Origin of the sequence: Olsenella sp. KH1P3 (assembly GCF_900167315.1) — a bacterium.
Lineage (GTDB): Bacteria > Actinomycetota > Coriobacteriia > Coriobacteriales > Atopobiaceae > Olsenella_J > Olsenella_J umbonata_A.
On the sequence record NZ_FUWQ01000002.1, the window covers coordinates 1 to 114,911 of the forward strand.

105 protein-coding genes, 3 tRNA genes and 1 pseudogene are annotated in these 114,911 nt (G+C 62.5%); 29 read left to right on the forward strand and 80 right to left on the reverse strand.

What is annotated here, in order from left to right; all coding sequences use genetic code 11:
* Positions 1-176 precede the first annotated feature (176 nt).
* A complete protein-coding gene (locus B5D13_RS02390; RefSeq protein WP_078686750.1) occupies positions 177-1,004 on the reverse strand; it encodes a TrmH family RNA methyltransferase in 828 nt (275 codons plus the stop codon).
* A gap of 109 nt (positions 1,005-1,113) precedes the next feature.
* Here B5D13_RS02390 and B5D13_RS02395 point away from each other — a divergent pair, with 109 nt between their 5' ends.
* Entirely contained in the window at positions 1,114-2,664 is a 1,551-nt protein-coding gene (locus B5D13_RS02395) for a L,D-transpeptidase family protein (protein ID WP_159443971.1), read from the forward strand.
* Between the two features lie 228 nt (positions 2,665-2,892).
* Here B5D13_RS02395 and B5D13_RS02400 read toward each other — a convergent pair.
* The 29 genes from B5D13_RS02400 to rpsP form a co-directional block, all read right to left on the reverse strand.
* A tRNA-Ala gene (locus tag B5D13_RS02400) sits at positions 2,893-2,968 on the reverse strand.
* Between the two features lie 4 nt (positions 2,969-2,972).
* Positions 2,973-3,047 (reverse strand) — tRNA-Val (locus tag B5D13_RS02405).
* 100 nt (positions 3,048-3,147) lie between these two features.
* Positions 3,148-4,860 (reverse strand): proline--tRNA ligase, encoded by a 1,713-nt coding sequence (locus B5D13_RS02410; protein WP_304528582.1) that lies wholly within the window; start codon positions 4,858-4,860, stop codon positions 3,148-3,150.
* Between the two features lie 124 nt (positions 4,861-4,984).
* Entirely contained in the window at positions 4,985-6,070 is a 1,086-nt protein-coding gene (gene ispG, locus B5D13_RS02415; RefSeq protein ID WP_090991471.1) for a flavodoxin-dependent (E)-4-hydroxy-3-methylbut-2-enyl-diphosphate synthase, read from the reverse strand.
* 15 nt (positions 6,071-6,085) lie between these two features.
* Complete coding sequence (locus B5D13_RS02420) at positions 6,086-7,468, reverse strand: M50 family metallopeptidase (protein ID WP_078686754.1); 1,383 nt, start codon at positions 7,466-7,468, stop codon at positions 6,086-6,088.
* Positions 7,465-8,664: a 1-deoxy-D-xylulose-5-phosphate reductoisomerase gene (gene dxr, locus B5D13_RS02425; RefSeq protein ID WP_234970638.1), complete on the reverse strand. Its 1,200-nt coding sequence runs from the start codon at positions 8,662-8,664 to the stop codon at positions 7,465-7,467. Before dxr ends, B5D13_RS02420 begins: the two co-directional genes overlap by 4 nt.
* Complete coding sequence (locus B5D13_RS02430) at positions 8,661-9,629, reverse strand: phosphatidate cytidylyltransferase (RefSeq protein ID WP_234970641.1); 969 nt, start codon at positions 9,627-9,629, stop codon at positions 8,661-8,663. Before B5D13_RS02430 ends, dxr begins: the two co-directional genes overlap by 4 nt.
* Positions 9,626-10,411 carry an isoprenyl transferase gene (locus B5D13_RS02435; protein ID WP_078686756.1) on the reverse strand — a complete coding sequence of 262 codons (786 nt, stop codon included), beginning with the start codon at positions 10,409-10,411 and terminating at the stop codon, positions 9,626-9,628. The genes B5D13_RS02430 and B5D13_RS02435 overlap by 4 nt, the downstream gene beginning before the upstream one ends.
* Positions 10,412-10,592: 181 nt before the next feature.
* Positions 10,593-11,138: a ribosome recycling factor gene (gene frr / locus B5D13_RS02440; RefSeq protein WP_078686757.1), complete on the reverse strand. Its 546-nt coding sequence runs from the start codon at positions 11,136-11,138 to the stop codon at positions 10,593-10,595.
* Positions 11,139-11,142: 4 nt separating this feature from the next.
* Entirely contained in the window at positions 11,143-11,868 is a 726-nt protein-coding gene (pyrH, locus tag B5D13_RS02445) for a UMP kinase (RefSeq protein WP_078686758.1), read from the reverse strand.
* Positions 11,869-12,035: 167 nt separating this feature from the next.
* A complete protein-coding gene (gene tsf / locus B5D13_RS02450) occupies positions 12,036-12,905 on the reverse strand; it encodes a translation elongation factor Ts (RefSeq protein WP_078686759.1) in 870 nt (289 codons plus the stop codon).
* 53 nt (positions 12,906-12,958) lie between these two features.
* Positions 12,959-13,714: a 30S ribosomal protein S2 gene (rpsB, locus tag B5D13_RS02455; protein ID WP_078686760.1), complete on the reverse strand. Its 756-nt coding sequence runs from the start codon at positions 13,712-13,714 to the stop codon at positions 12,959-12,961.
* Positions 13,715-13,943: 229 nt separating this feature from the next.
* A complete protein-coding gene (locus B5D13_RS02460) occupies positions 13,944-14,912 on the reverse strand; it encodes a tyrosine recombinase XerC (RefSeq protein WP_078686761.1) in 969 nt (322 codons plus the stop codon).
* 1 nt (position 14,913) lies between these two features.
* Positions 14,914-16,239, reverse strand: coding sequence for a methylenetetrahydrofolate--tRNA-(uracil(54)-C(5))-methyltransferase (FADH(2)-oxidizing) TrmFO (gene trmFO / locus B5D13_RS02465; RefSeq protein WP_078686762.1), 1,326 nt, complete (start codon positions 16,237-16,239; stop codon positions 14,914-14,916).
* A gap of 11 nt (positions 16,240-16,250) precedes the next feature.
* A complete protein-coding gene (locus tag B5D13_RS02470) occupies positions 16,251-17,162 on the reverse strand; it encodes a DNA-processing protein DprA (RefSeq protein WP_078686763.1) in 912 nt (303 codons plus the stop codon).
* Positions 17,162-18,649 (reverse strand): YifB family Mg chelatase-like AAA ATPase, encoded by a 1,488-nt coding sequence (locus B5D13_RS02475; RefSeq protein WP_078686764.1) that lies wholly within the window; start codon positions 18,647-18,649, stop codon positions 17,162-17,164. The genes B5D13_RS02470 and B5D13_RS02475 overlap by 1 nt, the downstream gene beginning before the upstream one ends.
* Before the next feature lies 1 nt (position 18,650).
* The gene (locus B5D13_RS02480; protein WP_159443972.1) at positions 18,651-19,286 is read right to left on the reverse strand and encodes a YraN family protein; all 636 of its coding nucleotides are present in this window, start codon (positions 19,284-19,286) and stop codon (positions 18,651-18,653) included.
* A gap of 161 nt (positions 19,287-19,447) precedes the next feature.
* On the reverse strand, positions 19,448-20,236 hold the full coding sequence (locus tag B5D13_RS02485; protein WP_078686766.1) for a ribonuclease HII: 789 nt from the start codon (positions 20,234-20,236) through the stop codon (positions 19,448-19,450).
* Between the two features lie 65 nt (positions 20,237-20,301).
* The gene (gene rplS, locus B5D13_RS02490; RefSeq protein WP_078686767.1) at positions 20,302-20,643 is read right to left on the reverse strand and encodes a 50S ribosomal protein L19; all 342 of its coding nucleotides are present in this window, start codon (positions 20,641-20,643) and stop codon (positions 20,302-20,304) included.
* Between the two features lie 152 nt (positions 20,644-20,795).
* Positions 20,796-21,845 carry a deoxyguanosinetriphosphate triphosphohydrolase gene (locus B5D13_RS02495; RefSeq protein WP_078686768.1) on the reverse strand — a complete coding sequence of 350 codons (1,050 nt, stop codon included), beginning with the start codon at positions 21,843-21,845 and terminating at the stop codon, positions 20,796-20,798.
* Between the two features lie 113 nt (positions 21,846-21,958).
* The gene (gene ppdK / locus B5D13_RS02500; RefSeq protein ID WP_078686769.1) at positions 21,959-24,721 is read right to left on the reverse strand and encodes a pyruvate, phosphate dikinase; all 2,763 of its coding nucleotides are present in this window, start codon (positions 24,719-24,721) and stop codon (positions 21,959-21,961) included.
* Between the two features lie 212 nt (positions 24,722-24,933).
* A complete protein-coding gene (locus tag B5D13_RS02505; protein ID WP_078686770.1) occupies positions 24,934-25,335 on the reverse strand; it encodes a kinase/pyrophosphorylase in 402 nt (133 codons plus the stop codon).
* 65 nt (positions 25,336-25,400) lie between these two features.
* The gene (glyS, locus tag B5D13_RS02510; protein ID WP_078686771.1) at positions 25,401-27,497 is read right to left on the reverse strand and encodes a glycine--tRNA ligase subunit beta; all 2,097 of its coding nucleotides are present in this window, start codon (positions 27,495-27,497) and stop codon (positions 25,401-25,403) included.
* Positions 27,498-28,409 (reverse strand): glycine--tRNA ligase subunit alpha, encoded by a 912-nt coding sequence (locus B5D13_RS02515; RefSeq protein ID WP_078686772.1) that lies wholly within the window; start codon positions 28,407-28,409, stop codon positions 27,498-27,500.
* 37 nt (positions 28,410-28,446) lie between these two features.
* Positions 28,447-29,016 carry a signal peptidase I gene (gene lepB, locus B5D13_RS02520; RefSeq protein ID WP_078686773.1) on the reverse strand — a complete coding sequence of 190 codons (570 nt, stop codon included), beginning with the start codon at positions 29,014-29,016 and terminating at the stop codon, positions 28,447-28,449.
* A complete protein-coding gene (gene trmD, locus B5D13_RS02525; RefSeq protein ID WP_078686774.1) occupies positions 29,009-29,764 on the reverse strand; it encodes a tRNA (guanosine(37)-N1)-methyltransferase TrmD in 756 nt (251 codons plus the stop codon). Before trmD ends, lepB begins: the two co-directional genes overlap by 8 nt.
* Before the next feature lies 1 nt (position 29,765).
* On the reverse strand, positions 29,766-30,281 hold the full coding sequence (locus B5D13_RS02530) for a ribosome maturation factor RimM (protein WP_078686775.1): 516 nt from the start codon (positions 30,279-30,281) through the stop codon (positions 29,766-29,768).
* Positions 30,282-30,287: 6 nt separating this feature from the next.
* Positions 30,288-30,596 carry a KH domain-containing protein gene (locus B5D13_RS02535; protein ID WP_078686776.1) on the reverse strand — a complete coding sequence of 103 codons (309 nt, stop codon included), beginning with the start codon at positions 30,594-30,596 and terminating at the stop codon, positions 30,288-30,290.
* 5 nt (positions 30,597-30,601) lie between these two features.
* Positions 30,602-30,940, reverse strand: a complete 339-nt coding sequence (gene rpsP, locus B5D13_RS02540; protein ID WP_078686777.1) for a 30S ribosomal protein S16 — start codon at positions 30,938-30,940, stop codon at positions 30,602-30,604.
* Positions 30,941-31,174: 234 nt separating this feature from the next.
* On the opposite strand from rpsP, the gene B5D13_RS02545 reads away from it, so the two are divergent.
* The 3 genes from B5D13_RS02545 to dinB are packed head-to-tail and all read left to right on the forward strand — an operon-like array spanning position 31,175 to position 34,501.
* Positions 31,175-31,870 (forward strand): response regulator transcription factor, encoded by a 696-nt coding sequence (locus tag B5D13_RS02545; RefSeq protein ID WP_078686778.1) that lies wholly within the window; start codon positions 31,175-31,177, stop codon positions 31,868-31,870.
* A 20-nt stretch (positions 31,871-31,890) separates the two neighbouring features.
* The gene (locus tag B5D13_RS02550) at positions 31,891-33,135 is read left to right on the forward strand and encodes a sensor histidine kinase (protein ID WP_078686779.1); all 1,245 of its coding nucleotides are present in this window, start codon (positions 31,891-31,893) and stop codon (positions 33,133-33,135) included.
* 37 nt (positions 33,136-33,172) lie between these two features.
* Positions 33,173-34,501, forward strand: a complete 1,329-nt coding sequence (gene dinB / locus B5D13_RS02555) for a DNA polymerase IV (RefSeq protein ID WP_078686780.1) — start codon at positions 33,173-33,175, stop codon at positions 34,499-34,501.
* Positions 34,502-34,528: 27 nt separating this feature from the next.
* Here the strand turns inward: dinB and rsfS are convergent, their stop codons facing one another.
* The 24 genes and pseudogenes from rsfS to B5D13_RS02670 form a co-directional block, all read right to left on the reverse strand.
* Positions 34,529-34,963, reverse strand: a complete 435-nt coding sequence (rsfS, locus tag B5D13_RS02560; RefSeq protein WP_078686781.1) for a ribosome silencing factor — start codon at positions 34,961-34,963, stop codon at positions 34,529-34,531.
* A 34-nt stretch (positions 34,964-34,997) separates the two neighbouring features.
* The gene (gene yqeK / locus B5D13_RS02565; protein ID WP_234970649.1) at positions 34,998-35,615 is read right to left on the reverse strand and encodes a bis(5'-nucleosyl)-tetraphosphatase (symmetrical) YqeK; all 618 of its coding nucleotides are present in this window, start codon (positions 35,613-35,615) and stop codon (positions 34,998-35,000) included.
* Positions 35,612-36,343, reverse strand: a complete 732-nt coding sequence (gene nadD / locus B5D13_RS02570; RefSeq protein WP_078686782.1) for a nicotinate-nucleotide adenylyltransferase — start codon at positions 36,341-36,343, stop codon at positions 35,612-35,614. The genes yqeK and nadD overlap by 4 nt, the downstream gene beginning before the upstream one ends.
* Positions 36,344-36,355: 12 nt before the next feature.
* Positions 36,356-37,480: a glutamate 5-kinase gene (proB, locus tag B5D13_RS02575; RefSeq protein WP_078686783.1), complete on the reverse strand. Its 1,125-nt coding sequence runs from the start codon at positions 37,478-37,480 to the stop codon at positions 36,356-36,358.
* Position 37,481: 1 nt separating this feature from the next.
* The gene (obgE, locus tag B5D13_RS02580) at positions 37,482-38,933 is read right to left on the reverse strand and encodes a GTPase ObgE (protein ID WP_078686784.1); all 1,452 of its coding nucleotides are present in this window, start codon (positions 38,931-38,933) and stop codon (positions 37,482-37,484) included.
* Between the two features lie 75 nt (positions 38,934-39,008).
* A complete protein-coding gene (locus tag B5D13_RS02585) occupies positions 39,009-39,755 on the reverse strand; it encodes an energy-coupling factor transporter transmembrane component T family protein (RefSeq protein WP_078686785.1) in 747 nt (248 codons plus the stop codon).
* Entirely contained in the window at positions 39,756-42,185 is a 2,430-nt protein-coding gene (locus B5D13_RS02590; protein ID WP_234970651.1) for an ABC transporter ATP-binding protein, read from the reverse strand.
* Between the two features lie 30 nt (positions 42,186-42,215).
* Positions 42,216-42,761 (reverse strand): hypothetical protein, encoded by a 546-nt coding sequence (locus B5D13_RS02595; RefSeq protein WP_078686786.1) that lies wholly within the window; start codon positions 42,759-42,761, stop codon positions 42,216-42,218.
* A 324-nt stretch (positions 42,762-43,085) separates the two neighbouring features.
* Positions 43,086-43,334 (reverse strand): 50S ribosomal protein L27, encoded by a 249-nt coding sequence (rpmA, locus tag B5D13_RS02600; protein ID WP_078686787.1) that lies wholly within the window; start codon positions 43,332-43,334, stop codon positions 43,086-43,088.
* Between the two features lie 45 nt (positions 43,335-43,379).
* The gene (gene rplU, locus B5D13_RS02605; protein WP_078686788.1) at positions 43,380-43,736 is read right to left on the reverse strand and encodes a 50S ribosomal protein L21; all 357 of its coding nucleotides are present in this window, start codon (positions 43,734-43,736) and stop codon (positions 43,380-43,382) included.
* Positions 43,737-43,877: 141 nt separating this feature from the next.
* Complete coding sequence (locus B5D13_RS02610; protein ID WP_078686789.1) at positions 43,878-44,582, reverse strand: TIGR03936 family radical SAM-associated protein; 705 nt, start codon at positions 44,580-44,582, stop codon at positions 43,878-43,880.
* Positions 44,569-46,455, reverse strand: a complete 1,887-nt coding sequence (locus B5D13_RS02615; RefSeq protein ID WP_078686790.1) for a TIGR03960 family B12-binding radical SAM protein — start codon at positions 46,453-46,455, stop codon at positions 44,569-44,571. Before B5D13_RS02615 ends, B5D13_RS02610 begins: the two co-directional genes overlap by 14 nt.
* A gap of 22 nt (positions 46,456-46,477) precedes the next feature.
* Positions 46,478-47,680, reverse strand: a complete 1,203-nt coding sequence (locus B5D13_RS02620; protein ID WP_078686791.1) for a hypothetical protein — start codon at positions 47,678-47,680, stop codon at positions 46,478-46,480.
* Positions 47,681-47,737: 57 nt separating this feature from the next.
* The gene (locus B5D13_RS02625) at positions 47,738-48,964 is read right to left on the reverse strand and encodes an FtsW/RodA/SpoVE family cell cycle protein (RefSeq protein WP_078686792.1); all 1,227 of its coding nucleotides are present in this window, start codon (positions 48,962-48,964) and stop codon (positions 47,738-47,740) included.
* A gap of 15 nt (positions 48,965-48,979) precedes the next feature.
* Complete coding sequence (gene mrdA, locus B5D13_RS02630) at positions 48,980-51,010, reverse strand: penicillin-binding protein 2 (RefSeq protein WP_078686793.1); 2,031 nt, start codon at positions 51,008-51,010, stop codon at positions 48,980-48,982.
* Positions 51,011-51,019: 9 nt separating this feature from the next.
* The gene (mreD, locus tag B5D13_RS02635) at positions 51,020-51,583 is read right to left on the reverse strand and encodes a rod shape-determining protein MreD (protein WP_078686794.1); all 564 of its coding nucleotides are present in this window, start codon (positions 51,581-51,583) and stop codon (positions 51,020-51,022) included.
* Between the two features lie 9 nt (positions 51,584-51,592).
* Positions 51,593-52,585, reverse strand: coding sequence for a rod shape-determining protein MreC (gene mreC / locus B5D13_RS02640; RefSeq protein WP_078686795.1), 993 nt, complete (start codon positions 52,583-52,585; stop codon positions 51,593-51,595).
* An 11-nt stretch (positions 52,586-52,596) separates the two neighbouring features.
* Positions 52,597-53,640 (reverse strand): rod shape-determining protein, encoded by a 1,044-nt coding sequence (locus B5D13_RS02645; protein WP_078686796.1) that lies wholly within the window; start codon positions 53,638-53,640, stop codon positions 52,597-52,599.
* Between the two features lie 53 nt (positions 53,641-53,693).
* Positions 53,694-55,121 carry a tetratricopeptide repeat protein gene (locus B5D13_RS02650; RefSeq protein ID WP_078686797.1) on the reverse strand — a complete coding sequence of 476 codons (1,428 nt, stop codon included), beginning with the start codon at positions 55,119-55,121 and terminating at the stop codon, positions 53,694-53,696.
* 37 nt (positions 55,122-55,158) lie between these two features.
* Positions 55,159-55,701: a peptidylprolyl isomerase gene (locus tag B5D13_RS02655; protein WP_078686798.1), complete on the reverse strand. Its 543-nt coding sequence runs from the start codon at positions 55,699-55,701 to the stop codon at positions 55,159-55,161.
* Positions 55,702-55,810: 109 nt separating this feature from the next.
* On the reverse strand, positions 55,811-56,629 hold the full coding sequence (locus B5D13_RS02660; RefSeq protein WP_234970653.1) for a hypothetical protein: 819 nt from the start codon (positions 56,627-56,629) through the stop codon (positions 55,811-55,813).
* 12 nt (positions 56,630-56,641) lie between these two features.
* A pseudogene (locus B5D13_RS08885) lies at positions 56,642-56,806 on the reverse strand (zinc-ribbon domain-containing protein); the annotation flags it as partial.
* Positions 56,807-56,832: 26 nt separating this feature from the next.
* Positions 56,833-59,514, reverse strand: coding sequence for an aconitate hydratase AcnA (gene acnA, locus B5D13_RS02665; protein WP_078686800.1), 2,682 nt, complete (start codon positions 59,512-59,514; stop codon positions 56,833-56,835).
* Positions 59,501-61,882: an HAD-IC family P-type ATPase gene (locus B5D13_RS02670; protein ID WP_078686801.1), complete on the reverse strand. Its 2,382-nt coding sequence runs from the start codon at positions 61,880-61,882 to the stop codon at positions 59,501-59,503. Before B5D13_RS02670 ends, acnA begins: the two co-directional genes overlap by 14 nt.
* A gap of 114 nt (positions 61,883-61,996) precedes the next feature.
* Between B5D13_RS02670 and B5D13_RS02675 the strand changes: the two genes are divergently transcribed.
* From B5D13_RS02675 to aroQ, 9 genes are all read left to right on the forward strand, one after another.
* A tRNA-Arg gene (locus tag B5D13_RS02675) sits at positions 61,997-62,073 on the forward strand.
* A gap of 149 nt (positions 62,074-62,222) precedes the next feature.
* The gene (gene aroF / locus B5D13_RS02680; RefSeq protein ID WP_078686802.1) at positions 62,223-63,248 is read left to right on the forward strand and encodes a 3-deoxy-7-phosphoheptulonate synthase; all 1,026 of its coding nucleotides are present in this window, start codon (positions 62,223-62,225) and stop codon (positions 63,246-63,248) included.
* A gap of 3 nt (positions 63,249-63,251) precedes the next feature.
* Positions 63,252-64,127, forward strand: a complete 876-nt coding sequence (locus tag B5D13_RS02685) for a prephenate dehydrogenase (RefSeq protein ID WP_078686803.1) — start codon at positions 63,252-63,254, stop codon at positions 64,125-64,127.
* Positions 64,124-65,215 (forward strand): 3-dehydroquinate synthase, encoded by a 1,092-nt coding sequence (aroB, locus tag B5D13_RS02690; protein WP_078686804.1) that lies wholly within the window; start codon positions 64,124-64,126, stop codon positions 65,213-65,215. The genes B5D13_RS02685 and aroB overlap by 4 nt, the downstream gene beginning before the upstream one ends.
* A 9-nt stretch (positions 65,216-65,224) precedes the next feature.
* On the forward strand, positions 65,225-66,514 hold the full coding sequence (gene aroA, locus B5D13_RS02695) for a 3-phosphoshikimate 1-carboxyvinyltransferase (RefSeq protein ID WP_078686805.1): 1,290 nt from the start codon (positions 65,225-65,227) through the stop codon (positions 66,512-66,514).
* Positions 66,515-67,639: a chorismate synthase gene (gene aroC / locus B5D13_RS02700; RefSeq protein ID WP_078686806.1), complete on the forward strand. Its 1,125-nt coding sequence runs from the start codon at positions 66,515-66,517 to the stop codon at positions 67,637-67,639. It abuts the gene before it with no gap.
* A gap of 8 nt (positions 67,640-67,647) precedes the next feature.
* Positions 67,648-68,805: a bifunctional chorismate mutase/prephenate dehydratase gene (locus B5D13_RS02705; protein ID WP_306806907.1), complete on the forward strand. Its 1,158-nt coding sequence runs from the start codon at positions 67,648-67,650 to the stop codon at positions 68,803-68,805.
* Positions 68,806-68,816: 11 nt separating this feature from the next.
* The gene (locus B5D13_RS02710; protein WP_078686808.1) at positions 68,817-70,100 is read left to right on the forward strand and encodes a shikimate kinase; all 1,284 of its coding nucleotides are present in this window, start codon (positions 68,817-68,819) and stop codon (positions 70,098-70,100) included.
* Between the two features lie 158 nt (positions 70,101-70,258).
* Positions 70,259-71,200: a type II 3-dehydroquinate dehydratase gene (gene aroQ / locus B5D13_RS02715; RefSeq protein ID WP_078686809.1), complete on the forward strand. Its 942-nt coding sequence runs from the start codon at positions 70,259-70,261 to the stop codon at positions 71,198-71,200.
* Positions 71,201-71,206: 6 nt separating this feature from the next.
* Here aroQ and B5D13_RS02720 read toward each other — a convergent pair whose 3' ends face one another.
* Positions 71,207-71,809, reverse strand: coding sequence for a 5-formyltetrahydrofolate cyclo-ligase (locus tag B5D13_RS02720; RefSeq protein ID WP_078686810.1), 603 nt, complete (start codon positions 71,807-71,809; stop codon positions 71,207-71,209).
* Between the two features lie 126 nt (positions 71,810-71,935).
* On the opposite strand from B5D13_RS02720, the gene B5D13_RS02725 reads away from it, so the two are divergent.
* Complete coding sequence (locus tag B5D13_RS02725; protein ID WP_078686811.1) at positions 71,936-72,655, forward strand: M48 family metallopeptidase; 720 nt, start codon at positions 71,936-71,938, stop codon at positions 72,653-72,655.
* A 105-nt stretch (positions 72,656-72,760) separates the two neighbouring features.
* Positions 72,761-73,822 carry a tryptophan--tRNA ligase gene (gene trpS, locus B5D13_RS02730; RefSeq protein ID WP_078686812.1) on the forward strand — a complete coding sequence of 354 codons (1,062 nt, stop codon included), beginning with the start codon at positions 72,761-72,763 and terminating at the stop codon, positions 73,820-73,822.
* Positions 73,823-74,014: 192 nt separating this feature from the next.
* On the opposite strand, the gene B5D13_RS02735 is transcribed toward trpS, so the two are convergent.
* The 4 genes from B5D13_RS02735 to B5D13_RS02750 form a co-directional block, all read right to left on the reverse strand.
* Complete coding sequence (locus tag B5D13_RS02735) at positions 74,015-74,350, reverse strand: hypothetical protein (protein WP_078686813.1); 336 nt, start codon at positions 74,348-74,350, stop codon at positions 74,015-74,017.
* A 179-nt stretch (positions 74,351-74,529) separates the two neighbouring features.
* A complete protein-coding gene (locus tag B5D13_RS02740) occupies positions 74,530-76,104 on the reverse strand; it encodes a YfcC family protein (RefSeq protein WP_078686814.1) in 1,575 nt (524 codons plus the stop codon).
* Positions 76,105-76,591: 487 nt separating this feature from the next.
* Entirely contained in the window at positions 76,592-77,587 is a 996-nt protein-coding gene (gene argF / locus B5D13_RS02745; protein WP_078686815.1) for an ornithine carbamoyltransferase, read from the reverse strand.
* A gap of 111 nt (positions 77,588-77,698) precedes the next feature.
* Entirely contained in the window at positions 77,699-78,940 is a 1,242-nt protein-coding gene (locus tag B5D13_RS02750) for an arginine deiminase (RefSeq protein ID WP_078686816.1), read from the reverse strand.
* 619 nt (positions 78,941-79,559) lie between these two features.
* Here B5D13_RS02750 and rlmD point away from each other — a divergent pair.
* The 4 genes from rlmD to B5D13_RS02770 all read left to right on the forward strand — a co-directional run bounded on the left by rlmD (position 79,560) and on the right by B5D13_RS02770 (position 82,835).
* Complete coding sequence (rlmD, locus tag B5D13_RS02755; protein ID WP_078686817.1) at positions 79,560-80,873, forward strand: 23S rRNA (uracil(1939)-C(5))-methyltransferase RlmD; 1,314 nt, start codon at positions 79,560-79,562, stop codon at positions 80,871-80,873.
* 114 nt (positions 80,874-80,987) lie between these two features.
* Positions 80,988-81,173 carry a ferredoxin gene (locus B5D13_RS02760; protein WP_078686818.1) on the forward strand — a complete coding sequence of 62 codons (186 nt, stop codon included), beginning with the start codon at positions 80,988-80,990 and terminating at the stop codon, positions 81,171-81,173.
* Positions 81,174-81,241: 68 nt separating this feature from the next.
* The gene (locus B5D13_RS02765) at positions 81,242-81,859 is read left to right on the forward strand and encodes a Maf family protein (RefSeq protein WP_078686819.1); all 618 of its coding nucleotides are present in this window, start codon (positions 81,242-81,244) and stop codon (positions 81,857-81,859) included.
* Positions 81,852-82,835: a P1 family peptidase gene (locus tag B5D13_RS02770; protein ID WP_078686820.1), complete on the forward strand. Its 984-nt coding sequence runs from the start codon at positions 81,852-81,854 to the stop codon at positions 82,833-82,835. The genes B5D13_RS02765 and B5D13_RS02770 overlap by 8 nt, the downstream gene beginning before the upstream one ends.
* 117 nt (positions 82,836-82,952) lie before the next feature.
* Here the strand turns inward: B5D13_RS02770 and B5D13_RS02775 are convergent, their stop codons facing one another.
* Positions 82,953-83,987, reverse strand: coding sequence for a glycosyltransferase family 2 protein (locus tag B5D13_RS02775; RefSeq protein WP_078686821.1), 1,035 nt, complete (start codon positions 83,985-83,987; stop codon positions 82,953-82,955).
* 43 nt (positions 83,988-84,030) lie between these two features.
* Positions 84,031-85,233, reverse strand: coding sequence for a UDP-galactopyranose mutase (gene glf / locus B5D13_RS02780; RefSeq protein ID WP_078686822.1), 1,203 nt, complete (start codon positions 85,231-85,233; stop codon positions 84,031-84,033).
* 217 nt (positions 85,234-85,450) lie between these two features.
* Here glf and pta point away from each other — a divergent pair, with 217 nt between their 5' ends.
* Positions 85,451-86,431, forward strand: a complete 981-nt coding sequence (gene pta / locus B5D13_RS02785; protein WP_078686823.1) for a phosphate acetyltransferase — start codon at positions 85,451-85,453, stop codon at positions 86,429-86,431.
* Between the two features lie 144 nt (positions 86,432-86,575).
* On the opposite strand, the gene B5D13_RS02790 is transcribed toward pta, so the two are convergent.
* The 3 genes from B5D13_RS02790 to pckA form a co-directional block, all read right to left on the reverse strand.
* Positions 86,576-88,336, reverse strand: a complete 1,761-nt coding sequence (locus B5D13_RS02790) for a [FeFe] hydrogenase, group A (RefSeq protein ID WP_078686824.1) — start codon at positions 88,334-88,336, stop codon at positions 86,576-86,578.
* On the reverse strand, positions 88,330-90,153 hold the full coding sequence (locus B5D13_RS02795; protein WP_078686825.1) for an NAD(P)-binding protein: 1,824 nt from the start codon (positions 90,151-90,153) through the stop codon (positions 88,330-88,332). The genes B5D13_RS02790 and B5D13_RS02795 overlap by 7 nt, the downstream gene beginning before the upstream one ends.
* Before the next feature lie 259 nt (positions 90,154-90,412).
* The gene (gene pckA / locus B5D13_RS02800) at positions 90,413-92,005 is read right to left on the reverse strand and encodes a phosphoenolpyruvate carboxykinase (ATP) (RefSeq protein ID WP_078686826.1); all 1,593 of its coding nucleotides are present in this window, start codon (positions 92,003-92,005) and stop codon (positions 90,413-90,415) included.
* Positions 92,006-92,221: 216 nt separating this feature from the next.
* Here pckA and B5D13_RS02805 point away from each other — a divergent pair, with 216 nt between their 5' ends.
* A complete protein-coding gene (locus B5D13_RS02805; RefSeq protein ID WP_078686827.1) occupies positions 92,222-93,106 on the forward strand; it encodes an aldose 1-epimerase family protein in 885 nt (294 codons plus the stop codon).
* A gap of 7 nt (positions 93,107-93,113) precedes the next feature.
* Positions 93,114-93,668 carry a GNAT family N-acetyltransferase gene (locus B5D13_RS02810; RefSeq protein WP_078686828.1) on the forward strand — a complete coding sequence of 185 codons (555 nt, stop codon included), beginning with the start codon at positions 93,114-93,116 and terminating at the stop codon, positions 93,666-93,668.
* An 84-nt stretch (positions 93,669-93,752) separates the two neighbouring features.
* Here the strand turns inward: B5D13_RS02810 and B5D13_RS02815 are convergent, their stop codons facing one another.
* The 6 genes from B5D13_RS02815 to rnd form a co-directional block, all read right to left on the reverse strand.
* On the reverse strand, positions 93,753-94,934 hold the full coding sequence (locus B5D13_RS02815) for an acetate/propionate family kinase (protein ID WP_078686829.1): 1,182 nt from the start codon (positions 94,932-94,934) through the stop codon (positions 93,753-93,755).
* A gap of 120 nt (positions 94,935-95,054) precedes the next feature.
* Positions 95,055-95,408 (reverse strand): HIT domain-containing protein, encoded by a 354-nt coding sequence (locus tag B5D13_RS02820; RefSeq protein WP_078686830.1) that lies wholly within the window; start codon positions 95,406-95,408, stop codon positions 95,055-95,057.
* A gap of 8 nt (positions 95,409-95,416) precedes the next feature.
* Positions 95,417-95,686 carry an exodeoxyribonuclease VII small subunit gene (xseB, locus tag B5D13_RS02825; protein ID WP_078686831.1) on the reverse strand — a complete coding sequence of 90 codons (270 nt, stop codon included), beginning with the start codon at positions 95,684-95,686 and terminating at the stop codon, positions 95,417-95,419.
* A 33-nt stretch (positions 95,687-95,719) separates the two neighbouring features.
* Positions 95,720-97,057 carry an exodeoxyribonuclease VII large subunit gene (gene xseA, locus B5D13_RS02830; protein ID WP_078686832.1) on the reverse strand — a complete coding sequence of 446 codons (1,338 nt, stop codon included), beginning with the start codon at positions 97,055-97,057 and terminating at the stop codon, positions 95,720-95,722.
* A gap of 1 nt (position 97,058) precedes the next feature.
* Positions 97,059-97,745, reverse strand: coding sequence for a zinc metallopeptidase (locus B5D13_RS02835; RefSeq protein ID WP_078686833.1), 687 nt, complete (start codon positions 97,743-97,745; stop codon positions 97,059-97,061).
* 100 nt (positions 97,746-97,845) lie between these two features.
* Positions 97,846-98,973, reverse strand: coding sequence for a ribonuclease D (rnd, locus tag B5D13_RS02840; protein ID WP_078686834.1), 1,128 nt, complete (start codon positions 98,971-98,973; stop codon positions 97,846-97,848).
* An 88-nt stretch (positions 98,974-99,061) separates the two neighbouring features.
* On the opposite strand from rnd, the gene B5D13_RS02845 reads away from it, so the two are divergent.
* From B5D13_RS02845 to B5D13_RS02870, 6 genes are all read left to right on the forward strand, one after another.
* On the forward strand, positions 99,062-99,997 hold the full coding sequence (locus tag B5D13_RS02845) for a diacylglycerol/lipid kinase family protein (protein ID WP_078686835.1): 936 nt from the start codon (positions 99,062-99,064) through the stop codon (positions 99,995-99,997).
* A gap of 65 nt (positions 99,998-100,062) precedes the next feature.
* Positions 100,063-100,779 (forward strand): acyl-[acyl-carrier-protein] thioesterase, encoded by a 717-nt coding sequence (locus B5D13_RS02850; RefSeq protein ID WP_078686836.1) that lies wholly within the window; start codon positions 100,063-100,065, stop codon positions 100,777-100,779.
* Positions 100,780-100,781: 2 nt separating this feature from the next.
* Positions 100,782-101,216: a (deoxy)nucleoside triphosphate pyrophosphohydrolase gene (locus B5D13_RS02855; RefSeq protein WP_078686837.1), complete on the forward strand. Its 435-nt coding sequence runs from the start codon at positions 100,782-100,784 to the stop codon at positions 101,214-101,216.
* A gap of 83 nt (positions 101,217-101,299) precedes the next feature.
* Complete coding sequence (locus tag B5D13_RS02860; protein ID WP_078686838.1) at positions 101,300-101,713, forward strand: hypothetical protein; 414 nt, start codon at positions 101,300-101,302, stop codon at positions 101,711-101,713.
* Between the two features lie 27 nt (positions 101,714-101,740).
* Positions 101,741-102,589, forward strand: a complete 849-nt coding sequence (thyA, locus tag B5D13_RS02865) for a thymidylate synthase (RefSeq protein ID WP_078686839.1) — start codon at positions 101,741-101,743, stop codon at positions 102,587-102,589.
* 112 nt (positions 102,590-102,701) lie between these two features.
* Positions 102,702-103,220 (forward strand): dihydrofolate reductase, encoded by a 519-nt coding sequence (locus B5D13_RS02870; protein WP_078686840.1) that lies wholly within the window; start codon positions 102,702-102,704, stop codon positions 103,218-103,220.
* A gap of 163 nt (positions 103,221-103,383) precedes the next feature.
* On the opposite strand, the gene B5D13_RS02875 is transcribed toward B5D13_RS02870, so the two are convergent.
* From B5D13_RS02875 to thrS, 3 genes are all read right to left on the reverse strand, one after another.
* Positions 103,384-103,995 (reverse strand): hypothetical protein, encoded by a 612-nt coding sequence (locus B5D13_RS02875; protein WP_078686841.1) that lies wholly within the window; start codon positions 103,993-103,995, stop codon positions 103,384-103,386.
* A gap of 78 nt (positions 103,996-104,073) precedes the next feature.
* Complete coding sequence (locus B5D13_RS02880) at positions 104,074-104,850, reverse strand: PLP-dependent transferase (RefSeq protein ID WP_078686842.1); 777 nt, start codon at positions 104,848-104,850, stop codon at positions 104,074-104,076.
* A 117-nt stretch (positions 104,851-104,967) separates the two neighbouring features.
* Complete coding sequence (gene thrS / locus B5D13_RS02885; protein ID WP_078686843.1) at positions 104,968-106,737, reverse strand: threonine--tRNA ligase; 1,770 nt, start codon at positions 106,735-106,737, stop codon at positions 104,968-104,970.
* A 385-nt stretch (positions 106,738-107,122) separates the two neighbouring features.
* On the opposite strand from thrS, the gene B5D13_RS02890 reads away from it, so the two are divergent.
* Entirely contained in the window at positions 107,123-107,902 is a 780-nt protein-coding gene (locus B5D13_RS02890; protein WP_159443974.1) for an HD domain-containing protein, read from the forward strand.
* Between the two features lie 36 nt (positions 107,903-107,938).
* Here the strand turns inward: B5D13_RS02890 and B5D13_RS02895 are convergent, their stop codons facing one another.
* The 7 genes from B5D13_RS02895 to B5D13_RS02925 form a co-directional block, all read right to left on the reverse strand.
* A complete protein-coding gene (locus tag B5D13_RS02895) occupies positions 107,939-108,640 on the reverse strand; it encodes a gamma-glutamyl-gamma-aminobutyrate hydrolase family protein (RefSeq protein ID WP_078686845.1) in 702 nt (233 codons plus the stop codon).
* Positions 108,641-108,944: 304 nt separating this feature from the next.
* Positions 108,945-109,376 (reverse strand): zinc ribbon domain-containing protein, encoded by a 432-nt coding sequence (locus B5D13_RS02900; protein ID WP_078686846.1) that lies wholly within the window; start codon positions 109,374-109,376, stop codon positions 108,945-108,947.
* 177 nt (positions 109,377-109,553) lie between these two features.
* The gene (locus tag B5D13_RS02905) at positions 109,554-110,975 is read right to left on the reverse strand and encodes a bifunctional folylpolyglutamate synthase/dihydrofolate synthase (protein WP_078686847.1); all 1,422 of its coding nucleotides are present in this window, start codon (positions 110,973-110,975) and stop codon (positions 109,554-109,556) included.
* A gap of 25 nt (positions 110,976-111,000) precedes the next feature.
* Positions 111,001-111,585 (reverse strand): GTP cyclohydrolase I FolE, encoded by a 585-nt coding sequence (gene folE / locus B5D13_RS02910; RefSeq protein WP_078686848.1) that lies wholly within the window; start codon positions 111,583-111,585, stop codon positions 111,001-111,003.
* Between the two features lies 1 nt (position 111,586).
* On the reverse strand, positions 111,587-112,441 hold the full coding sequence (locus B5D13_RS02915) for a bifunctional 5,10-methylenetetrahydrofolate dehydrogenase/5,10-methenyltetrahydrofolate cyclohydrolase (protein WP_180363889.1): 855 nt from the start codon (positions 112,439-112,441) through the stop codon (positions 111,587-111,589).
* Positions 112,441-113,070, reverse strand: coding sequence for a cyclodeaminase/cyclohydrolase family protein (locus tag B5D13_RS02920; RefSeq protein ID WP_078686849.1), 630 nt, complete (start codon positions 113,068-113,070; stop codon positions 112,441-112,443). The genes B5D13_RS02915 and B5D13_RS02920 overlap by 1 nt, the downstream gene beginning before the upstream one ends.
* 59 nt (positions 113,071-113,129) lie before the next feature.
* Positions 113,130-114,803: a formate--tetrahydrofolate ligase gene (locus B5D13_RS02925; protein WP_078686850.1), complete on the reverse strand. Its 1,674-nt coding sequence runs from the start codon at positions 114,801-114,803 to the stop codon at positions 113,130-113,132.
* Positions 114,804-114,911: the final 108 nt, after the last annotated feature.

The following is a 114,911-nucleotide window of genomic DNA, read 5'->3' on the forward strand; positions in this document are numbered from 1 at the left end:
GAAGGGACTGACCCCGGAGGAGTTCCGGAATCAGTCCCTGCATGCGGCCTAGGCCGCTTTATTTGCCCGTCCAAGAACTGGGGCGCAGTTCACATTCCGGACGGGCCGCCTCCTTTAGTGCAAACGAGCCGTCATGCAGAAAGAAGCCCCAAGCCGAAGGGTGAAGGACTTCTCCCCTATGCCCTCGGGCGGGCGCAGAGTTCCCAGAACGCAACGGCCGAAGACGCGGCGACGTTAAGGGAGTCGACGCCGTGCGACATGGGGATGATGACGGTCCTGTCGACGCTGGCGAGGACCTCTTCGGTGAGGCCAGTGCCCTCCGTCCCGAAGAAGAGGGCAAGCTTGTCCGCCTTCGCGAGAGAGGGGTCGCCCAAGGGAACCGCACGGTCGTCGAGGGCCATGGCAACGCTCTCGAAGCCATGGGCCCGCAGCGCCTCGAACACGCCTCCAGCCCAGGGAGGCGGTGCGGGAGCCCAGGGAACCTGGAAGACCGTCCCCATAGAGACGCGGATCGATCGTCGCGAGAGCGGGTCGGCGCAGGTCGGAGCCAAGAGGACACCGTCGACGCCCAACGCGGCGGCGGACCTGAAGAGCGCACCCATGTTGGACACGTCCACAAGCCCCTCCACGACCGCGATGCGCGAAGAGCTGGAGAGGATGTCCTCGGCGCTCGCGGGCCGCGGCCGGTCTACGCAGGCGAGGTAGCCGCGCGTCACCCGAAAGCCGACGATGCCCGACATGACCTCGCGAGACGCGACGTAAATGGGGATGTCGAGGTCCTCGAGTGAGGGGATGAGGTCTAGCAGCCTCTGAAGGTGGCGCTCGTCGACGAGGACGGACCTGAAGGCCAGGCCAAGCCGCGCGGCCAACTGGATCACGTACAGGGACTCGCAGATGATCGAGGCATCTCCGGGATTGATGACACTCTTGAGCTGCCTGCCGGTGAGCCGCGCGTAGGAGTCGATGCGCGGGTCGTCAAGGGAGTCGATGCGTGTAATTGTCATTAATAGGTCCGCCATTCATCGAAACACCAGGGACAATATTAGAATCAAAGTATTGCACATAAGATGCGTGCGGCCAGTCACGCTAGCGTATGAGAATTCGGGGATAGCGTTGTCTAGAGACGAGCAGAGTTCGGTTGACATTACGGAGAAGATCGAGGTCATAAGGCCCAAAAAGCCATCACGGGACGCACACAGAAAAGGAGCGCACTTCGCCACGCCGTCAGAGGACGAGAGGGAGAAGAACCACAAACCCGCCAGGGGGGCCAAGGTCGCACTCGGCGTCTTGGGTGGAGTTGCCGCTGTCTACCTAGGCGGCGTCGTGGTCTGGTCCAACGTCTTCATGCCCAACACGAAGATAAACGGGGCAGATGTCTCGCTTGCTACGGTCGGCGGCTACGCAAGCGCCAATGACAAGAAGATCGACTCCTACGAGCTCAAGATCACTGGCGACAACGTGGTCGCAAGCGTGTCAGCCTCCGAGATCGGCCTGAAGGTCGACGGCACGGCGATAGCGCAGGAGGCCCTCAGGAAGACGAACCCCTGGGCCTGGCCAGTTGTCATCTTCACCGGAAGCCGCGTCAACGTGAGCGCAAGCACCTCCTTCGACGAGGACAAGCTCGCGCAGATCATCTCTGCGGCAACCGAGAAGGCAAACGAGGGCGCAAGCGACCCCGTCGACGCGGCTCCCAGCTACAACTCGGAAAGCAAGAAATTTGAGATCAAGCCCGAGGTCCTGGGAACGAAGGTGGACGACCAGGCCGTCATCGAGCTCGCAAGCAACGCGATGGCAACGGGAACCGAGACGCTCGAGCTCGGCCCCGAGGCGCTTATGAAGCCCTCGGTCACCCACGACAGCCAGGATCTCGCACAGGCAGTCGAGAAGGCCAATCAGTACCTCGCCGCGTCGCAGACCCTAACCGCCGGCGGAAGTGAGGTCGCAAAGGTCGGGGCGGACGAGATAGCGCAGTGGGTGAGCTTCGGGGACAACTACGACGTCACGATCAACACCGACGCCCTCGCGCAGTGGGCCAACGACAGCCTCGGATCAAAGCTCAACACCGTCGGCTCCAGCAGGACCTACACGCGCGCCGACGGAAAGAAGGTAACGGTGACGGGCGGCACCTACGGCTGGTCCGTCGACACCGGAGCCCTGGCCCAGACGCTCGCAAAGAACATCCAGGAGTGCACCGAGGCCACGACCGAGGTCAACTGGACGAGCAGCGCAGCCGTCTGGAACCCCGGCGGCGCCGATTGGGGCAAGCGCTACATCGACTGCGACCTCAGCGAGCAGCACGCACGCATGTACGACGAGAGCGGCAACCTTATTTGGGAGAGCGACTTCGTGAGCGGAGACGTTTCCGAGGGCAGGAAGACGCCCGAGGGCGTCTACACGATCAACTCCAACAAGGGCATGAACCAGACCCTCAAGGGCCTGGACGAGAACGGCGACGGCAAGCCAGACTACGAGAGCAAGGTCACCTATTGGATGCCCTTCGTGACCAACCTCGTAGCCTTCCACGACGCAAGTTGGCGCAGCCGCTTCGGTGGCTCCATCTATCAGACGAACGGAAGCCACGGCTGCGTGAACCTTCCTACAAGCGCAGCAAAGTCGCTCTACGACCTGACCAAGGTTGGCGACGTGGTAGTCTCGCACTACTAAACCCCATGAGCCCCAACAGAGCAAAGCACATCGTGGCCCGTCAGACACCTCTGGCGGGCCACGATGCCATGTAAAGCCCATAGCAGGCAGCAAGCATGACAAGAACCCTTTGGGAGAAGGACACGCCCTCATGGGCCGTCGCCGTGCCTCGTGTTAAAGAGGCACAAGAAAGGCAAGCCACTCTGCAATAAAAAAGCCGCCGGACAGAGTCCGGCGGCGTATCTATCATGGTGGAGATAAGGGGGTTCGAACCCCTGACCTCGTGACTGCCAGTCACGCGCTCTCCCAACTGAGCTATATCCCCAATCTGGTGGGCGATGCTGGATTCGAACCAGCGACCCCTTCCGTGTGAAGGAAGTGCTCTACCCCTGAGCCAATCGCCCTCAGTGCGTAGGCAATGGTACCAGAAGTCGGAGCGAATGAAGCCGAGAAGTTAAAAAACTGCTCACAAAGTGGCTCCGGCCAAAAGGGCCGACGCGAAGGCTACGCTCTCTGGCTCTCGACCTGCTTGACAACCATTGCAACGACCTCGTCGATCGAGAGCTCCTGGCGCTCGCCTGTGGCACGGTCCTTGACCTCGACGTTACCGTTCTTGACGGCCTTCTTGCCGCAGACGATCTGGTACGGGAAGCCGTACAGGTCGGCATCGTTGAACTTGACGCCGGGACGCTCCTTGCGGTCGTCGACTACGACCTCGATGCCGGCGGCAACGAGGTCGGAGGCAATCTTGACCGCAACTGGCCATACAAGGTCATCGTTCACGTCCAGGGGGACGACCTCGACCTCATACGGGGCGACGGACACAGGCCAGATAATACCGTGCTCGTCGTGATGCTGCTCGACAATGGCGGACACCATGCGAGAGACGCCGATGCCGTAGCAGCCCATGATGAGGGGCTTCTCCTTGCCGTCCTCGTCGGCAAAGGTCGCACCCATGGCCTCGGAGTACTTGGTGCCCAGCTGGAACACCTGGCCGCACTCGATTCCGCGGGCACCCTTGAGCTTGGCGCCGCACTTCGGGCAGGCATCGCCCTCCTTGGCTGACGCGAGGTCGGCCCACTCGTCCACCTGGAAGTCGCGGCCGGGCTTGGCGCCCTTGAAGTGGAAGCCAACCTCGTTGGCGCCGACAAGCCAGCTCTGAGAGTCCTTGAGCGAGACGTCAGCGACGACCTTGAGGCCGTTGGCACCCACGGGACCCATGAAGCCCTTGACAAGGCCGCACTTCTCGAGCTCATCGTCACTCATGAGGTCGTAGTGACCAAAGAGGTGCTCGGCCTTGACGTCGTTGATCTCGTGGTCGCCAGGGACAATGGCGAGCACGAGCGTTCCATCCTCGGCGACGAGCGCGACGGACTTGCGGCAGGCACATTCCGGGAGGTCCAGCAGCTTCGAGACGGCCTCAATCGTGCCGTCACACGGAGTCTCGATCTTCTCGAGCTCGGAGCCCGGACCCTCCTCGACATGAATGCCGACGACAGCCGCCTCGGTGTCCGCGGCAAAGCCGCAGTCGTCGCAATAGACAAGGTCGGCCTCGCCCGCGTCGGCAAGGGCCATGAACTCGACGGAGGTGTCCCCACCGATCTGACCGGAGTCGGCGACGACCTGGAGTGCCTTGAGGCCCGAGCGCTCCATGATGCTGGCATAGGCGTCCTTCTCCTGGTCATAGCACTCCTGCAGGGACTCCTGCGTGGCGCTGAAAGAGTAGGCGTCTTTCATGATGAACTCGCGACCGCGCATGAGACCGAAGCGAGGCCTGAGCTCGTCGCGGAACTTGTCCTGGATGTGGTAGAGCGTGACGGGGAGCTGCTTGTAGGAACGAAGCTCGTTACGTACGAGGTCCGTGTAGGTCTCCTCGTGGGTGGGACCGAGCGCAAACTCGTGGTCGTGGCGGTCACTCACGCGCATGAGCTCGGGGCCGTAGGCGTCCCAGCGACCGCTCTGGTGCCAGAGCTCGGCGTCGGTCAGGATGGGCGTAAGCATCTCCTGCGCATCGATGGCCTCCATCTCCTCGCGGATGATGGCCTCGATCTTGCTGATGGTACGCCAGGCAAGGGGCAGGTAGCTATAAAGGCCTGCGGCGCCGCGGCGAATCATACCGGCTCGAAGGAGCAGCCTGTGGCTGGCGAGCTCGGCCTCGGTCGGGTCCTCCTTGAGGGTCGGAGCGTAGAGCTTCGACATCTTCATGTACTGTCTCAACGTACTTCCTTCCAACAAAGCATTCGTGCAACTCAGAAATGATAGCAATCGCGACGCAAGCTCACGTCGCGATTGCCAAATCTACCACGCAATTTTCCGGATGCGAGACCGGCGCGAAACGAGGCTAGGCCTCGGTTCCAAAGCGATCTTCTATCTCCGAGAAGAGCTCGTCCACGATCTTGTCCTCGGGAACCTTGCGAATCATCTTGCCGTTCTCGAATAGGACGCCCTGGCCCTTGCCGCAAGCGATGCCGAGGTCGGCGTCACGCGACTCTCCGGGCCCATTTACGACGCAGCCCATGACGGCAACGGATATGGGGGCCTTGACCTTCTGCAGCCTCGTGGAGACCTCCTCGGCTATGCCGATAAGGTTCACCTGGCACCGGCCACATGTGGGACAGCTCACGAGCTCGGGATGGAGTCTGCGCATGCCCAACGACGACAGGAGGTCCCACGCGACGTGGCACTCCTCCACCGGGTCCGCCGTGAGCGAGAGGCGGATGGTGTCACCGATCCCCTGCTCAAGCAGGATGCCGACGCCGGCGCAGTTCTTTACCGTGCCTTGGCGCAGCGTGCCGGCCTCGGTGACGCCGACGTGCAGGGGCACGTGTGGAAGCTCGCGCGAGAGAGCTCGATAGGTGGCAAGTGTCGTCGGGACCGAATGCGCCTTGGCCGACAGGACGACGTCCGCAAAGCCGCGGGACTCGAAGTGCTCGACGTATCCCGAGGCGGAGGCCACGAGCTTCTCGGGGAGCGTCATGTCATCGCGCTCGTCGAACTTGCGGTCGAGCGAGCCCGCGTTCACGCCAATGCGAATGGGGATACCGGCCTCGCCGGCGGCGTCGATCACCGCGTCGACGCGTTCGAAAGAGCCTATGTTCCCGGGGTTGATGCGGAGACCCGCGGCACCGCGCCGTGCCGCCTCGATGGCGAGCTTGTAGTCAAAGTGAATGTCAGCCACCACGGGAAGGACGCTCCCCTGGCAGATCTGGGAGAACCCGTCCAGAACCTTGGGCCCGGGAATGGCAACGCGCACGATCTCGCAACCCGCGTCGGCGAGGTCGCGAATCTGCGCGAGGGTAGACTCGGGGTCGTCGGTCTTCGTGGTGCACATGGACTGCACCGAGACGGGGGAACCTCCGCCGATGACCACCTCCCCTACGTGCACCTGATGGGTCAGGCTCCTTGCGGGAACGTCATGTGAAGACACGAAAACCACCAGTCCTTACGGAAGAAGCCTCAACACGTCATTCCTGACGGCGAGGACGAAGATGAACAGGAAGAACGCGAGGCCGACGTAGCTCACGGCGTTCTGGGCGCGCGTGGATATCGGCCTGCCGACGATGAGTTGCACGACCTCGATAAGGATCTTGCCGCCGTCCAGGGGCGGAACCGGCAGAAGGTTCATGACACCCAAAGACATCGAGACGAGGGCCATGAAGAGGAGAAGTGCGTTCGGTCCGCTCGCGGCCGCCTGCCCCGCCGCAGCAGAGATTCCAACGACTGAGGACGCGCTGTTGACGGTCTCGATTGTGTGCTGGGGCATCATGAGCCTGAATGCGAACGAGACAGTCGTCTTGCAGTAGGTCCAGGAGGCCCGCAGCGACTCGTCGAGCGAGAGACGCCTCGTGACGATGGTCGCGTCGATGCCGAAGTGCCCCATGCCCTGGCCTTCGGGAACCTCGACGGTGCAGGTGGACTCGGAGCCGTCCCTCACATAGCAGACGTCGAAGTCACCTCCATGCGCGCCAGCCTGGTCAAGGGCGGAACAGAGCTCCCCCCAGGTCGCGACCGAGCAGCCTCCTACCTTGGTAACCCGGTCGCCGGGAAGCAGGCCGGCAGCCTGCGCATAGCTCCCCTCCTCGACGTTGCCCAAAACGGGCGCGTCCAGAACGACGCGAGCGCCGACAAGTGAGAACGAAGCCACAAGGATCAGAAACGCGCAGGCAATGTTGACAAAGGGACCCGCTAGAAGAATGGCGACTTTGCCCAGAAAGCCCCTTCCGGCATAGACCCGCGAGCGTTCGTGAGCGAGGAAGTCTTCGGGGTCTCCGTCGATGGGACAAGGAGCCCCAGGCTCGGCGGTGCCCTCGTCGCCCACGGCGTTGCGCGAGTCGAACTCGGTCAGGAGGGCCGCGTCGCGGGCCACGGTCTCGAAGCATTCCGGATACTCCCGCTGTCCCTCGCGTTCGCCTTTCTCGGGGTCGTAGAAGGGACGGACAGAAGCCCAGTCGGCTAGCGTGATAAGAAGCGCATACGCCCTGTCGACATCACACCCCAGCTCCTCCGCGACGGCCGCCGCGCTGACGCGGCCCTCGCGCTGGACGATGGCGAGACACGGCGCAAGCAGCTCATCAGGGGTGCCCTCCATGCCACATATGCGGTTGTAGCCGCCCAGGAAGATAGGCGTCACCCCGAACTCGGTTCCGAATGAGCGGGACTTTCGGCTCCAGTGGAGCCGGCACGGGAGGCCGATGAAGAACTCGGTGATCCTTACGCCCTGCAGGTGCGCGACGATAAAGTGGCCGCCCTCGTGGATGATGACAAGGGCCGAAAGCGTGACGATGCCCCAGAAAGCGGCCGAGAGAAAGCCCCAGGCGAAACTCATCGACCGACCTCGGAGAGAACGCTGCGAGCGACCTCGCGGGAGCGCTCGTCCACCTCATGGAGCTGCTGCAACGATTCGACGGGCTGCGGCTCGGAGAGCTCCATCGTGTGACCGACGATTCGCTCGACGTCCAGGAAACCACACTGGCCGCAGCGGAAGGCGTAGTTCGCGACCTCGTTGGCGGCGTTCATGACCGTGGGCAACGTGCCTCCGGTGCGACCGGCCTCCTTGGCGAGCGCGAGGCAGCCGAAGGCCTCCTCGTCGGCCTTGCCGAAGCTGAAGTCGGGAGCGGACCAGTAGTCGACGCGGTCCGAGGGAGTCTCCCAGCGGTCGGGATAGCTCAGGGCGTACTGGATGGGGATCCTCATATCAGAGGGCCCAAGCTGCGCCTTCACGACGCCATCGGAGAACTCGACCATTGAGTGGACCATAGACTGACGGTGGACAAGGACGTTCACCCTGTCGACCTCGACGCCGAAGAGATGATGCGCCTCGAGGACCTCAAGTCCCTTGTTCATGAGCGTCGCGGAGTCGATGGTGATCTTCTCGCCCATATGCCAAGTCGGGTGCCTCAGGGCGTCGGCGGGCTTGACGCGAGAGAGCTCCTCTCGGCTCATGCCGTAGAACGGACCGCCAGAGCAGGTGAGCCAGACGCGGTAGATGTCACTTCGGCGCTCCCCCACCAGGCACTGGAAGATTGCCGAGTGCTCGGAGTCAACGGGGATGAGCTGGCCGGGCTTGGCAAGCGGCATCAGGAGGTCGCCACCGCAGACAAGCGACTCCTTGTTGGCGTACACGAGCAGCTTGTTAGCCTTGAGGGCGGCGTAGCCGGCGTTGATGCCAGCAAAGCCCACCACGGCACTCACGACGCAGTCGACGTCGTCGCGGGCCACAAGGTCGACGAGGGCGTCGTCACCGAAGCTGACGTCGCACGAGTCGGGAATCTGGGCGACGGCGGGGTCACCCTTGCGCTGCTCCTCGACGATCACAACGTGCTCGACCGAGAACTCCCGCGCAATCGCGGCGGCCTTCGCCACGGAGCCGAAGACCGAGATGGCAACGACCCGGAGCTTGTCCGAATGCTGCCTGCAAACATCAAGCGTCTGGGTTCCGATAGACCCAGACGCCCCAAGAATGGCAACCCTCAGCGGCTCGGGGCGCTTGCCCCCAAAGGCCGCGTTCTCGAAGAAGTTCAAATGACGCCTCCCAAATGGAGAATTACATATATGACCATGCCGCCAAAGAGCATGGAGTCGGATCGGTCAAGAAGCCCGCCATGGCCGGGCATGATGTCGCCGGAGTCCTTCACCCCAACGCCGCGTTTGATGCGCGACTCGAAGAGGTCACCGACGACGGAGATAACTCCTGAGCACGCGCCGATGAGGACGGCGAGCGGGAGGGAGATGTTCCAGAGGCCCAGGGCCCAGACGAGGACCCAGACCGCGACGCACCCGACGAGACCGCCCCAGAAGCCCTCCACGCTCTTGTTGGGAGAGATCTTCGGAGCGAGCTTGTGGCGCCCGAACTTCGTTCCGACGAAGTAGGCGGTCGCGTCAGAGACCCAGATGCAGCCCATTGACGCAAGAGTAAGAAGCCCGCCGATCCACGTGGGGTCACTCCTCCTGATGAGCACGATGCACGAGAAGAGAAGCGATGTGTAGATGGGAGCAAAGGCCGTGAGGGCCACGTCGGCAATGTTGGAGCGCGGGGTCGCGACGTACCAGATGGCACAGCAGATAAGGAGAAGGACGAGGACGAGCCGCATTGCGCCCGCAAACGGCATGACGGCGGCGACGGGGAACGCAATGGCCGCTGCGAGGCCCAGGATGTCGTTGGGCATGCGCCCGCTCATGCGAACCATGCGGAAGAACTCCGAGCAGCACAGCCAGGCCATGGCGGTGACGATTGCGCAGGTAGGCATCACGCCCGCGAACAAGCAGGCGAGTATGACGATGGTGTACACCGCGCCAGAGGTCGTGCGCGTGAGGAGTTTCTCGGTCCAACCACGAGCGCCCTGACCGCGCGGACTCTCGGGCGTGGATCTCTCCGCCTTGGAATCGTTCTTGGTCCCCAAATTAGCCATCCCCCTCTTGAGCCCGGCGGGAATGCGCTTCTCCGCGACCTTCGGCTCCTTGCCGGACATCGGCCTGTCTTCGCTCACTTGGAAACCACCCCGCCGAACCTGCGATTGCGAGACTGGAACGCGCGCACCGCACGCAGGAACTCCCAGCGATCAAAGTCTGGCCAGTACTTCGGCGTGACGTAGAACTCCGTGTACGCGAGCTGCCAGAGCAGGTAGTTGGAGAGTCTCAGCTCGCCGGAAGTGCGGATCAGAAGGTCAGGGTCAGGAAGTCCTGACGTGTACAGGCGAGAAGAGATTGCTTCCTCGCTGACATCGTCGAGACTGAGAGCACCGCTGGCGACGTCCTGGGCGATCGACCTCGCCGCACGCGTGATTTCGGCGCGCGAACCATAGTTGACTGCCAGCGCAAACTCCATGCCCGTGTGGTCCGCGGTCTCATCGAGGCCGCGCTGGAACACCTTGAGCGTCTCCTTGGGAAGGGCCTCGAGGTCGCCGAGGAAGCGGAGGCGGACGTTCTCCTGGTGGAAAAGAGGCAGCTCCTTAACGAGGGTGGTCGCGAAGAGGTGCATGAGAAGGTTGACCTCGCGCTGCGGGCGCTTCCAGTTCTCGGTGGAGAAGGCGTAGACCGAAAGCGCGTCAACGCCGAGCCGCACACAGGTGGTCACGGTCTCGCGAAGGGAGTCCACGCCGGCAACATGCCCGCGCGAGCGGTCAAGTCCGCGCTCCTGGGCCCATCTTCCGTTGCCGTCCATGATGATCGAGACGTGCGAGGGAATGCGATCGAGGTCGATCTCCGAAAGAGAAATATCTTCCCGGGCGTCGCTATAGTAGGCCTCGAGCTTTTTGGAATCGAAATCCAAGGCTGTTTCCCCCTGCTCAGCCGTTCATTTATACGTAAGCCCTAATACACTACAACAAGCGCATCTATATGTCAGCAAATACGCAATAGCCGCAGAAGCAAAAGAGGCAAAGAAGGCCCCGTCCCCCAGCGGGAAAGGACCTTCTCGAATCGTCAATCTATTCTGGCTGAGTCAAGACGGACTAGATCTCCATGACCTCGGCGGTCTTGTTCTTCAGAAGCTCGTCGACCTTGGCAACGTAGTCGTCGGTCAGCTTCTGGATGGCCTTCTTCTCGCGAGACACCTCGTCCTCGGAGAGCTCCTCGTCCTTCTCGGCCTTGTTGTTGGCGTCACGACGGGCGTTGCGAATGCCGACCTTGGCATCCTCGGCATAGCGTCCGCACTCCTTAACGAGCTCCTTGCGCCTCTCCTCGGTGGGCCTGGGGAACGGAAGGCGAATGCTCGCACCGTCATTGCTGGGGGTAATGCCCAGATCGGAGAGCTCGATAGCCTTCTCTATGTCCCTCAGGATGCCCTTGTCCCATGGCTCGATGACAAGCATGGATGCCTCGGGGACCTTGACACCAGCGAGCTGGGTGATGGGAGTGGGCTGGCCGTAATAGTCAACTTTGATGCCGTCAAGGACGTGAGCGTTCGCGCGGCCCGTGCGGACCCTGGTGAAGTTGTAGACGAGAGAATCGATGCTCTTCTCCATCTGCTTCTTTGCAGCGGAAGTGTACTGGCTCATAGCGTTACTCCTCTTCTTCGACTACGGTCGTGCCGACGGACTCGCCGCGAAGCGCGCGGTCGAAGATGCCGTCGCCGTCAAGGTTAAAGACCATGATGGGCATGTGGTTGTCCTGGCACAGGGCCGTCGCGGTGGCGTCCATGACGTGCAGGTTGCGCCGAAGGACCTCGCGGTAGGAAATCTTGTCGAACTTCACGGCATCAGGATTCTTGACCGGGTCGCAGTCGTAGATGCCATCCACCTTGGTGGCCTTCATGAGAACCTCGGCGCCGATCTCGCAGGCCCTGAGCGCTGCCGCGGTGTCGGTCGTGAAGTACGGGTTGCCGGTTCCCGCCGCAAAGATGGTGATGCGACCCTTTTCGAGGTGTCTGATGGCACGGCGACGGATGTAGGTCTCGGAGACCTGGTGCATCTCGATGGCACTCATGACGCGGCACATCATGCCGTTGCGCTCGAAAGTGTCCTGAAGCGCAAGCGAGTTGATGACCGTCGCAAGCATACCCATGTTGTCGCCCTGGGCGCGATCCATACCCGCGGCGGCACCAGAAAGGCCCCTGAAGATGTTGCCTCCGCCGACGACGACGGCGATCTCAAGGCCGGCATCATACGCAGGCTTAAGCTCGTCGGCAATCTTCTGAGGAACCTCGGGGTCGATACCGAAATCGTTATTGCCCATGAGTGCCTCGCCCGAGAGCTTGAGAAGCACACGCTTGTACTTGTAGTCAGACAAAAACAACGCCTCCAGTCAAATCGGCATGTGGTGTCATGCGACGTAAGCCTATCAGATGATACCAGAGGCCTATCGAAGCAACCCCATTTTTAAGGTTAGGGAACAGTCTCCGCATACAAAAGGGGCCGACGCAAAAGCGCCGGCCCCCAAAAGTATCAACTCAGATCTTACTCGCCAAAGGAGAAGCGGACGAAGCTGACGACCTTGACGTCATCACCCGCGGACTTGCTGACCTTAGCAGCAAGCTCGTTGATGGTGGTGCCAGACTCTTTGATGGACTCCTGCTCGGTCAGGACGTTCTCCTTGTAGAACTTCTCGAGCTTGCCGACGGCAATCTTCTCCTGGATTGCCTCGGGCTTGCCGGAGTCGGCAGCCTGAGCCATGTAGATGCTCTTCTCGTGCTCGACGACGGCGGAGTCGACGTCCTCGCGACGAGCGGCAACAGGAGCGGCAGCAGCGACCTGCATGGCGACGTCGTGCGCGAAGGACTTGAACTCGTCGTTGTCGGCGGTCTCGGCGTTGTTGAACGAGAAGGTGACGATGTCAGCGAGCTTGCCGTTGTGGTGCACGTAGTTGGCAAGGACGCCGTTCTCGACGGAGAGACGCTGGAAACGAGCGACCTTCATGTTCTCGCCGATGACGTGGATCATCTCGGTGAGCTCGGACTCAACAGTGCCCTCGCCCATGGCGCAGGCCTTGAGAGCGACGACGTCGGCAGGATCGTTCTCGGCAACGACCTTGGCAAGGTCCATAGCGAAACCGGTGAACTTGGGGTTGGTGCCGACGAAGTCGGTCTCGCAGGTGAGCTCGAGAAGAGCGCCCGTCTTGCCGTCCTCGGAGACGTAAGCAGCGATGGTACCCTCGTTGGTGTCGCGACCAGAGCGCTTGACGGCCTTGGCAACGCCCATCTTGCGCAGGACGTCAACGGCCTTCTCGATGTCACCATCGGCCTCGACGAGAGCCTTCTTGCACTCCATCATCGGCGAGTCGGTCATCTCGCGAAGCTGCTTAACAAGAGCGGCGGTAATCTGTGCCATGTTATGCCCCTCCTTTGGGGATACTAATGCCTATCGGAAAAAGCTGAAGCTACTTACTCGGCAGCGGGAGCCTCGACTGCGGGAGTGGTCTCGCCAGCAGCCATCTCCTCAACAGAAATCTGCTCCTTGCCAGAGCCAGCGAGAATCGCGTCAGCGACGAGCTCGCACATGAGGTTGACGGAGCGGATGGCATCGTCGTTCGCGGGGATGCCGTAATCGACGACGTCGGGGTCGGAGTTGGTGTCCAAAAGGCCAACGACGGGGATGTGCAGGCGGTTGGCCTCGCGGATGGCGATCTCCTCGCGCTTGGTGTCGACGACGAAGAGGGCCTGGGGCAGGGCGTGAAGATCACGGGCGCCGCCGAGGTTGCGCTGGAGCTTCTCGAGCTCCTTGCCCAGGACAGCCTGCTCCTTCTTGGGGAGAAGTGCCATGCGGCCGTCCTCGACCATAGCCTCAAGCTCCTCCATGCGGTCGATGCGAGAGCGCATGGTCACGAAGTTGGTGAGCATGCCGCCGAGCCAGCGCTGGTTAATGAAGGGCATACCGCAACGCTCGGCCTGAGCGGCGACGGGCTCCTGAGCCTGCTTCTTGGTGCCGACAAAGAGGATGCGACCACCCTTGGCGGCGGTCTCCTTCAGGAAGGTGTATGCCTTGTCAGCGCCGAGGACGGTCTGCTTGAGATCGAGGATGTAGATGCCGTTGCGCTCGCCGAAGATGTAGGACTTCATCTTGGGGTTCCAGCGACGGGTCTGGTGACCGTAGTGGCAACCGGCCTCGAGCAGGGTACGGATGTTGATCTTAACAGCCATGTTCTAACCTCCATTGGTTTTGCCTCCGCATGATGTCAACCCCGTCAGAGCCACCCAGGACACGGCTGATGCCCCAGGCACCGTGGCCGACGAGTCGTCACGCGTGCGAATTTATGCTGCACGGACGCACAGCGATTTGACAGTATAACAGCGATTTGGCCACCTTGTCTAACGGAAAGCCTCGCACACCTTCACTACATAAGCACATTCGAAGCGCGGCAAGAGGAGGCTAGTCGCCCTCTCCCCCGCGCGGATGGGCCTGTCTTGCGGCGTCCTTGAGACGCTCGACCGAAAGGTGCGTGTAAATCTGCGTCGTAGAGAGGTCGGCGTGGCCCAGCAGCTCCTGGACGCTTCGAAGGTCGGCCCCGCCCGAAAGCAACTCGGTCGCGAAGGTGTGCCTCATGGAGTGGGGGGTGACGTGCGGGCCAAGACCAGCCCGCAGCGCATGCCGCTCGAACATGGTCCTCAGCGCGTCGGCGCTCATGCGCCTGCCCCGGGTCGACAGGAACAGCGCGGCCTCATCGGCACCGGAGGTCGAAAGCACAGGTCGGCCAAGCTGCAGATAGGCCTTAATCTTGTCGAGGGCGACGGCGTAGACGGGAACAATACGCTCCTTCGACCCCTTGCCGAAGAGTTTGGCCTGTCCCTGGGAGAAGTCGATGTCACGAACGTCAAGCCCCGAGACCTCCGAAATCCTGGCGCCGGTAGCGTACATGAGCTCCAGGACGCTGCGGTCTCTCAGGCCGACGGGCGTGTCTTCGTCGCAGTCGTCTAAGAGGTCGCTCACCTCTTCGTCAGTCAGGGCGTGCGGCAGCGACTTGGGCCGCCGCGGACTCGCAAGCGCGGCCGCAGCGTCCTTCTTAGTGTGCCCCTCTCGAAGAAGCCAGGCGTAGAGCCCGCGAATCGCCGAGAGGTGACGGTTTATGGTCGACGAACCGTAGCGTGCGCTGACCAGATACGCAAGGTAGCTGCGAAGCTGCGCATGCGTGATGTCGAGCGGCTCCACACCTGACCGCCGCGCCCAGCGACAGAAGGCGTCGAGGTCCGTGGCGTAGCCCCGAACAGTGTTCGGGGAGTAGTTGCCCAGGCGCGAGATGCGATTCAGGTAGGCCTCGACAAGGAGGGAGAAGGACGTGTCCTTCTCGGTGCCCTCACGCGAAAGTCCCCTGCCGCTCTCCCCCTCAACCGACGCTGACATCTCAGGGCCCAAACAGGTCGCCGCGGTCAGAGAGGTACGCGTCAAAGTCGGTGGACGCGCGTTTCGCATAGGCCTGGTACCTCTCGCGCTTATTCATGCGCGGGCCGGCCAGAGGAGGCACGATGCCGAAGTTCACGTGCATGGGCTGGTAGTCAACGGTGCTGGGATCGGTGGCGTACGACACGAGCGCGCCGAAGGCAGAGGTGCGCGGAAGCGAGACGCGCGGGAGGCCGCGAAGGTCGGCGATGGTGTTGAGGGCCGCGAGGAGCCCAGAGCCGATGGCCTCCGTGTACCCTTCGGTGCCCGTAATCTGGCCGGCAAGACGCACGGTAGTCCCAGGAATCGCAAAGCTGTCGTCCAACACATGAGGCGAGTCGACGAAGGAGTTCCTGTGCATGACGCCGTAGCGGAAGAACTCTGCATTCTCAAGGCCGGGAATCATCCTGAAGACGCGCCTCTGATCTCCCCAGGTGAGGTTGGTTTGAAAGCCGACAAGGTTGTAGGCGGTCCCGTCCGAGTTCTCGGACCTCAACTGGACCGCCGCCCAAGGCCGACGGCCCGTACGTGGATCGTTGAGACCAACCGGCTTGAGGGCACCGAAACGCAGCGAGTCGCGACCGGTTTTGGCGACCTCCTCGACAGGCTGGCACGCGTTGAAGAGGTCAGTCTGCTCGAACTCCTTCGAGACGACTTTCTCGGCAGAGACAAGAGCGTCGTAGAACGCATCGTATTCGTCCTTGTTCATGGGGCAGTTGAGATAGTCGCCGGACCCAGACTCCTCGTAGCGGGACTGCTCGAAGATAACAGAGCGATCCAGCGACTCTGCATCGACAATGGGGGCAGCGGCATCGTAGAACGACAAGGCCTCTCCACCGAGCCTCTGCCTCAGGGCTTCGAACAAACCGTCGCCGCAGAGGGGGCCGGCTGCGACGACCACGTAACCGTCGGGGATGTCCACGACCTCGCGGCGTTCGACCTCGATGTTCGCATTAGACTCAATGGCCTCGGTAACGGCAGCCGAGAAGCCGTTTCTGTCGACCGCAAGCGCCCCGCCGGCAGGAACAGCATTCTGGCGTGCCATCTCCAGGACGAAGGAGCCCATCTTCTGGAGCTCCTCCTTGAGAAGTCCAGCAGCGCTGTCGCGACGCATCGACTTGAGCGAGTTGGAGCATACGAGTTCGGCAAAATTAGAGGTGTGATGCGCTGGAGAAGGGACAGTGGGCCTCCGCTCGACCAGCGTCACCTTGACTCCCCTTGCCGCAAGCTGAAGCGCGCACTCGCTGCCCGCAAGCCCCCCGCCAATCACCGTAACTCGCTCTTCCACCATGCCTCCTTTACTTAGTTTGCTTCATGTTCAATACTATCGCGCATGGCAAGATAATCCTTCGAAGCGGAGTACCTTCCATCGCGAAGTCGCACGACAAAGCCGTTGGCCTCGTAGTCGGCAAGCGTCCCGAGAACAGTCAGCACATCTTCGGCAACATAGCGTGCAAGGTCGTCCGCCCTCATGGGCGTAGCGACGAGAGCCGACATAATCCGAGTCTCGCTCTCGCACGGACGCTCCTCCGCGAGTCTCAGCCGATTGTAGTCAAGTGCGATGCAGGCCTCGAGATCGTGCTCAGAGCATATCGGAGAGGCGCCGTCGGCGATCAGCCTGTTGGTTCCTTGGGATTCCGCCGAGAAGATGGAACCCGGGACGGCATAGAGGGTCCTCCCAAGGTCCGATGCGGCAAGCGCCGTGCTCATAGTTCCAGACTTCTCCCCCGCCTCGCAAATGAGGGTCACGGGGGACAGCGCAGCAATCACGAGGTTGCGCTTAGGAAACGCGTACTTTCTTGGTGGCGAACCCCAACGCTCGAGCGATACGACGGCACCTCCTGACTCGACCGCTCGCTCGAACACATCGCGGGAGGTTCGCGGGTACACGACGTCTGCACCGCATCCCGAGACGACAACCGTGCGTCCGCCGGCGTCCAGCGCTGCGCGAGCGGCCATGGAGTCGCAGCCCATTGCACCCCCCGACACTACCGTGATCCCGCTCTCCGCTGACACCCTGCCCGCAATCTCGGCAACGGCGCAGCCGTAGGGAGTGCAACGCCGAGCCCCCACGATGGAAATGGTCTCGGTGCAAAGCGAGTCGGGGTCTCCGAACACATATATGGCTTCCGGTGGACTCTCCATATCGAGCAACGACGCGGGGTAACGGTCGTGACCCCTCTCGATCACGCATCTAGGAACGTTGGCGGACATCACCTGCTCCTTTCCCGATACGCACAGGCCTCGCCGACGTCCTCCCTGGACACCCGTGCCCGATGGTCAAGGTCGGCGATGGTTCGCGCGACAGAGGCGACCTTAACGGTCGCGCGCCCGCCCAGCCCCAGCTGTCGCGAGATCGCCTCGAGCGAGCGACGGGCATCGGCGCCAAGGGATAAGCTCGAGACGGTCGGGCGTCCTTCGGACGGCTCTCGCCCCCTTCGCCATGCGGCGTACTCCCGCGCGGAAATGACCTTCTCCCGCATCTCGTCCGACCCCGTGCCCTGCTCGTCCCGGACAACCAGACGCGAGTCGGGCCGTGACACGAATATATGCATGTCGATGCGGTCAAGAAGCGGCCCGCCGACGCGTGACTGGTACTTCTCGATCTGCGCAGGCGAGCATCTACACTCGCGGCCGATATCGCCCAGGTGCCCACAGGGGCATGGGTTCGCGGCCGCGAGAAAAGAGAACCTGCACGGAAAACGGTAGAGCCCGTCTGCCCGAACGAGCCTTACCTCGTGCTCCTCGAAGGGTTGTCTGAGCGCCTGGAGGACGTTAGATGCGAACTCGGGAATCTCGTCGAGGAAGAGCACGCCGCCATGCGCAAGCGAGACCTCACCAGGAACGACGGGCCGGCCTCCGCCAATCATGCCGGCACACGAGATGCTGTGATGCGGTGAGCGAAACGGGCGCTGCCCGGCCAAGAGGCCGCCGATGTCCTCCTCTGCGACCGAGTGAACGAGAAGCGCCTCTTCCCTCTCGGAATTGTGAAGGGGCGGGAGGATGGACGTCATCCTTTGCGCAAGCATGCTCTTGCCAGAGCCGGGAGGGCCGACCATAAGGAGGCCATGGTCTCCCGCCGCAGCAATGACGAGCGCGCGCTTTGCCATCTCCTGGTCAATCACGTCTCTATAGTCAAGCGGTTCAGGAGAGACGGACGAGACGGACGAGACGACGGGTGCGTCCAGCGTGGGAATACGGTGGGCGCCGCCACGAAGCTGTGAGAGATTGCTGAGTCCCAAGGTCCTCTGTGGGTCTGGTCCGACGGGAGACTCGGGAGCACAGACGAGCCTGAGCCCGAGAGAATCTGCGAGGTGTCGATACGCGACCATGCCTCGAGACTCATTGACCGACCCGTCCAGGCCAAGCTCTCCGACGAACAGCAGGCCGTCCAGACCCCCGCGCGGAATCTGCCCCGTCGCGGCGAGGATGCCCACGGCCAGAGGAAGGTCGAAGCCGGTGCCCGTCTTGCGAAGCTCGGCCGGGGCGAGGTTAACTGTGATGTGAAGGCGAGGCAACTCAAAGCCGCAGTTTCTGATGGCGCAGCGGACCCGCGTGCGTGCCTCGAGCACGGACCCGTCAGGAAGTCCCACGATGCTGATGCCCGGTATGCCACCACTGCACGAAACCTCGCAAGACACACGAAAGGCCTCCACACCCCGTATGGTCGCAGCGTTAACGGCCAGCGAGTCCCAAGACATGTCAGTCGTCCCACGAGAAGGCACCGACGAGATGTCTGAGCTTCGCGAGGCGCTCCCCCACGACGTTGACGGCTATGGCGTCGAACCTGATAGACGTGGCCTCGGGATGGTCGACGAGGTAGCAGAGGGCCATGTTTCGATACCGTCTCTGTTTCTCGATGCTTACGCCAAGCTCGGGCATCTCATCAGCCCGATCACCCAGGGCAAGTCTCGTCTTCACCTCCACAAGTACGACAGTATCATCCTCACGCGCCACGATGTCGGCCTCACCGTACTTGGTACGCCAGTTGCAGGCGAGGACCTCCATCCCGCGGCGCATCAAGTAGCTTCGGGCGATCCTTTCGCCCTCATCCCCAAGCTCCTTGTTAGTCATCTCCTCGACCGGCTTTCGCACCTCGCCCCCAAGGTCCGAGCGACAGCCGCAGCCACAGGGGGTCGCCGTCTCCTCCTCACGCCCGGACGAGGCCCCGTCGGCCTCTCCCCCGCACGAGGGAGAGGTGCCGCCACCCAAATCGTCATGAAAGGCAGGGGCGCTCGCTGAATGCGACTCCGTACCACACGATCTGCCCTCCCCCGCCCATGTCCCAGGCTCCTCGACGCGCGCAGAGCGCGCGTCCCTCTCTTTGTCGTCACCCATAGCATCCTCCCGTGATTGTCTCGACAGTGGGGGCATTGTCGCCTGAGCGGCTTGCACCTGGCTATATCCATACGACACGAAGCTGCATCGCGGAACTTGCACGAAGCAGACCCGCCGAGCACTGGCTCGACGGGTCTGCTTCGTGCGATTTAGCCTGTCTATCAGAAAAGTGCGGGCGTCTCGAGAAAATTCCCGCAGAAGGAGACTCTGTGAATCGGCGTGAGGCCGTTCTTTCGTATCGCCTCAATGTGTGCGGCAGAGCCGTAGCCCTTGCATTCTGCGAGGTGGTAGCCGGGATACTCGCTGTCGTAGGCAATCATCAGTGAGTCCCTGGTCACCTTGGCCACAATCGAGGCGGCGGCGATTGCGGCGATCTTTGCGTCACCCTTGACCATTGTCTTCTCCTTAGAGTGGACGTGCATGGGATTGCCGTCGATGAGGACGCAGTCGGGATCGACGCCCGTATCCTCGATTGCCTGCGACATGGCCATTCGCAAGGCGTTGGCCATTCCCACCGCGTCGATGGATGCGGGCTCGATGTGCGCGATGCCTATGGCGACGGCGACGTCAGCAATCTGCGCCGCAAGCGACTCGCGACGGGCGGGTGTCAGCTGCTTCGAGTCGTTGATCCCCCAGACGCGAGGCTCGTTGGGAAGCACGACGGCGCCCACGGTGAGGGGACCTGCAATGGCGCCACGGCCGACCTCGTCAACCCCAATGACGAGCCCTTCTCCGCCAATCTCGCGCTGCAGGTCGTACATGGCATCGACGCGCTCCCGTTCTGCCCGCTCCCTCTCACGGCGCGCAAGCGCGCTTGCGATGGCATGCTGGACCTGCTTGCGGGGGTCCTCGCCATAGCGCTCGACCAGAGCGTCGAGCTCCTGTCCGCTTGCGCTAGAAAGCAAGGCGGCCACCTCGCGCGCACTCGCTGCCCTGACACCGTTTGCCATATATTGCCTCCAAAAAAAGCGACGCCTGTGAACAGGCGCCGCAAAAGAGCGAATATAAAGAACTACTAGCGCTTCTCGGGAATGCGGGCAGCCTTGCCAACGCGCTCGCGGAGGTAGTAGAGCTTTGCGCGGTGAACGTCACCGTGACGCACGACCTCAAGCTTGGCAATCTTGGGGCTGTGCAGGGGGAAGGTGCGCTCGACACCGCAGCCGAAGCTGAGCTTGCGGACGGTGAAGGTCTCGCGGGAGCTGCCGCCGCTCATGCGGATGACGTCGCCCTGGAAGACCTGCTCACGCTCGCGGTCACCCTCCTTGATGCGATAGTGAACCTTAACGTTGTCGCCAACGCGAACCTGGGGGATGTCCTCACGGATCTGCTGACGCTCGATAGCGCGAATGTAATCCATCGTTTCCTCGTCTCTAGAGGTGCCGTCGTAATGTGCGCGACACATAGCTTTACACACAAGAAGGAATTATATGGGTTGCCCACCGCGCAAGCAAGGCGAATCTTCAAGAGCGCGCAACTTCACAGCTTCGCGACACGATGCGGGAAATCACCTCACATGCCCAGCTTCCAGGCGCGCGGGACAAACACCTCCTGATAGACGCGAATGGCGTAGCGGTCTGTCATGGAGCTCACGTAATCAGCGACCCGCGCCACATCGGACTCACAGGCTCTCAGATACTCTTGCGGGACTTCGTCGACGTGGTCCATGAAGTAGTCGAAGAGCGAGACGAGCATTTGCTCGGCCTTGGGCTCCTCCTGCTTGGCATCCCCGGTGTTATAGAGGTTCTCGAAGAGGAAGGACCTCAAATCGAGAAGGGCGTCTTCCTTCTCCCTTGACATCAAGACGTCTCCCGCGCCGTCGCTCGCGGCTATGACGTCCTCGACCATGGTCTGGATTCGTTCGGAGGACGAGCCACCAAGGATGGCACGCGAAGCGGCGGGGAGCATGTCCTCCGTCAGCAGACCGGCGCGCACCGCGTCGTCGATGTCATGATTCACGTAGGCTATCCTGTCCGCACGCGCGACGACGCGCCCCTCAAGCGTGGACGCCCTGAGGGTGCCGGCATGGCAGCGTATGCCGTCGAGGACCTCGCGCGTGAGGTTGAGCCCGCGGCCGTCCTTCTCGAGGAAGCGCACGACGCGAACGCTCTGCTCGTTGTGGCGGAAGAGGCCCCTGAAGCGGTCGCCGTCCTCCTCCGAGACACCGACCCTGGAGCCGATGGCGCGGCGCAGCGCGCGCTCACCGGCATGGCCGAAGGGCGTGTGGCCCAAATCGTGCCCCAGGGCTATTGCCTCGGTCAGGTCTTCGTTGAGGCGCAGGGGACGCGCAATGTCGCGGGCAATCTGGGCAACCTCGAGCGTGTGGGTAAGGCGCGTCCTGTAGTGATCACCCTCGGGCGCAAGGAATACCTGCGTCTTGTTGGCGAGACGACGGAAGCTCTTGCAGTGCAGGATACGGTCGCGGTCGCGTTGGAAGCATGTGCGGTACGCATCGGGCAACTCGTCGCGCTCCCTGCCCAGGCTGGCAGACGAGCGCGTCGCGAAACGCGAGAGCCTCTCGCCCTCCTCGGCCTCAATCTGAACCCTGCCCAGAGCATCCATGTCCCACTCCGTAGTCAACGTAGACCCCTCATGCAACGTGATAGCACAAAGGGGAGAAGCCCAAGGGCTTCCCCCCTACTGATTACTCAGTCACTCGACGAGCGTGCCTCAGCCTAGAGCTTGGCAGGGCCGCCGTTGGACTTGATCTTGGCCTGCGCACCGGCAAGGCGAGCGATGGGCACGCGGTACGGGGAGCAGGAGACGTAGTCGAGACCGAGGTCATAGTACATCTGGATGGACTCGGGATCGCCACCGGTCTCGCCGCAGACGCCGCAAATGATCGTGTCGTTGGAGGCGTGGCCGCCCTCGACGCCCATCTTGACGAGCTTGGCGATGCCCGAATCGAGCGTCTCGAACGGATTGGTCTTCAGGATCTTCTTCTTGAGGTACAGGGGGATAAAGGCGCTCTCGACGTCGTCACGGGAGTAGCCGAAGCCCATCTGCGTAAGGTCATTGGTACCGAAGGAGAAGAAGTCCGCATACTTCGCGATCTCGTCGGCAGTGACGGCTGCGCGCGGGATCTCGATCATGCAGCCAACGGGGATGGAGAGCTCGACACCGGTCTGCTCGACGACGGAGGCGACGACCTCCTCGACCTGGTCGCGAACAACCTTGAGCTCCTGCCAGGTGCCCACGAGGGGAACCATGATCTCGGGGCGAGGATCGAAGCCGCGCTTCTTCAGGTGAGCGGCGGCGGAGGCGATGGCGCGAACCTGCATCTCGGTGAGCTCCGGGTAGACGATGCCGAGTCGGCAGCCGCGGAGGCCGAGCATCGGGTTGGCCTCCTGGAATGAATCCAGACGGGCAAGGAGATCGCGACGGGCCTTAATCTGTGTGTCGTTCTCGCCGCGGTCCTCGGCATGAGCAAGCTCAACCGCGTACTCGCGCGGATTGTCGAGGAACTCGTGCAGAGGCGGATCGAGGAGACGAACGATGACGGTCTTGCCGTCCATCTCCTTGAACATGCCGAGGAAGTCGTCAGTCTGGGCCTTCAGAAGCTTGCCAAGCGCCTTCTGCTTGTCGCCGGTGCGGTCGGCGAGGATGAAGGACTGGATGATCTCCTTGCGCTCGCCAAGGAACATGTGCTCGGTACGGTCGAGGCCGATGCCGTCTGCGCCGAAGTCGCGAGAGATGTGCGCGTCCTCGGGGTTGTCGGCGTTGGCGCGGACGCCGAAGATGCGGCCGCGGGAAGCGTCACGACGGACGTCGTCCGCCCAGGAGAGGATGGTCTCGAGGTCGCCGGTCAGCTCGGGGCGGACCAGGGGCACCTCACCGATAATAACGTCGCCTGTGGTGCCGTTAATCGAGATGATGTCACCCTCGTGCAGGACGATGTCGGTGCCGGAGATGACGCATTCCTTTGCCTTGGCGTCGATCTTGAGCGCCTCGGCGCCGCAGACGCACGGCGCACCCATGCCACGGGCAATGACAGCCGCGTGCGATGTCTTGCCGCCGTGAGAGGTGAGGATGCCCTCTGCCGCGACCATGCCCTTAAGGTCATCGGGAGTGGTCTCCCAACGGACGAGGATGCAGGGCTTCTCGATGTTGGAGTAATGAACCGCAGCGTCAGAGGAGAAGACGACGGCGCCGACGGCCGCGCCAGGAGAGGCGTTCATGCCCTTGGCAACGACGTCGACCTCGGCCTTGGGGTCAAACTGCGGGTGCAGGAGCTGGTCGAGCTGGTCGGGAGCGACGCGCATGATGGCCTGCTCCTTGGTGATGCGACCCTCCTCGACCATCTGAATAGCAACCCTGAGGGCGGAGAGCGCGGTGCGCTTGCCGACGCGGGTCTGGAGCATCCAGAGTTTTCCCTGCTCGATGGTGAACTCAAGATCCATCATGTCGGCGTAGTGGTCCTCGAGGATCTCGAAGACGTGGTAGAGCTCCTCACCGGCCTCCTTAAGGGCAGGGATCTTGACGAGATCGGCGATCGGCTCCGTGTTGCGGATGCCGGCGACGACGTCCTCGCCCTGCGCGTTGACGAGGAAGTCGCCATAGCGCTCGTTGGTGCCGTCGGCAGGGTTGCGCGTGAACGCGACGCCGGTCGCGGAGGTATCACCCTTGTTTCCGAAGACCATGACCTGGACGTTGACTGCCGTGCCGAGGTCATCGGGAATCTTGTTCTGCTTGCGGTACAGGACTGCGCGCTCCGTGTTCCAGGAGCCAAAGACTGCCTGCTCTGCAAGACGAAGCTGCAGGTAGGGATCCTGGGGGAAGGAAGCAATGCCCTCGGGAGCAACCTCGGGGTGAGCGGTTGAGTCGACGTTCTTGGCGAAGATCTGCTTGAAGGTCTCGGTGAGGTCCTTCAAATCCTCGGCAGTGAGCTCGGTGTCGAGCTTGACGCCCTTCTCCTCCTTCTTGGCGTTGATGGCCTCCTCGAAGAGGTCACCGTCGATGCCCATGACGACGTTGGAGAACATCTGGACGAAACGACGGTAGGAGTCCCAGGCGAAGCGCTCGTTGTTGGTCTGCTTGATGATACCCTGGACGGAGTCGTCGTTCAGACCGAGGTTGAGAACCGTGTCCATCATGCCAGGCATGGAGAACGGCGCGCCGGAACGGACGGAGACGAGCAGAGGATCGTCCTTGTCACCGAGCTTCTTGCCCATGCGCTTCTCGAGATCCTTGCGATACTCGTCAATCTCGTCGAGAACGCCCTCAGGCCAGACGTTGCCCGCGCCAGAATAGGCAACGCAAGTCTGGCAGGTGATGGAGAATCCCGGAGGAACGGGAAGGCCAATGTTGGCCATCTCGGCGAGGTTGGCGCCCTTGCCACCCGTAATCCACTTGGCCTCGTCGACGGAAGCCCCTGCGACCTCGGTCACGTTGTTGCCGTTTTCGTCGACACCGAACTTGTACACGTGTTTTTCAGCCATTTTCACACCCCTGATCGAAATCTCATGGCACTCGCATGCCGGACTTACAAGAGCGCCTGCTGTGATTGCTCACGGCAGGCGCCTCACAACGTGTCTTATTTTTATCCAGAGGGTTTGGGTGATAACCCTCAGTCCGACAGGCGGCACAAAATGGGCCGTAGGGGAAATATCCGCACATAGGGTGCAAATAAGTCCTATACTACCCGGCCCCACTAGACCTCCTGAACCTCCGTATCCATCCTGCGTCCAGGCTCGTACTTGGGCTCCTCGCCCGTGAGCGTGGAGATGACGGTGATAGCGGGACCAAGAAGGTCGATGGAGGGAATGCCGCGCTTGTCGAGCTCGCGGCGAATATCGCGCCTCAGGTTGCGCTCGACAATGGTGTGGAAGACCGCAAGGGGAACGTCCTCCTCGATGTTTCCGTTGAGGAACTCGCACACGGTATCGACGGTCTTGACGTTACTGAGCCTCTTGATGACCACGGAATCGGCACCAAACTGGTCAGCCGCTGCCTCAACGACGCCGGTAGCCGTCTTGCCACAGGCGTCAGAGATGACAATGACGACAGGGGCTGCAGCGTTGAACAGTTCTTCATCGGTCGCTGCGTCTGTCATGTAGACCTCCAAACAGGCGGGGGCAGGACTGCCCCCTGACTCGCGGATCGGACTCCCCGACCCTATTACTTCTTCTTTGAGAGTACCCCGATGTTAGCAACATCGCTAAAGACGGAAGCAAACTTGTTAAGAAGCCTCAGGCGATTCTCTCTCACAACAGTGTCATCGTCCATGACAAGAACGTCATCAAAGAAACGGTCGATTGGCTCCCTTAGTTCGGCGAGAGCCTTGCAGGCACCGGAATAGTCACCGGCAGCCAAGGCGGATTCGACGCTCGAGGCACCCTTGACGCATGCGGAGAGCAGCTGGAGCTCGGACTCGCCCATGATGCTCTCGTCGACGTCGCAGCCCAGGCTCGCGTCACCAAGGTGTGCCGCGCGAGCGTACGCGGTCGCGAGGTCATCAAAGAGCTCCGGCTGGTCCTTGCGGGCGTCGTCGAGGGCACGAGCACGGTCGATGAACTCGACCGGATCGATCACGCCGACAGAGGAGACGGCCTCGATGGTGTCGAACGAGATCTTCTCGTCCTTGGCGATGGTGTTGAGTCGACCAGCGAAGAACTTCTCGACCGCCTTGGTGACGGCGGCAGAGTCAAATTCGAGGCCCTGGGCGGCGTATGCGGCAAGGGAAACGGCGATGAGGGACTTGAGAGAGACGCTCGGAAGCGTGCGGAGCATGGCGATAATGCCGATGGCAGACCTGCGGACGGCAAACGGGTCAGAGGAGCCAGTGGGGGGCTCGTCGATGGCGAAGATGCCGCAAACCGTGTCGAGCTTGTCGGCGATGGCAACGCATCGACCGACGGTTCCCTCAGGCAGATCGTCACCAGCGAAGCGCGGACGGTAGTGATCGCGAATCGCGGCGGCGACGTCATCAGACTCGCCAGAAGCCTTGGCGTAGTACCCGCCCATGACGCCCTGCTGGCTGGTGAACTCGACGACCGCCTGGGTTACGAGGTCGGCCTTGGCGAGAAAAGCCGCACGACGAGCGTCCTCAACGAGCCCGTCGGACTCCGCGACCTGCTTGGCGACCTCGCCTGCAACCGTCACCATGCGCTGGGACTTTTGCAGGACCGTGCCGAGCTTCTCTTGGAAGACGACAGAGTCAAGCTTCTGGACATAGTCCTCGAGGGGCTTCTTCAGGTCCTCGTCGTAGAAGAACTTGGCATCGTCGAGGCGGGCACGGACGACGCGCTCGTTGCCGTCGATCACGCGCTCGTTGTTGCGCGGGTCGGAGTTAGAGACGACGACGAACTCTCGGGTGAGCTTGCCCTCGGAGTCGTAGATCGGGAAGTATCGCTGGTTAGAAAGCATCGACTCGCAAATGATCTCGTTGGGGACGTCGAGGAATTCCTCGTCGAACTTGCCAACAAGCACCGTCGGGTACTCGCAGAGATTGACAACTTCATCGAAGACCTTCTTCGGCGTGTCGACATGGGCGCCACCACGCTCCTGCTCAACTTTCTTGATGCCGTCGAGAATAGCCGCGCGACGCTCGCCCTCGAGAAGGACGCCGGCGTTGCGAAGGACCTCGACGTAGCTGGAGGGATCCTTGACGACGTGCTCGCCGGGGCCGAGGACGCGGTGACCGTAGGTGACGTTGGAGGAGGTGACGTCAGCATAAGAGACGGGCACGACATCCTCGCCCAGAAGCGCGCAGATCCACCTGACGGGACGGACAAACGTCTCGTGGTTGCCGCCCCAGCGCTGGCTCCTGTAGTTTGGCCAGTCGAGCGCGGCGATGCTCTTCTCGCAGAGCTCGGTCAGGATGGGCGTCGCGGGCATGGAGGGGATGTTCTTCTCGGCGAAGACGTACTCACGGCCGTCGGAGTCGACCTTGCGCACAAGCTCGTCGGCGGAGAGGCCGAACTTGCGGGCGAAGCCCATGGCGGCCTTCGTGGCACTGCCCTCGGCGTCGAAGGCGATGCTGGTCGCGGGTCCGCGCATGACCTCGTGCACCTCAGCCGTGGAAGTGGCGAGATCCTTGACGATGACGGTCAGGCGGCGAGGCGTGCTCATGGCCTTGACCTCGCCGTGGTCGAGGCCGGCCTTGTCGAGGCCCGACTCGATGAGCTGGCCGAACTGCTTGATTGCGTGGATGAGCGGAGCCGAGGGCATCTCCTCGGTGCCTACCTCAAAGAGGAAATCGAGAGTGTCTGCCATTTAGGCCACCTCCCCCTTCTTGTCAGACGCATCAGTGGCGCCGGCGACCTTTTCCATGTACGCCTCGCAGCATGCCTTGGCGACGGTGCGGACACGCAGGATATAGTTGGCGCGCTCCGTGGCCGAGATGGCGCCACGCGAGTCAAGAAGGTTGAAGGCGTGCGAGCACTTCATGACGCAGTCGTATGCGGGAAGAGGCAGGCCGCGGTCGAGGCAGGCATGGCACTCGTTCTCGTAGTCGTCGAACTTCTGACGCATCATCTCGACGTTGGCGACCTCGAAGTTGTAGGCGCTGAACTCGTACTCGTTCTCGTGGAAGACGTCGCCATAGGTCATGGGCGTGCCATCGGGCAGGTAGCTCCAGACGAGATCGTAAACAGAGTTGACGCCCTGAGCGTACATGGCGATGCGCTCGAGGCCATAGGTAATCTCGACGGGGACGGGATTGACCTCGATGCCGCCAACCTGCTGGAAGTACGTGAACTGAGTGACCTCCATGCCGTTGAGCCAGACCTCCCAGCCGAGGCCCCAGGCACCGAGCGTCGGGGACTCCCAGTCATCCTCGACGAAACGGACGTCATGGTCCTTGGGGTCGAGGCCGATAGCGGCAAGGCTGCCAAGGTAGAGGTCCTGAGAGTCCGCGGGGGACGGCTTCAGGAGAACCTGGAACTGGTAGTAGTGCTGCAGGCGGTTGGGGTTGTCGCCATATCGGCCGTCGGCCGGACGGCGGCACGGCTGCGGATAGCAGGTGCGCCAGGAGTCGGGACCCAGGGAGCGAAGGAGCGTGGCAGTATGGAACGTACCGGCACCAACCTCAGAATCGTACGGCTGCATCACCGTGCAGCCCTTATCGGCCCAGTAGTGCTCAAGCGCCAGGATCATTTCCTGAAACGTCAAAGGCTTGTCGCTCATCGCCCTATCTTCCCCTCTTTCGATTAAAAACAAACTCCTAAAGTGTAACGAAATCATCAGGCGGCCAGAAGATGACGCACGCCTTAGATGAAACTGAACTTATCGGCACGGCCCCAAAGTATCGAGAGTCGAGAGAGTTGGTGCGGTTGTCTCCCATAACCCAAACGCATCCCTCGGGGACGGTGTAGGGATACACAATCGGCCCCTGCAGCGTGCTCGCGTAGCGGTCCAGCGGATAGCTGGGCTTGCCATGCGTATACGGCTCGTCGAGGGCCTCGTCGTCGACGTAGACCACGCCGTCGCGAAGGTCAACCGTCTGGCCGCCTACGGCGACGACGCGCTTGATGAGCGTCGTCGAGCCGTCAGTGGGATCGACAAAGGTGACGACGTCGCCACGCTGCGGCGAGGACCCCTTGTAGGTGATCTTCTCGCCGAGGACGCGATCACCCTCCTGAATGGTCGGGACCATCGACGCAGACGGGATGAGGAACGGCTCGGCGACGAACGCCCTCACCAGGAGCGCGATGCCCACGCCCACGGCAATCGTCAGTACCCACTCGACCCAAGCGGGAATGCGGCGGCCCGCGTCCCCCTCGACCTTACTCATCGACATCGCCTCCGCCGTTAGACCTCTGGATCACCTCTCGCACAAAGGCGAGCTCCTCGGGGGTGAGGTCGGCACCCTTGAGGAGGTCGGGCCTCCACAGGGCAGTGCGTTCGATGGCGTTTCTGCGCCTCCAGCGGTCAACGGCCCCGTGGTCCCCCGACAGCAAGACGTCGGGAACGCCCATCCCGCGGTACTCGGCGGGACGGGTGTACTGGGCGTACTCGAGCAGGCTCCCAGAGAACGACTCGTCCTTGGCGCTCATGTCGTCTCCCAAGGCTCCGGGAAGAAGCCTCACGACCGAGTCGATGACGACGAGCGCAGCGAGCTCTCCGCCCGTGAGCACGTAGTCACCCAGCGAGAAGACCTCGTCAGCAAGCTCGTAGGCCCTTTCGTCCATGCCCTCGTAGCGTCCGCAAACAAGAAGCACGCGTTCCTCGCCAGCAAGGCGCTCGGCGCACGACTCGTCATAGCGCCTTCCGCAAGGCGAGAAGAACACGATGTAGGGTCGCCCCTCTCCCATGGATGAAATCTCGTCGACGGCCTCGTAGATGGGCTCGGGCTTCATGAGCATGCCCTGACCGCCGCCAAATGGGGCGTCGTCGACGGTGTTGTGCCGGTCGTGAGTCCAGCGCCTCAGGTCGAAGGCCTCGAAGTCGAACACACCCTTGCGCTGCGCGCGGCCCATGATGGACTCGTCCAGATAGGGCGCGAACACCTGCGGAAAAACGGAAAGCGTCTCAAACCTCATGCTATGCGCCCTCAATCAAACCGGATGGAATCGTGACTCGGATTGGACCGTCCTCGACGAGCTCGTCGACGACGGCGTCGACGACGGGAATCAGCACCTCGCCGTACGGCCCCCTGACGACCCAGACGTCATTGGCATGACCAACCATCACCTCAGCCACGCTGCCCAGCGCGCCCATGTTCGAGTCCACAACCTCACGGCCCAAAAGGGCGTCGACATCGTGTCTCTCGAACCCCTCGGGAAGGTCGTCAATGCGTGCCAGGAGAACCTTCCCCACAAGCTCTGACGCCGCGTTGATGTCGCTGACGCCGCCGAGCGAGACGAGCTGCCCCGAGCCGTTGTAGCTCGCCGACATGACGACGCGGCCCCTCGGCCCCTTGAGGGCCGGCGGCACTGGCGTCACGTCGAGTCTCTCGCGCAACATAGGGGGAAGGCCGTGAACGGGAACCGTCACGACCTCCCCCCTCTTCCCGTGCGTCTTCACCACACGGGCTATAGCCCTATATCTCGTGTGCACGGATCGTTAGCCCAGAACCTCAACCTCGACGGAAGTCCCCACGCGCGAACCAAGGGCACGTGCAAGCGTGCGAATAGCCTTGATCGTACGGCCCTTCCTGCCGATGATGCGGCCGGCATCCTCCTCTGCGCAGCTTACCTCGATAAGTGCGGAACCATCGCTGTCCGTGACGTCAAGCGACACGGCGTCCTCGTTGGTAACGAGGCCGCAAACGATGTACTCGACAAGATCAGCGACCTTGTCGGAAGCCATTTCCTCGCCGTTATCGACAGTCTGGTCGAGGGAATCCACAACGTCCGTGAGTTCCTCGGACACAGTAGCTACTCCGCGTCCGCAGCCTCGGCAGCGGCCTCGGCGGCAGCAGCGGCCTTGGCGGCAGCCTTCTTGGAGAGCTTCTGCTTCTTCTCGGGAGCAGGAGCGTCAGAGCGGGCGATGTCGATCAGGTGAGCGACAGCGTTGGAGGGCTGGGCACCCTTGGAAACCCACTCGTCGATCTTCTCGAGGTCAAGGTCAATGGTCTTGGGGTTGGTCAGGGGGTTGTAGCGACCAACGAGCTCGATGTAACGACCATCGCGCGGCATGCGGCCATCAGCAACGACGACGCGGTAGTACGGACGCTTCTTTGCACCGTGACGGGCGAGACGAATCTTAACTGCCAAAACTAAACTCCTTCAGACGAGCGACGCCGTGGATAGATGGATGGTGCGTCGCGTTGCCACATAAAGCGAAAGCTAATGATACGCCACGTACAGGGGCTCTGTGGGTGTCGTTTTTGTGAACCTTGTGCGAAGGCACACGTTCATGCAAAGCCCGCAAAGCGCCCTTTAAGGCTCACTTCAGCGTCACATTTTAAACTTGCTTAAAATGAGTAACCGCCAGCAAAGGGAGAACACATGAACATCCTTGTTGTCGAAGACGAGAAGAACCTTGCAGACGCAATCGTGAAGATTGTTTGCGACGAGGGCTACAACTGCGAGGCAGTCTACGACGGCAACGCAGGCCTCGCCTCATGTAAGAGCGGGCTGTACGACGCCGTCATCATGGACGTCATGCTTCCTGGCATGGACGGTTTCGAGATAGTTCACGAGCTACGCAGAAGCGGCAACTCCATCCCGGTTCTCATGCTCACGGCCCGCATCGCGACCTCCGACAAGGTCACGGGACTCGACACCGGAGCCGACGACTACATGACGAAGCCCTTCGAGGCACCGGAGCTGCTCGCGAGGCTCAGGGCCCTCACGCGCAGGCAGGGCGACGTGGTAATCGAGCAGGCCAAGTACGCCGACCTCACCCTCGACCTCCAGACGCACGACCTCAGCTGCAAGGAGCGCACGGTGCATCTCTCCGGCAAGGAGTTTGAGGTCCTCAAGATGCTCATGAGCTCCAACGCCCGGGTTGTCTCGAAGCAGGACCTCCTGACACGAGTCTGGGGAACCGACGGCGACGCATCCGAGAACTCCGTCGAGGCCTACATCTCGTTTCTGCGCAAGAAGCTAGCGCACGTCCACTCCATGGTCCAGATAACCACCCTGCGCATGCTTGGCTATCGCCTCGAGGTGTTCGACGTGGGCGACGGCGCGAGCGCCTAGCCCCGAAAGCGAGGAGCGCCATGCTCAAGAAGCTCAAGCGCAAGTTCATCCTCATAGTCATGGTGCTTGTCGGCGCCGTCCTGATTGGCGTGCTCGGCATGTCGATGTACTCCTCGTACGCGAACCAGCGGAGCATCATCTCGGGTGCCCTCGACCGCAACCTCGACGGAGAACTCAACTCGGTGCCGACAATCGGCGGCATGACCGCACCCCAGGAAGACTCTGCGCACGGAAGGACCATGCTCGCGCTGACCGTCGAGGTCTCTTCCGACGGAGTCGTCCTCCAGTCAAGCGAAGGTCCCGTCTACATCAACAGCAGCGTCCTCTCGCAGGTTGTCGACGCAGCGCTCAACTCGGGCCAGAAAGAGGGATACGACGGCTCCATTCACGTGTCGTGGAAGGCAAAGGCGATCGGCGGGGGCGCGGTGCGCATCGCCATAGTCGACACGACCGATGCCGACTTCACCTTCCAGAGCATGATCGTACGAAACCTCGAGATTGTGGCGCTGGGCCTGCTGCTCATGTTCGCCATCACGTGGTTCCTAGCCGACTGGGCCCTCAAGCCCGTATCCGTCGCATGGGAGCAGCAGAAGAGTTTCATCGCCGACGCATCTCACGAGCTCAAGACGCCACTTGCCGTAATTTCGGCAAACAACGAGATACTCGAGAGGGCCAAGGACATCCCCGCCGAGAGTCGCCGCTGGATCAAGAGCAACGTCGAAGAGGCCAACCACATGAAGGGTCTCGTTAACGACCTCCTCCAGCTCGCCCGAGCGGATGAGTGCATAGCAGGCCTCGCGAGCGCGATGCGAATTGAGCCCATAAGTCTCTCCGAGATGGTCGAGCAGTCAGCCCTCGAATTCGACGCCGTGGCCTTCGAGAACTGGAACGACATCAGCACAACGGTTCAGGACGGAATCGTCATCAACGCCGACAGGGAATGGATGGAGCGGCTGATTCGCATACTCATCGAGAACGCCTGCAAGTACGCGAGCCCCAAGACGACCATCAGCGTGAGCCTAGCCCGCCAGGGACAGCGTGTCGTCTACTCTGTCAACAATCGCGGAGCGGTCATCGACCCACAGGAACTTCCCCACGTGTTCGACCGCTTCTACCGCTCCGACAAGGCTCGTAGCAGGACGAAGTCAGAGGGTGGCTTCGGCCTTGGGCTCGCCATAGCCAAGGCGACAGCCGAGGCGCACGGCGGCAGCATATCGGTCACGAGCAATGAGCAGGCGGGGACGACGTTCACGGTCGTCCTCTAGATCACGCAAGAGGCCAGCGGGCACCTATAATGCTCTCATGGGCACAAATGGAGAAATAGGATCAGGGCTCCTGAGCTGGAGCGGACCGGCAATCGGCCTGCTCGACCTCGACGCTTTCTTCGCGTCGGTCGAGCAGCTGGACCATCCCGAATGGCGGGGCAAGCCCGTCATCGTGGGCGGCTCCGCCCATAAGAGGGGCGTCGTGTCCACCGCTTCCTACGAGGCGCGCATGTACGGCGTCCACTCAGCAATGCCCTCGTCCCAAGCCATGAGACTCTGCCCGAACGCAATCTGGACGCGCGGCCGCTTCGACCGCTATCGCGAGATGTCGGCCATGGTCATGTCCGTGATCTTGGACGAGACGCCGCTCATGGAACAGGTATCCATCGACGAAGCGTTCTTCGACATCACGCCAGGGCGTTTCTCGAAGGAGAGTCCCATAGAGATCTGCAGGCGAATCCAGAGGCGCGTGGGCGAGCTAGGCGTGACCTGCTCGATTGGGCTCGGAACGAACAAGACGATCGCAAAGATCGCCTCCGAGCGGCAGAAGCCGCGCGGCATCACCATCGTAGCGCCAGGAACGGAGCCGTCCTTCCTGGCTCCCCTGCCAGTTCGTGCGATGAGCGGAGTCGGAGCGGCAACCGAGCGCGCCCTGCTTGAGTGCGGCATCAACACACTTGGACAACTCGCCCGCCAGGACCCCGAAAAGATGGAGAAGCGCTTTGGCGTCTCGGGTCCACGCATGGTCCTGCGTGCCGCGGGCCAGGAGAGGTCGGAGGTGCGTCCGGCAGACGAGGCCGGGGTCGTCAAGTCGGTCTCGAACGAGCGCACCTTCGCGCAGGATCTTCGAAAGAGGGACGAGGTCGAGGCTGCGATTCGTCACGTGAGCGCACTCACGGGGTCGCGACTTCGGCGCAAGGGCCTCCGGGGAAGGCGCGTGACGCTCAAGCTGCGCTTTGACATGACGCACACGCGGACCATCCAAGAGATGATGGACGAGGCAACCGATAACGAGCACGTGTTTGGCGAGGCCGCCGTGCGCCTGCTGGACAGGTGCTGGGCAGAGGGGACGCCCGTCCGCCTGGTCGGCGTGGCCGTCAGCGCGTTTGGGGAGGGCCAAGGGCGGCAGCTCGAGCTCTTCTCGGATATGAGCGAGGCATACGCCGCGCCGCAAGACGTCACGCAGGGGAAAACGAGGGCCGCGACCGGCTCACTCTCGCACGACAAGGACGAGCTGCGGGAACTGTCGGTCGCCGCGGACGAGGTCAGAAGACGCTTCGGCAAAGACGCGCTCGCGTACGGGCGCGACCTAAGATTCAGGGGCGGCACCACCGGCACCGCCCCCATGAACAAGGAGGACTTCTGACGACCAAAGGAGGCCCATAGAAGAGCGCTACTCCGCGTCCTCGGAAGAAGTTCCCGCGGTCCCCTTGGAGGACACGAGGGCCTCATATTCGCTCTCGGGCATGGCGCCCGCGAGGTCCAGAGCGACGCGCGGGGCCTCGCCCCACAGTCGCTCGAGTCGGTAGTACTCGCGCGACTCGGGCTTGAAGACGTGGACGACGACCGCACCGTAGTCCATGAGGACCCAGCTGGTGCCCGCGCGACCCTCGCAAGAGAGCGGTTTCTCCTGGCAGTTGACGCGGACCTTCTCCTTGATCTCGTCCAGGACGGCGTCCATCTGCGGGTTGTTCTGGGCAGTGCAGATCAGGAAGTAGTCACTGACGTCGGAGATGCTGGTAAGGTCCAGCAGGACGATGTCGGATGCCTTCTTGTCGTCGGCGGCCGCGGCCGCGACCTTAGCAAGCTCAAGCGGGGTAACTGCCATTGATGTCCCTTCTCTGGGTTGCGATGGTCGAGCGCTAGGACGCGCGTCGCCTCACAAGCTCGTTGTAGATTTCGATAGTTCCAGGATAAAGGTAGCGCCTTGTGTCTACGACATAGGATATACCCCCGGCAAAGGAGTTCCAGAACAGGTCCTCAAGTGAACTCTTCCCAACCATCGCGCGCACCTGGTCGATGTTGGGGCAGGAGCGTCGGAGCGGTTCGATTCCGTCGGCGACGAACACGACCATGTCGAGAGGGGTCATGTCGACCGCAGCCGTGGTGTGCCTTTCGATGGCGACGAGCACGTCACGCGAAAGCTCGGGGTAGATCTCGGGAAGCTCGCGGGCCGCGAGGATGCCGTGAAGCAGCGGAAGAACGAGCTCGAGATCAACGCCTAGATCGATGCCACGCTCCTGCGAGCGCCTAAGCAGCTCTTCGTCGGGAAGCACTTTGTCCCAGTCGTGGAGGATACCGGCGACGCGAGCCTCGAAGGGATCGACGTCGTAGAGAAGCGCGAGCTTCTGGGCAGTCTCCGCAACGGAAAGCGAGTGCTCGTAGCGCCGCGGCTTCACGGCACGCATATGATTGCGAAGGTCCCCCTGGACCCGGATTATGAACGACAGCTGGTCGGCGGTGAATGCCTCTTGACTCACGAAGACTCGCCTTCCTCGAGAACAGAAACGTAGCGCGTCGGGACGACGCCGTACAGATGGTGCTTGTGAATGTAGCCCGTAACTGAGTCGGGCGTGAGGTAGCGAAGGCTCTGGCCGCCACTCACACGCTCGCGAAGGTAGCTGGACGATATCGCAAGCGCGGGAACCTCGAGGTATGTCACGTCGAAGTCGTAGGGCGACCCGCTGATCAGGTCATCCGCGCGATCGAGGTCGTACCCGGGTCTCGTCGCGCCGACAAGGTGCGCGAGCCGCGCGATGCGCCCGGCCTCCCTCCAGGTGACGATCTCGGCAATGGCATCGGCTCCGGTGATGAAGAAGAGCTCGACGTTGTCGGGATAAATCTCGCGCAGGAGCTCGAGCGTGTCCGCCGTATAGGTGACGCCGGCGCGGTCGACCTCGAAGCGGGTAGCGACGAAGTGCGGGTTGTCGGACGTGGCAAGCAGCGTCATGGCATAGCGGTCCTCGCCGGAGGTGACGTTCCGGCCCTGCTTGAACGCCGGCCTGCCGGCAGGCATGAAGACGACAACGTCCAGGTCAAGGTCGTCGAACGCTTGCTCGGCGGTGACGAGGTGGCCGTAGTGGATGGGGTCGAAGGTCCCGCCCATGATGCCAAGCCGGTAGGTGCGAGACACATCCTGTCCCAGCAGAGGCAGGTCTCCCCTCTCGACTAGATCGGCCCTCGTACCCAGGCCGTCAGCATCAGCCATGAACAAACCTCCTTAGAAGACGAGAAGCTCGTCCCTGTGAATCGCAGGCTGGCCGGCCTTGTGCGGCAGGAATCGCTCGATGACGTCGAGCTTGAGTCCGTGGACGCGACCGATGTCCTCGCTCGAGTAGCGGACTATACCTCTTCCAAGGAGCTTTCCGGCATCGTCGATGACGTTCACGACGTCACCCTCCTCGAAGACGCCCTCCGCTCCGACAACGCCGACGGGAAGCACCGAGGCTCCGCGCGATACGACTGCCTCGCTCGCGCCCGCGTCAAGGACAAGCGACCCCTTGGGCATCTCGGCCAGGCCGATCCAGAGCTTGCGGGCACTTTCGTGCGTCGTCCCAGAAGGGGCCTCAAATCGCGTGCCAAGCGCCTCTCCCCTGACGACGCGCTCGAACGAGAAGCGCTCGCGGCCCTTGCAGATGACCATGGGGATGCCTGCGGCGAGCGTCGCGCGGGCGGCGCGCAGCTTTGAGGCCATGCCGCCGGTGCCCACGCTCGATCCGGCCCCACCGGCCATCGCGGCGATGCGCGGCGTGATCTCCTTCACGAGGGGAACGAGCTCGGCATTGGGATCGTCCTGCGGATTTGCGGTATAAAGACCATCGATATCCGAGAGGATGACGTAGAGGTCGGCGTTAAGCATGGTCGAGACGATAGCGCCCAGCGTGTCGTTGTCGCCGAAGTTAAACTCGGTGAACGAGACGGTGTCGTTCTCGTTGATGACGGGAATTGCGCCCAAGCCTATGAGCCGACCGAGCGTGTTGCGCGCGTTGAGGTAACCCTCGCGGTCGGTGAGGTCCCTGCGAGTAAGGAGGACCTGGCCGCACGCGATGCGATGGCGCCCCAGGAGGTCGGCGTAGACCTCGGTGAGGGCCGCCTGACCCGCAGACGCGCAGGCCTGGCGGCCAGGCATGTCCTGGGGCTTGCAATCGAGGCCGAGGCGCTCCATGCCGGCAGCAACAGCTCCGGACGAGACGATGACGACGTGGTAGCCATCGTGCTGGAGCTCGGCGGCCTGATCGCACAGCGTCTCGATGAATGCACGGTCGGGACGGTTGTTGGCATCAACGAGAGTCGACGACCCGACCTTGACCACGACGACATCCGGCGTGTCGAATACCCCCTCCAAGCTACTCGTCTCCCTTGGAGTCGGAATCCTGCGCCGCGTCAGACGACTCGTCCAGGTCCACGATGGTAACGTCAAGGGCCACGTCTTCGTCATCATCGTCGACAAGCTCGGCGAACTCGTCTTCCTGCTCAGGGCCGTCGAACGAGAACGCGTAGCCGAGAATCCTGACCTCGTCACCGGGCACGCAGCCCTCGGCGGCGAGCTTGTTATCGAGGCCGATGCGCTCAAAGCGGTGCTGGAGGTAGGCGACGGCCTCGTCGTTCTCCCAGTCGGTCTGGATAACCATGCGCTCGATGGCTCCACCGGAGACCCGCCAGATGCCGCGCGACTCCATCTTGATGGTGATCGAGCGGTCGCGACGCTGGCGCCTGTGCTCGACCTCTGCGCTCACGTCGACGAGGGGCGCTTCGACCTCGATCTGCTGTCGAAGCGTGGAGACCTGCTTGGCCGTCTCGGTCACAAGCTCCTCGAGCCCCTTGCCAGTAACTGCCGAGACCGCGAAGAACGGGTGGCCGTCCTTGCGAGCCTCCTCCCCGAGAAGGGCGACGGCATCCTCGACGCCGGGCATGTCACACTTGTTGGCTACGACGATCTGCGGGCGCTGCGCAAGTTCGCTGGCATAGGCGACCAGCTCAGCATTGATGGCGCGGTAGTCGGCAATGGGGTCACGACCCTCGTATCCGCCCGTCATGTCCACGACGTGAAGGATCAGAGCCGTGCGCTCGATGTGGCGCAAGAACTCATGCCCGAGACCCCTGCCCTCGCTGGCACCCTCGATGAGGCCCGGGACGTCCGCCACAACGAAGCTCATGCCGCTCTTAGCGCGCACCATGCCCAGGTTGGGGACGAGCGTGGTGAAGGGGTAGTCGGCAATCTTGGGGCGCGCCGCGGAAAGGCGTGCGATGAGCGAGCTCTTGCCGACCGACGGCATGCCCACGAGGGCGGCGTCGGCCATGAGCTTCATCTCGAGCTCGATCCAGTGCTCCTGGGCGGGCTCGCCCTTCTCGGCAAACGCGGGTGCACGCCTGACGGAAGTGACGAAGTGGATGTTGCCCTTGCCGCCTGCGCCGCCCGGAGCGACGACCACGCGCTGCCCGGGCTGGGTAAGGTCGGCGATGTCGAAGGCAGGCTCCATGGTCTGGGGGTCAAGCTCGCGGACGACCGTGCCCAAAGGGACCCTAAGCACCATGTCCTCGCCGTCCCGGCCGTGGCGGCGGGCGCCCTGGCCATGCGTTCCACGGTCGGCCTTGAAGTGATGCTTGAATCGATAGTCAATGAGGGACGACAGCTGGGAGTCGCATTCGAGAATGACGCTGCCGCCGTTGCCGCCATCGCCGCCATCGGGCCCGCCCTTCGGCACGAAGGCCTCTCGACGGAACGACATGCAGCCGGCACCGCCGTCGCCACCCTTGACGTTGATGCGACAGAGATCTGTGAAAGTGTTGGTAGGCACGTTGTTCCTCCTTTAGTGCGTAGTCCATCGTAAAACAAATGGGAGCCGCATGCTCGGAAGGAAGTCGCGAACCACCTAGAAGATTGCGCCAAGCACAATAACCACAAGGCAGAGCGAGAAGATCGCATAGTCGCGGGTTGCCATGGGATAGCGCTTGTAGGACGACTCGCGCGTCCTCAGGTAGAAGCCACGCTGCTCTGCCGCGAGCGCCGTGTCGTCCGCCTTGCTGACCGAGGTGATGAGCAGCGGCGCCGCCAGGGGCATCATGAGGCCGAGCTTCCTGAGCGGGTTGCCGGAGTCAAACTCGACGCCACGGGCAGTCTGGGCCTCGACGATGCGGGACATCTCGTACGAGAAGATAGGCACGAATCTGAGAGCAGTGGTAATGGTGAAGGCATAGCGATATGGCAGGTGAAGCACCTCGACCGCAGCGTTGGTCAGGTCGGTAAGGCGCGTCACGGTAAGCATGAGAACCAGGGGAAGCGCGAAGGTCACGAGACGCAGGGCAACATGAGCGCCCGTGTCCGCCCCCCTATCGGTAACCCAGAGGAACACGGGAGTGCCAGCACGCACGATGACAGTCTGCACCAGGAACATGAGCGCACCCAGAGACGAGAACGCCAGAAGGAGCGAGACGGCCTTCTTTCCCACGCCCGCATAGACTCCCGCCAGGAGCACGAGGGCCAGCAGGAGAACGAGCGTGAGGTACTCGTTCGCGAGAAACGTCGCAATGCAGACGGCGACGGCGAAGGCGACCTTCGAGATGGGGTTCGCGCGGTGCAGCAACGTGCTGCCCTCGCTGTATTCGAGCAGTCCGGCCATCTACCCCACCAGTCCCTTCATGACGTCCACGATGTCCTTAACCTCGGTAATTCCGCGGAAGCGCTCGAAACCGGCATCCGCCAACCCCTGAGACAGCTCGCTCACCTGGGGGGGTGCGATGCACGCCTTGCCAAGCAGCTCCGCACGCGAGAACAGCACGGAGGGTTCGCCGTCCTCCAACACCCTGCCGTTTGCCATTACGATGAGACGCGTCGCGTAGTCGGAGACCACCTCCATGTCGTGGCAGACCATGACCACCGCGCAGCCGCGCTCGCGCGCCGCGTTGACCGAGTCCATGACGGTCATGCACTCGCGGTAGTCGAGACCACTTGTCGGCTCGTCGAGAATCATCACCTTGGGGTTCGTCACGACGACCGAGGCAAGGGCGACGATCTGGCGCTGTCCGCGCGAGAGCGTGAAGGGGGCCGCCTCGGGGTCGAGGCCGAAGTACGACACGACGTCCGCAGCGCGCTGGAACGCCTCGTCGTCGGGGACGCCAAGCAGTTGCAGGCTGAAGGCGACCTCCTCGAGCACCGTCTGCCTGCAGATCTGGTGATCGGGGTTCTGGAACAGCGTGGAGACCTTCTGGGCAATCTCGCTGGTGCGCGCCCGGCGCGTGTCGAGACCGCAGATGTTGACGCTACCGTCACCCGGCTTGAGCAGGCCGTTCATAAGCTTGGTGAGGGTGGTCTTTCCCGCTCCGTTCTGCCCGACGACGGCGACGAGTTCGCCGGCGCCCACGTCGAAGCAGACATGGTCGACGGACGCCTTGCCGACGCCATAGCTAAACGACACGTCTCTCAAGGAAAGCATGGGGTCGCCTGTGGGCGCGGGAGTGGCAAGGCGATGAGGAGAAGCCGAGGGGGCAACGTGAGACGCGGCCTTCACCGGCGTGGAAGAGAGCAGGCCGAGCAGGCCGTCACGGGCCTGCGAGACGGTGAGGAAGCCCTTCTCGGCAGGGTCAAGGACTCCAGTCACAGCAAGGCCGTTGGATATGCGCGTGACACGGGGGCTGTCCACACCGATGTCGCGAAGGTCCTTGGAGTGAGAGAACACCTCTCGCGGAGAGCCGTCAAGCGCGACGGAGCCCTGGGAGAGGACGATGACGCGGTCGCAGTACTCAGAGAGAAGGGCGACCTTCTGCTCGATGACGATGACCGTGATGCCACGCGCATTGAGCTCCCTGAGGGTCTCGAAGACCATGCGCGAGGACGCGGGGTCGAGGGCCGCGGTCGGCTCGTCGAGCACCATGACCCGTGGGCTGATGGCGAGGATGGCGGCAATCGCCACCTTCTGCTTCTGGCCGCCCGAGAGCGTCGAGATCTCCCTGCGCCTCAGGTCCTCGATGCCTGCGGTGCGAAGCGCATACGACACGCGCTTCTCGATGGCGCTTCGCTCGAAGCCAAAGTTCTCGAGTCCGTACAAGATCTCGTCCTCGACGTCCGCAGCCACCATCTGGGCGTCAATGTCCTGCAATACGGACCCTACGACGCGCGAGACGTCCGTCAGCGCCACCTCACAGGTGTCCATACCGCCGACGAGTGCCGCTCCACGGAACTCCCCGGCGAAGTGATGGGGAATGGCACCGGAGACAACCGAGGCCAAGGTGGTCTTTCCAGCTCCAGAGGGGCCGATCACGCCCACAAAGGATCCGGCACCAAAGGTCAGGCTGACGTCGTCAAGGGCGCGGCGACGGGCTCCGTCGTAGGTAAAGGAGACGTGCTGAAGCTCCACGGCCGCGGCATCTGGGTAGACGTCAGGAACCGCCTCCGTGGTCGCGGTCGACACGTCAAGCGACTCGTTTGATCCACCTTCGGCACGAACGCCTTGGACGACGCCGTCCGAGTCGTCGCGGGATGTGCCCGACGCCTCCCCCGTTGAGGGGAGCCTCTGCAGGAAGGCACTCCTCAGGGGAAGATACAGCGATTGGACCACTATAGCGTTGGCGAGGGCGGTGCCAACGACAACGGGCAGCATGGCCAACACGGCCAGGGGCTCGCCCCTGAGCACGACCACAGTCGCAAGGGTGGCAAAGATGAGGCCCGAGACGGCCGTCGTGACGCACGTGGACAGGAAGGGCACGAGGCCGCGCGGCCCCCTTTCCCCCGTAAGCCTGACGATCGCGGCCATGAGGAGAGACGCGGGGATGTCGCAGACGTACTCGAGGCCGGGAATCGACGTGGTGAACTGAATGACGGTGGCTGCGAGAACCCCGATGAGAACGCCATGAGGCAGGGTCGGGCGCAGCAGGAGAATCGCAAGGCAATACGACGAGATGACGAACTCGGGCTGGATGCCCGTCATGGAGAGGGCCTTGCCGACGGTCATGTTGAGGATGAATCCGGCCGCGAGGAGCATGGCCACCAGGACCAGGCTAGCGACATCGAACCTCGAACCTTCTCCGCCGTGCCGGACTGCCTTTTGATTCACGAGCTGACCTCCCTAGTCAAAATAACGCATCTAGCGCTTGAGAGCCTTCTTGAGCGGCAGGTAGAGAGCCTGCACGACGATTGCGTTGAACACTGCAGTGCCAAGCACGATGGGAAGCTTGACAACGACGGTCGCGATGTCGGCACCCATGATCAGCGTTCCGCAGGCCGCGAACAGAAGACCGGACACGAGCGTCGCGCAGAACGCTCCGACGAGAGGAACAACCCTGCCCTCCCCGGAAGTGCCGTTGACGATGGCGGCCATGACCAGCGCACCGGCGGACTCGGTCAGGAAGTTGAGCCCCGGAATCGAGGTGGAAACCTGGATGATGGCGGCGGAGATCAGCCCGAGCACGACGGCCTGGCTCGTCTTGGGCCTGATGAGCAGCACGGCAAGGCAATACGACGCGATGACGAACTGGGGCTTGATGCCCGTGACCGCAAGGGCGTTGCCAAGCGTGATGTTGAGGATGATGCCCGCTGCCACCAGGATGGCGGTGAGCACGAGCGAAGAGATGTCGAGGCCATTGTTCTTGGCGGACTGACTAACGGTGCGAGGCTGGTTTGCGTCTGACATGGCTTCCTCCTACTGGCTGTTGGAACTGCGGACTTTAGCGCGGCAAAGCAAAGGCGACCCCCGATCAACTCGGAAGTCGCCATCTTCTTTACCTATGCGGCAGCGATCGGCTCAGAGTTGACCGAGAGAGGATAGACTATGCCACCACCAGTTCTTGCTCGCGAGAAAAGGCATGTAATCCACCTCCTGGGTCTATATCCGATGTCGCTGGTGACAATCTATCAAAACCGACGAAAACGCTCCACAACAATTCGGCACACGTCTTTGTCTAGTAACAAAAAGCCCCCTCGAAGGAGGGGGCTCAACAAACTCTAAGCTCTTGCACTAGGCGGTGCGAACGTGCACGTAGTGCTTAGCACCCTTGACGAACTCAACGGTACCATCAGCAAGTGCGAACAGGGTGTCGTCCTTGCCACGACCAACGTTCTCGCCGGGGGTGATGTGCGTACCACGCTGGCGGACGATGATCTGACCAGTCTTCACGGCCTGGCCACCATAAATCTTGGTGCCAAGACGCTGGGCGTTGGAGTCACGGCCGTTGCGAGAAGAGCCGAGGCCTTTCTTGTGAGCCATTGTCTTACCTGCCTATCTACTCAAAATGAAAAAATGCTCGGACGTCTACTCGGCCTTGGCCTCGGTAGAGGCGGACTTTGCCGCGCTGGTCCTGGTGGTGGGCATCGAGGTGACCTTGAGCCTGGTGAGGTTCTGGCGGTGGCCCTTGGTGCGGTGGTAGCGCTTGCGCTTCTTGAGCTTGAAGACGAGGACCTTCTCGCCCTTGAACTGCTCAACAATCTCGCAGGTGACCTTCTTCTTAGCGAGCGTGGCAGCGTCAACGACAGTCTTCTTGCCGTCATTAAGCATGAGGACGTCAAGCTTAACCTTGTCGCCAGGCTGCGCGTCGAGCTTCTCGACGTCGAAGACGTCGCCCTTGGCAACCTTATACTGCTTGCCACCAGTGGTAACGATTGCGTACATTTGGTAACCCTTCATTACTGGTTTTGTGCAACAGCAACACATCTTACTAGCGATTACCTGCTCGGTCAACAAAAAGCTGGCATTCACAAGCAGTACACGCCTTGGACAGAATACCTGCCGCAAAGCCGTCAAGCGGCCCGTTTACAGCGCATTCACGAGAAGCCCATCTTCGCCCTCGTGCCACTGCCCAACGCGCGCGACGCGCGGCACGGGAACGTCGCTTCCAGCCACGCCGAGCCTATCAAAGGCGGCGTTGAGAAGAACCTGCGGGCGAAGGGATCCGTCGTTGGACGACCTGGTCGCGAGCTCGATGTGCAGCGCGTCATCCATTAGTGAGATCTCCCATGACACGAGGGCCGACGAAACGTCAATGGTCTTTCTCTTCTCGCCGCGCAGGTAGCTCAGTACGCCTTCGGATTTAAGGGCAGAGAAGGACTCGCCAAGGCCAGAGACGTCTACACCCTGAGCGGGCAGCTGAACGTGCCAGTCAGCACGCGTTAGCCAGGCCTCGAGCGCCGGCAGGCTCCTGTCGACGTAGCCAGCCTCGTCGGGAGCGAGGGCAGACGGCGTCGCTCGGCGAAGCATGTCGAGCGCGCGGGAAGGCTCGAGTTCCTCGGTGAGCGTGAGGTCGTAGAACTCGCACTCCGAGGACGCGCCCACGGGCAGCGCCTGCGAGAACTGCAGCCTGATGCGGCGAGCGAAGCCATTGCCGACGGCAAAGGGCACATCAGAGCGTCGAACGGAGCGGTTGATTGTGTTAAGCACCTCGAGGTGACCGAGGTAGGCTAGGCGACCATCCTTGCGGTAGCGAACCCTGAGCCTCTTCTGCGTGCTAGCGTCCGACATGGCGGTCCCCCACTATCGCATTCTTCACACCAAGCGCGGGACACACGCCGCAGCCGGTGCAGCTGGTCATCGTACAATCGGGCGTCGTTACGCCCTCAGCGGCCCTTCGCCACTCGCGCTGGAGGAATCCCTTCGACACGGCGGGAGAGGTGTGCTCCCACGGCAGGCGCACGGTGAGCGGAAGCTGCTCGGATGCGATCTTCTGCAGGTCGAAGCCCACCTCCTGGGCGGCATCCTCCCACTTTTGGAACGAGAACTGGTCCGTCCAAGCGTCGAAACGGCAGCCATGTCGCCAGGCCGCGTAGATGAGTTCAAAGCCGCGCCTGCCCATCTTCGAGAGGACCGCCTCGACAAGGGAGACATCTGCGTCGTGGTACGAGATCTTGATGGCGTGGTCGGGACAGCTGTGAAGCAGCAGCTGCTGGCGGCGACGCACCTCCTCGAGCGGCAGCTGACCCGCCCACTGGAAGGGCGTGTGCGCCTTGGGAACGAAGACGGCAACCGAGATGGAAACCGAAACGCCACTCTTCGGGCCCTTTCCGACCACGTCGCGCCCAATCTCGAGCACGCGGTCGGCAACCTCGTTGATCGCCACGATGTCGTCGTCGGTCTCCGTGGGCAGCCCCATCATGAAGTACAGCTTCATGCGGCGCCAGCCGTTCTCGAAGGCGTTGCGAGCCGCCATGTCGATGTTCTCGACCGTGACGTTCTTGTTGATGACGTCGCGCAGACGCTGGCTGCCCGCCTCGGGGGCGAATGTTAGCCCACCCTTCTTGGCGCCGCCGACCTCGGCCGCCATCTCGACGCCAAAGGAGTCTAGGCGCTGGGACGGGATTGACACGCGGACGCCCGTGCCGCGAATGTCCTCGTTGAGCTGGTGCAGGATCTGCGCGCACTGCGAGTGGTCGGTGGTCGAGAGCGACGTAAGCGAGACCTCGTCATGCCCCGTCACGGCAAGCCCCTCCTCGGCCGCGGCAATGACGTCGCCGGCGGGACGCTCGCGGACCGGGCGATAGCTCATGCCCGCCTGGCAGAACCTGCACCCTCGCGCGCAGCCGCGAAGAACCTCAATGGCCAGGCGGTCCTGAACGATTCCCATGTAGGGAACGATCTTCTGTGGAAGGGGGTCGGTCTTCGAGAAGTCCCTGAGGGTGCGCTTGAGGACGACCTCGGGCGCGTCAGAGCCCTCGCGTGGAACCGCGTAGCCCCACTCGGTGGAGCTCTGGTCTACAACTACGTCGTAGAGCGAGGGGACGTAAACGCCCTCGACCTCAGAGAGTCCGCGGAGGATTTCTGCCCTGGTCATACCGCAGGCGCGCGCGTCGCGGACGACGTGGCACATCTCGACAATGGCCTCCTCGCCGTCACCAAGAAGAATAGCGTCGAACATGGGCGAGACGGGCTCGCAGTTCCAGACCGAAGGTCCTCCGGCAATGACGATCGGGTCATCCTCGGCGCGCTCGGCCGCGCGAATGGCGATGCCGGAAAGATCGAGTGCCTCGACGATGTTGGTGCAGGCCATCTCATGAGCAAGCGTGAAGCCAACGATGTCGAACGACGCCACGGGAGAAGAGCTCTCGAGGGCAAGCAGCGGGATTCCCTTCTCCCTCATGAGATCGGAAAGATCGATCCAGGGCAGGAAGCCCCTTTCGCAGGAGATACCCTCCTGCGCGTTGAGCGTGTTGTAGAGGATGGCGATGCCCATGTTGGGCTGGCCGACCTCGTAGACGTCGGGGTACATCATGCAAACGTGGAAGGGGCCGTCCTGGTCCTCGACTGCGCCCCACTCGTGGTCGAGGTAGCGCGAGGGCTTCTCGACGCGTGCCAGCAGCGGCTCGAGTCGGTCGTACCAGTCCTCTCTGGGAAGTCTCATGTGGGTGAATCTCTCCTTGCTTCTATTCGTGGGCCTCGCCCGGGCGGAAGTGCTTGGGGACGGGTCTCTCGAGCACGACGTAGCTGGTGGATCGCGAGGAGCCCGACTCGCCGTCGGCGTCGGCGTCGGCGTCGGCGAAATCGTCGGCCTTCGCCGCGGGCCTGCCGGACGGAGAGACGAACTCGACGTGGACGGGGTCGATGCGGCCATCCCTCCCGGAGCCGCCGCGCGCCAGGAGCGACAGACGCTGTGGCGGGCGCTGGGGCGCAGCAGGCGCCTTGCCCAGGGCACGGGACAGGTCAGCCAGCGCGCCTGCGGCCGCCGAGGCCACATGCACGCCCTTCTCCCTTGCGCGGGAGAGGCCGTCGGCCAAGCTCGATGCCATGCGTCTGGCGTCAGGGTCATAGCGAAGCGCAAGCGCCCTGCCCGTCGCGAACGTACCCGCGTAGCCGACGCCGCCCTTGAGCGCCCAGCCGATTCCCGGGACCATCCCGACGAGCGAGCGGGCAACGTAGCGGTACAGGAAGCCCGCGCCCAAAACGGCACCCAGGTCGGACACGCGGTCGAGCGCAATGGGCTGACCGTACGCGGCGGCGATGTTGAGGGCAAGACGCGCCTGGTTGACGGTCATGACCGGAAAGTCCGCACCGGGGATGAAGTCGACCGCTCCCACCGCTGCGTTCTCGAGCGCGCATGCACTGACGAGGCGCCTGACCTCCGCATTACGGCAGAAGGCCAAGCCGGCCGCCAGCGCAATGCCCTTCTCGTCCACGACCTCTACGAGCCAGTCGGCGAGCTTGTCCAGAAGGGCATCGGAACCCGAGGCAAAAACGCAGCTCAGAAGCGGGCGAGCCGCCTGCGGAAGCCCCTCGAGGAAATCCTCGGCATCGAGACTCGACTCGGCAACGAAGGCGACGGGCACGCCGCAGCGAACAAGAAAGGTGACGGAGGACGTCGACCGCGCGGAGTTGGCACCCGGAAGCACTATCGCCGCGTCGAAGGCCGAGGGGTCGCCCGGCAACTCGTCGGAGGGCGCAACCCTCACGCAGGTTGTGGACTGCAGGGGGACGAAGGCCTTCTTGAGGGCAAGCGCGAGGTCCATCTGGCTGTCGCGGTCCACGACGAGCAAGACGGAGACGCTTGCCGACCTCAGTCGCTCGGAATCGACGCCGGCATTTATGACGTCGAAGACGTTACCCAGGGAAACCCTGCTCTTACGTGCCATGACACACCCCTTTGCTGCGCGCGCAAACCAAGTACAAACGCAAGGCACCTTGCCCGGCTACGCTGCCTTGGGCCTATGGTGCCAGACTGACTGTACCATGCCGATGGCGGTCATCTGGGCAAGCATCGACGAAGACCCGAAGCTGATAAAGGGCAGGGGGATGCCCGTGATGGGCATGATGCCAATGCACATGCCCACGTTCTGGAGCAACTGAAACGACCACATCGTCGCAACGCCGGCGAGCACGAGCTTGCCGAAGGGCGCGTCGATGCGCTGGGCCATGCCGACGGTCGTAAAGATCATCGCACCGAACAGGGCGAGCAGGGCGACGGCCCCGACGAAGCCGAACTCCTCGGAGAGAAGGGCGAAAACGAAGTCGGTGTGTGCCTCGGGGAGGAAGCCGCTTCCGGCCTGCGTAGCGTTGCCAAAGCCCTTGCCGAAGAACCCACCGGAACCGACGGCGATCTTGGCCTGCTGGAGATTGTATCCGTCTCCCGCGGGGTCGACCGAGGGGTCAACGAAGACGATGAGTCGCTTGAGCTGGTACTGCTTGAGCAGATGCGGAAGGCCATCGGTCAGCGAGGTGGCGACGATGAGGGCAGCGCCGACAACGATGAGGGCAATGGTCACCAGAACCCATGTGCGCTTCGCGCCCGAGCAGATGATGATGGCTGCGCCCGTCACGAGGATGATCAGGCCAGTGCCCAGGTCAGGCTGGGTCATGATGAGCCCAAACGGGATGCAGAGGATGGCGCAGAGCTTCACGTAGTCGCGAAGCGTCTCGATGCGGCCGTTGTACTCGGCGCCGAGCGACGCCATGAGGTAGATGGTGACGAGCTTGGCGAGCTCGGACGGTTGGAAGGTCATGCCGATGAGCGGGATCTTGATCCAGCCCGTCATGCCAAGCGCCGAATAGCCTAAACCCGGAACGCTCGGAAGCAGCATGAGGACAGCGTCCGTAATCAGCAGAGCCTTCGACATGTTGGCGAAGGCGCGGTAGTCGTAGTGCCAGATGGCCAGGGCACCCGCTGCGCCCATGGCCACGCCGACCAGGTGCCTCACAAAGGACGCGTCAGCGATGGTGAGCGAGGCCGTGTAGATGACGACCGAGCCATACACGACCAGAAGCAGGGCAGGTATGAGCTGTGGAAGGAAGAAGGGGCCGCGGCTGAGTTTTCCAGAGCTCGCGCGTGGCGCGCGGCGGCCGACGATATGGCTATAGAAGGCCGAGAAAGACCCGAGTCCTCCCTCGCCAACCTTGCTGTCTACGGCAGGCTTTGCCATGTCTTCTCCTCCCCCCTAGTCCGCGGACCCGCCGGTCGCGGCGGCGGTGTCGGGTTGATCGTACAGCGCGCCCAAGATGTCTCGCACGACGTAAAGGGCGCCCTCGCTACCGAAGCCGCTGCTCTCCATCACGCAGCCAACCACGTACTTTGGGTCGTCGGCGGGTGCGTAGGCAATGAACCAGCCGGTAGGCTGCTCGGTCGACGTCTGCGCGGATCCCGTCTTGCCCGCAACCTTCACCGACATGTTCGTGAAGTGGACGGCCTGGGACTCAGACTCCTCGTAGACCACGCCGACCAGGCCGCGGTGCACTAGGTCCATGTAGGACGAGTCCTCATCTGCGGTACGGGCGACCTCGGTCTTGTAGTCGACGGAAGATCCGTCGCCAACGGCCGCCTTGACGCCCTTGAGCACGTGAGGGCGCCAGATGGTCCCTCCCGTCGCGATGCCCGCGTAGGCGCAAAGCATCTGCAGCGGGGTGACGAGGATGTCGCCCTGGCCGATGACGAGGTTCGTGTTGTCGCCACCCTGCCAGGAGCGCGCCGTGTCGTCCGACGAGGTGAAGTAGTTCCACTTCCAGTCGGCATCGGGAACGCGACCGGAGGCCTCGGCGGGAAGGTCGATTCCGGACTTCGACCCCAGACCCCACTTGCGGAAGGTGTCCTGAAGCCCGTTGGGAGTGTCCGAGTAGAAGAAGCCCTTGCCGATCTCGTAGAAGACGACGTCGCACGAGAACGTGATTCCCGTCTGGAGCGTCATCAGGCCATGGCCCGACCTCTGCCAGCAGTACTGGCCGAATCCGCTTCCGAAGCCCGTCCAGTAGCCGGTGCAGTTGTAGGTGGAACCGGTGTTGGCGATACCGTAGTCGAGCGCCGCAAAGGTGGAGAGCGGCTTGATGGTGGACGCCGAGGGATACTGGCCCGAAACGGCGCGGTTGAGCAGCGGATTGTGCGCGGACTCGGACGAGAGCTGATTCCAGTCGTCGCTCGACACGCCGCCGACGAACACGCTGGGCGAGAAGGTCGGGGCACTTGCCATGGCAAGCACTTCACCGTTCGTGACGTCCATCGCAATCGCGGCACCACCGTAGCAGTCGGGCGCTCCCGACTCGTGGCGCTTCTTGATCCAGCTCTGGAGCGACTCCTCGGCCGCGGATTGGATCTTGGAGTCCAGCGTCAGGACGATGTCGGAGCCGCTGCGGGCCTCGACCGAGCCCGAGTAGCTCAACACGGCGCCACTTGCGTCGACGTAGACGGTCTGCTCGCCCTTAACGCCCTGGAGGACGCTCTCGTACTGGTACTCGACGCCGGCCTGGCCGACGATGTCGCCGGAGGAGTACGAGATAGCCGCCTCGGAGTCAGATTTCTTGGAGGCGTCGAGCTGCTCGGACGAGACCGTTCCGACGTAGCCCAGCACGTGGGCCGCGAGGTTGCCCTGGGGGTAGTGGCGCTGCGTCTTCTGCTCGACGCTCACCCCCTCGAACACGTAGGGATGCTCGCCGATGTAAGCAACGACCCGGCGGGAGACGTCTACCGCGACGGTGCGCAGGCTCTGGGCGCCGCCGCTGGAGTCCTCGATCTTGCGTTTGACAGCCATCTTGGGCATGCCGATCAGGTTGCCGAGCAGCTGCATCTCGACCTCATCCTGCACGACATCGGACTTGGCCGCGACAGTGAGGCTCGCGCGATTGTTAACGAGCTCCACGCCGTTTCGGTCCAGAATCCTGCCGCGCGGGGCGTCAACCGATATGGTCCTGGTCCTGTTCGACTCGGCTTGGGCGCTGTACTCATCGGACGAGACGAGCTGCATGGTCCAAAGCTTGCCCAGCAAGACGGCGATGATCGACCCGGCGAACACGTCTAGCCCGAACAGGCGCGTCTTGAAGCCCGTCTCGGTGGACATGTCCGACCCGCCCGCAGCAGTGGGGGCGGCTCCACCAATGTCGAACGTGAATCGCGAGCCGCCACGGCCAAAGAGCAGGAAGACGGCGATGAGCGCAACCAAGATCACCGCGAGGACGATGATTATGACGATGATGGGACTCAAGACGCGCTCCTAGCGCTTGCCAAGGCTGTACTTGATGGAATGCTTGCCCACGGGCCCAAGCCCGCCACCAAGGGAGCTTCCGGCCGTGCCCTTTCCCGCGATTAGGGCAAAGGGCACGAAGGCGGCACCGGTGAGAATGAATGTGGGAAGCGTCCTCAGGAAGAGCATGTCGACAATGGAGCCACCCTGCCCAACGAGGAACATGGCAAGGTTGTAAAAGACACTCACGACGAAGGCGCACATTACGAAAAGGACCACGGATCCCGAGAAGTCCTCGGCAATCCTGTTGCGAACCTCAATCCCCATCAGAAAGGCGGCGACCGTGAGAAGGAGCGACATGAGCCCGACAGGACCCGTCGTGCACAGATCGAAAACGAGACCCGCGAAGAAGCCCGCGACGACGCCGGTGCGACCGCCAATGGTCAGCGCGATGACGCCCGCATAGATGAGGCCGAAGTTAATGCGCCCGTTGGCAATGCCAAAGTTCGGGGCGAGTGCAAGCTGCAAGAAGAGGCATACGAGGGCGAGCCGGACCATGCTCCTACGGTTCTTGTTGCTGTCATTTACCTGCATGTCACCCTCCTACTCGCTGCTCTTGGACTCGTCCGAAGAAGCCTTGGAGTCCGAATTCGACTCGGAGTCATTGCCGGTGCCGGAGCTGCTGGAGTCCTGCGAGTCGGCCGACGCAATGTCCTCGTTGGTTGCCTGCTGGTCCTCAGTCAGAGAGGTGATGACGAGGACCTCCTCGAAGCTCTCCGTGGAGGAGAGGGGCTTGACCACGATCTCGTAATAGAGCGCGCCTGCGGGCTTGTTGACGCTCTGAACCGTACCCAGTGGAAGCCCCTTGGGAAAGACGCCGCCCAGACCGCTGGTCATCACGGTGTCGCCGACCGAGACGTTCTGGTCGGTGCTGATCAAGGTGAGGTGGAGCGTACCGTCGGCCGACCCCTTGAGCATGCCCTGGGCCCTGTTCGACTGAATCATGGCCGAGACGCTCGAATTCTCGTCAGTGATGAGACGAACGGTGGACGTCGTCACGCCGCACTCGATGATCTGCCCGATAGCACCATTGGAGTCCGAGACCGGCATTCCGACGGCAAGCCCGGCCGAGCTTCCCTTGTCGATAGTGACCGTGTCGCTCCATGAGTCGTTCGACCCCGAGATGATGCGGGCGGCAGTCGACTGGAGGTTGTAGGTGCTCTTCAACGCAAGCAGGTTCTGAAGCCTGGTCGCAGTCTGCTCGGCCTCCTCGAGCTCGGCGTTCTTGCTCTTGAGGGCCTCGTTCTCGGCCTTGAGGTCCGAAAGGGTCCCCTGGTCAGCCGTCAGGTTCGAAAAGATGTTGCCAAGCCCGTTGAACGGAGCGGTAACGGCCACGCCGAGGTAGCGGACCGGCATCGTAATCGTCGAGAAAGCCCCCCTGACACCCGAAAAGAGTCCAGTTCCGTTCTCTCTGACGCTCATAGTGAACATGACGAGCGAGAGAGCAACGAATATCACGAGAAGAGCGCCACCGGAACTCGAGTCGTTTCGACGAAATCCGGAAGGCGCCGTTCCCTTACCCGATAGTTTGGGCATGCTTTTACCCTCTAATTTGCACTTTGCACGAAGCCACCAGACAGCGCATTCGCCTCGAGGACCTTCGCACAGCCATTAACGACGTTTTCCAGCGCGGTCGGACTGACGTTGACGGGAACGCCCGTCTCTTCGCGAAGCCTCTGGTCGAGACCGCGAAGCAGTCCACCACCCCCCGTGAGGAGGACACCATAGTACATGAGGTCGCTGGCAAGGTCAGGAGGCGTGACGTCGAGAGCGTCCTTGACAGCCTTGGTTACGGCGTCAAGCGGACCGTCGAGAGCCCTGCGAATCTCCTCGCTCTCGATTCTGACGCTCTTGGGCAGGCCGCTCATGACGTCGCGGCCATTGACCTCGACGTCCAACTCCTCGGCAAGGGGCGCAGCGGAGCCGACCTTGATCTTGATGTCCTCAGCGGTCCTCTCGCCAATCGAGAGGTTGTAGGCATCGCGGACGTGCTCGAGGATGGTCTGGTCAAACTCGTCACCGGCGGTCCTGATCGACTGCGAGACGACGATGCCGCCCATGGCGATAACGGCAACCTCGGTCGTGCCGCCGCCGATGTCGACGACCATAGAGCCCGTGGGGTCCTCGATGGGAAGGTCGGCGCCGATAGCGGCAGCCATGGGCTCCTCGATCAGATAGGCCTGGCGCGCTCCGGCGGAGATGGTGGCCTCGAAGACCGCGCGTTTCTCGACGGAAGTGACGCCAGAGGGAACGCAGACGACGACGCGGGGGCGCGGGGACCAAGGATACCTGCTTGCGCCGCGGGCCTTCTCGATGAAGTAGCGAAGCATGACCTCGGTGACGTCGAAGTCGGCGATGACGCCGTCCTTGAGCGGGCGCTCTGCAATGATTGAGCCAGGCGTGCGACCAATCATCCTCTTAGCGTCAGCGCCAACCGCCAGAACACGGTCCTCGCTCTTATCAATGGCGACGACAGATGGCTCGTTGAGGACGATGCCACGGCCACGGGCCGCCACAAGCGTGTTGGCAGTTCCGAGGTCGATGGCAAGATCGCCGTCATACTCACCAAAGAGAGAGTCGAGAATCGACATTTCTTCCTATCCCTAACAGTAAGCGGGCAGAGCCGCAATTTAGCCTAGTACGTTTAGCCCTCGCTGGAAATGGTGCCAGTGGTGGTGCTTGAATTCGAATCGGAGGTCGCGCTCGTCTCGGCAGAGTCGGTGGACTCGGAATCCCCGGACTTTGAGGAGTCGGAGGAAGTCGACTTTGCCGTAGGCGCGGTGGAGTTCTGAGACGCATAGACGGCCTCGACGGAAGTGACCTTCCAACCCAAACCGCTTCGAACCATCTTGATCTCGTACGACTGCGAGCCGCCCGACTCCAGGGAGGCGGTGGCAAGGGCAGTCGAGGAGTTCATGGAGCGGTCGAGGCCGTCGACGCTCACCTTGGTCGAGCTCTTGGGGAGCACGGACTCGATCTGGGAGCGGGAGTCGCTCGAGACGCTTCCGTCAAGGAACGACGCCACGTCACCGCCAGAGGCGTTGGTCTGGAACAGCGACTCGACAACGGACTGCTGGGTGGGCCAGCCGTAACCCTTGTAGTAAGCGAAGCCGCAGGCGCCGGCAAGCGCCAGAAGGAGGACCAGGATGAAGATCAGGACCTTCAGGCCGCGATGCTTCTTCTTGCGACGAATCTTCCTCTCCTTCTTGTCAGCGGCGACGAGGTCCTCCTCGCTCACCGAGAAGAAGCCCGTGTCCTCGGGAGACGGCATGAACTCACCAGTCGAGCCCGTCGGATCGAGGGGGTCGATGGCGCCGGTGCCGTAGCCCGCGGCAGCAAGGAAAGCATCGGTCTCGGAGGGGCCGTCGCCGGTGATAGCCGAGACCGCGCGCTTGGCGGCGTCGAAGGCAGCCTGGGCCTCGGGACGAAGCGTGTAGCTGCCGTCAGCGGTTGCGTGATTGAAGGCGTCGACGGCCTCGCTCATGCGGTTGGCAGCGACGTAGGCAAGGCCGAGGTCGCCGTAGATAACATTCTGGTCGGCCAGGGGCGTCGAGAAGTCGAGGGCAGTGCGATAGGCCTCGACGGCGTCGACGGCTCGACCCATCTGCATGAAGCAACCGCCGAGGTTGCGAAGCGACGAGGAGGGATCGGGGTTGCTCTCGTCGATGGCGGCGTTGCGGTAGGCGACGCCGGCCTCGCGGACATTGCCGACGCGCATGTAGGCGTTGCCGAGCGCAACATAGGCCTTGTAGGGTGTGGCGTAGTCACTGTCGCGGGTCGCCATGGTCAGCGAGGCAATGGCCTCCTGGGGTTTGTTGGCGGCGAGGAGGGCCCTGCCCCTGTTGCAGGCAAGAGCGCCAGAGTGACCATAGGAGGTGTCGCTCAGTGCCTCGCCATAGGCCGCGGCGGCCTCTGCAAAGCGACCGAGCTTCATGAGGCAGTTGCCCAGGATGTGGTCAACAGAGCCCGAAACCTCACCCGGGTCCTTGGCCTGAGAAAGCTGGTTGACAGCGTTCAGGAAGTCACCCTGTTTGTAGGCGGCCTTTCCTGATTCGAATGCCTGCTGATTCATATCTCTCCTCGTTCGTGGGGACGATTATGGTGCGATGCTATGCGTGCTCGATCCTGATCGAGTTGATGACGTCGCCGGCACGCAGCTCCCTCTCGACCTCTATGCCCTCGAGCGTGGAGCCGAAGACCGTGTAGCCGCCGTCGAGCATGTGCTGCGGGCCAAGGCAGAAATAGAACTGGGACCCGGCAGAGTCTGGGTCCTGGGAGCGGGCCATTGCAAGCGCACCGTCGTCGTGGCTATTGTTGGGGTTCGTCGTGAACTCCTGGCGGATCCTGTATCCGGGGCCGCCCGTGCCGGGCATGCCGGAGGGGCCAGGCCTACCACCCGCAACCTGCTCGGGGCTCATGTCGCGGGTGTTGGGGCAGCCGCCCTGGATGACAAAGCCGGGAACATAGCGGTGGAACTTGAGGTCGTCGTAGAACCCGGAGCTCGCCAGCTCGCAGAAGTTGGCGACGTGGACGGGAGCGCCCTCGCAGTCCAGCTTGACGCGGATGACGCCCTTGCTCGTATCAAATACCGCGACCTCGTCACCAGCTACCTGATACTCGGGCGTGTAAAGCGGATCGGAAAAGAAACCCATGCACCTCTCCCCTTTCTGGAAAACCGCGAAAAGCAACGAAATTGCTAGATAACCATCCGATTAATTTTAACAGCAGAGCTATTCTTTCACATTTTCGGCAGACCAAGCACTAGGAACCGTTTTTATCGGCGGGCTTCCAACCGGAATAGCTGTCGTTGAAGAGCTTCCGATAGCTTTCCGTGACGGAGGCACCATCAGAGTTGTAGAGCGGAGCCTTGATCTTGCCAGCGTTGGCCTGAGCGTCGTCGTACGAGACGCTGACGTCCCACGCCGAGGAAAGCGCATCCATCCTGTTGCGCAGCCACGACCCCAGCGTCTTGAGGTTGTTGGCGTCGTCGGCATAGGTTCCGGAGGTCACGTCAACCGAGTCGATGGACGAGATGAGATTGCTGATCTCGATGGAGAGCTCGTCCGCCGCCACCTTGCCCTTCTTGCGGTCGTCAAGCGAGCCCGAGGCGCCAACCTGGTTGAAGAGGTCTTCGTTCTGGTCGACCTTGGACGAGAGTTCGCCAAGCTTCGAGTAGACGTCGGAGAGCTTTTCGTAGGTGGCCTGGTCGCCGCTCTTGACCTCCTCGGAAGAAGAGCCGTTGCTGTCCTGTCCCTGAAGCTCGGAGACCGTGCCGGGAAACCCCGCCATCGACGTGTCGGCCTCGGTCTTTGCCTTGGTGTCGAAAGCATTGGGGTCCCAGGGGTGCGTGATCGCAAGGACGACGGCGCTCATCGCAAGGACGCCGACGACGAGGGAGGTGATGATGACGCGAGTCCTCGGGAGCCTGTCTCGCACAATCGACGCACCGTCGTCAGGATCGGCCGGCACGGCGCTCTCGATGCGCGGAATGGCGGTCGTACGCTCCTTCTCGGCGGCTTCGGAGCCGTCCTCGGTAGAGTCACCCTCGGGTGCCGGCGCAACGTAGTTCGGGTTGGGCATGCCACACTCCGGGCACACCGGCTGGTCCGAGGGCATGAGGGCACCGCAGTTGGTGCACCAGGAGCCCGACTGCTTCGGTATCGTCGTAGTCCTATCCAGTTCGGCGTGGCACGCCGGACAGCGGAGTGAAGAATCGGGAATGTCAGAGCCGCAGTTGGGACATATCAAGGCAACCAACCCTTAGGTGACGAGCGAACGGCGACCTACGCCGACAATTGATTAAGGACGAAAGGAAGGATACCCCCCTCGGAGAGGAAGCCGCCTTCCATGGGCGTATCCACCCTGACGACACAATCGAACTCGACCTTCTCGCCGTTCTCGCGACGGGCGACGACGTGGGTCTTGCGGCTCTTGGGAAGGCCATCCGAGACGTCGACGGGCTCGATGTCAAAGTGCTCGGTGCCGTCAAGGCCCAGGGAGGCAGCGCTCTGTCCCTCCTCGAACTGGAGCGGGAGTACGCCCATCTGGACGAGGTTCGAGCGGTGGATGCGCTCGAAGCTCTCGGCGAGGACGGCCTTCACGCCAAGCAGCGCGGGGCCCTTGCCGGCCCAGTCGCGGCTAGAGCCGGAGCCGTAAAGCTTGCCGGCGACGACGACCAGATCCTGGCCGGCCTTCTGATAGGCCTCGGCCGCGTCGAAGATGCTCTCGACCTTGCCAGAAAGGAAGTTCTTTGTCCATCCGCCCTTGCGACCCTCGGCCAGGGAGTTCGAAAGCTTAACGTTGGCGAACGTTCCGCGTGCCATGACCTCGTGGTTGCCGCGACGGCTGCCGTAGGTGTTGAACGCGTCGCGCTCGATGCCGCGCTCCTCGAGGTAGCGGGCAGCGGGCGAGTCCGCGGCAATGGACCCGGCCGGGGAGATGTGATCGGTTGTGACGAAGTCGCCGAGAAGGGCGAGCGCTCGAGCATCCGACACCCTCAGAACAGAGGCTGGCTTGGCGAGGTCGAAGTACGGCGCCTTGCGGACGTAGGTGGACTCGGGATCCCAGGCAAAGGTGTCGGAGGAGCCGGCGTCGATCTCTTGCCACTCGCGGGAGCCCTCGAACAGGCCCTTGCCCCCCTCGACGAAGAGCTCCTTGTCGAGCGAAGTGGCGAGGGCGGCCTCTATCTCGGCGTTAGTGGGCAGCAGCTCGGAAAGCATGACGGGCTTGCCGTCGGAGTCAAGGCCGACGGGACTCTCGGCCAGGTTCACGTCAAGGGTGCCGACGAGCGCGTAGGCGACGACGAGAGCGGGCTGGCAGAGGTAGTTCTGGCTGACGTCGGGCGAGATACGTCCCTCGAAGTTCCTGTTGCCCGAGAGGATGCTCGTGAGCTCAAGGTCACCCGAGACTGCCTTAAGGGAGGACAGGATCTCGCCAGAGTTTCCGATGCAGCTCATGCAGCCGAAGCCGCAAGTCCAGAAGCCGAGCTTGGCGAGGTACGGAGCGAGGCCGGCGCGGTCGAGCATGAGCGAGGTGGCATGGCTGCCAGGAGCAAGAATCCTCTTCACCCAAGGCTTGGCGCTCAGCCCGCGCTCGACTGCCTTCTTGGCGAGAATGCCTGCGGCGACCATCATCGCGGGGTCGGTTGCCGTAGTGCAGCTCGTGATAGCCGCGATAGCGATGGTCCCGTGGCCAAGCTCGTAGTCCTGGCCACCAGCGGAGACCGTCCTGAGGGCGTCGCGGTCCTCAATGCCATGGGAGGCGAGGCCCTTCTCGAATCGCTCCCTGAGGCCCGCGACCGTGGTGCGGTCGTGCGGGCGCGAAGGACCGGCGAGGCTCAGCTCGACGGTCGAAAGGTCCAGCTTGATGGTACGTGAGTACGTCCTACCCTCGGAGGCACCCCAGACCCCCTGAATCTTGAGATACTCGCGGGTGAAGGCGATGTCGTCAGCGTTCCTGCCCGTAAGCTCGAGGTACGCGGTCGCCTGGTCGTCGACCGGAAAGAGCGTCGTGGTGGCGCCGTACTCCGGCGTCATGTTCGAGACGCAAGCGCGCTGCGTGGCCGAGAGTGTGGAGACGCCCTCGCCGGTGACCTCAACCAGAGAGCCGACGACGCCCTCGGACCTAAGCAGCTGTGCGACGGTCAGCGCGAGGTCCATGCCACCGACGCCGTCGCGCAGCTTGCCGGTGAGTTCAAGGGAGACGACGGGGGGAACGAGCATGGAGATGGGCTGGCCGAGCGCCGCAGCCTCGGCCTCGATGCCGCCCACACCCCAGCCCAGTACGCCAAGGCCGTTGGCGGTGGTGGTGTGGGAGTCTGTTCCCACGAGCGTATCGAAGCAGGCAACGGGAACGTCGCCCTGCGCGAGGGCGTCGGTCCCCACTACCTCGCAGAAGCGCTCCATGTTGAGCTGGTGGCAGATGCCGCCTCCGGGCGGGACGATGCGAACGTTGTCGAAGGAGTTCGCGGCCCACTTGAGGAAGGCGAAGCGCTCGTGGTTTCGCCGGGCCTCCTTGCGCTGGTTGGCGTCGGCCGCGTCCTGGCTTCCGGCGCAGTCGGCGATGACGGAGTGGTCGACGACGAGCGTGCAGGGAATGCGCGGGCTGACCTTTGCGGGATCGCCGCCGCGCTCGACCATTGCGTCGCGCATGGCCGCGAAGTCGACGAACACGGGCACGCCCGTGAAGTCCTGGAACAGGACGCGGGCGGGCATGAACTCGATTTCGTCGCCCTGCTCGCCGGCCATGCCGGCCTTAACGACGCGGCTGGCGAGCTCGACCGCAGCCTCGTCGCTCTGGGCACGCCTGACGCAGTTCTCGAGAAGAATGACCAGGGCCCTCGGCAGAGATGACGCCCCGGGAATGGACGAGACGTCGTAGACCATGCGCTTTACGCCAGACACCTCAACAGGCCTGGGCTTTCTTGCCTGGACTACAGCACGGTAGAAATCGTTACTTGCCTGCATTGAGACTCTCCACTCTCGCGATGATTCGATCTATTGCATGTGCCGTCCCGCGCCCTTCCTGCACGGCGGCGAACGTCCTAACGAATAAGAATATGCCTGAAACAGACAACGCGAGCGCAACGCCAACAGAAATTAACGTAGGAGCACCGACCGAGAAGAACGAGCTGAACACGGTGCAGCCGAACACAGCGATGGCGACGACGACCGCCAGCACGAAAAGCCTGAAGGGATTGAGGGGAAGCGATATGCGATAGATGAGCGCCGTGCCGATCGCAAACATCTCGAGCATGCAGCAGGTAGAGAGCTCGCTCACCGACCAGCCAAGGATGCGCGCGACGAGAATCGTGAGGAACAGCGACGCGATGACTGCCCCGGAGGCCGGCAGCGAGCGCGACAGGACGTTGCGGATGAACGAGCCCCTGACGCGGTCGTGGTTCGGCTCGAGCGCGAGCAGGAACGACGGGACCCCGATCACTGCGGTACTCACGAGCGACATCTGCACGGGAATGAAGGGGTACGGCGGAAGGGCGATGCAGATGAGGGCGAGCACCATCGTGTAAACGGTCTTCATAAGGAACAGGGCCGCCGACCTCTCGAGGTTGTTTATCGAGCGGCGCCCCTCGGCAACGACCTCGGGCATGTGGGCGAAGTCGTTGTCGGCGAGCACTATCTCGGCCACGTTTCGCGCCGCGGCAGAACCCGCCGCCATCGCGACCGAGCAGTCAGCCTCCTTGAGCGCGAGGACGTCGTTCACACCATCCCCCGTCATGGCAACGACGTGCCCCTGCGCCTTGAGGGCCCTCAGCAGCGACCTCTTCATCTGCGGCGTGACGCGTCCGAAGACGCGGCACTCCTCCACGGCCCTCGCGACCTCGCGCTCGTCGGAAAGCGTTGACGCGTCCACAAAGCGTTGCGCGCCGGGGACGCCGACGGCCCGCGCGATACCCGATACCGTATAGGGGTCGTCGCCGGAGATGACCCGGATGTCGACCCCCTGCCTCTTGAAGAACTCCATGGTCGCGCGGGCCGTCGGTCGAATCTCGTCCTGGATGGCGAGATAACCAATCAGGCGGGCACGGCCCAGCGGGCGCCCCCCGTCGTCGAATCCGTCGAACTCGCAAACCGCAAGCACGCGCGAGAGCTGGCCGAACGAGCGAACCTCCTCCTCGTGGGCGGAATAGTCCCGTGCGAGCACGAACTGCGCGGCGCCCATGGCCAGGGCGCGGCCGTCCACGGTCAGGCAACCCGAGAGCTTTGTGGCGGACGAGAAGGGAACGGTCCTGACGGCGGCCTGGGCGACGAGCCCACGCCCCTCTCCAAAGGAGATGATGGCGCGCGAGGTCTCGTTCGCATCGGCCTCGAGGGCGCGGGCTATGGTGTAGGCGGCCGACGCGGCCCCCTCGCCGCGGGCCTCGGAGACCTCCATGGCGCCGGTCGTGATGGTCCCGGTCTTGTCGAGGCAGAGGACGTCGACGCGGGCCAGCGACTCGACGCAATAGGCCTGCTGAACCAGGACCTTGCGGGCGGCGAGGCGCGTGGTCGCGATTGCGAAGACGCTCGAGGTGAGAAGGACGAGCCCCTGCGGAATCATGCCGATCACCGCCGCGACCGTCTGGAGTATCGCGGCGTCGTGGCCGAAGCGAGACGAGAGCATGAGCCTCGCAAAAAGGCCGATTCCCAGGGGGACGAGGGCGAAGGTGCCGAGTTTGATGATGAAGTCGAGCGTGTCGACGATCTCGGACGAGACCGGCTTCACGTACTTGGCCTCCGCGTTGATCTTCGCGGCAAAGCCGTCCTGCCCCACTTTCGTCACGCGGTATCGGACCGAGCCCGTCTCGACGAATGACCCCGAGAACACCTGCGAGCCCGAGGCCTTCTCGATGGCATCGCTCTCACCGGTCAGGAGGCTCTCGTTCACGAGCGCCTCCCCACTCACGACCTCTCCGTCGGCGGGAATCTGGTCGCCGTGGGACACGAGGACCATGTCATCCAGGACGACGTCCTCAACGGAAATGCCGCGCACTTCTCCGGCGCGCATGACGCGGACCTCCTTGGCGGTCATGATGGAGAGCTTGTCAACCATGCGCTTGGCACGGATCTCCTGCGTGACGCCGATGACGAGGTTCGAGACCACGACCGCCACAAAGGCGACGTTCTTGTAGGAACCCGTCGAAAGCACGAGCAGAGCCATCGCAAGGTTGACCGCGTTGAAGAGCGTGCAAGCGTGCTCGCCGAGGATGCGGGCGACCGATTTTGTCCTCACATCAGTGTTGGAGTTGGTGAGACCCCTCGATACGCGCAGGTCGACCTCCTCGCGCGTGAGGCCGCACTCCTCATACCCTGTCGACGTGAACATATCCTCGTTCATCGGACCTCCTCGCACGATGTCACGATGGACATTGTACGCGATGGGGCGAATCGCAAAGTGACAAGCAATCACGACCCCCGTGGCAGAGCGTTGAAGTATAATCACTTTTCGCGTGGCCCCATAGCTCAGTGGATCAGAGCGTTCGCCTCCGGAGCGAAAGGTCGTGGGTTCGAACCCCACTGGGGTCACCATTTCTTATTATTTGCGGTTGAAGCTGCATAAAGCTTGCCGCGTTACATCCTTCGTAACACTTTTAGTGCCGCACGGTGTGCCAACGTTGTTTGTTGTAGCATCGGCTCAGGTTTATTCGAGCTGCGTATACAGCAAGAAAGGCACGCCCATGATTGCAATCGTTAAAGAGTCGGCCACCAACGACCAGCTTCAGCACTTCGTCAAGTGGATCGAGGGCCGAGGATTCAGAACCAACGTCTCTCGAGGCGAGAACGAGACCGTCGTCGGAATCATCGGTGACACCACCCAGATCGACCCGTTCCTCCTCGAGTCGATGGACATCATCGAGACCGTGAGGCGCGTCTCGGAGCCGTTCAAGAAGGCGAACCGCAAGTTCCACCCCGAGGACACCATCGTCGACTGCGGCCACGGCGTAAAGATCGGCGGAGGAAACTTCCAGGTTATGGCAGGTCCGTGCTCGGTTGAGGGCAAGAACCTGATCGAGATCGCACGCTGCGTCAAGGACGCCGGGGCAACCATGCTGCGCGGCGGCGCATACAAGCCCCGCACCTCCCCCTACTCCTACCAGGGTATGGGCGAGAAGGGCCTCGACCTTCTCCTCGAGGCCTCCGCGGAGCTCGACATGCCCATCGTCACCGAGGTAATGGACCCGCGCGACGTTCAGCTGTTCGTCGACAAGAAGATCGACGTCATGCAGATCGGCGCGCGAAACGCGCAGAACTTCTCGCTGCTCAAGGAGGTCGGCAAGACCAAAACCCCCATCCTGCTGAAGCGAGGCATGTCCGGCACGATCGACGAGCTCCTCATGGCCGCCGAGTACATCATGAGCGAGGGAAACGAGAACGTCATCCTCTGCGAGAGGGGCATCCGCACCTTCGAGACGCGCACGCGCAACACCTTTGACGTGAACGCCATCCCGGTGCTCCATCACCTCTCCCACCTGCCCGTGGTCGGCGACCCCAGCCACTCGACAGGCTACACGCGCTACGTTCGCCCCGCCGCCTACGCGGCGACGGCAGCCGGAGCCGACGGCCTCGAGATTGAGGTCCACAACTGCCCGCAGGAGGCCTGGTCGGACGGCGCCCAGGCCCTGACTCCCGCCCAGTTCGCCGACGCCATGAAGCGCATCGCGCTCATCCGTGAGGCCGTCACGGCAGACCTGGACAAGGAGTAACGCATGGCTAAGGGCGAAAAGCGCACCTTCGTCCCCGGGCGCGTCGGCGTCGTGGGACTGGGCCTCATGGGCGGATCGTTCGCCAAGGCGGCGCACCAGGGCGGGCAGGAGGTGTACGCCTGGAATCGCACGCGCTCCACGCTCGAGCTCGCCATGATCGACACGATCGACGGAGAGCTGACGGAAGAGGTCGTCGGGACCTGCGAGCTCATCATACTTGCGGGCTACCCCCAGGTGAGCGTCGATTGGATGCGCGACATGGAAGGCCTCATATCGCCCGGCGCGCTCGTAATCGACACCGTGGGCGTCAAGCGCGTCATCTGCGACAAGTGCTTCGAAATCGCCGCGCAGCACGATTGGACCTTCGTCGGCTGTCACCCGATGGCTGGGACGCAGTACTCTGGATACGCGCACTCCCGCGCGAACATGTTCCACGGCGCTCCGATGGTCGTCGTGGCGCCCGACGACGCGGATGACTTCGAGCGCGCAGACGTGCTCGAGCGGCTCAAGGCGCTTCTCGCCCCCTGTGGCTTCGGGTCCTTCACCCTCGCGAGCGCCGACTTCCACGACCAGCAGATTGCATACACCTCGCAGCTCGCGCACGTCGTGTCCAACGCATACGTGAAGAGTCCCGCAGCCCAGATGCACAAGGGCTTCTCGGCAGGGTCGTACAAGGACCTCACGCGTGTGGCGCGGCTCAACGCGCCCATGTGGACGGAGCTGTTCCTCGACAACGCAGACTACCTCTCGCGAGAGATCGGCACGATCATCGACAACCTCAAGGCATACAAGGACGCACTGGACAGCCACGACGCACAGAGGCTCGAGGAGCTCCTGGCCGAGGGGGACAGGCTCAAGAAGGAGGCCGAGAAGCGATGAGCGAAACATGGTCGATTCCCGTAGACACGCCCTCACGCTCCTACGTGGTGCACGTGGGACAGGGGATCCTGGACGAGACGGGGCAGATCGTTCGCGAGGCATGTGGCGGGACCAAGGCCTGCATCATCTCCGACTCGAACGTCGCCCCGCTGTACGCCGACGCTGTAGCGGGATCTCTTGCGGACGCCGGCTATTCATGCACGCTCCAGATCTTCGAGGCCGGCGAGGCATCGAAGCGCGTCGACACCCTCGCGGACCTACTCGAGGGGCTTGCGACGTCCGAGCTATCCAGGGACGACGTGGTCGTCGCCCTGGGAGGCGGCGTTACAGGCGACATGGGTGGGCTCGCCGGTGCCCTCTACCTCCGCGGATGCAAGGTCGTGCAGATCCCAACGTCGCTTCTGGCCATGGTCGATTCCTCCGTCGGCGGCAAGACGGCGATCGACCTCGAGGCAGGCAAGAACCTCGCCGGCTGCTTCTTCCAGCCCCACGCGGTTATCGCCGACATCGACTGCCTGGACACCCTCACCCCCGAGCTCTTCACGGACTCATGCGGCGAAGTCATCAAGCACGGTGTCATAGCAGACCCCACCCTCTTCGACGAGATTGGCGCGTCGCCACTCAATGGCAACCAGGCTGACAGCGACTACATCGCGCGCATCGTCGCAAGAAACATCGTGATCAAGCGCGACGTGGTGAACCAGGACGAGCGCGAGCGCGGCCTAAGGCAGATTCTCAACTTCGGCCACACCATCGGCCACGCCATCGAGGCGGCCAGCGGCTTCGAGCTGGGCCATGGCTCGTCGGTCGCGGCCGGAATGTGCTGCATCGCCCGCGCGAGCGCAAAGAAGGGCTGGTGCGACAGCGAGGTCGCCAAGAAGATCGTCGAAGCCGTCTCGGCCTACGGCCTGCCCACTGACACCGCGATACCTCACGACACGCTGCTCGACTTTGCCACGCACGACAAGAAGCGCCACGGAGACGGCGTGAACGTCGTGGTTCCCACCGCGATAGGCACCGTGGAGGTAAAGAAGGTGAGCCTCAACGGGCTCACCGAACTCATCGACCTTGGCTGCGGCGCAAACTAGGGAGACCCCTTGGACATTCTCATCAGACCACACGCCCTCGAGGGAAGCGTCGACGCCATCGCGTCCAAGTCGATGGCGCACAGGCTCCTGACTCTCGCGGCGCTCTGTCCGAACAGGACGGACCTCAACTGCAACACGACCTCAAAGGACATCGAGGCGACGGCTGGGTGTCTGGAGGCGCTGGGCGCGCACGTTGCGCGCACCCGGGTCGGCTTTCGCGTGAACCCGATTGACGCCGCACGCGGGGGCGCGACGCTTGACTGCGGCGAGTCTGGGTCGACCCTCCGATTCCTGCTACCGGTCGCGGCGGCCCTCGGCTGCGGCGCAAGCTTCACCGGCCACGGAAGGCTGGCGCAGAGGCCACTCTCCCCTCTATACGAGGAGCTGCAGGCCCATGGGGTCAAACTGAGCGCACAGGGCAGCTTCCCCCTCACCGTCAGCGGAGAGCTCGAGCCCGGAGACTTCTTCATTCCCGGCAACGTCTCGTCCCAATACATCAGCGGACTTCTCATGGCAGCACCCCTCATGGGCGCTCGCACGAGGGTGTTCGTCGGCGAGCCCGTCGAATCGCGCTCGTACGTCAACATCACCATCAGGGCCCTTGAGACATTCGGGGTCCATGTGAGCACCGGCCACGAGGAGCGCAAGGGGCGCCCCTGCACGGTATACGAGGTCGACCCATCCAGGCGTCTCGCGTCGCCGAGCGTCGCCACCGTCGAGGGAGACTGGTCCAACTCCGCGTTCTGGCTTGCCGCCGGCGCGATGGCAAACAGCGTCGAGGTCGACGGGCTCGACATGGGCTCTACCCAAGGCGACCGTGCAATCATGGCGGCGCTCGCCGCCTACGGCGCGACGGTCAGAAGGGGGCCCGTAAGCGCTACCTGCGTGCACGACCGGCTGGAAGGCCGCACGATAGACGTGTCGGACATCCCAGACCTCGTGCCGCCCCTCGCGGCGGTCGCCTGCCTCGCCGAGGGAACCACCAAGATCGTCGGCGCAGCGCGGCTGCGCCTCAAGGAGTCTGACCGCCTGGCGACCGTCAGCGACGCGCTCAGGGCAATGGGTGCCGACATCAGCATCGAGGGTGACGGCCTGGAGATCCAGGGCGGACGCGCGCTCGCGGGCGGGGTAGTCGACGCCGCAAACGACCATAGAATCGCAATGATGGCCGCCGTCGCAGGAGCCTCCGCGACGGGCGAGACGCTCATCCGCGGGGCGGAGTGCGTCTCGAAGTCCTACCCAGGCTTCTTCGATGACTACAGGAAGCTTGGCGGAATCGCCGAGGAGCGTGATGCTTAGATGTCGTCAACCTTTGGGACCACCCTCAGGGTCACCGTGTTCGGACAGTCCCACTCGCAGGCAATCGGCTGCGTCGTCGAGGGTTTTCCCTCGGGAATCGTCGTCGACAGGAAGCGCCTCGAGAGGTTCATGGCCAGGCGCGCGCCCGGACGGGGCAGCTGGACGACCCCGCGCAAGGAGGCCGACCTGCCCAACTTCGTAAGCGGGCTCAATATGAGGGGCGCGACCTGCGGCGCCCCGCTCTGCGCCGTCATCGAGAACACCAACACGCGCTCGGGCGACTACGACAACCTCCTGCGCGTGCCCCGCCCCGGGCACGCAGACTTTACCGCCGAGCAGAAGTGGCACGGCAACCAGGACGTTCCCGGAGGCGGACACTTCTCGGGCCGGCTCACCGCGCCCCTTTGCGTGGCGGGGGGCATCGCCCTTCAGTACCTGGAGGAGAGGGGCGTGCACATCGGTGCGCACCTCCTCTCGGTCGGAGCCGCCTGCGACAAGCCCTTCGCCGCCCTCGACAACACGGAGCGGGGGCGCAAGACGCTCGAGCGCCAGCTCGAAGCGCTCGCGGACGGAAGGGCCTTCCCGACGCTCAGCGAGAGCGCCGCCGCGGCGATGCTCAACGAGATCGACAAGGCGCGCCAGGCGCTCGACTCCGTCGGGGGCGTCATCGAGTGCGTCGCCACGGGAATGCCCGCAGGCGTGGGCTCCCCCATGTTCGACGGCGTCGAGAACGCGATTGCCCGCGCGGCCTTCGGAATCCCCGCCGTCAAGGGCATCGAGTTCGGACGCGGGTTCGAGGCCGCGCGGCTCCGCGGGTCCCAGAACAACGACCCGTATCGCATGACAAGCGAGGGCGCGGCGCCCCAGACCAACAACGCAGGTGGCGCACTGGGCGGCATCACCACGGGAGCGCCCGTGTTGTTCAGGCTGGCCATCAAGCCGACGCCAAGCATTTCTCGCCCACAGGAGTCGGTCGATCTTTCCGCCAACAAGAACGAGGAGCTCGAGATCAGGGGACGCCACGACCCCTGCATTGCCCCGCGCGCGGTCCCGGTCGCCGAGGCGGTCTGCGCTCTGGCGCTCCTGGACTGCATACTCTCGTTCCCCGCTGAAATACAAGACTAGAAGGCACGGTGCAGCAAACGATGCAAGACCTCTCCGTAACCCGCAAACAGATTGACGCGATCGACACCGAAATCGTCAACCTCTTCGTCAGACGCATGGCCTGCGCCGACGAGGTGGCCGCATACAAGGCCGAGCACCACCTGCCTGTTCTGGACCGCTCGCGCGAGCGCGAGCTGCTCGCCAAGCGTGCCTCCATGGTGCCGGAGGACCTGAGGGGGTACACCCAGGTGCTCTTCCAGCTGCTGATGGAGGCGTCGCGTAACCGTCAGAGCGAGGCCCTGGGCGCAAACGGCGAGAGCGTCGAAAGGATAGCGGCAGCGCTCGAGAGCAGCCCCGAGCTCTTCCCCTCTGAAGCATACGTCGCCTGCCAGGGCGTCGAGGGTGCGTACCAGCAGATCGCGACCGACCGCATCTTCAAGCACGCCAACATCAGCTACTTCGACACCTTCGACGGCGTCTTCCGCGCGGTCGAGGAGGGCTTCTGCTCCTATGGCGTGGTACCGCTGGAGAACAGCACTGCCGGATCGGTGACGCAGGTCTTCGACCTCATGATGAAGCACAAGTTCCACATCGTGCGAACCTGCCGCCTGAAGATCGACCACAACCTCCTGGCAAAGCCGGGCAGCGGCCTCGAGTCTATCCGCCACATCTACAGTCACGAGCAGGCCATCAACCAGTGCGGCGACTTCCTGGGGTCCCTCAAGGGCGTTTCTGTCCACAGCTGCGAGAACACGGCCGTTGCCGCACAGATGGTCGCCGAGAGCGATGGCGCCGACATCGCCGCCATCGCCTCGCGCTCCAGCGCCGAGATCTACGGCCTCGACGCGCTCGCCAAGAACGTGCAGGACCAGGGGAACAACTACACCAGGTTCGCGGTCATCGCAAAGGACCTCGTCATCTACCCTGGCGCCGACAGGAGCTCGCTCATGATCGTCGTCAACCACGAGCCCGGCGCGCTCTACAAGGTCCTCGCGAAGTTCTACGACTTGGACATCAACATCATCAAGCTCGAGAGCCGCCCCATTCCCGACCGCGACTTCGAGTTCATGTTCTATTTCGACGTGCAGTGCCCCGCTGCCGCGCCCGAGTTCCTCACGCTCATGAGATCGCTGGAAGATGCCTGCGAGGAATACCGCTACCTCGGCAGCTACTCAGAGATCGTTTAGGGGGCGGTCAAATGCTGCCGCAAAACGACCTGACGTTCGGCCTGGTGGGAAGGAAGCTTGGTCACAGCTGGTCTCCCCAGATTCACGAGATGCTGGGCTCGGCCCCCTACTCGCTGGTCGAGCTCGAGCCGCAGGAGGTCGAGGGTTTCCTGCGAGGGGGCTCCTGGCAGGGGCTCAACGTGACGATTCCCTACAAAGCCGTCGCCGCACAGGTGGCCGGCCAGACGAGCGAGCGCGTGCGCAGGCTCGGCGTGGCAAACACCCTCGTGCGAAGGCCGGACGGAACCATCTTTGCCGAAAACACCGACGTCCTCGGCTTCTCGTGGATGCTCGAGCGCTTCTGTCGGAACAGTCTTTGCGCCGAGGCATGCGAAGCGCTTCGCGGCGCGAAGGCGCTCGTGCTGGGAAGCGGGGGCGCGAGCCAAGCCGTACAGATGGCGCTGCGCGAGACGAGCGCCAACGTGGTCGTGATCTCCCGCAGCGGAGAAGAGCGCTACGAAACGATCTTGGAGCGCCACGCCGACGCGAGGTTGATCGTGAACGCCACGCCCGTCGGCATGTACCCCAACTGCCCCGCAACGCCGATCGAGCCTGACGTCCTCCAGAAGATGGACGACCTTGCCGGCGTGCTCGACGTGGTCTACAACCCCGAGAGGACGGGCATCTGCCTCGCGGCCGAGCGCCTGGGCATACCGAGCGAGTCGGGGCTCGCGATGCTTGTCTCGCAGGCCTTCTGGTCAAGCCGGCTCTTCCAGAGAGAGGCTCTGGACGACTCCCTGGTAGAGACCATCGAGAAGGACCTGCGCTCGCGCATGAGGAACATCGTCCTCATCGGAATGCCAGGCGTGGGCAAGACGACTTCCGGCCGACAGCTCGCGCGCCTGCTCAAGAGGCCCTTCGTCGACCTTGACGACGCCTTCGAGCTTGAGATCGGGTCAAGCCCGGCGGAATTCATCCGAAGCAAAGGCGAGGCGTCCTTCCGAAGGCGAGAGTCCGAGATCGCCGCCTCCTACGCGGAGCGCTCGGGCTTCGTGATTGCCTGCGGCGGCGGCATTGTGACGAGGCCCGAGAACTACGACCTTCTCCACCAGAACGGCACGCTGGTCTATCTGGACAGGCCGATTGACGCCCTGTCCACAAGCGGGCGGCCAATCTCTCAGAATCGGGGCGTGGCGGAGCTTGCGCGGGAACGCGGACCGCTCTACGAGTCGTGGGCCGACCTCAGACTCGGCTGCACGGGAAGCCCAGCGGGAGACGCGGCTGCGATAGCAAGCGAGCTCGGGCTTACACATTAGGCGAATCGTAACCTCGTTCACCCGTTTTATCTGTACGTTTGCCGCTCATGCGCATCGTTCTGAAAACGGTCTCAGCACCCAAGCCTATACTTGCGCAGAATGTGCCGACATACGGCCACGAGCATAGCCAATCGATAGTAGACAAGGGGTCAGAAAGAATGACGACAGACGAGACGGCAGCAGCGGTCCTCCGATGCGTTGGCGGAAAGGCGAACGTCCTCGGCAACTCGCTCTGCATGACAAGGCTTCGCCTGAGCGTCGCGAACCCAACATTGGTCGATCGCGAGGGAATCAACTCTATCGCTGGCGTGCTGGGAACCACCACGCGCGGCGCGAACGGAATCGAGGTCGTGTTCGGCCCGCGCGTCGTGCAGGAGGTCTTCGACTCGTTCGAGGCCCTCACCGGACTCGACTCCACCAACGAGAAAATGCCGCCCTCAACGGGATTCACGCCCTCAAACCTCAGGGTGCACATCAACCCAAACCACGGAGAGGCCGAGCATGATGCCACCGAGCTTGCGCGCGAACTCGACTCTATCGCCTCGAGGGGCGACGACACGGGAGAGCACGACCTCGAGGACCTCACTCAGATGCTGCTCGACAGCGAGCCCGAGCCCTCTGCGCAGACCGACGACAGCCTCTACGACGAGGATGGCAAGAGAGTCCTCGTCATCAACGGCCCGAACATCAACATGCTGGGCATCCGCGAGCCGGAGCTGTACGGCAAGGAAGACTTCCCCACCCTGCTCAAGCTCTGCAAGACGGCCGCACAGGAGGTCGGATTCGTGGACTGTACCTGCTACCAGTCGAACCACGAGGGTGACTTGGTCGACAAGATCCAAGACGCCTACCAGGTGTACGACGGCATCGTGATCAACCCCGGCGCCTACACCCACACCTCGATCGCAATTCTGGACGCGCTCAAGGCAGTATCCATCCCCACGGTAGAAGTCCACATCTCAAAGGTGGACGAGCGCGAGGAGTTCAGGCAAATCTCGTATGTCAGGGCGGCCTGCTTCGAGACAATCATGGGCATGGGCATCCAAGGCTACGAAAAGGCCATCCGAGACCTGGCGGAGTACCTCTCCGCCGCAGACTAGCCCGGACTAGCGGCACATCCAGACGGCACCGTCACTCACGAGGACGTCCACGGGGACGTCGTGCTCGTCATGGGGCAGCGGGTTGCTGCTAATCTGAATCGTGCGCGCAAGGCCGATTTTGGTCCCCGAGTATCCCGCCAGGAAGTTGTCGAAGTAGCCGGCGCCATAACCCACGCGATAGCCGCTTCCGTCAAAGACGAGGCCGGGAACGACACAGACGGATCCCTTGAAGTCGCAGTCGTCGAGCGGGCGGGAAGAAGCGGTCTCGACAACGGGCTCAAGCGCACCTCGAGCGCCGGGACGCAGGTCGTCGAGCGAGTCGACGACATAGTACTCAAGCGATCGCTCGCCGCCGACGCAGCGGGGCAGAGCGACCGACTTGCCGTCAGCCCAGGCATTCTTCAGAATCGCAGACGTGTCGATCTCATCACGGTAGGCAACGTAGCCCAGAACAAGGTCAGAATCACGGTAGGCGGAGCAGGCCCTGAGATGCCGCGCTATCTCGTCGTCGATGCGCCTCCTGACGGAATCTGAGAGCGACCCCATAACTGCAAGGTAACCGTTGCGCAGCGCATCCCTGCTTGCGTCCTCGCCATATGAACTTGCCACGCAGCCTCCTTTCGTCCACCCTACTTTAGCGTATCGTAGGTGCGTGAAGCGCAATATCAGCGCACGTCGTAACAAATTGAGTCATCTGGAATCATTTCAGAAGCACCATCGACGCAGAAGGAAACCATGGGAGAGACCGTCGCCATCGGAGAGTTTGAGGTTGAAGTACGCAGGGCCCGCGTACGCCGAGTCACCCTGCGAATCGCCCCGGACGGCAGCGTACGCGTCACGGCACCCAACGCATGCCCCATCCAGGACATAGAGGCATTCGTGCGCGACAAGGCGACCTGGGCAGAGTCACGGCGCGAGGGCGTGCTGAGGGCGCGGCGCGAGGAGCTTGCAATGTGGTCGGATGGTGGATGCGTCGAATACCTAGGAGAAGCGCTCACGCTCTCGGTCGAGAGGGACGCGGCGACGCATGCCGCCCAATTCGCCGAGCGGTCGGGAGAACGCATCATCGTCCACCTCGCCGACTTCACGACGTCCGAGGAGGTCACCGGGCAGACGCAAGCGCTTGTGGAGGCATGGCTCGAGGAGCGGATGGAGGAACTTCTCCCCGGGCTCTTCGCGAAGATCGAGCGCAGGATGCAGCTTAGGTGCTCGGGATGGCGCATACGACGCATGAAGTCGCGTTGGGGCTCGTGCAACACCAAGACGCGCATGATATGCCTTAACGCGCAGCTGGTGGAATACCCCATCGAGTGCCTCGAGTCGGTCATCGCCCACGAGCTCTGCCACCTGATCGAGCCGACGCACAACGAGCGCTTCCACCAGCTGCTCGATACCTACTACCCCGCGAACCGCGAGGCGCGCAGAATCCTCAACCTGAGACCACCGAGGCGATAGCAAGACCATGTGCCGGTATTGGCACAAGATATCAGACAAGGCGTTGCCAGGCCTCAATTTGCCGTAACATATATCAGTCAACAACGAAAAAGCGAGGAGTATTACATGCCCAACGAGGGAAGCTACGAGGAGGCGCTTAGGCGCAGCAGCAAGGTCAAGGCGGACCTTGCGGAGGGTAACGTCGAGAAGTACACCATGCTCACGGGTGACCGTCCCACCGGCCGCCTTCACCTGGGACACTACTTCGGCACCATCAAGGAGCGCGTACGCCTTCAGAACATCGGCGTGAACACCAACATCATCATCGCGGACTACCAGGTCATCACCGACCGCGACACGACGGGGCAGATCCAGGACAACGTCTACAACATGGTCATGGACTACCTTGCCTGCGGTGTCGACCCTGACAAGACCATGATCTTCACCCATTCCGCCGTGCCCGCGGAGAACCAGCTGATGCTTCCCTTCCTCTCGCTCGTCAGCGAGGCGGAGATGCAGCGCAACCCGACGGTCAAGGCCGAGATGGAGGCCTCGGGCCACGCGCTCACGGGACTGCTTCTAACCTACCCGGTCCACCAGGCCTGCGACATCCTCTTCTGCAAGGGCAACATCGTGCCCGTGGGACGAGACCAGCTCCCCCACATCGAGGTCACCAACAAGATAGCGCGCACCTTCAACAACCGCTACAGCAAGAAGAACCCCATCTTCCCGATGGTGACAGGCCTCATCAACGACACGCCTCTCGTGCCCGGCCTCGACGGTCGCAAGATGAGCAAGTCGTACGGAAACGCAATCTCGATCAGCATGACCGAGGCCGAGACGGCGAAGCTCATCAAGAAGTCCAAGACCGACTCCGAGCGAAACATCACGTTCGACCCCGAAAACCGACCCGAGGTATCCGCGCTCCTCACGACCGCCGGCATCTGCTCCGGACGTGATCCGAAGGAGCTTGCGGAGGAGATCGGAATGGGCGGCGCCGGAGCGCTCAAGAAGATCGTCACCGAGTCCGTTAACGAGTACTTTGCCCCCATCCGTGAGCGCCGTCACCAGTACGAGCAGGACCTTGACTACGTCAAGGACGTCCTGCACGAGGGCAACCGCAAGGCCAACGAGATCGCCAACAGAACGCTTGACGAGGTTCGCGAGGCCATGGGTATGGTCTACTAGCAAAGATACGCCGCGCACGGGGTGCCTGCTCCAGCGCAGAGACGCGAAATTGGGAGAGGGACGGCCACGACGGTCGTCCCTCTCCCCTCTTTTGCATATCAAGCTCGGCCCAAAGCCCAGATTGCCCCTAGAGCACCGCCATGGCAATGGAAAGAGCCACCATGTTGGCGACGGCCGTCACGACGACCGCCTTCAGACAGTCGAGATGCGGTTGAGGACGTAGTTCGAGAGGCCCGTGACGGACATGAGAATCGAGAAGCCGCGGGAAAGGCCAACGATCATGACGGCGCCCATCATGTCCGCGCAGCCACGCATGAACTCGTTGACAGTATCGTGCTTCAACAAACAGGAGACCACGCCGATGACGATGCCTATGAGAAGGAACCAGGTAGCAGACTCGGCGAAGTACCGCTTCCCAAACGGAACGTTCGTAAGGTAGGAAGACCAGCCTGCGATCGTTTGCTCGGTCAACGAGAGGGTACCCTCGACGTCGCCACGCTCGACGTCGCCACGCTCGTCGTCGCTCATGAGCGTCGAACCCTTGTCCGCCCTGCCCCCCCTCTTGCGTAGAGCATGACAATGAACACCGCAATAAGGTAAGAGGTGACGAGAAGGATGAGGCCGAGGGCGATTACGATGCCCAAATTTGAATAAAAAAACGCCCCCGGAAACGGGGGCGCCTTTCGTTCAGTTCCGAATGCTGAGTCTTAGGCGGGGACAACGAGCATCGCGATGGTGAGGATGATGATGGAAACGACCGCAATGGCCGCGACAATCTTGAGGGCAAACTTGACCCAGGTTCCGTACTCAACGCGAGAGAGCGCAAGGCCGCCCATGATGGCACCATTCGTCGGGGTGATGAGGTTCACGGCGCCGGAGGCGGCAGAGAAGATCATGACCATGACGGCAGGATTGAAGCCAAGCTGCTGAGCCAGGGGCCCCATGATCGGCATGGAAACGGTTGCCATGCCGGAGGTCGAGGGGATGAGGAAGGACAGCAAGAAGTAGAGCAGGTAAGAACCGATTGCGAAGACGATGCCCGAGGTGCCGGAAAGGGCGCCGGCAGCAGAGTTGAGGACATAGTCGGCGAGGCCGGTGGAGCTCATGAGGACGGACACGCCACGGGAGACGGCGATGATCATGACGACCGACATCATGTCGCCGGCACCAGCCATAAACTCGTCAACGATCTCGTGCTCGGAGAGGCCGCCCACGATGCCGATGATGATGGCAAGGAGCAGGAACCAGGTGGTGGACTCGGCGAAGTACCACTGGCCGAGAGGCGTGCCGGTCAGGAAGGCGGACCAGCCAGCGTTGTCGGTGACGGTGGAGGTCAGGGAACCGGACACGTCGTCGGAAAGCTCGAGGGTGCCGAGCTTGTCGGCGTCATACTGGGCGACGATGTCATCAGCAGTTACCTCGACGGTCTCCTCATGGGAAGCAGAGCCAGCAACGAAGAAGTTGACGCCCAGATCCTCCCAGGGAATGAAGGAGATGACCATGACGATGAAGGCAGCGGCGAAGAAGCAAAGGACGCCCTTCTGCTTGCCGGTGAGAGCAACCTCCTGGTTGTTCTCCTGGTCGTTCGAGTAGGCAGCCTCGGCGTTCTCGATCTCGGTCGCGCTCATGAGCGTGCGAGAGGGATCGGCCTTGACACGCTTAGCATAGCGGAGGACGAAGAACACTGCGATGATGTAGGAAGCGACGAGCAGGATAAGGCCGAGGCCGATGACGACACCCTGGTCAACCGCAATGTTGAGACCGGTGAGCGCAGCAGAAGCAACGCCGGTCGCGAACGGGTTAACGGTGGAGCCGAGGCAGCCGACGCCGGCACCAAGAAGGACCATCATCGCGCCAGTGAGCGAGTCATAGCCCGCGGCCATCATCGTGGCGGAGAGCAGTGCGTAGAAACCGACGGTCTCCTCGCACATGCCGTAGGTGGTGCCGCCGAAGGCGAACAGCGCCATGAGGATGGGGATGAGCCTGAGCTCGTTGCCGTTCATCTTGTGAACGAGGACGGCGATGCCGGTGCTCAGGGCATCCGTCTTGTTGACAATGCCGAGGAATCCACCGAGGACCATGACGAACAGGCAGACGTCAATGGCGTCCGCGAAGCCCTTGGCGGGCGCCATCAGGAAGTCACCCAGGGTAGCACCGGTAACGTCAGGCGTGGACCCCGACAGGATAACCGTAATGACAGCAACAATTGCAAGTAGGATGAAGATGATGGAGAAAGACGTTAGCATCTTCCTCTTCTTCTTCGGCTGCGTCGTGTCAGACATGACCGCAACTCCTTTCGACGTATTCTGCGTCAGTAAAGCCGTACAGAAACCCAAACGAAACAGAAACTGAACATAAAACGAAAAACTTCGCTATATATCCTACACGGGTTCTTCGAAAATCACAATAGTTAATTGCAAACGATATCCAATAGTCGGCCAAAGTAGAATAGTTGCCGATAGCGTAGGAATAATTACCGCATACAGACGGTTTGGTACCTTTCGTCGTTCATGTGAATAGACACGACAAAATGTTTACCTGCGTTTCTACTGATTACATCAGAAGAAGCACAGAGAATTGCGCCAAGAGACAGCAAATGCATCTTCAAAAGTATCTCTACCATATATATGGATAGTAATCTCTGGTTATCCATATATAGCTAATAGTGATACGATAATTGAACTTGACAGTTCAGATACTTTGCGCTAATGCACGAAAAAAGGCCCTCCCGATCTCTCGGAAGGGCCTCAAAGGAGTGACTACGCAGTCTTACTTAAGGGTTGCGTACATGACGGCCTTGATGGTGTGCATGCGGTTCTCGGCCTCGTCGAAGACCTTAGAGGCCTTGGACTCGAAGACCTCGTCGGTGACCTCCATCTCGGTGATGCCGAACTTCTCGGCAACCTCGGCACCCTTCTTGGTCTTGGTGTCGTGGAAGGAGGGCAGGCAGTGCAGGAAGATGGCGTCGTCGTTGGCCATGGCCATGACCTCGGAGGTGACGCGATAAGGAACCATCAGAGGGATGCGCTCCTTGTAGAAGTCGTCCGGCATGCCCATGGAGACCCAGATGTCGGTGTAGATGCAGTCGGCGCCGGTGACAGCCTTCTTGACATCGGACTCGAGGCGAATCTCGCAACCGTTCTCGGCAGCAATCTCGCGGCAGGTGGCAACGAGGTCCTCAGCGGGGAAGAAGCCCTCGGGAGCGCAGGCGACGAAGTTGACGCCGAGCTTGGCGCAGACGACCATCAGGGAGTTGGCAACGTTGTTGGCGGCATCGCCCATGAAGACGAGGGTGCGGCCCTTGATGTCGTTGTTGAAGTTCTCCTTGAAGGTGAGCATGTCAGCGAGCATCTGCGTGGGGTGGAACTGGTCAGTCAGGCCGTTCCAGACGGGGACGCCAGCGTAAGCGGCGAGCTCGTCGACCTTCTCCTGCTCGAAGCCACGGTACTCGATGCCGTCGAACATGCGACCGAGGACGCGAGCGGTATCGGCAATGGACTCCTTGTGGCCCATCTGGGAGCCAGAGGGATCAAGGTAGGTGACGCTCATGCCAAGGTCAGCAGCACCGACCTCAAAAGCGCAACGGGTACGAGTGGAGGTCTTCTCGAAGAGAAGAGCGACGCTCTTGCCCTCAAGGTAACGGTGAGGAACACCGGCGCGCTTCATGTTCTTGAAGTCGCGGGAGAGATCGAGCAGGTAGTTGATCTCCTCGGTAGAGAAGTCGAGGAGCTTGAGGAAGTGACGACCGCGAAGGTTGACGCCCATGTCTGATCCTTTCGATAACTTTCAAGGGCACACCATGTGCACTTGAGATAACAAAACACATCGTAAGCCCGGGGACGGACGAGCCGTCCCCGGAATTAGCCGCTACGGGACTTAGATGTCAGCGCGAGCGAAGGGCATGCTCATGCAGCGAGGGCCGCCACGGCCGCGAGAGAGCTCCGCGGACGGGACAACGAGGAGGTCGAGGCCCTCCTTGTAGAGCACGTCGTTCGTGACGGTGTTGCGCTGGTAGACGCAGATCTTGCCAGGAGCGACGCAGAGCGTGTTGGAACCATCGTTCCACTGCTCGCGAGCGGCAGCGACAGGGTCGCCGGCACCGCACTTGATGAGCTTGACGGCGTCGAGGCCGAGGGCCTTTGCCAGAATGTGCTCGAGGGTGTCGTTCATCTCCTCGATGGAGAGCTCTCCGTCGGTTGCACCCTTGGTGATCTTGAAGACCTGGAGGGTACCCATGATGCCCGGGTGGATGGTGAACTTGTCAACATCAATCTGGGTAAAGACGGTGTCGAGGTGCATGAAGGCTCGGGACGCGGGGATGTTGAATGCGTAGATCGTATCGATCTCGGAGCCCTTGTCTCCCCAGAACATGTTGCGAGCGAGCGTATCAATCGCGGAGGCCTGCGTGCGCTGGGAGATGCCGATGGCGAGCGTGTGAGCGTTGAGGTTCAAAACGTCGCCGCCCTCGGTGTGGTATGCGCTGTCGCGACGGTACCAGAGGGGAGCATCGTTGTACTCGGGGTGATCGCGGAAGATGTACTTGCCGAAGATCGTCTCTCGGTTGCGGGTGACGGAGTACATGTGGTTGAGGTTGACGCCCTTGCCAACGATCGCGAACGGGTCACGAGTGAAGTAGGTGTTGGGCATCGGGTCGATCAGGAGGTCGGTAACGGCATCCTGATCGTCGACGATCGCAGAGAGCGAACCGTTGGAGTGGGGCAGGTCGATCTCGTTCTTGCGGATGCCGGCGATGCACTTCTCGACGAATGCCTGGGTGTCCTCGATGGAGTCCATGAACTCCTTGACGGCAGCACGCGTGCTGTGACCGCGAAGACCAGACTCGTCGAGCCACTGGTTGGTGAACTCCTCACGAGTGCCAGCAGCGTCGAGGGCCTCGGCGACGAGCTTCTCGAGGTAGAGGACCTCGACACCCTCGCCACGAAGAAGCTCTGCAAACTTGTCGTGCTCGGCCTGTGCGACCTCCAGGAAGGGGATGTCGTCGAAGAGAAGGCGCTCAAGATCGTCGGGGGTGAGGTTCAGGAGCTCCTCGCCGGGACGGTGAAGGCAAACCTTCTGCAGGGGGCCAATTTCGCTGTGGACGTAGAGTCCGTTAGCCATGGTTCCTCCATTCCGTTTTGTGCCGAACATCAATCGACACAAGATGCAAATAGACAGACTGCAAAGGACGGACTCGAAGCGTTCGTGACGCGTTGCCCGAACCTCGCCTCTGTAGCCTTAACAATAACGCCAATTCGAACTATATCCAATAACTTTTTTCTTTTTTTCACGCGCTCCGGTAATTGGGGGGAACGGCGCCATTTTGCCCATAAGCGGTATCTAGCTCATATTCTGATCATAAATCCGCCTAATTTACCAGCAGATTTATGGATTAATCTGATAAATGACTACTTAACAGTGGTCATATCGAGCTATTTGTAACACTATATTTCCGCAGTTGAATGTCTTTCGCAATATTGACGATACTGCATAGTATTCTAGTTATATGTACTATGGAACAAATTATCGCGGTTCGTTCCAATACTGTGATTATGCTTTGCGCGCACATCAGTGCCCCGCGACGGGAGGCCGCACGCCTCACAGGTCGCCATCCACGGCCCCTCGAACGCCGGTGAAGGCCCCAACGATTGTGGAGTTGGCCCTTCATGGGGGCGCCGGAAGGCAATCTCAAGGATAATTTTGCCGACAGGGACGACGCAGAGGGTCGAACGGAGAGAGCATGCGTCTATATGTAGAGAGAATGGCGTACGGATCCGACGCAATCGCGCACGACAAGGACGGAAAGACGGTGTTCGTGCGCGGTGCCGTACCGGGAGACACGGTCGAGGCCACGCTCACCCAGGACAGCAAGACGTTCTCGAGGGCAAGCGTGGAGAGCGTGCTCGAGCCGTCTCCCTCGCGCGTGGACTCCCCCTGCCCCTACGCTGCCATCTGCGGCGGGTGCCCCTGGTCCTCCATGAGCCACGAGGCCCAGACGGAAGCCAAGAGGGCTGGCGTGGTGAACGCGCTCAAGCGCATCGGCCACTTCGACGCGGACCGGACCGAAGAGCTCGTACGCACCTGCGAGTCCCCGTCCGACCCATGGGGCTACCGCAACAAGGTCGAGCTCGCCTTCGCGCAAGCGGGCGCGCGCTCGATTATCGGCATGCACGCCGCGGACGAGAAGACCGTCGTCAGGGTAAATGACTGCCATCTGCTCGAGAAGCGATTCTCGAAGCTTCCTAAGAAGGTATCGGGCGCGGTCACCTACCTTGCCAACTCGCACGGCCTCACGTTCGACAGGATAGGCATCAGAGCCTCGAGGCGCACCGGAGAGTGCGAGGTGGCGCTGTGGACCCAGCCGGGCCCATTCCCACGAGCGCAGGTCGCCAAGATCTTGGGCGACGCCGCCAATCTGAGCTCGGTCGTCCGCGTCATGACGAAGGGACCCAAGAAGGCCCGGAAGATAGTGGGCGTGGAGCGCCTCGCTGGCCACGGGAACTGGTCGGAGGTAATAGGAGAAGAGAAGATGACCGTCTCCGCGCCCTCCTTCTTCCAGGTCAACACGGTAGGCGCAGAAAGGCTCGTCGAGCTCGTGGTTGAGAGCCTGGGCCCGCAGGAGGACGACGAGGCGATGGACCTCTACTCCGGCGCCGGGACCTTTACGCTCCCCCTTGCCCGCAGGTCGGCCTTCGTGTCTGCGGTCGAGTCGTACGGACCCGCCGTGCGCGACCTCAGGCGCAACCTCGAACAGGCGCACATTGAAAACGTCGACGCTGTCGGTGGAGACGCGGGCCGAGAGTTTCCCGACACAGACGCGGACATCATAGTTGTCGACCCGCCCCGAGCGGGACTCGCCGAAGACGTGGTGGCACAGCTGTCCGAACAGAGCGCTCGACGCATCGCCTACGTCTCGTGCGACCCGGCGACGCTCGCCCGCGACCTCGAACGCTTCGAGCGGGCAGGCAGCTATCGCGTGAAGTCGGTGTCCCCCGTCGACCTCTTCCCACAGACCTTCCACGTGGAAAACGTCACGATTCTCGAACGCGTCTAGGGCCTTTCATTAACAGAGCCCGTCTCGGGGTGGCGCTCCCGTGCGGGAAAGTGTACAAATGAACTCGGATCACCTTGGGATGGACCCAAGATGCAAGAGTGAGAGGATTCAATCATGAAGGCTACCGTCAACGAGGATTGCATCGGCTGCGGTCTTTGCGAGTCCACCTGCAACGCCGTGTTCACCATCGGTGACGAGGGCGTTGCCGTCGCAATCGAGGAGGACGTCCCCGAGGAGGCAGAAGACGCCGCCCAGGAGGCTTGCGACAACTGCCCCGTAGGCGCAATTACGGTCGAGTAGCCGAGCTCGCACCACAACAGGAGGGAGCCGTCCCGTACGGCTCCCTCCTTTTTGGAAAGGAACGCATCTTGATTCTTGCATCGGGTTCGCCGCGCCGGCGCGAGCTCTTGGAGGAGCTGGGAATTCGACCAGACATCCGTCCCTCGAGCATCGACGAGACTCCCCTGCCCGATGAGACTCCGCCGGAGCTCGTAAAGCGGCTCTCCCTGGAAAAAGCCATGGTCTGCCTCAAGAGCCTCGGGGAGGACGAGAGGGACACGATCCTCGCTGCCGACACCATCGTCTGGGGCGAGGACGGCCTACCACTGGGAAAGCCTGCGTCGGAAGAGGACGCTCGAACCATGCTCAGAAGACTCTCCGGAAGGACGCACCACGTCTCGACGGGCGTCTGTCTCATATTCGCAGACGACCCTGGCGAGCCCACGTCGTTCGTGGAGACGACCGACGTGGAGTTCTTCGACCTGACCGAGGCGATGGTCGAGTCCTACGTGAGCTCGGGCGAGCCTAGGGACAAGGCCGGGTCCTATGGCATCCAGGGTCTCGGGAGGCTCCTGGTCAAGGCCATACGCGGCGACTACTACAACGTCGTCGGCCTGCCCGTCGCGCGAGTGATACGCGAGGTGCAGCACCACGGCAACGGTAACGAGAAGATCATGGCGAGCATTCTGGAGGGCACACGTGAGTGAGATAACGAACATCGCGGAAATACCAGGCATCTACGCCGCGAGCGCGACGAGCGAGGACGCGGGAACGGGCTGCACCGTCATCATCTGTCCCAAGGGCGCCGTCGGAGGAGTCGACGTGCGTGGAGGTGCGCCGGCGACCCGAGAGACCGACCTCCTTCGCCCGGAGGAGACCGTAGGCGTGCTGCATGCAGTCGTCCTCTCGGGCGGAAGCGCATACGGCCTGGCGGCGGCATGCGGCGTGGCAGAGGAGCTCGAGCGCAGCGAAATCGGCCTCGACGTGGGCGTGGGGCTCGTTCCCATCGTCAGCTCGGCCTGCCTTTTCGACCTCGCGTGCGGCGACGGCCACGTCCGCCCCACCTCCGACTTCGGCGTCGCCGCCGTCAGGAGCGCGCTCGACAACCCCAAGGAGCCTCTCGACCGCGGTAACGTCGGTGCGGGAGCGGGATGCACCGTCGGCAAATTCGCGGGCCCCGACCGCTGCATGAAGTCCGGCCTCGGTCAAGGCGTGCAGAGTGCGGGCTCGCTGGTGTGCGGGGCCGTGAGTGCGGTCAACGCCGTCGGCAACATCAAGGACCCGTCGACGGGGACGTACATCGCAGGCGTTCTCGACGACAAGAAGGGCACGGTCCTCTCCCCCGATCAATTCTTCCAGGACATGGCCAAGGGTGCGGGCGAGGCAAAGATGCCGCTCAGGACGAACACGACCATTTCGTGCATCGCCACGAACGCGAAGCTCACCAAGGCACAGGCCACCAAGGTGGCGCAGATGGCAGCAGATGCCTACGCGCACACCATCTATCCCACACACACTACGAACGACGGAGACACCATCTTCGTCATGGCGACCGGCGAAGTGGAGGCACCCGTCGACGTGGTCGGGGTCATGGCGACCAGCGCTCTCGAGAAGGCGATTCTCGACGCAGCGTGGAGCGCCGAGGGGGCCTACGGTCACCCCAGCGCGAGGGACATCGCGTAGTTCCCGAAGGAAATTGGGAAAGAGGCGAGGGACGGCGGCCCGGATTATTCCAGACCGCCGTCCCCTTTGCATTTGCTTGTGATACCCGCTCTCGGCGAGACCGTTGCGTCAGACGCGCTAGTTGAACTTGACGAGCTTCTGCGCGGCGCGATAGAAGAACAGGGTGACCTGCGTGCCTGCAGCACCCGGGAGGTTCGTGGCAAGGCCGACTATGCCCTTGCGCGCACGTCGGTACATTCTGGAGTCGAACTGGCGCAGCTCCTCCCACAGCTCATTGAGGTTGTCGATGGCGTCGGGCTTGTCGGAGAGCTTCGAGAAGATGGAGCAGACCGCCATCATGAGCGTGAAGTAACCAATCATGTAGCTGCGCAGCCTGGGGCTCTCGACGTCGTCATAGAGGTGGTAGGCGTGCATCATGATGCGGGTGATGCGAAGCTGCTGGTCAATGCGACCAACCATGACACTCTCGTTGACCGACTGGTCCTCGCGACCGATAAAGTAGCGATAGAGGTCGACGTCGAGGTAGTACAGCGTCTTGCAGCGTGGAAGCGGCACGTAGGCGTAGATGTTGTCGACATAGAAAGTGTGCGCCGGCATGGGCACGCCGCCGTCGCGCAGAACGTCCGTGCGATAGCAGAGGGCGTGCATCAGGAGATTCTGCGACATGTTGAAGTGACCGATCTTGTCCCAGGTCATGATCTTGCCCTTGGGCAGCGCAAAGCCGTAGTCGACGACATTCTGCTTGCCATCCTCGACGTGCTCGTACACGTAATTCGAAATGACAAGGTCGACGCGGGTATCGAAGGAGATGAAGCGACGGAGCGTGGCAAGCAGATCCTTGAGCGCGTCGCCGTCGACCCAGTCGTCGGAGTCGACGACCTTGAAGTAGGTGCCGTCGGCGTTCTCGAGGCCCTTGAGGACGGCCATGCCGTGGCCGCCGTTCTCCTGGTGAACGGCCTTAACGATATTCGGGTAGCGCTTCTCCCACTCCTGCGCCTTCTCGTACGTGTCGTCCTTAGTGGAACCGTCGTCCACGACGACGATCTGCACGTCATCGGCGTAGTCGCTTCCCTCGAGGATGGACGAAATACAATGGTCCATGTACTCGGAGGAGTTGTAGCAGGGTATGCCAAAGGTCAGTGTCTTCTGCATCTGTCAGCCGTCCTAGCTTAAGAGTCAGTCTTCGCGAGAAGGACTAGTGGTTGTTGCTGATGATCTCGTCGGAAAGCTCGAGAGCGGACAGCGTGACACCGTCCATGTCGTAGTAGCGGTACTCCGCAAGGCGGCCAACCACGTGGAAGTTGAGGATACCCTCGACACGCGCACGATACTTCTTGTAGAGCTCGATGTTCTCGGGCTCGTTGATGACGTAGTACGGTGTGGCCCCGCTGGTGGGATCGTAGGGCTTGGAGTACTCCTTGAGAATGGTGGTCTTGCCGGGAACGACCTGCCCGGTCATGTTCTTGAACTCCGTGATGCGCGTAAAGTCCTCGGATACCGTGTAGTTAACGGTGCCGACGGGCTGGAACTGGTCCTGGTCGAGGGTCTCGAAGACCATGTCGACCGTGCGATACGGAAGACCGCCGAGGTCGAGGTTGAAGAGCTGGTCAAGGGCGCCGGTGTAGATGACTTCGCCGCCGAAGGGCTTGCCGCAGACCTTGACGCTGGTCTCGCCCATATCGAGGAGGTCACGCGCATCGACGCCGGTGAAGACCGAAATGAGGTCATGGTCGAGCATGTGCTCGAAAAGGTCGGTAAAGGAGACCTTCGGCATGCCCTGGTGTGGGGCCTGCGGGAAGTAGCGGTCGTCGTCGCCGACGAAGACGGGAACGCGGCCCATGACCGCCGGGTCGATCTGGTCCGGGGTCTTGTCCCACTGCTTCATCGTGTAGTGCAGGAAGACGTTCTCGTAGACGTAGTCGGCGACCTCCGAGAGCTCGGGGTCGTTCTTCTCCCTCAACTCCATGATGGGGACTTTCTTGTCCTGGCCAAAGGAGGCGACGAGCTTCTGGTAGAGGCGCTCACCCTTCTCCTCGCCAAAGGCGAGCTTGAGGGACTTGTGGTTGAAGGGAACGGGCATCAGCGTGCCGTGGATGTTTGCGAGCACCTTGTGCGAGTAGTCGGTCCACTCGGTGAAGCGCGAGAGGAACTCGTGGACGCGCTCGTTGGTGGTGTGGTAGATGTGCGGCCCATACTTGTGGATCAGGACGCCCGCCTCATCCTCGCAGTCATACGCGTTGCCCGCGATGTGATCGCGCTTCTCGACGACTGCGACCTTATAGCCACAGGCCTCTGCAAGGCGACGAGCGCAGACCGCACCCGCATAGCCTGCTCCGACGACAAGCGCATCGTAGGACTGGGGGTTAAAACCCTCGGGCAGACCGCTCTGGATACTCATGTAGCAATCCCTTCAGGACATAGTCGTGCACGTCACAAAGCTAGAACACAAAAGAATCGAGGTGCGGAAGAAGGCCTCCGTCGCTCGATTTCGACAAACGATTCTATCACGCAGTCCTATAATGGTGCGCATTGGCATCAAATACCCAGCTGCCATGCACATTTTTTGGTCACGGCGCCAGGTATCGTAGGAATAGTACGAGTTTGAAGGAGCGTCGATGAGCGATTTTCTGAACAGGATGAAGAGCGCGGCCAAGGCGGACAAGAAGACCATTGTCCTTCCGGAGGGTGAGGACCCACGCACTATTGAGGCCGCAAAGAAAGTCATGGAGGAGGGCATCGCCAACCTAATCATCCTGGGTGACCCTGCACAGATCGACGTGGAGGACGTTCAGGTCATCGACCCGAAGGCCTCCGACAAGCACGAGGAGTACGCCCAGAAGTTCGCCGAGCTTCGTGCGAAGAAGGGCGTGACGATAGAGCAGGCGCGCCAGCAGATGGACGACGCGACCTACTTCGGCACCATGATGGTGAAGATGGGCGACGCGGATGGCCTCGTCTCGGGTGCCTGCCACTCCACCGCCAACACGCTTCGCCCGGCGCTCCAGATTCTGAAGACGGCCCCCGGCACCAAGCTCGTCTCGGCCTTCTTCATCATGTGCACCGACAAGTCCGAGTTTGGCGAGGACGGCACCCTGCTGTTCGCCGACTGCGGCCTCAACATTGACCCGACGGCAGACGAACTCTCCGAGATCGCCATCGCGTCCGCGGCCTCGTGGAAGAGCTTCATGCACGACGAGCCCAAAATCGCGATGCTGTCCTTCTCGACCATGGGGTCCGCAAAGGGCGAGGTTCCCGAGAAGGTCCAGCAGGCGAAGGAGCTCCTGAGCGAGAAGGCTCCCGAGCTCGCTGCCGACGGCGACCTCCAGCTGGACGCCGCGCTCGTGCCGACCGTGGCAAAGCTGAAGGCCCCCGAGTCCAAGGTTGCGGGCAGCGCAAACATCCTGCTGTTCCCCGACCTCGAGGCGGGCAATATCGGCTATAAGCTTGTCCAGCGCTTTGCGGGCGCCGATGCCTATGGCCCCCTTCTGCAGGGCATCGCCAAGCCGGTCAATGATCTTTCGCGCGGCTGCTCCGCCGACGACATCGTGGGCGTCGTTGCCATCACCTCAGTCCAGGCGCAGCAGATGGCCAAGTAAGCTCGAGGCAGCACAGAATTTATCGCACGAGGGGGCGTCGCCCGTGGCGACGCCCCCTCCTCTTATACAGATGCCATTTGGGCAGAACGGACCACCTCAAAACCCGTCGCACGGGCGAAGGCGAGAACGGGACCGCAAAGGCCACTAGACCAGACAGGGGTCCTTCTCGCCGGGCATACTCCACGCATGGTGGTCGGTGTGGAGCAACCTCTCGGAAAGCGGCGAGAGCGGGGACCCGAGGAACTCCTCGTAGCAGCGGACGATGCTCGGGTTCTCGTAGGAGTTCCTGAGCTTGGCCGCTCCGTCGAGACGATAGAGGACGCCCCCCTTCTCGCCCGCAGATTCCCTCCCTTCGCGGATGGGTTGGCCACCTCCACCGACGCAGCCGCCGGGGCATGCCATGACCTCGACGAAGTCGAACGTCGCGCGACCCGCGAGAACGTCCTCGCAGAGCTGCCTGGCGTTGGCAAGGCCGGACACGACGGCCACGCGGACAGGCGTTCCGTTCAGGTCGAACGTCGCCTCCTTGCGCCCGGCGAGCCCCCTCACGCCAGAGAACGCGTCGCCGGCAGGTGCGCTTCCGGAGACGAGGTAGTGCGCCGTCCTCAGTGCGGCCTCCATGACGCCGCCGGTGGCACCGAAGATGATGCCGGCGCCCGTGCCCTCGCCGAGGGGCTCGTCGAAGTCAGAGGGCTCGAGCCTCTGAACGTTGACGTGCTCCTCCCTCACCATGCGCGTAACCTCGCGAACCGTGAGGACCGCGTCGACGTCGGGATCGCCGCAGGCATCTCGCATACTGTCGAGCGCAGCCTCGGACTTCTTCGCGATGCAGGGCATGATCGAGACCGAAAAGACCTTGTGCGGGTCAACACCGAGCATCTGGGCGTAGTAGCTCTTGACCAGGGCACCGAACATCTGCTGCGGAGACTTCGAGGTCGAGACGTGATCAACGAGCTGCGGGAAGTGAGCCTTCACGAAGCGGACCCAGCCGGGGCAGCACGACGTGAACATAGGAAGCCTTGCGGCGGCGTCCTTCTTGCTCTCCTCCTCCATGTGGCCAAGGAGCTCGGTCCCCTCCTCCATGATGGTGAGGTCGGCGGAGAAGTCCGTGTTGACGATGTAGTCGAAGCCCATGGGACGCAGCGCGGAAACCAGCTTTCCCAGCGCGTCGCCATCGGGCTCGATGCCAAACTGGTCGCCCCAGGCCGTTCGGACCGAGGGCGCGATCTGGACGATCGTGACGACGTCGGGATCGGCAAGCGCCTCGAACACGCGCTCGGTGTCGTCGCGCTCGCGAAGCGCTCCGGTGGGACAGTGCGTGACGCACTGGCCGCAGTACGTGCAGTCCACCTCATCGAGCTTCCGTCCGCCCGCAACGCCCACGTTGAGGTGCGTTGAGCGGTTGTTGGTATCCCAGATGCTAGAGGCCTGGACCTTGTCGCAGACCTGTATGCAGCGAAGGCAGTTGATGCACTTGCGATTGTCTCGGATGAGCGGGAGCGACTTGTCCCAGGCAAGGTAGTTGAGGTGCTGGTCGTAATCCTGATAATAGATGCCAAGGTCGTTCGCGACGGTCTGTAGGCTGCAGTTGCCCGACCTGACGCAGCTGGTGCAGCTGGCCTCGTGACGAGACAGCAGGAGCTCGACGTTGGCCTTGCGCGCACGGCGGACCTTGGGACTGTTGGTGCGCACGACCATTCCGTCGAGAACGCAATTGTTGCAGGCTGCCACGAGCTGGTCGATGCCCTCGACCTCGACCAGGCAGACGCGACATGAGCCAATCTCGTTGAGGTCCTTGAGGTAGCAGAGAGTCGGGATGTTCACGCCCGCCAGCTTGGCGGCCTCGAGGATGGTCGTGTCCTTCTCGACCTCCACGGTAGCGCCGTCGATAGTAACCCTTACCATTGCATGATCCTTCCCCCACGGAACGCTCCGTGTCCAAAGTGGTCGCACCTCAGGCAGCGTGACGCCTCCTGCAGGGCCTCCTCACGTGACAGCCCATTCTCGACCAGATTCCAGTCGCCCGTGCGCCCGGAGGCCTCGCGTGAGGTCATCTCGCAACGTGCGCAGGAGATCTTCCCCTTGAACTTGACGGGCGGCATTTCGACGTTGTGCTTGTCAATCTTGTGGTCGAAGCCGAGGTAGTGGTCAATATTTGCGGCCGCGACCTTGCCCGCGTTGACAGCACGTATGACCGTCGCAGGACCGCTCTGGCAGTCGCCGCCCGCATAGACGCCCTCGAAGCCCTCGACGGAACCGTCAGCACGCGCAACGATGCGCCCGCGCGAGCAGGGAACGCCCTGCCCCTCGAAGGCGGAGGAGTCGATGGCCTGGCCGATGGCGACGACAACGCGGTCGCAGGGAATGACGCGCTCGGGCACGTCAGCGGGGCGAGGAAAAGGACGCCCTCCCCTGAACTCGCCGATGATCTGGGGCTGCACGGCAAGGCCGCTCACGACGCCGCCCTTGGCGACGATGCGCAGCGGCGCGTTGAGCGAGAGAATCTCGCAGCCCTCCGCTTCGGCGCCGGCGATCTCCTCGTCCTGGGCCGTCATGTCGATAACGCGGCGACGGTAGACGATGGTGACCTTCTCGGCACCGCAGCGGACAGCGGAGCGGGCCACGTCCATGGCGACGTTTCCACCGCCGACGACGCACACGCGCTCCCCCGAAAAGTCCGGCACCTCGTTGTCGCCAATGCTCCTGAGCATGTCGACCGCAGAGAGCACGCCGGCGGCGTCCTCGCCCTCAAGGCCTAGCTTCCTGTCCAGGTGCGCACCGATGGCAAGGTAGACGCTGTCGTACTTCTCCCTCAACTCCGCGAGGTCCTCGACCTTGGTGTCGCAGCGGACCTCAACCCCAAGGTTGACGATCCAGTCAATCTCGGCCTGAAGGCGCTCTCGGGGTAGGCGGTAACTGGGGATGCCGTAGCGAAGCATGCCACCCAGGCGCTTCCGTGCCTCGAAGATGGTCACCTTGTGGCCCATGACCGTAAGGTAGTAGGCGGCGGAGAGGCCCGCAGGTCCTCCACCGACGACGGCAACCCTCTTGCCGGTCGGTTCCGCCATGTGCGGTTGGTAGTCGGACTCCATGTTGTCCACTGCATAGCGCTTGAGGCCGCGAATGTTCATGGGGTCGTCCACCATGCCCCTGCGACAGTGCATCTCGCACGGATGCTCGCACACGTAGCCGCAGACGAGGGGCAGTGGGTTGTCCTTGCGAATCAGACGCACGGCCTCGACGTTCTGCCCCGCCTCGACAAGCGAGATGTAGCCCGGAATGTCGACGTGGGCCGGACAGCCCGATACGCAGGGAATCGAGTCGCTCTGGTCAAAGCCGCAGGCATGATGCTTCATGTGGTGCTCGAAGTCATCACGGAAACCGCGCACGGCCTTGAGGGCCATCTCGCCTGCCTCATATCCGATGGAGCAGTCGCTCGAAAGATAAATCGTCTCGGCGGTACGCTCGATGAGGTCGAGCGTATATGGATCTGCGGTGCCGTCCAGAACCTTCTCCATGAGCTCGTACAGGGCAGGTAGACCCACCCTACAGGGCGTGCACTTGCCACAGCTTTGAGTCATGCACATGCGAACGAACGAAGCCGAGAACTCGACCGGGCACGGTTCGAGCGAGCTTACGGACAGGCGCTTGCCCACGGCGTCATGCAGGTCGTCCATGATCTGCTGGGCCTTGCTTCTCTCCATTACATGCAGTCTGGCCATCGGTCCCCTTCCCTAGCAGCAAAAACGCATTCTTCATACCATAGCCAAGCGCGTGCCCCGCATAAACACATGTCCGCGGATGGTTACAAACATCGGACATGCGGACAAATACCGTGCTATTATGGGCCGTTTTCAGATTGCACCCACATTTATGACATAGTATCGGGCGCTCCTCGTGACGAAGAGCGCCCGAACTTATCCAATTACGGAAGAATTGTATTCATACCACAGGCGCAACCGGGCCAATTCCAGCAAGCCGCTAGGAGACTTTGGGGCCAGCGGCGCGGACCTCAGGATCCATGTCGGGGTACTTCTTGCTGGCGTTTTCGACGAACATCTTTGCGAGCCTCAAGGCAGACTCGTCGAAGGCCTCGACGTCCGACCAGGTGTCACGCGGGTTAAGCACGCGGTCGTCCACGCCGTCGATGTGCTGTGGGACGTCAAGGTTGAAGAGGTCGTCGTGGACGAACTCGCTTTCCTCAACAGACCCGTCGAGAACCGAGGTGATCATCAGGCGCGTGCTGGCAAGGTCCATGCGCGAGCCCGTGCCATACGGCCCTCCTGTCCAGCCCGTGTTGATCAGGTAGACCCTCGTGCCGCTGCACTCGATCTTCTCGCCAAACATCTTTGCGTAGAGAAGGGGCGAAAGGGGCATGAAGGGCTCCCCGAACAGCGTCGAGAACGTGGGCTGGGGCTCGGTCACGCCGCGCTCGGTGCCCGCGACCTTGCTGGTGAATCCGGACAGGAAGTGGTACATCGCGGCATTCTTGTTCAGGCGGGATATGGGAGGAAGGACACCAAAGGCGTCCGCGGTCAGGAAGATGACGACATTGGGATAGCGACCTTGCCCCATGACCTGGGCGTTGTCAATGAAGTCGATGGGATACGCGACGCGAGTGTTTTCGGTAAGGGAGCCGTCAAAGTAGTCAGGCTTCCTGGTGACGGGATCGACGACCACGTTCTCGCACACGCTGCCGAACTTGATTGCGCGGTAGATCTCGGGCTCGGTGGTCTGCGAGATGCAGATGGCCTTGGCATAGCATCCGCCCTCGAAGTTGAAAACGGAACCCGAGGCCCAGCCGTGCTCGTCGTCGCCAATCAGCATGCGCTGCGGGTCGGCGGAGAGCGTGGTCTTGCCGGTGCCGGAGAGTCCGAAGAAGACCGCCGTCTCTCCCGTGACGGGGTCCATGTTCGCCGAGCAGTGCATGGGAAGGACGCCCTCCTCGACGGGCATGAGGTAGTTCATGACCGAGAAGATCGCCTTCTTTATCTCGCCGGAATACGACGTTCCCGCGATGAGAACGGTTTTCTCCTCGAAGTTGAGAAGGACGACGGCCTCAGAATGGGTGCCGTAAACCGCCGGATTAAGCTTGAGGCCCGGGGCGACAAGAACGTTGAAGTCCTGGGGCTCAAAGTCGGCAATCTGGCGCTTCGAGGGACGCACGAGGAGCTGGCGCGCAAAGAGCGCCTGGCTTGCGCGCTCGCACACCACAAGGAACTTGCGGCACCAACGGCGGTCGGCACCGGCGACGGCGTGCACGACATAGAGGTCGCGTGCCGAGAGGTAGTCGATGATAGCCTTCCTCACGCGCCGATAGCCCTCTACTGGGAAGGGCTTATTGACGCTGCCCCAGGCAATCTTGTCGTGTACGTCAGGTGTGTCGACGATGAACCTGTCCTCGGGCGAGCGACCGGTGTACGCGCCCGTCTCGACCGCAAGGGCCCCCTTCGAGGTGAGGATTCCCTCCTTGTTGCTGATAGCCTTTTCGATGAGGATGGCAGGCGACCCGTCAACGAGAAGCGCGCCGCTCACCCCTTGAAAGCCGCAGGCATTGAGCTGATTCTGAATCATTGAGACTCCTAACTGCTTGTCCGCAAACTTTTACAAGCTAAAGCGTAGTATCAGCTCGAACTGGCACGCAGATTGTTAACACGTCGTACGTTTTGTAAAAGGCGAACGGTATCCGCGAGCGCATTGGGCGGCAACAAGGACGCAACACGCGGGGCAGTGCCAATGAACCTCATTGGGGCATAATGAAACCACGACGACCACCCAAGGAGGAACAACGTGGAAAGTCTGAGCACAATAGCGGCAAACGGCCTGGAGGCAACCGTCAGTTCGCAGGGCGCACAGCTCATGAGCCTCAAGAAGGAAGGCTGCGAGTACCTGTGGCAGGGAGACGAGAGGTGGTGGCCCCGTCGCGCCCCCGTCCTCTTCCCCATCGTTGGGAGCATCAGGGGCGACCACGCGACCTCGGCCGCCGGCCCCATTAGCCTGGGGAGGCATGGCATCGCGAGGAACTGCGCGTTCGAGCTTTCACACGCCGAGGACGACACCCTCGTCTACCGTCTTGCCTCGAACGAGGAGACTCTTGCTCGCTTCCCCTACGAGTTCGAGCTCGAAATGAGCTACGAGATCGAGGGCGAAGCGCTGCGCCAGACCTTCTACGTGAGGAACACCGGCGAGGAGGACCTTCCGTTCGTCCTTGGAGGACACCCCGCCTTCAACATCCCGGCGGGCCCCGAGCGCTCCGACAGCTTCGACCAGTACCGTCTGGAGTTTGCCGAGGACTGGACCTACGCGACGCCGCGCATAGACACCTCGACGGGGCTCTTGGACTTCGGAAGCCGCATCGACCTGCTTTCCAACTCGAGGGCGCTCCAGCTCACCCACGGGACCTTCGACGTCGACACCCTGGTGTTCGAGGACGTGCCACAGCGCACAATCAGGCTGGTCGGCCCCAGCGGCCACGGCGTCCAGGTGGACTTCGGGGGATTCGACTTCCTCGGCGTGTGGTCTGCCGCAGGAGACGCGCCCTTCGTCGCGCTTGAGCCCTGGACGGGCTGCGCAACGGCAACGGACGAGAGTGACGTGTTCGAGGAGAAGCGCGGCATCGAGATCCTGCAGCCGGGCGCAACCAGCACGCACTCGTTCACAATGAGACCTTTCTAGGAGAAACATGCTGAGCATCAGACCCGCAAAGAGGCGGGACGTGTCGCAAATCGCATCGCTGTTCGACGGCGCACGAGAGTTCATGCGCAGCACGGGCAACGAAAGCCAGTGGCCCAACTGCTACCCCACCGAGGAGGACGCCAGAATCGACACGATGCGAGGCTGCCAATTCGTCTGCCTCGACGGCGACGAGATAGTCGGGTGCCTCAGCCTCGTCCCTGGGCCGGACACGACCTACCTCAAGATCGAGGACGGGGACTGGCTCAACGACATGCCCTACTTCGTCGTCCATCGCATTGCGGCAAAGTACCAGGGCAGAGGCATAGGAAGCTTCATGATGTCATGGGCCTGCCAGTCGGCCGACAACGTCAGGACCGACACGCACGAGAAGAACGCCCCCATGCGAGGCCTCCTTGAAAGCATTGGCTTCAAGCCCTGCGGGACCGTCTTCGTCGAGGACGGAACGCCGCGCATTGCCTACCACTACGTCAGGCCCGGCTCTAAGGAGAAGGGTGGTTTCCTCGACTGGCTCCCGTGGAGAAAAAGCGGCCTCACCCGCTAGCCACAAACAGAGAGGTGCAACAAAACAAGGAGGGGTCGCGCCGGAAGGCGCGACCCCTCTCGCTAGTCGTGAGACGGTCTGGAACTACTTGTCCAGAAGCTCCTCGACATCGAGGGCGATCATGAGCTCCTCGTTAGTGGGGACGACAAGAACCTTGACGGCGGAGTCATCCGTGCTGATGACGCGGGGCTCGCCGGAACGAACGCTGTTCTTCTCCTCGTCGATCTTTACGCCCAGCCACTCGAGCTCCTTGGCGACGCCAAGGCGCATGCTGCTGGAGTTCTCGCCGATACCGGCCGTAAAGACCATGGTGTCGAAGCCGTGGAGCGACTGCGCCATCTCGGCAATGAGCTGAGAGGTGCGGTAATAGAACATCTCCATGGCAAGCTGGCAGTTCTCGTCGCCGTTGTTGGCGGCCTCCTCGATGTCGCGCGTGTCGGAGCTGACACCCGAGAGGGCAAGCATGCCACCCTGCTTGTTCATCATCGTGTCGACCTCGTCGACGCTGTAGCCGCCCTCGCGCTGGAGATAGCACACGGTAGCGGGGTCGATGGTGCCGCAGCGCGTGCCCATGATGAGGCCGTCGAGCGGGGTTAGGCCCATGGTCGTGTCCATGTCCTTGCCATCCTGGATGGCCGAGAGGGAGGCGCCGGAGCCAAGGTGACAGGAGACGAGCTTGTGAACGTCGCCTTTCAGGAACTCGTTCGTCTTCCTCCAGACATAGCGGTGCGAGGTGCCATGGGCGCCGTACTTGCGGATGTGAAGCTTGTCGACGACGTCGCGCGGGAGGGCGTAGCGATGCGCCTTCTCGGGGATGCCGTAGTGGAAGGACGTGTCCGCCACGATCACGTTGCCGATAGACGGGAACATCTCGCGGCAGATCTCGATGACGTCTGCCTCGGCATAGTTGTGAAGCGGTGCGAGAGGAGCGACCTCGCGGACCCAGCCGAGGGTCTCGTCGGTGACGACCTTGGACTCGGGGAAGTACCAGCCGCCCTGGACGACGCGGTGACCGATCCCCTCGATCTTGTCGGTGTCGAAGCCTGCCTGCCCGAGAATCTCGAACACGTGCTTGATGGCCGTCTTGTGGTCGGGAAGGGCGACCTCGAGCTTTTGCTTCTCGCCACCGTTTTCCTCGTGGCCAACAAAGGAGCCGTCGATACCGATGCGCTCGCAGTTGCCCTTGGCATAGACGTTGCCGGACTTCGTGTCGAGAAGCTGGTACTTCAGCGAAGAGCTGCCGGCGTTGATAACCAGAACGTTCATGAATCTCCTCTCAAGGATAGTAACTGGCCCTGCGTCAAAAAGGCCTTAGCCATAATAAACCCTCGCTTCCAAGTCATCTGCAAGCGAGGGCACTTTGGCGGTGAACGGTTGTCAAAGGAACTATTCGGGAATGAGTCCCTCCCCGAGCTTCTTGCCGCCAAGTACGTGCATGTGAAGGTGCATGACGGTCTGGCCCGCAGCCGCGCCCGTGTTGGCGATCACGCGGAAGCCGTCCTTGTCGATGCCGCAGATACGCACGACCTCGCCGACCGCGTGAACCATGGCCGCGAGCACGTCGGCGGGAACGCCGTCGACGATGTTGTCGTAGTGGTCCTTGGGGACAACCAAAACGTGGACAGGAGCCTGGGGGCTGTTGTCCCTGAAGGCGCACACCAGGTCGTCTTCGTAGACGTAGTCAGACTCAATTACGTGGTTGGCAATTTTGCAAAAGATGCAGTCGTCTTTCTGAGCCATGCTGTCTCCTACTCGTTGATGAATGCTACCGAGGGAGCTGCGGTGGTGTCCGTCAGCTCTTCGTCCACGTTGGTCTCGTCGAGCAGAACCTGGACCTTCTGCTCCGCGTTGGCAAGGCGGGAGCGAAGGCTCTTGAGAAGCTCCACTCCCCTTGCATATTTCTCGAGAGACTCCTCGAGTTCGAGGTCACCGCCCTCGAGCGACCGAACGATCTGCTCGAGCTCGATCGAGGCCTCCTTGAACGTCATCTCTTCGATCTTCTTGTCCTGCTCTGCCATGGTATCCCCTCTCGCGACTACGGGTCGCATAGTTTACTTACTCGTCTTACCGTTGACCGTTGCCCGAATCTCACCGTCGGCGAGTACGACAGAGAGGCTGTCTCCCCGCTCGACGGAGTCGATCGAAGAGAGGACCCTGCCGTCAGGTCCCTTCGAGATCGAATAGCCTCGCGACAGGACCTCGAGTGGTGACAGCGCGTCGAGCGTTCCCGCGGAGCGCGCGACGATCGACCTGAATGGCTCCAGCAACCAACCTGAGACGCCTCTCAATCGACGAGCAGACGAGTCGACCTCTGCCGCCTTGGCGGCAAGGCCACGGGGAAGCGCCGCATGGAGACGATCCTCGGTCTGGTTGAGCTGATCCTGCCTGTTCTGGACCATCCAAAGTGGCGTGCTCAGGCACTTCCTGCTTGCGAGGGAGTCGACATATGCCTCATGGCGCGCGAAGGAGACGGAGAAAGCGCGGGCCATGCGCTCGCCCATCATCTGGTTTCCATCAGAAAGCGCACCCATAGAGTCGCGCGCGACCTTGCGAAGCCTTCCAGCGCGCTCGTTGATCGTCCGCTCGAGCATGTCAATGCTGGGCGCAACGGCCTCGGCCGCGGCCGTGGGGGTCGAGCAGCGCATGTCGGAGACCATGTCGCAGATGGAGGTGTCCGGCTCGTGCCCGATGCCCGTGACCACGGGAACGGAACACGCGGCGACCGCCCTCGCCAGCGCCTCGTCGTTGAACGTCATGAGGTCCTCGAAGGAGCCACCGCCCCTGACCAGCAGGATGGCGTCGGGCTTTGCGGCGGCCGCGATCCCAAGAGCCCTGATGATGGTCCGCTCGGCGCCCGGCCCCTGTACCATGCATCCGGCAACCTGAATTCTGACCAGCGGGTTCCTTCGGGCGAGGGTCCTCTTGACGTCGTCGATGACGCTTCCGGAGAGCGACGTGACGACGACGATACGGGAGCAGAACTTCGGAACGGGTCGCTTGCGCGAGACATCCATGAGCCCCTCGCGCTCGAGCTTGCGCGCGAGCTCGGCGACCTTCTGGCGAAGGGCACCCTCGCCGGCGACCTCGAGCCTCTTGGCGACGAAAGAGAGCCTGCCGCTGTTCTTGTACACGCTGAAGGAGCCGGTCATCTGGACCTGCAGGCCATCCTTCAGAACGACGCCGCTTGACTCGTAGACGCCACGCCACACGATGGCATCCATGCTGCTCTCGGAATCCTTCAGAGAGAAGTAGCAGTGCCCGGAGCGCCGGTTCGGCCCACGAAAGCCACTGACCTCACCGTTGACGACAAGCGTCGGAATCTCGCCAACGTAGCTGCTCGCAATCCCAACCGCCTCGTGTACGGAAAGTACCTCTACACCATCGGCCATGCTATCGCCTGTTAGAGCGAGCAAGGAGGTAGACCAGCTGCATCACCGAGATGAGCGCTGCGGCGACGTAGGTGAGGGCGGCCGCAGTCAGGACCGAGCGGGCACCGCGCTCGTCGATGCCGCCGCCGACCGTAGAAAGGTAGCGAACGGCACGGCGCGACGCGTCAATCTCGACGGGAAGGGTGACGATCTGGAACAAAACCGAGAACGCAAAGCAGACGATGGCGAGACTTGTGAGCCCCGAGAAGTTCATGACGATACCCAAGAGGAAGAGGACACTCCACGCGCGCTGCGTGAAGTTGACGACGGGAACGAGCGCCGTGCGGATCCTTCCGAACGCGTAGCCATGAGCGGTCTGCACGGCATGACCCGCCTCGTGGCACGCCACGGCGACAGAGGCGACCGAGCCGCCGCCGAAGTTCTCCTGCGAGAGGTGGAGACAGTTGTCGCGAGGGTCATAGTAGTCGGTCAGGTGGCCGGCGACGCTCGTGATGCCGACGGCAGAGGCACCCTGCGCGTCAAGCATCTCGCGCGCGACCTGCGCCCCGGTCTTGCCCATCGTGGCTCCCACGTGGGACCACTTCTTGTACGCGGACCTGATATAGGCCTGGGCAAGGGCGCCCAGCGCCACAGAAACAATAATGATCAGCAGATACGCGTAGTCAAAGCCATATCCGTAACGAACCATCTCATCCTCCAGACAAGCGACGTTTAAACCGCTTCTACCCAGATTCCGCCGCGAAAAATCCGGGCGAGATGACCATAGCCTTCTCGCCCGACATCAATTGCTACAACAGTTCGACCCTGCCGTCTTTCACCGTGAGGCCAACCTTGCCCATCAGAAGCCCCTCGAGCTCCCGACCGACGAGGTCGTAGCGCCAGGACTTGGAGAGTCGCGAGTCGCGATGGCTCACGAAGTCGACCAGGTCGTCCTTGGTCGCGATCAGCTGGGGAGCAATGCCGCTTTTCTCGGCCATGAGCCTCAGCATTGCGTTCATCAGGTCAACGACGCTCTCGGTCTCGGCTGACGGGCGCTCCTTGCGCAGCGTCACGGGATAGTCCGAAGGAGGGCATGCCACGCCAGTCGAGATGGCCGCAACGACGCCCTGGGCGTCGCGGTTGCCCAGCTGCTCGGTGCCGCGGATGCGCTTGAGCCTCTCGACCGTACGCGGGACGCGCTTGCAGGCCTCGACGATGACCTCATCCGAGAGGACCCACTTGCGCGGAACGTTGCGACGGGCCGCCTCTCGGTCGCGCCAGGCGCACACCTCGCGCGCGACGGCAAGCTGCTTGCGCGTAAGCGACCCGGAGCGCTTCAAGTGGACGTACGCGAGCTCGGGCGGACGCGCGAAGACCGAGGGGTCGAGCAGGTCCTCCATCTCGGGAATCACCCACGAGAGGCGGTCTCGCTTGATGAGCTCGCTCATCATGTCGTCGTAAATGCGCGGCAGATAGATGACGTCATCCTCCGCGTACTCGAGCTGCTCGGGATCGAGCGGCCTCCTGGACCAGTCGGTGAGTGACTCGGCCTTGGGAAGACGGACACCGCAGAGCGACTCGACAAGGGCGCCATAGCCAATCTGTTGGCGGTGCCCCAGGAAGGCCGCCGCGACCTGGGTGTCAAAAAGGGGCTTGGGCACGCAGCCAAGCTCGCGGAAGATTACCTCGAGATCCTGGGTACACGCGTGGAAGACCTTGGTGATGGACTCATCCTCGAGCAGGGCAACCAGAGGAGAGAGGTCGTCGATCAGGATGGGGTCCACCGCTGCGGACTCTTCAGGGGTTGCGACCTGGATGAGGCACAGCTTGGGATAGAAGGTCTTCTCCCTAAGGAACTCGGTGTCGACCGCCAGGACACGGGTACTTGAGGCGCGCTTGCAGAACTCGGCAAGCGCGCCGGCGTCATCAATATACACAAACGCTCGTTTCGCTACTAATTGGCTAACATCTAGGTAGCGGCACCGCCGCCGACACACCATGATACATAAGGAGTCTGGAGGTATCATGCGCACGCTCATAGTCCATAACACGAAGTCAGGCTTTGGCTCCGACGCCATATTCGAGTTCGAGCGCGCCCTCGTCAGGCAGGGTGACGAATGCGTGCTCAGGGTCCTTCCCGACGACTCGGGGGCAACCGAGGCGGTCGCGGACGCCGAAGACTTCGACCTTGTGGTCGTCTCGGGAGGCGACGGCACCGTGGCCAACCTCCTGTACGCGCTTCGCTTTCGCGGGGTGAGGACCTGCATCTTCCCCTCGGGCACCGCGAACCTCATCTTCGGAAACCTCGGCTGCGCGAGCGAGCCCTGGGCAATTGCAGAGAGCTGCGTGGCCGACGCCGTCGCAGAGACGGACCTGGGCGAGATCTCGTGGGTTGACGGCCGGGGCTTGCGCAAGACGCGGGGCTTCGCCCTCATGGCGGGCTCGGGATTCGACGCCACCCTCATGAAGGACGCCATCCCTAACAAGCGGACCATGGGAGAGGCCGCGTACTTCGCGGCAGCGCTCGCCAACGCCCACCCGAAGGTCGTAACCTACGACATCACGGTCGACGGCAGGACGTTCAGACGCAGGGGCATAGCCTGCATCGTCGCCAACAACGCCACCATGCAGGGCGACATCGACATCGTCTCGAACTGCACCATGGCAGATGGCCTCCTAGACGTCATCGTCCTGGCGACCACCGACGCGGTCCAGCTGCTCATGCCCATGCTCTCTGGCATATTCGACAAGAAGGCCCGGGCGGGAAGGCCATTCATAGAGCACTTCGTCGGTAAGAGCATCTCGGTCAGGTCGTCCTCCCCCATGCCCATGCAGGTGGACGGAGACGTGGTGACAGACCTCACGATGGGATACGAGGCCCACGCGCTCCCGGGAGCGAACCAGCTCGTGGTGGACGCCAACAGCCCCTACCGCAAGAAGGGAACCGTCCGCACCAGATAGATCACCGCAAGCGTCCCCCAGCCTTAGCGTCGGAGCGACGGACAAGAGGCAAGAAAGGTTTCAGGATGTACTCATTCGACAGTCGCGTTCGCTACAGCGAATGCAGCGAGGACGGCAGGCTCTCCATACTTGCGCTCGTCAACTACCTTCAGGACTGCTCGACCTTCCACTCGGAGGCCGTCGGCCTGGGCCTGGACTACATGCGCAAGAGGCACTTCGCGTGGTTCATCGCGGCATGGCAGATCGAGATAGACGAGCTTCCCTCATTCGACGAGCCCATAACCACGAGCACCTGGTGCTACGACATAAGGCGCCTGATGGCCTCAAGAAACTTCACCATCGCGCGCAGCGGAGAGAGCCCCTGCGTCCGCGCCGACTCGCTCTGGTTCGCGTTCGACACGCAGGAGCGGCGCCCGGTGCGCGTGCCCGAGGGGCAGGAGGCGTACCTCACGGGAGAGTCACGGCTCGACATGCCAACGACACAGCGCAAGATCGCCGTCAGGGGTTCCGCGACAGAGACCACGCCGATCCTCGTCGTCGAGCAGCACCTCGACACGAACCGTCACGTCAACAACGCGCAGTACATCTCGATGGCGCTTGACGCGCTGGCGGAATCCGGCGACCAGGTCGACCTCCACCGCATCGCAGTCCAATACAAGAACATGGCTCTCCTAGGCGATACGATCGTGCCGAGAATCCACAACGCGGAGCACGGGAAGGCCATCGACCTGGCAAGTCCCGAAGGCAAGTCGTACGCAATCGTCAAGCTGGAGAGCGAGTAGCAATGCAGAGCGAGAAGGACGTCATCAACGTAGCCGCAGCGGTAATACTGAGGGGCGATACCATCCTCGCCGCAAGGCGCGCCTACGGAGACCTGAGCGACGGATGGGAGTTTCCCGGCGGCAAGATCGAGGACGGCGAGACGCCGGAGCAGGCGCTGCGCCGCGAGATACGAGAGGAGCTGGACGCGAAGATCGATACGCTCTGGTACCTCGACACGGTAGAGCACGACTACCCGAGCTTTCACCTCAAGATGGAGTGCTTCGTCTGCAACCTCGCGCACGGGTCGGAGCCGCACATGCATAGGGCCGTTCACGAGGAGCTGCGCTGGCTCACGCGGGACCAGCTCCTAGACGTGAGCTGGCTGCCGGCAGACCGTGGCCTCGTGCAGGCGCTCGGGACCGGGTGGGCCGAGATCTTCTCCGCCAACAGGCTGTAATCTTTCTTTCACGTGCAGAGTGACGCCCGGCCGCAAGGCTCGGGTATGATGTTGCGAGGTCACAAGGGAGGAGAACATTGGAAATGACAGGACCCACGAGCCCCAACGCAAGCACCCAGGCGAGCGAGCTGCCGGAGCAGGGCTTCATTCAGTCGCCATCCGCGACGACGGACCCCGACAACGAGAACTCCGGAAACACCGCCTACGTGATCGTCGGCGTGGTCTTTGCCGTCCTCCTGCTCGCCTCATGGTGGGTGCAGAGCACGATAGCCCACATTGTCGAGCTGGCCTACGACCACGTGACCTACGCCGAGGGACCGCTTGGCTGGGACGAAGACTACCTGAACGAGCTGGACGACGACCCTGACTGGTACCAAGACGGCTACGACACCATCTACGACAACCTCTACGGCAGCGAAGGCCACGGCAGCTCGCGTTCCGGACACGTCGCCGCGGCATTTGTACTCGGGCAGGAGCTCGTCCGTCAAACGCTCTAGGCAGGACGCGACAGAAAGGGAGTGCGCATGAGCAAGGCTGATGACATCTTCATCTCGATGTGCTCCGATATCATCGAGAACGGCACGACGACGGAGGGGCAGAAGGTCCGCCCGCACTGGGAGGACGGAACGCCCGCCTACACCATCAAGAAGTTCGGCGTATGCAACCGCTATGACCTGCGTGAGGAGTTTCCCGCGCTGACGCTGAGGCGAACTGCGCTCAAGAGCGCGATGGACGAGATCCTCTGGATCTACCAGAAGAAGTCGAACAACATCAACGACCTCCACTCCCACATCTGGGACGAATGGGCAGACGAGTCCGGCTCGATCGGCAAGGCCTACGGCTATCAGGTCGGTCAGGTCTCGCACTACCCCGACGGCGACTATGACCAGATGGACCGCGTCCTGAAGGACCTGCGCGAGAACCCCTATTCCCGTAGGATCATCACGAACCTCTACACCTTCGCGGACCTCTCCGAGATGAACCTCTACCCCTGCGCCTACAACGTCATCTACAACGTGACGCAGGATCCCAACGAGGAGAAGCCCACGCTTAACCTGCTGCTGGTCCAGCGCAGCCAGGACATCCTCGCGGCCAACAACTGGAACGTCTGCCAGTACGCCATCCTGCTCATGATGGTCGCTCAGGTCAGCGACATGATTCCGGGCGAGCTCGTCCACATGATCTCGGACGCGCACATCTACGACCGCCACGTCGACATCATCAAGGACCTCATCGGTCGCGAGAAGCACCCGGCGCCGACCGTGCGCCTCAACCCCGAGGTCAAGAACTTCTACGACTTCACGACCGACGACCTCATCGTCGAGGGTTACGAGCACGGCCCGCAGGTCAAGAACATCCCCATCGCCATCTAACAGGCCATTGCCGACCGGCGGCGGGCAAGTGTCAAACGCACGAGCCTCACAAGATGACAAAAGGCAACAGCATGGGGCGCCGCAAGGCGCCCCTTATCATGAAAGGTGGGACATGGACGCAATCGTATCCGTCACGAAGGACTGGGCGATCGGAAAGGACGGCCAGCTGCTCGTCCGCAACAAGGAGGACATGCACCGCTTCGTTGAACTCACGCGCGGATGCACCTGCATCATGGGCAGGAAGACCTACGAGAGCTTCCCCGGAGGCCCGCTCAAGGGACGTCGCAACGTGATCATCACCAGGAACGCCTCGTACGTCCTGCCCAATTCCGACGACCTGCCAGAGGGGACGACGGCGGAGACGGTCTGCTCCCCCACCGCTGCAATCGAGCTCACCAAGGATGACGAAAAGGTCTGGCTCATCGGCGGTGACTCCATCTACCGCGCGCTTCTGAACCAGTGCCAGGAGGTCTACGTGACGATGAACGATACCGTCACGGAAGCGCCGGACGCCTTCTTCCAGAACCTCGACGAGTCCGACGACTGGACGCTTGCGGAGCGTCAGGGCGCAGGCACGACGAAGGCAGGCATACCCTTCGAGTTCCTACGCTACGAGATGGTCGTGAGGTAGGCGGAGACACAGCCGAGCCACGGCCTCGGCACCGATGGCAAGCCCTTCTCACCAGCAAATCGCCGCACGACAAGAGCAGGTCCTGACTCAGACGAGCCAGGACCTGCTACCTTAGCGAGTTGGACGTTCCTTGTTTAAGGAATCGCGGCGTCCACCTCCCGAACTACTCGAGACTGGAGAGGTCGGCGCCACCGTAGGCACCCTTAACGAGGTCGGTGATGCTGTCGTCGTCGATGGACCAGGTGTTGTCCTTCTTGGTCAGGTGGATGGTCACATCGGTGCTGACCGTGTCCTCCTTGGCGTCGACGAACTCGTAAAACTGGGAGAAGAACTTCTTGTAGAGCCCCGTCTCGCCATCCGACTGGTAGATCTCCATGAGCTCGGCGGCGTTATCGGAGCTCTGGAAGTACTCAGAAGTCTCCTCCAGTGCAGAAGCAACGTCGACGTTCTTGACGGTCACGACGGCAGTGGCCGTGTCACCGTCAACCTTGATGTCGCCAATCTCGTAGTCGAACTTGTCGAAGACGTGACCGAGGAACTCGTACGGATCGACACCAAGGCTCTTGATCTGAGAGATAGAGGAGGAGTCCTCGTCGACGTACTTGCTGAGGTTCTCCTTGGTCGGGTTTTTGAAGGCGCTGAGCTCGCTGTCGATGCCGTCGCGGATCACCTGCTCGGCATTGCCACCGCAGGCGGAGAGGCCGCCAGCGACGCCAAGGGACAGCACGCACGCCATAACGCCGAACACGACCTTCTTCAAAATGCCCGTTTTCATGGGAGTCTTCTCCTATCCAATGGTCTGACAAATTGCAGATACTGCTACTCCATACTAACAGATGAGTTCTTCCGGCGTTCAGAAAAGGCGCTCGAGATCGGCCACGAAGGCCAAGGCTTCGGTATCAATGCAGGTAACACGCACAATCGTACCAGTTGCCGCTCCGGAAACAAGTTGGACACAGGTGGGCAGCGCCGCGCTCGCGAGCTCGCCTTCTGCCTCGAAGTCGACAACCGGGCCAAAGCCTCCCTGCAAGACGTTGCTGGCGGCAGCAAAGGAGTCATCGCCCTTGATGCCCGGATACCACACGCGCCTCACGCGGGGATGACACAGAAGATACGTCGCAACGACCTGGGCAACGTCACTAGAGCGCCTCCGCTTCTCGTCGAACGCGAGTACGGCGTCCTCAAGCCCCGCAAGATCGACTTCGGCCGCAAGGGGAAGCCCTGCGACGAGGGCGTCAGCGTCGATGCGATGGCGGGCGAGAAATGCCTTGGACACGCCAATTGCACACAGGCCACCGAAGCGAGGGCCGAGGGGCGAAAGGTCCTCAACCATGGCGTCGCAGCCGCGCACGAAGGCAAAGCACCCAAGCGACGTAAGTCCGCTCAAGTCAGCCGCAAGAGCGACTCCACCCTGGCGTGCCCGCTCTGCCTCGCCCTTGAGGTCGCGACAGCGGATGGGGGTGCCGTACAGGGGACTGACAAAACGCAGATCGCGAACAAGCGGCGAGACAAGCCTCTCGAGGGTCGCGGAGGCGGACGCCACGTCCTGCCGAATGACGAAGACGCGTCCATGACCTAGCCTCTTCGCCACGGCCGTGCAGGCATCCGATTTGGCGAAGCCATTGCCCATCTAAATCCCCTCCTTCTCCTGAAACGCTACTCCAAGCGCGAACACGGGTAAAGAAATGCCGGGCCCGAACCGTCGGACCCGGCACATCAATCTTGTTAAAGCGCAAGAGCGCGAAGTCTAGCCACGGCGCTCCTTGATCTCGGCGAGGAGCTCGGGCAGCCACTCGTCAAGCTGACGCTCGGTGGTCTCGTTCGTCGCGCGGTCGCGGACGGAGACGGTGACGTTGTCCCTCTCCTTCTCGCCCAGGATCAGCATGTAGGGGACACGGTCGATGGAGCGAGCCTCACGAATCTTGTAACCGATCTTCTCGTCACGCTCGTCGACCTTCACGCGGATGCCGGCGTCGCGAAGCTTGGATGCGACCTCGTTGGCGTACTCACGGGTCTTCTCGGAAACGGGAAGGACCTTGACCTGGCAGGGAGAGAGCCAGGTGGGGAACTTGCCCTCGTATTGCTCGATGAGCATGCCGGTGAAGCGCTCGAAGGAGCCAAAGCCGGCGCGGTGAATCATGATCGGCTGCTTCTTGGAGCCGTCGGAATCGACGTACTCGAGCTGGAAGTTGTGGGGCAGCTGGAAGTCAAGCTGGATGGTTCCGCACTGCCAGGTGCGGCCAAGGCAGTCCTGCAGGTGGAAGTCGATCTTGGGGCCGTAGAACGCGCCATCGCCGGGGTTCAGGGTGTACTCGACGCCCATGGTCTCGAGAGCCTTCTTGAGACCCTCCTCCGCACGCTCCCAGTCCTCGTCGGAGCCCATGGAGTCCTCGGGGCGAGTGGACAGCTCGACCTTGTAGGGGAAGCCGAACTGCTGGTAGTAGGCCGTAATCAGGTGCATGGTGTCGGTGACCTGATCGGTGATCTGCTCGGGAGTGATGAAGAGGTGGGCATCGTCCTGGGTGAACTCGCGGACGCGGAAGAGGCCGTGGAGGGCGCCCTTGAGCTCGTGACGGTGGTCAAGGCCGGCCTCTGCAAGCTTCAGCGGGAGGTCACGGTAGGAGCGGGGACGGCTCTTGTAGATGAGGCAGGCACCGGGGCAGTTCATCGGCTTGACGGCATAGTCCTCGTCGTCGATGAGCGTGGTGTACATGTTCTCCTTGTAGTGATCCCAGTGACCGGAGGTCTCCCACAGAGAGCGGGAGAGGATGATCGGCGTCTGGACCTGCTCGTAGCCGAACTTGTCCTGCATCTCCTGCCAGTACTGCATGAGGGCGTTACGGACGCGCATGCCGTTGGGAAGCCAGAAGGGGAAGCCGGGGCCGGCCTCCGACATCATGAAGAGCTCCATCTCTTTGCCGATCTTGCGGTGGTCGCGCTTCTCGGCCTCGGCGAGCAGGCGCTCGTACTCGGTGAGCTCGTCCTTGTTTCGGAAGGCGACGCCGTTGATGCGGGTGAGCATCTTGTTGTTGGAGTCGCCCTTCCAGTACGCGCCGGAGACGCCGGTGAGCTTGAAGGCCTTGAGGGCCTTCGTGTACATGAGGTGGGGACCGACGCACATGTCGACGTACTCGCCCTGCTTGTAGAACGTGATGCGTGCGTCCTCGTCAAGGTCGCCGATGTGCTCGACCTTGTACTTCTCGCCTCGCTCCTCCATGTGCTTGATGGCGTCCTCGCGAGAGAGCTCGTAGGTCTCGAACTTGAGGTTCTCCTTGACGATCTTCTTCATCTCCGCCTCGATTGCGGGGAAGTCGTCCTCGGAAATCTTCTGACCCTCGGGCAGGTCAATGTCGTAGTAGAAGCCGTTGTCGGTCGCAGGTCCGTAGGCGAAGTCGGCCTCGGGGTACAGGCGCTTGATGGCCTGGGCCATGATGTGGGCGGCAGAGTGGCGGATGACGTGGAGCTCCTCCTCCTGGGGAATCTCGTCAACGTGACCGTCGTTAAACAGAACCTTCATGAACAAACCTCTTTCTCAGAGTGAGATGCAAGTGGGAGAAATGAAAAGTGGAGCATGGCGCATGTCGCACGACCCCGCAGGGTCCGGTGAAAGGACAGGCGCCTAGATAGTCTGAGTTCGAGTGCCGCATGTGGCCGTCAGCTTGCGCAAGACGGGATAGGAGGTGATTGTGGCGTTGTTCGCAGATCGGAACATCTCACGAATCCTTTTTGTGGCAATCGACATTACAGCGCAACATCATAGCAGTTGGCACAAGCGTGAGCTGCACAGATGCAACCAGCCCGCATATCAACACAGAGTGAACGCAGCCAGCGTGGCGAAACGAGGGGCGTCGCGCCCTCCCCCACGCTCTGCTAACCTCATGCCAATGAGCGAAAGGAACAGGATGCAAATCGACCGCAGCCGGGCGACAGAGGCCCTCAAGAAGTTCACGGAGCGCTACGACCCAAAGAACCCACGCATAGCGCTCAAGCTATCGCACACGCTTCGGGTAGCGCTGAACAGCGAGAGGATAGCCCGCTCCGAGAGGTTGCCCAAGGACGAGGTGGACCTGGCCTGGCTGCTGGGGCTGCTTCACGACATCGGACGATTCGAGCAGGTGAGACGCTTCGACACGTTTGTGGACGCAAAGTCGGTAAGCCACGCCGATCTAGGCTGCGAGATCCTGTTCGGAGAGAGGGGCACGATAAGGTCCTTCGTGTCAGACGACTCCGACGACGGCCTGCTGCGCGCCGCGGTGGGACTCCACAGCGAGCTCGCCCTTCCGGGCAATCTGGCACCGCGCACGCGCCTGCACTGCGAGATCCTGAGGGACGCGGACAAGATAGACATCCTCAAGGTGAACTGCCTCAGTCCGATCGAGGACATATACGGGGTCACCACGCAGGACATGCGCGAGAGCGGTCTCACGCCCGAGGTGGTGGATACGTTCTACGGGCACCGCTGCGTCCCCCGTGGCATCAGAAGAGAGCCCGCAGACATGCTAGTCGGCCACATCTGCTTCGCCTACGAGCTGGCTCGACCAGCGAGTCTCGCCCTTATGCTCGAGCAGGGGCACCTTCAGGAGATGCTCTCCAGAACCTTTGACGACCCCGCAACCGAGGCAACGTTCAGACAGATGGAGAAGCACATGGCGTCGTGGCTCGAGGCACGAGACCGGACGTAGGAGGCCTACCGGGCTCAGGCGACGCCGTGATGCCAGCTACGCGCAGCGCGCGACGAAGGCCTCGACGATCTCGCGCTGGCGGGGCTCGGACTTGAACGCGAACTCGGGATGCCACTGGATGCCCCACACGCAGCACTTGGCCGGCGCGTAGAAGCTCTCAACGAGACCGTCTGTCGAGAGGGCCATGGGCTCAAGGTAGGGAGACAGGCCGCGAATTCCCTGGTGATGGATGCTGTTGACGGGGAACGTTGCGGAACCAACGACGTCAAACAGGGGCGTGTCGTGCTGGATCTCCACCCAGTGGGAGATCTCGTCAAAATGGTCCCTCATCCGGTGGTCGAAGGAGTTGGGGCGCTCGGTCAGTATGTCCTGGTACAGGGTGCCGCCCAGCATGACGTTGATGAACTGGCTGCCCCGGCAGATGCCCATGATGGGCATGTCGCGCGCATAGGCCTGCTGGAAGAGCTCCTTTTCGAGGACGTCGCGGCGCTCAACGTTTTCGCCGCAGAACGGCTTCTTCTCTTGGCCGTAGAGCGCTGGATTTACGTCCGCCCCACCCGTGAACACGATGCCGTCGAGACGTCTCAGGATGGCAGCCACGTCCGCGGGGTCGCTATCAAACGAAAGAACGACCGGGATTGCCCCGCTCTGCTGAAGGATGTCCTGATAGGTGTCGCGCATCCAGAGGTTCGGGTGCTCGGAATCGTAAAGAGGCGTCAGGCCGATCAAAGGCTTCATGCAGGTACTCCCAATGGCCGCTAGCTATTGCCAAAACGTGCGCTTGCATAGTAACGCTTGCCGAAACGCCGAGACGCGTCGGCCGGCGATTCCCAATCGCTATCCACAGGACGAGAAGCGATGGCCGCAAGGCGCGACAAGGAGGCGCGACAAGGAGGCGCGACAAGGCAAGACGGGATGCGAGCGAGAAGGCCACGCACTTCTCGCCCCCGAAAGGGATCCCCTTCCCCCATGTGCGACGTCGGCCCAACAAAAGAGCCCACCAGAGGGCGGGCTCAATCGATTCGCGTATGCGCTTGCGGCTCTACTGGATGCGGGTGCGGCAGTAGGGGCAGACCTTCCAGTCCGCGTTGAGCGGGCGGTGGCAGGTCGGGCAGACGTTGCGAACCTGCGTGTTGCAGATCGGGCAGACGACGAAGTCGCGGTCGATGGGGGCGCCACACTTCGGGCAGATGCCGTAGTGGGACAGCTGGTGCTCGCGCAGAGCGATGTCCAGGTCCTGCTCCTCGCGGTCAACCAAGTAGGAGCTGGGACGAAGGATCACGTAGGCAAGAAGGCCGACGATGGGAATGACCGAGATAACGGCCCAGAGCCACCAGGGCTCGGCTCCACGGCGCTGCGCATCGCGCACGACGTAGACGATCGAGAGGATGTAGAGCATAACGAGGCACGCGACCATCAGGTAGAGGACCATGCGCACTTCAGGGGTAATCAACTGGTCGAGAAGCTCAGACATGTCGTCGATGACCTTTCTTCTTCGTCAAAGGTTCCGTTGATGGCCTCAGGCCATAACTCGAGCAATTGTATCAGACCTGCGCCCAAGCGAGTGCCCAAACGGGCAAGGCACGGCGTCACCACACCTCATCGGCACGCGAGCGCGGAGGCGGCCGCAGGGACAAACTCCGGCGATTGGCTACCAGCGGTCGCTTCCGCGCAGGATCTTAGAGACCTCCCCGGCCGTCGTGATGGATCCGCAGGCGACGAAGGGCCTGTCGCTCAGGGCCGTGAGGGCCTCCTCAACGGAGGGGTAGGTCGCCTCGACCTCTCCCCCCTCCTCGCGCAGGATCCGTGCGAGTCCGAACTCGTCAAGCGCGCGGGGACTCTGCGTCTTCGTGACAACGAAGCGCGGGAACTCGGGCGCCAGGATGCGGCAGATGCCACGGACGTCCTTGTCGGCAAGGACGGCAAGGAGAAGAACAGGGCGCTTCCGGACGTCAGGCTCGACCCCCCTCACGGCAGAGACGAATGTGGCAACCGACTGGGGGTTATGGCACGCATCAATCAGGCCGACCGGCTCGGGTCGCACGACGTCGAAACGTCCGGGCGTAGGGCAGGTCACAACCGAGTCGAAGAGTGCGTCAGCATCGAGGTGGCGACCCAGGAACTGCTCGCTCAGGACGATGGCGCAGGACACGTTGGCCGCCTGGTAGCTAGGCTTGAGCGCGCTCACGCCGTCGTACTCGGCAAGGGGCGTCTTGATGTCAACCACGAGCGAGCCGCCGATACGGCCCGGGAAGCGGCTGATGCGGTATCCCGCCCTGGGAAGATCGCCATGGAAGGCGAGCTCGCCGGAATTGAGCTCTCCGGCGGCGTCAAAGGGGCGGTCGGGGCGCAGGAGGACGGGGGTCACGCCCACGTCCCGGCAGCGGTCGAGAAAGACGTCTTCCACGCTCGCGGGCGTAGCGGTCCCCACACCCAGGACGCAGGTGCGCCCATGCTTGATGATGGCGGCCTTCTCGCCCGCGATAGCCTCGAGGGTGTCGCCCAGGATGCGCGTGTGGTCGAGGCCGACGCCGGTCACGGCGACGGAGCAGATGGACTTGGCGGCACTCGTCGCGTCCCAGCGCCCGCCCATGCCGCATTCCAGCACGGCAACGTCGACCTGGGCCTCCGCGAAGGCGACCATGGCCGCAACCGTCAGCGTGTCGAACTCGGTGATGTCGTAGGGCCTCAGGCCCTGCGCCTCGCGAGACTCGTTGACCCTGCTGCCCGCCTCGCGCGCGACGGCAATGCCGTGGGCGAAGGCGTCCCTGGCGATTGGCGCGCCGCAGATCTCCATGCGCTCGTTGTAGCTTACGAGCTCGGGACTGGTGTAGAGTGCGACCTTGAGCCCCTCCCCCGCCAGTATTGCCGCCGTGTAGCGGGCGGTCGAGGTCTTGCCGTTGGTACCGGAGATCTGGATGCACTTGAAGCAGAGGTCGGGGTCGCCGCAGGCGGTCAACATGTCCTCGACGCTCTCGAGCATGGGCTGGATGCCAAAGCGCAGCGCGGAGTGAAGGACGCCCAGCGACTCCTCGAAGGTGAGGGGCTCGACGTCGAATGGAACCTGGTACATGTGGGGAATGCTCCTTCCGGGAAGGCTATACGCCCAAGAGGCGCAGCGCCTCCTCGCGGGTCTTGAGGTTATCGAAGCAGCCGCGCACGGCGGAGGTGACGGTGAGCGCTCCCGCGCTGCGAACGCCCCTCATCGTCATGCAGGTGTGCTCGGCCTGCATGACCACGAGGACGCCCAGGGGCTCGAGCTCGCGCATCATCGCGTCGGCGATCTGCGAGGTGAGGCGCTCCTGAAGCTGGGGGCGCTTGGCGTAGCCGTTGACGCACCTCGCGATCTTTGAGAGACCCGTGATCCTACCCTTGCGCGGGATGTAGCAAACGTGGGCCTTGCCGACGAACGGGAGCAGGTGATGCTCGCACATGGACGAGAACGGGATGTCCCTGACGATGACCATCTCCTCGTTCTCGCCCTCGTGAAACTGCTTGCGCAGGTAGACGCCAGGATCCTCCTGCATGCCACCGAAGATCTCCTCACAGGCGCGCGCCACGCGGTCAGGGGTGCCCCTGAGTCCCTCGCGGTCCGGGTCCTCGCCGATGGCAAGTAGGAACTCGCGAACGGCGGCCTCGACGCGCTTCTTGTCGAGCGCGTTGTACGAAAGTTGGTTGTCCATGCTAGCGAACGCTCCTTTCGGCAGCCCTGACAACGTGCTCGGCCAGGACCGCGGTGGTGACGGAGCCCACGCCGCGCGGCACGGGTGTAATGGCGCGGACGATGGGAGCGATGCCCTCGAAGTCGACGTCGCCGACGAGGCGCTGGTTCTCCTCGTCCCAGTTGATTCCAACGTCCACGACGACCTGTCCGGGCCTGACGTGCTCGGGACGCAGCGTGTTGGGCCTTCCCGTGGCGACCACGATGACGTCCGCCTCCCTGCAGGCGCCGGCGAGGTCGACCGTGTGCGAGTGGCACAGAGTGACCGTGGCGTCACGCGCCTGGAGCAACATCGCCACGGGCCTGCCGATGACGAGCGAGCGGCCCACAACGGTCACGCGGGCACCGTCGAGCGCAACATCGTAGTGATCAAGAAGGCAAACGCAGGCCTCGGCCGTGCAGGGCGAGAAACCCAGGCTCTGGGACGCATACACGCCAAAGGAGGAGGCACGCGTCACGCCGTCGACGTCCTTCTGGAACGCGAGCTCCTCGCAGGCCTGTGCCTCGTCGAGGTGCTCTGGAAGGGGCCTGAAGAGCAGGCAGCCATGGACCGAGGGGTCTGAGTTTGCCTCGCGAATGGCACCGAGGAGCTCCTCCTGCGCACAGTCCTGGTGAAGAACAACTCTGCGCACGGCCATGCCGAGACCCTCGCAGCGCTTGGTGGCAGCGCGCTCGTAGGTGAGGTCGTCGGGTCGATCGCCGACGCGGATCATGGCCAGCGTGGGAACGACACCCTCGTCTGCAAGGCGCCCGACGCGCTCGGCAAGCTTGGCCCCAAGGGCCTTGGCGACCGGCGCCCCCCTCATCTCAAGCTCCATCAGTGCCTCCTGATTCGATCCGCCACTCGCCTCGTGATGGCCTCGGCGCGGGGCACGTAGTCGTCCAGCATGTCGGCGCAATCCGCCTCGAGGCTCTGGGCAAAGCCCCTGTCGCCCAGCGACTCGGTGTTGACAAAGACCGAGAGGCTAGCGGCCTCAAGCGCGGATCGGCAGAGGATCGCACCGCAGCCGATGTCCGAGAGGAGCATATGGCTCACCTTGTTCTCGAGATCCTCGATCAGGTCGATGGCAGAGCAGATCTCCCGCATCATCGCAAACGGGACCTTCGCCGCGCCCTTGGTCGCACGCTCGATCACGTCAGCCCTCGAGGCGTCAGCGCGGTCCATCTTGTAGGCCTGCGATAGCTCAAGGTAGGCGGCGGCATCGCCGTCGACCAGCTCGATCAGTCTGCCCCTCACGCGCTCGGCGGCCTCGAGGTCGGCCCGCACGTCGTCCTGGAACTGGTCCAAGCTCGCCTTTCCAAGCGCGAACGAGCCCGCCATGGAACCGAGGGCGACGCCCAGCGTGCCGACGTAGGCGGCGGCGCCACCACCACCCGGGACGGGCTTGCGCGCAGAAAGCTCCTCGGCAAAGCCCGCAAGCGTCTTGTCAGTCAGTCTCTCGTGCATACATCTCCTAGCAAAGGGCGCCCCGCAGGGCGCCCGAAACAACGTTTGAGCGACGATGGCTAGAACAGGCCCACGATCTTGCCGTCCTCGGTAACGTCAATCTTCTCGGCGGCAGGAACCTTGGGAAGGCCCGGCATGGTCATGATGTCACCGGTCAGCGCAACGATGAAGCCGGCGCCGGCGGATACACGAAGGTTACGCACCGTGATCCTGAAGCCCTTGGGCGCACCCAGCTTCTTCGGGTCGTCGGTGAAGGAGTACTGGGTCTTGGCGACGCAGATGGGAAGCTTGTCATAGCCAAGGTCGGTGAGCTTCTTGAGCTGCTTTCTCGCGGCGGGCGTGAAGTCGACGCCGTCGGCGTGGTAGATGCGAGTCGCGATGGCCTCGACCTTCTCCTCGATGCTGCCGTCGAGCTCGTAGGAGAAGTGGAAGTCAGAGGGCTCGTCGCAGAGGCGCACGACCTCCTCCGCGAGTGCGACTCCGCCCTCGCCGCCCTTGGCCCAGACCTCGGAAAGCGCGACGTTGACGCCAAGTTCGTTGCACTTGGCCTCGACTAGGTCGAGCTCAGCCTTGGTGTCAGTCGAGAACGCGTTGATGGCGACGACGACGGGCAGGCCGTAGACATCCGTGATGTTGGACACGTGCTGGAGCAGGTTGGGCATGCCCGCCTCGAGCGCCTCGAGGTTCTCATCGGCCAGCTGGTCCTTGGGCACGCCGCCGTTGTACTTGAGGGCGCGCACGGTCGCGACGAGGACGACGGCACTCGGGACAAGGCCGGTCGCGCGGCACTTGATGTCCAGGAACTTCTCGGCACCAAGGTCGGCGCCGAAGCCCGCCTCGGTCACGACGTAGTCCGCGAGCTTGAGGGCAGTCGTGGTGGCCTCCACGGAGTTGCATCCGTGCGCGATGTTGGCGAAGGGCCCGCCGTGCACGAAGGCGGGGTTGTTCTCGAGGGTCTGCACCAGGTTGGGCTTGATGGCATCCTTGAGCAGCGCGGTCATGGCACCCTCGGCGTGGATGTCGGCGACCGTGACCGGCCTCTGGTCGAAGGTGTAGGCGATCACCATGCGCGACAGGCGCTCCTTGAGGTCCTTCAGGTCAGTAGCGAGGCAGAACACCGCCATGACCTCGGATGCGACCGTGATGTCGAAGCCGTCCTCGCGCGGCATGCCGTTGGCGACTCCGCCGAGGCCGTCCACGACGTTGCGCAGCTGTCGGTCGTTCATGTCGACGCAACGCTTCCAGACGACGCGACGGGGGTCGATGCCCAAGGCATTGCCCTGCTTGATGTGGTTGTCGAGCATCGCGGCACACAGGTTGTTGGCGGCGCCGATCGCGTGGAAGTCGCCCGTGAAGTGAAGGTTGATGTCCTCCATCGGGACGACCTGCGCGTGTCCGCCGCCGGCTGCGCCGCCCTTGATGCCGAAGACGGGCCCGAGACTGGGCTCGCGCAGGCACAGCAGCGTCTGCTTGCCCATCTTGTTCATGGCGTCCGCAAGTCCTACGGAGGTGGTCGTCTTGCCCTCTCCCGCGGGAGTGGGATTGATGGCGGTCACGAGGACGAGCTTGCCCTTGAGGGGCTTGTCCTTGAGGGAGTGGATGTCGACCTTTGCCTTGGTGTAGCCATAGGGCTCGAGCGTGTCCTCGTCGAGCCCCGCCCTCTTGGCGACCTCGAAGATGGGAAGCATCTCTGCCTCCTGAGCGATCTCGATGTCGGACTTGTAATCTGCCATCTAGCAACTCCCCCTTGGATAACGTATGGCGACACCGGGCGCCGCCGCGCGACGGTACAAATGATACTATCCCGCAATCGATGGCACGAGGGGACGAGACGCAAAGCT

Bases quoted from the DNA above. Each gene is read 5' to 3' on its own strand.
- B5D13_RS02390 (WP_078686750.1), bottom strand. From the start codon at position 1,004: ATGACAATTACACGCATCGACTCCCTTGACGACCCGCGCATCGACTCC.
- B5D13_RS02420 (WP_078686754.1), bottom strand. From the start codon at position 7,468: ATGAGTTTCGCCTGGGGCTTTCTCTCGGCCGCTTTCTGGGGCATCGTC.
- frr (WP_078686757.1), bottom strand. From the start codon at position 11,138: ATGAGCCAGTACACTTCCGCTGCAAAGAAGCAGATGGAGAAGAGCATC.
- tsf (WP_078686759.1), bottom strand. From the start codon at position 12,905: ATGGCACAGATTACCGCCGCTCTTGTTAAGCAGCTTCGCGAGATGACC.
- rpsB (WP_078686760.1), bottom strand. From the start codon at position 13,714: ATGGCTGTTAAGATCAACATCCGTACCCTGCTCGAGGCCGGTTGCCAC.
- B5D13_RS02460 (WP_078686761.1), bottom strand. From the start codon at position 14,912: ATGTCAGCGTCGGTTGAGGGGGAGAGCGGCAGGGGACTTTCGCGTGAG.
- trmFO (WP_078686762.1), bottom strand. From the start codon at position 16,239: ATGGTGGAAGAGCGAGTTACGGTGATTGGCGGGGGGCTTGCGGGCAGC.
- B5D13_RS02470 (WP_078686763.1), bottom strand. From the start codon at position 17,162: ATGTCCGCCAACGTTCCTAGATGCGTGATCGAGAGGGGTCACGACCGT.
- B5D13_RS02475 (WP_078686764.1), bottom strand. From the start codon at position 18,649: ATGTCTTGGGACTCGCTGGCCGTTAACGCTGCGACCATACGGGGTGTG.
- B5D13_RS02480 (WP_159443972.1), bottom strand. From the start codon at position 19,286: ATGGGTGACGACAAAGAGAGGGACGCGCGCTCTGCGCGCGTCGAGGAG.
- B5D13_RS02485 (WP_078686766.1), bottom strand. From the start codon at position 20,236: ATGGCAAACGGTGTCAGGGCAGCGAGTGCGCGCGAGGTGGCCGCCTTG.
- rplS (WP_078686767.1), bottom strand. From the start codon at position 20,643: ATGGATTACATTCGCGCTATCGAGCGTCAGCAGATCCGTGAGGACATC.
- B5D13_RS02495 (WP_078686768.1), bottom strand. From the start codon at position 21,845: ATGGATGCTCTGGGCAGGGTTCAGATTGAGGCCGAGGAGGGCGAGAGG.
- ppdK (WP_078686769.1), bottom strand. From the start codon at position 24,721: ATGGCTGAAAAACACGTGTACAAGTTCGGTGTCGACGAAAACGGCAAC.
- B5D13_RS02505 (WP_078686770.1), bottom strand. From the start codon at position 25,335: ATGACAGACGCAGCGACCGATGAAGAACTGTTCAACGCTGCAGCCCCT.
- glyS (WP_078686771.1), bottom strand. From the start codon at position 27,497: ATGGCAGACACTCTCGATTTCCTCTTTGAGGTAGGCACCGAGGAGATG.
- B5D13_RS02515 (WP_078686772.1), bottom strand. From the start codon at position 28,409: ATGAGCGACAAGCCTTTGACGTTTCAGGAAATGATCCTGGCGCTTGAG.
- lepB (WP_078686773.1), bottom strand. From the start codon at position 29,016: ATGAGTAAGGTCGAGGGGGACGCGGGCCGCCGCATTCCCGCTTGGGTC.
- trmD (WP_078686774.1), bottom strand. From the start codon at position 29,764: ATGAGGTTTGAGACGCTTTCCGTTTTTCCGCAGGTGTTCGCGCCCTAT.
- B5D13_RS02545 (WP_078686778.1), top strand. From the start codon at position 31,175: ATGAACATCCTTGTTGTCGAAGACGAGAAGAACCTTGCAGACGCAATC.
- B5D13_RS02550 (WP_078686779.1), top strand. From the start codon at position 31,891: ATGCTCAAGAAGCTCAAGCGCAAGTTCATCCTCATAGTCATGGTGCTT.
- dinB (WP_078686780.1), top strand. From the start codon at position 33,173: ATGGGCACAAATGGAGAAATAGGATCAGGGCTCCTGAGCTGGAGCGGA.
- rsfS (WP_078686781.1), bottom strand. From the start codon at position 34,963: ATGGCAGTTACCCCGCTTGAGCTTGCTAAGGTCGCGGCCGCGGCCGCC.
- nadD (WP_078686782.1), bottom strand. From the start codon at position 36,343: ATGGCTGATGCTGACGGCCTGGGTACGAGGGCCGATCTAGTCGAGAGG.
- B5D13_RS02585 (WP_078686785.1), bottom strand. From the start codon at position 39,755: ATGGCCGGACTGCTCGAATACAGCGAGGGCAGCACGTTGCTGCACCGC.
- B5D13_RS02595 (WP_078686786.1), bottom strand. From the start codon at position 42,761: ATGTCAGACGCAAACCAGCCTCGCACCGTTAGTCAGTCCGCCAAGAAC.
- rpmA (WP_078686787.1), bottom strand. From the start codon at position 43,334: ATGGCTCACAAGAAAGGCCTCGGCTCTTCTCGCAACGGCCGTGACTCC.
- rplU (WP_078686788.1), bottom strand. From the start codon at position 43,736: ATGTACGCAATCGTTACCACTGGTGGCAAGCAGTATAAGGTTGCCAAG.
- B5D13_RS02610 (WP_078686789.1), bottom strand. From the start codon at position 44,582: ATGTCGGACGCTAGCACGCAGAAGAGGCTCAGGGTTCGCTACCGCAAG.
- B5D13_RS02615 (WP_078686790.1), bottom strand. From the start codon at position 46,455: ATGAGACTTCCCAGAGAGGACTGGTACGACCGACTCGAGCCGCTGCTG.
- B5D13_RS02620 (WP_078686791.1), bottom strand. From the start codon at position 47,680: ATGGCACGTAAGAGCAGGGTTTCCCTGGGTAACGTCTTCGACGTCATA.
- B5D13_RS02625 (WP_078686792.1), bottom strand. From the start codon at position 48,964: ATGGCAAAGCCTGCCGTAGACAGCAAGGTTGGCGAGGGAGGACTCGGG.
- mreD (WP_078686794.1), bottom strand. From the start codon at position 51,583: ATGCAGGTAAATGACAGCAACAAGAACCGTAGGAGCATGGTCCGGCTC.
- mreC (WP_078686795.1), bottom strand. From the start codon at position 52,585: ATGCCCAAACTATCGGGTAAGGGAACGGCGCCTTCCGGATTTCGTCGA.
- B5D13_RS02645 (WP_078686796.1), bottom strand. From the start codon at position 53,640: ATGTCGATTCTCGACTCTCTCTTTGGTGAGTATGACGGCGATCTTGCC.
- B5D13_RS02650 (WP_078686797.1), bottom strand. From the start codon at position 55,121: ATGAATCAGCAGGCATTCGAATCAGGAAAGGCCGCCTACAAACAGGGT.
- B5D13_RS02655 (WP_078686798.1), bottom strand. From the start codon at position 55,701: ATGGGTTTCTTTTCCGATCCGCTTTACACGCCCGAGTATCAGGTAGCT.
- B5D13_RS02660 (WP_234970653.1), bottom strand. From the start codon at position 56,629: ATGCCCAACCCGAACTACGTTGCGCCGGCACCCGAGGGTGACTCTACC.
- acnA (WP_078686800.1), bottom strand. From the start codon at position 59,514: ATGCAGGCAAGTAACGATTTCTACCGTGCTGTAGTCCAGGCAAGAAAG.
- B5D13_RS02670 (WP_078686801.1), bottom strand. From the start codon at position 61,882: ATGAACGAGGATATGTTCACGTCGACAGGGTATGAGGAGTGCGGCCTC.
- aroF (WP_078686802.1), top strand. From the start codon at position 62,223: ATGATTGCAATCGTTAAAGAGTCGGCCACCAACGACCAGCTTCAGCAC.
- B5D13_RS02685 (WP_078686803.1), top strand. From the start codon at position 63,252: ATGGCTAAGGGCGAAAAGCGCACCTTCGTCCCCGGGCGCGTCGGCGTC.
- aroB (WP_078686804.1), top strand. From the start codon at position 64,124: ATGAGCGAAACATGGTCGATTCCCGTAGACACGCCCTCACGCTCCTAC.
- aroC (WP_078686806.1), top strand. From the start codon at position 66,515: ATGTCGTCAACCTTTGGGACCACCCTCAGGGTCACCGTGTTCGGACAG.
- B5D13_RS02710 (WP_078686808.1), top strand. From the start codon at position 68,817: ATGCTGCCGCAAAACGACCTGACGTTCGGCCTGGTGGGAAGGAAGCTT.
- aroQ (WP_078686809.1), top strand. From the start codon at position 70,259: ATGACGACAGACGAGACGGCAGCAGCGGTCCTCCGATGCGTTGGCGGA.
- B5D13_RS02725 (WP_078686811.1), top strand. From the start codon at position 71,936: ATGGGAGAGACCGTCGCCATCGGAGAGTTTGAGGTTGAAGTACGCAGG.
- trpS (WP_078686812.1), top strand. From the start codon at position 72,761: ATGCCCAACGAGGGAAGCTACGAGGAGGCGCTTAGGCGCAGCAGCAAG.
- B5D13_RS02735 (WP_078686813.1), bottom strand. From the start codon at position 74,350: ATGAGCGACGACGAGCGTGGCGACGTCGAGCGTGGCGACGTCGAGGGT.
- B5D13_RS02740 (WP_078686814.1), bottom strand. From the start codon at position 76,104: ATGTCTGACACGACGCAGCCGAAGAAGAAGAGGAAGATGCTAACGTCT.
- argF (WP_078686815.1), bottom strand. From the start codon at position 77,587: ATGGGCGTCAACCTTCGCGGTCGTCACTTCCTCAAGCTCCTCGACTTC.
- B5D13_RS02750 (WP_078686816.1), bottom strand. From the start codon at position 78,940: ATGGCTAACGGACTCTACGTCCACAGCGAAATTGGCCCCCTGCAGAAG.
- rlmD (WP_078686817.1), top strand. From the start codon at position 79,560: ATGCGTCTATATGTAGAGAGAATGGCGTACGGATCCGACGCAATCGCG.
- B5D13_RS02760 (WP_078686818.1), top strand. From the start codon at position 80,988: ATGAAGGCTACCGTCAACGAGGATTGCATCGGCTGCGGTCTTTGCGAG.
- B5D13_RS02775 (WP_078686821.1), bottom strand. From the start codon at position 83,987: ATGCAGAAGACACTGACCTTTGGCATACCCTGCTACAACTCCTCCGAG.
- glf (WP_078686822.1), bottom strand. From the start codon at position 85,233: ATGAGTATCCAGAGCGGTCTGCCCGAGGGTTTTAACCCCCAGTCCTAC.
- pta (WP_078686823.1), top strand. From the start codon at position 85,451: ATGAGCGATTTTCTGAACAGGATGAAGAGCGCGGCCAAGGCGGACAAG.
- B5D13_RS02790 (WP_078686824.1), bottom strand. From the start codon at position 88,336: ATGGTAAGGGTTACTATCGACGGCGCTACCGTGGAGGTCGAGAAGGAC.
- B5D13_RS02795 (WP_078686825.1), bottom strand. From the start codon at position 90,153: ATGGCCAGACTGCATGTAATGGAGAGAAGCAAGGCCCAGCAGATCATG.
- pckA (WP_078686826.1), bottom strand. From the start codon at position 92,005: ATGATTCAGAATCAGCTCAATGCCTGCGGCTTTCAAGGGGTGAGCGGC.
- B5D13_RS02810 (WP_078686828.1), top strand. From the start codon at position 93,114: ATGCTGAGCATCAGACCCGCAAAGAGGCGGGACGTGTCGCAAATCGCA.
- B5D13_RS02815 (WP_078686829.1), bottom strand. From the start codon at position 94,934: ATGAACGTTCTGGTTATCAACGCCGGCAGCTCTTCGCTGAAGTACCAG.
- B5D13_RS02820 (WP_078686830.1), bottom strand. From the start codon at position 95,408: ATGGCTCAGAAAGACGACTGCATCTTTTGCAAAATTGCCAACCACGTA.
- xseB (WP_078686831.1), bottom strand. From the start codon at position 95,686: ATGGCAGAGCAGGACAAGAAGATCGAAGAGATGACGTTCAAGGAGGCC.
- xseA (WP_078686832.1), bottom strand. From the start codon at position 97,057: ATGGCCGATGGTGTAGAGGTACTTTCCGTACACGAGGCGGTTGGGATT.
- B5D13_RS02835 (WP_078686833.1), bottom strand. From the start codon at position 97,745: ATGGTTCGTTACGGATATGGCTTTGACTACGCGTATCTGCTGATCATT.
- B5D13_RS02845 (WP_078686835.1), top strand. From the start codon at position 99,062: ATGCGCACGCTCATAGTCCATAACACGAAGTCAGGCTTTGGCTCCGAC.
- B5D13_RS02850 (WP_078686836.1), top strand. From the start codon at position 100,063: ATGTACTCATTCGACAGTCGCGTTCGCTACAGCGAATGCAGCGAGGAC.
- B5D13_RS02855 (WP_078686837.1), top strand. From the start codon at position 100,782: ATGCAGAGCGAGAAGGACGTCATCAACGTAGCCGCAGCGGTAATACTG.
- B5D13_RS02860 (WP_078686838.1), top strand. From the start codon at position 101,300: ATGACAGGACCCACGAGCCCCAACGCAAGCACCCAGGCGAGCGAGCTG.
- thyA (WP_078686839.1), top strand. From the start codon at position 101,741: ATGAGCAAGGCTGATGACATCTTCATCTCGATGTGCTCCGATATCATC.
- B5D13_RS02870 (WP_078686840.1), top strand. From the start codon at position 102,702: ATGGACGCAATCGTATCCGTCACGAAGGACTGGGCGATCGGAAAGGAC.
- B5D13_RS02875 (WP_078686841.1), bottom strand. From the start codon at position 103,995: ATGAAAACGGGCATTTTGAAGAAGGTCGTGTTCGGCGTTATGGCGTGC.
- B5D13_RS02880 (WP_078686842.1), bottom strand. From the start codon at position 104,850: ATGGGCAATGGCTTCGCCAAATCGGATGCCTGCACGGCCGTGGCGAAG.
- thrS (WP_078686843.1), bottom strand. From the start codon at position 106,737: ATGAAGGTTCTGTTTAACGACGGTCACGTTGACGAGATTCCCCAGGAG.
- B5D13_RS02890 (WP_159443974.1), top strand. From the start codon at position 107,123: ATGCAAATCGACCGCAGCCGGGCGACAGAGGCCCTCAAGAAGTTCACG.
- B5D13_RS02895 (WP_078686845.1), bottom strand. From the start codon at position 108,640: ATGAAGCCTTTGATCGGCCTGACGCCTCTTTACGATTCCGAGCACCCG.
- B5D13_RS02900 (WP_078686846.1), bottom strand. From the start codon at position 109,376: ATGTCTGAGCTTCTCGACCAGTTGATTACCCCTGAAGTGCGCATGGTC.
- B5D13_RS02905 (WP_078686847.1), bottom strand. From the start codon at position 110,975: ATGTACCAGGTTCCATTCGACGTCGAGCCCCTCACCTTCGAGGAGTCG.
- folE (WP_078686848.1), bottom strand. From the start codon at position 111,585: ATGGACAACCAACTTTCGTACAACGCGCTCGACAAGAAGCGCGTCGAG.
- B5D13_RS02915 (WP_180363889.1), bottom strand. From the start codon at position 112,441: ATGGAGCTTGAGATGAGGGGGGCGCCGGTCGCCAAGGCCCTTGGGGCC.
- B5D13_RS02920 (WP_078686849.1), bottom strand. From the start codon at position 113,070: ATGCACGAGAGACTGACTGACAAGACGCTTGCGGGCTTTGCCGAGGAG.
- B5D13_RS02925 (WP_078686850.1), bottom strand. From the start codon at position 114,803: ATGGCAGATTACAAGTCCGACATCGAGATCGCTCAGGAGGCAGAGATG.